The sequence below is a fragment of the Paenibacillus glucanolyticus NBRC 15330 genome, assembly GCF_004000885.1.
Taxonomy (GTDB): Bacteria; Bacillota; Bacilli; order Paenibacillales; family Paenibacillaceae; genus Paenibacillus_AQ; species Paenibacillus_AQ glucanolyticus.
Genome location: NZ_BIMC01000010.1, coordinates 1 through 115343, shown reverse-complemented (window position 1 = coordinate 115343; position 115343 = coordinate 1). Strand labels below are relative to the sequence as shown.

The window sequence follows — 115343 nt, the reverse complement described above, 5'->3', positions numbered from 1 at the left end:
CAGTTGCAGCGTCTCTCCGCCCCGTATGAAAGTGTCGAAACGCTTCAAGCCGTGGGCAACAATGCGAGGTATCACCATTTATCTCCGGATGGCAAGACCATTTCAGGGATAGCCAAATCAGCTGAAGGTGCTTCGTTGAAGCTGATTACGTATCCGAGTGGCGAAGAAGAGATGGTGGAAGCTACGACGGATTCTACGCAGCAGCTATTGTTTGAACAACCCACCTGGTCTGTTAATAGCCAATACGTGAGTTATCTCGTCATGGAAGAAGGTAGAAGGCTGGCGAGCATCGGCGTTTATGATACACAAGCCGAGAAGGCCAAGGTTTATCGATTGAAAGGGTTTGATATGGCAGGAGTTCCAATTAAAGCCAAGATTTCGGATGATGGCCGGATGATGCTCATTGTGCTGGATCAGTCCAGCAATGGGCGCATCGTTGCGATGGGGACAATCAATGGAAGCGTGATTGAGCTTCAGTATGAGCATGAAATAGGAAGTGATCAGATCGACTGGCTGAATCATGATCAATTTGTATTCCTGGGAATGGAAGGAACGCTGTACGAATATGATCGCAGAAATCAGGAGCTGTCCATCCTGTTAGAGAAAGTAGACAGTTTCGAGTTCTCCCAGGATCGCAAGTATATTGCCTATTCCCTGAACGGAAAGGATACGATTTATGCAGGCAAGCTTCAGGGTAAAAACATCCTGCACGCTGAACCCATTTATCATGGGATCATCCCGTCGGACATGTACTGGAGTCCAGAACATAACCGTCTTCTTGTGAATGGCCGGAAGACCTATGTGAAACCACGAGTGGTCAAGGAGGCAGAACCTATGGATCTTCGTCCTTTTATAATAGAATTCGAGTAAGGCAAAGACGGATACGAATGTAATAGCATCTTCTCCATGCTGCGGAAGACCGAACGATATCGTTCGGTTTTTCGCTTTTTTTCGTTGACAAATTGTTTACAAGTAGATGAAGTTTTGGCGACATGATCGTCCTATATTGATAGGAGTCCGAAGGATTGGGGATTGGGTATGCCATTTGTGGAGTGGAGGAGCGGTCAGTACCTTAGGACAAAGATGGTTTCGATTTATTGAATGAAGAGGGAGAGTTGAGAAGATGAAACAATTTGGATTATGGTTGACGGTATGCTGCATGATTGTTTTCACATTAGCAGCATGCGGAAACGGCGGTTCAAGCCATGGCGGGACAAGTATCGGAAGTAAAACATCAAAGGAATCGAAAGAGACTGTGCCAGGTGCCGGAGAAGAGAAGGATTCCGATACAGGAGGCAAGAAGACCATTGTGTTCTCGACTTTTTTCCCGGATGAACGGTTTCAAGCTGCTAAGAAAAAATATGAGAAACTTCATCCGAATATTGAAATCAAACTGGAATATGTGCAAACCGATGATGCCCATTTGGAAGCTGAGATGGAGAAATATGTAACAGCGACCAATACGGCGATGCTGGCCGGGAAAGGCCCCGATTTAATTCAGATGGATATGCTGCCTACGGACAGTTACGTGAAGAATAAGCTTCTGGCGGATCTTGGTACGATGTTGGATCAAGATCCAACCTTCAAGAAGGAAGAATACTTTATGAATATCCTCGATGCCACCCGGATAGGGGACGGACTTTACAGCATGCCGCTTGCGTATTTTTTAATGGGTTTTGCTGGCGACGAAGAGGCGATAGCCGAATCCGGCATAAAGGTAGACGACAAGACATGGTCATGGGAAGAGTTTACGGAAACCGCGAATCAGCTGGTGGCTGCAAATACAAACGATTTTTCAACGGCATTGGTGTATGAGGGCCCTGAATATTTGCTGGCCGATATCATATTGGATAACTACTCCTTATACATAAACCGGGCTACTGGTGAAGCCCATTTTGATGAGGACGCTTTTACATCGCTCATGGATCAGGTCAAGACGATGTTTGATGACAAGGTTGTGAATACAGACTTTCGCAGCCAATCTTATTTTAGAAACATCCAAATCAATTCACCGTGGGACTACCTTGTAACCTTACGGGAATATGGCGAAAACATGAAACTGTTCATCAAACCGCATGCCTCGGATACGCCGGCCGGAGGTTATTTCCGGACCTATCGGGATATTGCGATCAACGCGAACTCCAAGGTGCAAGCGGAGGCATGGGATTTCATCAAATTCATGATGTCGGAGCCAACACAGACACCACTGGAGGCGGCAGGTTTTCCGATTAATAAAAAGGCATTCGCCCATCTGCTCAGCCAGTTGAAGGAACAAGGAAAGGTGCAGGCATACAAGGAAGGGCCTCTGCAAGGAGAAATCTTCGAAGTTGACGGCGCCATGCTCGATCGACTGGACAGCTTTGTTAACGGTGCTATCCACCAAGTGGATTTCAAGTCGGATAAAGTACGCGATATCATCGTTCAGGATGCCGTTGCCTACTTCACCGGTCAGAAATCAGCCGATGATGTTGCCAGACTTATTCAGAATAAAGTGACTACGTATTTGAATGAATAAGAAAACGGTACGAACGCTGCTGCGGAGCGATGGTTTCAAGGCGATCGGGTTCCTGGCTCCAAGCCTGATCGGCTTCGCGATTTTCTATCTCCTTCCGTTCCTGATGGGCATCTATGAATCCTTTACGGATGGAACGCACGGCGGTGCTTTTGTTGGACTCGATAATTATAAGGAGGTAACGGGAAGCCTTTCTTTTCGCAAAGCCTCCATGAATACGCTGCTCTTTACCGGCGTTGGCGTCCCGCTGCTCATCATGTCCTCACTGGTTCTGGCTTTGCTGTTGAATAAGTCCCTGTACTTGCGCAATTGGCTCCGCAGTTCGTTTATCCTGCCCTTGGTTGTACCGGTCGCCTCCATCGTCATGTTCTGGCAAATTTTCTTCGACTGGAATGGGACTCTGAATGCCTGGCTGCATCATTTCCATAAAGAACGGATCGATTGGATGCAATCGGATGGGGCTATGAGCATCATTGTCCTGATGTATGTATGGAAAAATATCGGCTATAACATGATTTTATTCTTGGCAGGACTCCAAGCCATTCCCAAAGATTACTACGAGACGGCGCAAATCGAAGGTGCGGGAAAATTACGTCAATTGTTCCATATTACGCTTATCTATTTGACGCCAACGATGTTTTTCGTTGTTCTTATCTCAATCATCAATTCTTTTAAAGTCTTTCGAGAGATTTATCTGCTTGCAGGTGAATATCCATATGATCGCATCTATATGATGCAGCATTACATGAACAACATGTTCTTCTCTCTGGATATTCAGAAGCTGACAACTGCTGCTACTGTTATGGTTGCTTGCATCGTGATTCTGGTAACAGGGCTGCTTAGCATAGAACGACGATTTCGCGATAATTTGGGTTGAGCGGGGAGGATCATCATGAATAAAATACAGTGGATGTCCAAGCTGCTGCTGACGCTGCTGCTCGGTGGGACAGCCATCCTGATGCTTGTGCCAATCCTGCTTACCTTGACAAACTCCCTGATGACGGAGCAAGAAATCGGGCGGAATTACGACCTGATCGGTCAGATGATTGACGTTGGCCAAGGCGGCAGAGATCGATTCATCAATCTGAAAATCGTTCCGGATTGGATCTCTCTCGGCCAGTATGCCGAAGTACTGATCTTATCTGCGAAGTTTCTGAACATGTTCTGGAATTCTGTCGGCTTGGTGGTACCGATCGTGGTCGGACAGACAATGGTCGGCTCACTTGCCGCATATGCCTTTGCCAGGCTCCGATTTCCTGGCAGGGACAAGCTGTTCATGATCTATCTGATGACGATGCTCATGCCGTTTCAGGTGACTTTGGTTCCAAATTATATGGTTATAGACAAGCTGGGGCTGATGAATCATACTTCTGCGATCATATTGCCGGGCATCTTTGGAGCGTTTGCTGTCTTTATGATGAGGCAATTTATGGCGCATATCCCGGGAGCTTATTCCGAGGCTGCCATGATGGACGGAGCGGGACAATGGGTCATCTTTTGGCGGATCATTCTGCCACTTGCGAGGCCTGGACTGGCAGCGCTGCTGGTTCTATTATTTGTGGATTACTGGAATATGATCGAACAGCCGCTTATTTTTCTGCAAGATGCTTATAAACAGCCGCTGTCGCTATATCTTGCACAGATTAATAAAGAGGCGCTTGGCATCGGATTTGCGGCATCGGCATTGTACATGGCCCCCGTGATTCTGCTATTCCTGCATGCGGAGTCCTATTTTATTGAAGGCGTTCAATTGTCTGGCATCAAAGGTTAGTTTAAGTGGCAGGAGTGATTCATATTGGAAAAAGGAACGACCCAAGCGAGAAAACGCAAACTCAGCCTGATTGCCGGTTTGTTTACAGGTCTGCTGCTTGTGCTTACTTTTGCGGGTAACACCATACAGAACTTAACGCTTCCTCATGTAGTGACTGCGGTGATAACCAAGGGCTCGCTGGATCATTCTTATAGCAGCCGATCAACGGTACATCCGAAGGAGGTGAGAGAACTCGTAAACCCGTCCGGTTGGAAAGTTGAGAAGGTGCTTGTTACAAAAGGGGAAACCGTGCGCAAAGGCCAGATTCTTGTGCAATATGACGGCAGTGAGGTTAAGCAGCAGCTTGCTGTGGAGCAGTCCGCTCTGAAGAAGCTGGAACTGTCTATAGAACTGCTTGAATACAATATCATGCATGCGATGCAGGAGGAAGATGAAGCTCTTCGTATTAGCGCCTCTACCGCGTTCGAAACAGCAAAGATCGATATAGCAGCGCAAGAGCAGCATATCGAGAACCTTAAGCATACCCTTTCCGTCAATCAGCAGATGGAGGCTCCGTTTGATGGCATTGTTGTAGAAGTCGGTGCAATGGATGGTTTAAATTCCACCGGAGCACCCGATATAACAATGACCAACCTGGCAAAAGGATATGGGCTCGAACTGTCGATCCCGTTGCAAATCGCTTCCATGTTTGACGTCGGTGATGTTCTGGATCATATCATGTTGGATGATAAGGAAGAGAGAAGGATTACAGGCGAGATAGAAAGGATAGCGGAAGGAATCAACTCACCACTTGCAAATGCTGACGATGCTGCTGAGAATTCAACCAGTACGATGTCTCGAATGTGGATTAAGCTTGAAGAAGAGGGGTTAACCGGAGGGGAACAAGTGAACGTTAATTTAACAACAACGGGTACGGATCAGTTCCTCATACCGAATCAAGCGGTGCATAAAGACAGCGAAGGCGCTTATGTATTCACCCTAAACGAATCGCAGGGCCCTCTCGGAAATACTTATTATGCTGTACGTACGCCGATTCAGATCTCTGATTCCAATGACCATACAACGGCCGTCAGCGAAGGGTTGTTTGATCAGCAGGAAATCGTAGTGGATAGCAGCGGACTCATCATAGATGGGACTCGTGTCAACATGTATAACCAGCTCTAAGAATGGGGCGCCTTGCCTATCAATCCTAAAAATAAGATTGACAGCGTTACACAGAGATGATAAATTATCCGGCAAAAAGATGGAAAACAGGAGGCTGACGCGCGAATGTCCTTTGATCCGTTGTACCATCCCTATCCCACCTATCGCCTGCCCGTGTATGCTAACCGGGGCATGGTCGCTACTTCACAGCCGCTTGCCGCCGGCGCGGGGCTCGACATTCTTAAGCGCGGCGGCAATGCCATTGACGCAGCTATTGCAACCGCGGCAGCCTTAACGGTCGTTGAGCCATGCTCGAACGGGATTGGCGGAGACGCCTTCGCCCTAGTATGGACGGAAGGCAAGCTGCACGGTTTGAATGGCAGCGGTCCATCGCCTGCCGGGATTTCGATTGATGCCGTGAAGGCGCTTGGACATACCGAAATGCCGCGCTATGGGGCGATTCCTGTCACGGTTCCGGGCGCGCCTGCAGCCTGGGCAGAGCTTTCCCGTACATTCGGCAGGCTGCCGCTGTCCGAGACGCTGGAGCCAGCTATCCGCTATGCGGAGGAAGGGTATCCGGTATCGCCGACGGCAGCCGGCAACTGGAATTCCGCTTTTCGGCGGTACAGCACCGCATTAACTGGTACGGAATTTAAACCTTGGTTTGACTTGTTTGCTCCGAATGGAAGAGCGCCTGAGGCAGGGGAAGTATGGCGTTCGCCTGACCATGCCAACACCCTGCGTCTCATCGGCTCGTCAGAAGCAGAGGAGTTCTATCGGGGCGTGCTGGCTGATACGATCAGCGAGTGCATCTTACGTTCCGGCGGCTTTCTGACAAAGGAAGACCTGGCTGGATATAGACCGGAGTGGGTGGAGCCGATATCGGTATCCTATCGCGGCTACGATGTGTGGGAGATTCCCCCGAACGGCCAAGGACTTATTGCACTTATCGCTTTAAACATGTTGAAAGGCTATCCCGCTAGTTCCCAGGAATCGCCTGAAGCCTATCATCGGCAGATCGAAGCGATGAAGCTGGCGTTTGCAGACGGCAGCCGCTACATTACGGATCCATCCAGGATGTCCTGCGATCCATATGCATTTCTCACCGAGGAATACGCAGAACAGCGCCGCAGGCTGATTGGCAGCGAGGCCTTATGGCCGGAAGCCGGGGAACCCCGAGGCAGTGGAACCGTCTATTTGGCGACTGCGGATGGAGAGGGAAACATGGTTTCCTTCATTCAGAGCAATTATACAGGGTTCGGTTCAGGCTTGGTTGTCCCTGGAACCGGAATTTCATTGCAGAACCGGGGACTGGAGTTCTCTCTGGATGATACCCACGCAAACCGGCTGGAGCCGGGCAAACGTACGTATCATACCATCATCCCGGGGTTTCTTACGAAGAACAGCCAAGCCATTGGAGCATTTGGGGTCATGGGTGGTTATATGCAGCCCCAGGGACATGTGCAGGTTGCCATGAACTTGATTGATTACGGGCTCCATCCGCAGGCGGCATTGGATGCTCCGAGATGGCAGTGGGTGAAGGGGAAGACCGTCATGGTTGAGCCGCATTTTCCGATGCATATGGCTAGAAGGCTTGAGCGGATGGGGCATGAGGTGCAGGTCGCTGCTGATTTCAGTTCTTTTGGCAGAGGACAAATCATCTGGCGAGACGAGAAAACCGGTGTTCTTTGCGGAGGAAGCGACGCCCGAACGGATGGTTTTGTTGCAGGATGGTAGTAAGCTTCATGAACATCGGCGCATGATTGCTTCATTTTACATACCTTAACAATTATGGGCGTTCCTGCTCCTGGATTATGATACAATGATGGAAACAAATGATCCGTATCATGGAGGGAGACATGAGGGATAGATTAAGTGACAGACCACAATGGCTGAGCCATTCAGCAGGGGCTCGTGATGAGTGACAAATCTTGGCGTATTTTTATTATGGTTGTTGCTCTGATTATTTTATCGGGGGTTCTCTACTCAGCACTTCAATCGGTAACTTCTTTTCGGGAGCTGGTGCCTGACCGGTACAGCGATACCCAGAAGATCAGGGATATCAGTATTGGGAAATTCGGTGACCGCTGGGATGACATCCAGAGGGTGGAAATTACGGATCCTGACATGATTGTTCGCATCATGAACAATTTTTCCGAAGTGAAATTAATAAGAACAGAGAATTACACGATAGGTACGTATTACTATATCAGGATTAATTACGAACACACTCTCCTTACTATAATGTATACGGAACCTGATAATATGCGGATCGACCTTAATCAAGGCACCCAGCATAAAAGATATTCCTGGACCTATAAGATCGCAAGCCCATTCGATCGTTCCATCATTGAAGACCTGTTCAAGTAGCTGAAGAAAGTGCATAGGAACCGCGTGAATTCGCGGTTTCTCTGTTTGTATACCCAATCTGTCGCTCTATCAAAAAGAAGAGAGCATGTGTGTACGCAGGTTGGTTATGCTCTTGGTAAACGAATCACCGAATGGACGTGCCCAAAATTTCGAGGAGGGGTTCAGAACCATGAAGGAGAAGGTTATGCAGGCGTACGAGAAGCTGGCAGGAGATTACGAGAGACATGTCGATAAGCAGAGTGGGCATAATGCATATTATGAGCGGCCCGCGATGATTGAGCTGCTGCCGGGGGACATGAGTCAGATGACGGTTCTTGATGCGGGATGTGCAGCAGGCTGGTATACGGAGCATATGCTCCAGCAAGGGGCCAGGGTGACTGCGATTGATCTGAGCCCGGCCATGGTCGAAGCCTGCAAAAGGCGTGTCGGTGATCAAGCGACGGTATTGACGTGCGATCTAACAGAAGCACTGCCGTTTGAGTTTGAAACCTTTGATCTTATTGTCAGTTCATTGACGCTTCACTATATCGACGATTGGGCACCGACATTTCGTGAATTTGAGCGTGTGTTAAAGCCAGGAGGGACTTTGATTTTCTCCGTCCATCACCCCTTCATGGACTTTCAACATTTTAATCGTCCGGATTACTTTGCCCATGAATTACTGTCAGAGGTTTGGAACAAGCAGGAATCCGGCCCTGTAGAGGTCACTTTCTATAGAAGACCCATGCAGGAAATTATAAACGCCACCTCCTCCAGGTTTGGAATAAAACAAATCGTCGAGCCGCAGCCGAGTCCTGTGTATAAGGATCACCCGGAAGCGAGGGAATGGTATGGCAAATGGTATGATCGCCTTATGGCTAATCCTCATTTTCTGATTGTGAAGGCTGAGAAATCGTCATAGTGCATGAATTGAACCATGATCCTAACGGTTTACCATTCATGGTCATGTAACATACTTGTGTTGCGAGTTTGCGATCGTTTGATTTTGAGTACTGGGTTAACATCGACGCGCTGGATCAAGAGGACAGCAAAATCGATAATTATTTACCCTTGGAAGAAACATGAGTCAGAATCCATCTGAAAACAGCTCCAGATGGGGAGAAAACACATATAGATTAATCAGGAACCGCGTAAATCGCGGTTTCTTTTGTTTGAAATATTTTAAACGGAGTCCGTTTTGCATGTGCTGCTTTGTTATATAGGTATTCATGAAAAGAGAGGGGGAAGGGACAATCGACGCGGCCGTATTAGAGGAGTATGTTCACCAGGTTCAGGATGGGGATGCGGAAGCATTTATTCCCATTGCGAGGGAGTACCAACGTCAGTTGTACATATATTGCTGTCGACTGCTTGGAAGTGAACAGGATGCAGAGGACGCTGTACAGGAGATTTTTCTAAAGGCCTATCAATCTATTTCCGGTTATAAGGCCACTGTCAGCTTTAATGCTTGGTTGTACAAAATCGCGTATCATCATTGTCTAAATCTGCTTCATAGACGGCAGTTATCGGAGAAGCTGGGGAGATTGCTGAAGGGACAAATTTTCGCGGAAAGCGCCGAACAGGAATTTTTAAGAGGGGCATTTAGCGAACCCTTATCCCGAGCGCTTGTCAGTCTGCCCGCAGAAGAAAGAAGTTTATTGGTTCTGTACGTATTTCATGATAAGACCTATGCGGAACTGAGTGAAATCATCGGCAAAACGCCGGAAGCCGTTCGCAAAAAGCTGACCCGAATCAGGAGAAAAGTAAAAGAAACTATGATGAAATGGCAGGGGGAAGAACAATGGGAGCCATCCTTGATCCAATCGAAGAGCTGAAGCAGCATTCTGTAACAGATGATCATTTTCGCGAGATAGATATTACGTCCAGGCTTAAGCAAAATATGGAGATAAACCCGTACAAGAATACTTCAGGTTACCGATCCTTCACACGCAAAACGGTAATGTCGATCGTTATTCCGTGCCTATTATTAGCCTCCTTCACTGCGTATGCAGCATCTGGGCATATCCAGATATTGAACAATAAAGGGGAAGTAGTGGTCAAAACCATCGATCCGCCGGCGAGCCTCCCTGTCAAACTAAGCGGTTTGCTTGAGGAATACAGAGTTCGCGTCATGTCCAAACTGCAGCAAGGAGAGCTCGCTGCCTACTATATCAAGGATGACTACATCAATGAAGGCAATGGCTATGACACCTTGAATCCCGTCAAATTCGAGTATCGACCGACGGACTACCACTCCTATGAAGCTTTTCAAAAAGAGCAGGCTCGAACTTCGGCGCCTCCCATTAAGAAACCTGACAATCTGCCCGACGGGGTGAAGTTTGCATATGGACAAGTCTTTCCTCTAGGGCCGCAGCTTTACGGAGAAGAGCGTGCGCAGTACGATGCCCTGAAGCAAAGATTGATGCATCAAGCCCAGTCATCGACCAGCCAAGAGAAGTTGTTTGTGGAGAAGCTGGCATGGTCCAAGGCTTCCAATTCTGTTGTTTATCTATCTGATGGCAAGAGCAGTACAGCTATTACAATTACCGCGGGTTACGGGAAAAAGGCAAGTTTCACGAAATTCCCGGATACCTCCCCCGAGAAGGTCCAATTGAAACATATGGAGGGCATTTACCTTCAACACGAGGCAAACGGCGACCTGGTCTCATGGTATGATCCTAATCGGAGTATTGTATATGCCATTATGGTCAACGTCAAAGGGCTTGTGAATAAAGATGAGCTTCTTCAAATGGCCGAGAGTCTCATTGACGAGTAGGGTGAATGCCGCGGCTGATTATAAAAGGGGTTAGGATGTACCCAAAATTGCAGGTATGATATCAAGCTGCTAATGGAAGGAATATTGTTCCGATAGGTACACTATGGTAACATCGGATTAAGAGTCGATCGGTTGTCATCTGGCCGGTTAACCACATGCAGATTTGGAGCCTACATAAATGGGAACACCTTACTCGGCTATCATTACCCTTATTGTCGCTGCAGGCGTATTGAATATTATTATGAGTCTGTACGCGCTGTCGGGACGTTCGAAGCTGGCAACAGTCAAAACCTTCTTTGTCTTCAGTATGATGGCGGCGATTTATACGTTTGGTGCTGCTCTGGAGTTGGCAAGCGATTCGCTTCAGGAAATTCAATTCTGGATCAAGATTGAATACTTGGGCATGCCATTTCTGCCACCCCTTAATCTGTTAATCATTCTGTCCTATCTGGGCATGGAACGATATTTGAGGCGTGATCTCCAGATTGCCATGTTTGCCATTCCCGTCGTGACGATGCTGCTGGTCATGACAAACGAATGGCATCATCTTTATTACCGAGATATCGTGCTCCGCACAGGTATCTCCGGCCTGAAGGTGGATGTGATCGTAGGGCCTTGGTATATCATCCAGGGCGCATATACTTTCGCTTGTTTGATCGGTGGAGTGATACTGCTGCTGCGCAGCTGGCGCAGGATGCCATCCTACCGGTTACAGCTTGGCACCATGCTCATCGGTCTTATCCTGCCCTTGATCGGCGATTTCCTTTACCTTGGCGGTCTTACGCCAGATGGAATAGACCCGATTCCGGTCATCATGACCATAACTTCCGCACTGTATCTCTGGGCGCTCACCTCTAAAGGTTTGTTTCATGTAGCGCCGATTGCAAGGGACAATCTTTTTGCGAGTATGCGTGACGGTGTGCTCGTATTGGATCTGGACAGCAGATTGGTTGATTTCAATCCTGCGGCAGCATCCATGATGCCTGAACTTAGTGCATCAGTAATCGGCGAGCCTTTACATGATTTATGGCAGCATCACGCAACCGTGGAGCCGGTCTTCTGTTTGGAGGACAGCAGAGTCAGCGACAATGGAGATGCGGATATTCAGGAAATCCAGTGGCAGGTCGGGGGCAAAATGTTCAAGTACCAGATCAGGTCTTCCACTGTACGCAATCAGCGGGGACGGGAGGCAGGACGACTCATTGTCCTCATCGACGTCACGGAAAGGGCGCGGCTTCAGGAGGAGCTCCTGCAGATGGCATATTATGATGGACTAACCCAAATTTATAATCGGGCACACTTCATGAAGCTGAGTCGAGCGATCCTGAGCCGTGCTGTCCTCCATCGGGAGCCATTGGCTTTCCTGCTGTTTGATATCGATTATTTTAAGCGGATTAACGATGTGTTTGGCCATGATATTGGCGATCAGGCGCTGCTGCATGTTGTTATGGTGACCCGGAAGGCACTTCGTCTTGAGGATTTATTCGCCCGTTATGGCGGAGAGGAGTTTGCTATCGCAATGCCGGATATGACACCGTCTGAGGCTGAAGCGGCAGCACAGCGTATTCGTACTAAACTCGTGGCGCAGCCGTTGGTTACACCGGAAGGTCCGCTGCAGATTACAGCCAGCTTTGGCATCGCCTCGGTGAACTCAAGCTCTAGGAGCCGCTCTGGGACCGAGAATGAAGAAGACGGCGGTTCAGAAGCGGTAAGAACGGTTGCTCCATTTAACCTGCAGCGGTCCGTGGAGCTTGAACCTATAGCGAATGATGGCGAAGCAGAGATATGGTGGGATTCAGAGTTGAAGAGACTCTTGAAAATGGCCGACCGGGCGCTCTATGAAGCGAAGCGTTCCGGCCGTGACACGATTCGGGTAGCGGATGAAGAATCATAGCGAATAAGAGTTGTAATTCTGGACAAGAGAGACTGGGCGGTTTATGTTTATAATAGCTTTTGGCTATATAATAGAAGAAATACATGCAAGAATATCATCAAAGGGGAGAATAATACATGCAATGGAATGAAATCACGACACTGGAAGAATGGAATGCGATTCTGGAGAAATCCTCAGAGCGCGGTCAAGTTATTTTGAAGCACAGTACAACTTGTCCGGTTAGCTCCAATGCTCTTGCGGAATACGATTCTTATTTGAAAAAGACACCGAATGGTGATGTCGATTATACTCTGGTTAAAGTCATCGAATCCCGCCCGGTTTCCAATAAAATTGCCGAAGATCTGAACGTAAAGCACGAGTCGCCACAAATTATCTGTGTGAAGGACAAGGCCAAGTATTGGACGGCTTCGCACTGGGCGATTACGACCGAGCATATAACCGCTGTATTGGACTAAATAAGAAGGGCGATACTCCAGAGTCACCATGACTTGTCGGAGTATCGCCCTTCTTCTTGCCTCATGCTCTCAGGAAGAAGATTTGCTTCGTGCGGTGGAGCTGAGATGTTGGATCTGCTCTTCCAATACCGTGCTTGCTTTGCCTAGGAATTGTGTAATGAGTTCAAGCTCCTCTTCCGTATAACTGGAAGCCAGATCCATCATGGACGCATAAAGCTTCAGGTAAGTTTCGCTGACCTCTTCTTTATCTTCATATAAGGGAACAATAATCACTTTACGGCGGTCTTTGGGATCATTTTCCCTGCGAACATACCCGCTTTTTTCTAGCCTGTCAATTAATGCAGTTACGCTGCCTGTCGTAAGCCCGGTTAGTTTGGAGAGTTCCCCGGCTGTAATGGGGCCTTTTTCATGAAGGATATCGATGGAGATAAAGTCATTATTGTATAACCCGAGGGAGGAAGCTACCTGCTGCTGGTAAAGCACCGTTCGGGTTCCGAGTCTCCGCATGCGCAAGGTGAGATTTTCCTGCAGATCTGTTGGTTGATCTTGCTGTTTGCTTGACAAAAGCCCGAGACCTCCTTCTTAAATGTGGGTATCTTGATTATAAAGATATTCGATAGGTTACTCAATATGTAAACTTTAAGATATTTAATCCCATATGTATACAACCACCACATACCCATGGTTTTTGTGGTGGTTTTTTGTATGCAGGAATTGCGATTGAAGCTTTGTTAGCACAGATTTGCAGGTAGGGTAAACGTTTTAACGATATTGGAGTTTAGAGAAATCGGTATGGTTTGTGATATTAATGATAATGACAATGAATCCGATCATTAGTAATAAGAGTCTCAGATATATATCTAAATAATATTGACCATTGGTATATTTATACATTAAATTATAGATCTGGGGGGATCTTATTGGAACCTACAGACAACAAGACGATTAGTGCAGAATTATTAAGATATTTAAAGCAAGAGAATCTGACAATCTCCTTCTTTGCAGATAAATCGGGAATCAACTCGGGAACACTCAGCAGAATCATAAATGGACAGCAAACGATTTCTGTATCAAGTCTTGATTTAATAACCAAGGCTATGAATCTTGAAAAAGGATATTTTTATTCATTATATGCGACAGAAAGTTGCAGCTTGTCTTCTCTTGACTGGCGACGGCTTGGGCCTTTTATCCAGAGTTGCGCCGAGCTCGGGAAATTACAAATTGTAGACCAAGTCGTCAGCCTCATGATGGACAGTCTTAGTTATGCATCGCATCTTTTTGATTGTGCAGAACATTTATTTGAAGAAGGTTATAAAGATGCTGCAGTGATTATCTACCGGAAAGTGGCTGAAAGTGAAAGGTACCAGCATGCTGAGAGATTAGCCTTATGCCAGTACAGAATCTTTACATGCTCATTAACTAAGAATCAAGAGCATAATTTAGAGTGCGCTTTACAACTTGAATCTTACATTTTACGCTTAGGAGAAGCTGAGCAACTTGATGCTTTAAAGGATCTCGCGAATTTATTTTTATCTTTACGAAAATGGACAAAAGCAAGATATTATGCAAAATTGATGGGTCATGTTTCAAAAAATCTATATGAACAGAAAGTGAACCGAAAGAGCCAGAGAAAGAAGACCATAGAGCCTGCAAAGCCACTATTTGGTTACATTTTATATGCAAACTTAATGCTAGGGGCTATCTCAGCCGAAGATGCTGATTATGAAAAAGCTCTGTATTACGTTTCCTCTTATGAAGATCTTAGCTGGGTTGTAGAAACGGATGAAGAATCTGAGCAAACCAAGAAACAATTCAAGGACTGGGCCATTGGAAACAAGTATCTCTACCAGTTAATGTCTGGGAATACGGATGTATTGGAAGAGTACGTAGATTATGTTTCGGTTCGCAAGAACGAGGTGCTGATGGCCTTATTTAAAATTGTTCAAGCCGCAAATATTTATCGATTCGATATCGATAAATATCTTGAACGGTTCAAGAACATTATCATGGATCAGCTCGAAAGAAGTGAGAATGTTGGAAGTTATACGACTCAATTTTTTGATGATCGCTTTGCAAACTTTTTGACAGATGTAGGTTTATATTATCTCCGAAGAAATAATATTCATAATGGCGTTCGATATATATTGGATAGTTTGGCAGTTTCATATAAAATCAATAATACAGCAAATATCGTAAGGTGCTGCAGCACAATCGAGAAAATTCGATCCCAAATAGATTATTCTGATCTTCAAAAATACGCTGCATTCATGAAGGAGGTCTACGATCAAGATGAAGAAAAAGTTAGTGTCACTGTTGTTAATTGCTAGTCTGGTCATTGTTACATTACCCAATGTTATGATTTCAGGGAATGAAGCGAGTCCGATTATTAAGAAGCCTTATACTGCTGCAAGTCCACAGCATGGTGAAGGCGGCTGGTAATACTTAATATTCGTCTATCGAGCATATGCAGGCTATAAAAGGAAAATTGAAAAGAGGATTCCATTCCAAGATGGTAATCCAACACCCGGGACCGCGTATATCGCGGTCTTTTTCTGTTTGCCAGGCAGACGGAGACAGCATGGTTATTTTGAAATAGGAATATCTATAAAATTCGAACCGTTGTCGAAAATAACATTTTTTTGTAAGTTTATATTACTAAAGTATTAAGATTTTACGCATATAAGCCGATTATTATAGTACAAAAGATGTAAGGTTTATGAGTTTATACGGTAGTTCTGTCTATTGAACGGATTTTTCACTTAACACAAATAATGAGTGAAATGTGCAAAGCCAGAAGAACTTTGGAGGGAAGTGATCTTTACATATGACCTTTTATGAAAAATGTAATCAATTCATGAAAAGCACCGAAATTATTCACGATGTCTAGGAAAGTAGGTGGTGAAAAAGCCTGATAGAGAAAGCCCTAGCCAAAATGAAATACATAAGAGATATCAAAGGAGAGACACCGAGTGAGCAAGCCTAAAACGTTCTCAAAAGGATTGAGATTTAAGAATCTTAGTATCGTTACAAGAAATATGTTATGGACGAGTCTCTATATTATTATCACGGGTGCAATCGTTATTGGTTCCAGCTTTTATATTCAGGACAACGTGCTGACTAAGCAGCTCCAGTCAGATTCGGGTAAAATCATGGGCACCTTGGTCAATAAGGTTTCAGTTGAGGATGCAGTGGCGGTAAAAGGGGCAACGGACCGAAATGCCGATATCCAGAAGAAATTAATTAGCATTTTCGACGAATTATCTGTACTTTACCCGAACGTTGCGCAGGGCTATATTTTTGGACCGGAGTTAGAGGATGGCAACAAAACTTCGATAGTGGCTATGCCGACAGCGGTTCTCGACATGTTTGCCGAAGAGAATCTGAACCTTGGTGATTTATACGAACAGCCTAAAATCCATGCTGATGCCGTCAGAGAAATGCTGGAGACGAAAAAGCTCGTTCATACCAAAGCGTACACAGACAATTACGGTACCTGGATCACCGTGCTCCATCCTTTCCTGAGCGCCGACGGCGAGGTTTTCGCTTACATGGGTATCGACGTGGATGCAAGCCTGATCTCATCCGGTAAACAGGAATTAATAACGAGAACGGTCATGGCTTTGCTTATTACCTTGCTTGTTGTGTTAGCTTTACAGTATTTTACGATCAGACGCACCTTCGCTCCGATTCAAGCGCTGATGGGGGCGTTGGACAAGCTGAGCAAAGGCGATTTCACCGTCAAACTGCAAGCCGGAGACGATGAATTGGGGCAAGTGAATGCCAAGTTCAACACCACGGTCAGTCATATCAACGAACTCGTGACAACGATCAAATCCGTATCTGAGCAATCCGCCGAGCAATCCAAGTTCCTCTTCTCTGCTGTGGAGGTCAATAATAACAACTCTTCCGTCATCACCAAGAATATGGAGGAGATGTCTGAACGAGTAGCGCTGCAGAGCACGTCCATTACCGAGAGCGTGGTTTCGCTCGAAGAAATTTCGTCCGGGGTGTCGACCATTGCCGGCAATACGTCGGATCTCTCCGAAATCTCCTTGCAGATGAAGGAACAGTCGGAGCGAGGCAATCAAAATGTAGAGCAGGTTATCGAGCAGATGAATTCGATCGATCATTCGGTCAAAAATTCAGTCCAAATCATTGAGAAGCTGCAAAACCGCTCACATGAGATTGGTCAGATCGTTCAGGTTATCACCGAAATATCTTCGCAGACGAATTTGCTATCACTCAATGCAGGTATTGAGGCGGCAAGAGCGGGTGAAGAGGGGCGCGGCTTTGCGGTTGTAGCGAACGAAGTGAAGAAGCTGTCAGAAGAATCCAGAAAATCGGCAGACCAGATCATCGAGCTGGTCCGTTACATTCAGGAGGAAACGGCATTTGCGGTAGAAGCCATCAGCGAAGGCGAGCATAACGTCGCCAAGGGAATTGAAGTTGTTAAAGAAACCGGCGAGCTGTTTAAAGGAATGCTGCTTGCAACCGATACGGTGACCAGCCAGATCCAAGAGGTGTCTGCCGCTACCCAGGAGATGGTTGCCGAGACCGAACAGATAACCGCTGCCATTAAACAGTTGGCTGAGCTCGCAGAACGAAACTCGTCTGTGTCCGGCGAGATCCGGATCAGTGCTCAAGAACAGCAGGCGTCCTTTACTAAAATCTTCGAGTCTGCCGAGCAGATCAATCAGGTATCCGCTGAGCTGGAGGTCCTTGTTAACAAATTGCGTGTATAGTGTGATGTAACAGAAAATGTAGAGAAAAAGATGGAGCTGAAACCTTTTGAATACAACATTGATGATCGAACAAGGCAAAGAATATTGGTTGAACGAACTGCAGCTACCTTTACCGGGATTCTATCTGTACACTGATGGTCCAGCGCATCTTCAGCAGCATGAGCTCAATCGCATGGCGATTCATCTTCATATCGAGACCGATAAGATGAGGCTGCTTCGTGATTCTTACAACATCAACACATGGATGCTGACAAGCTATGCGGTTTTTCTATATCGAATGACCCACGATACCGATTTACTGATCGGTGTAAACAATCGGAAGGGGAATCTGCTTCCGCTCAGGATCAACCTAAGCGGGAGTGATACATTTACACAAGTTTATAAACAGATCTCAGCCAAAATGGAGCAGATTGAGCTTTCCGATCTATCGCTTCAGGAAATAGAAGGGCTGCACGGTCAGCCGATCAGCCTACAAACGGTTTATGGCCATGCTCATGCTCAGGGCCACAGCTGGCTGAACTGGATGGTTCATGAGGAGACCATGAATCAGTGGATACTGCATGTTTCCTATGCTCGGGCATTGTATCAAGAAGAGACGATCCTAAAATTCAGCAGGCATTTCGAGCAGCTTGCCAGCGCTGCTATTGATGATATGGATATGCCGATAAGTCAATTGCCTATGCTGACTGAAGAGGATTGGAACGCCTATACCATTCTCAATGATACGAAGAGGGATCTTCCGGATAATCCGACCATTGTAGCCATGCTGGCTTCCATTGTGGAGAGATTTCCGAAGAGGATCGCATTGTCTTCCGATCAGGAGCAAATGACGTATGAACGGCTTGACCATGTCTCGAATCAAATCGCCCATATGCTCATAAGCAAGGGTCTGCGTAAAGGCCAGTTTGTGTCCATCTTTATGAAAAGAGGGCTGGATACGATCGTCAGCATGCTTGGCGTTCTCAAAGCCGGCGGCGCCTACATCCCGCTTGATCCTTCGCATCCTGATGAAAGAAATGCTTATATTATCGAAGATACCAAGTCGGCTATCATTCTGACGCATCAGAACTTTACAGCCAAGCTGGATGGATTATTGGCTGGATTTAATTCGAAGCCGGAATTCTTCTGTTTGGATGACCAGTTCCTTCAGTATCCAACCGATTCCTGCGGCGTCCAGATTGAAGCTGAAGATTTGGCGTACATCATCTATACATCGGGTTCTACAGGCAAACCGAAGGGCGCACTAATCGCCCACCAGGGCGTTGTGAACCTGGCGCTGGCCAATCAAGAGAAATTACAGATGGATGAACGGGACGTTATTCTGCAATATTCTACATTCAGCTTTGACGCGTCGGTATATGATATTTTTGGGTCGCTGGCATGTGGTTCCAGACTGCACCTGCTGTCCGATGAGCAGCGCTTCTCCATCGATGCCTTCACAGAGGCAGTGGAAAATACGAGTGCCACGCGTGTAGCGATACTGCCTACCGTATTTTTCAATCAATTGGCGGCCTATTTGCCTCTGGAGGAGATTCAGAAGTATCGTAACATTAAGAGCATCGTGGTCGGCGGCGAGGCTTTGGCCGGGGAAACCGTTCGGATGTTCCAGAAGAAACTCCAGATTCCTATTGTGAATCTATACGGTCCTACTGAAATTACGGTAGTGGCAACAGGACATATCGTGGATTATCCAGTCCCTGATGATTTGGCTACCGTGTATATCGGGACGCCGTTTGCGAACTATGAATTGTATATCGTGAATGAACACAACGCATTATGTCCAACCTGTGTAACCGGCGAACTGCTTATCAGCTCGGTAGGCGTAGCCAAAGGGTATTTAAATCAGCCCGAGAAGACAAAGGAAGCCTTCATTCAGGACCCGATAATGCCGGAATCCGGAAAGCAGTTTTACCGTTCTGGCGATTTGGTCCGCCTGCTGCCGAATGGACAAGTGGAATACCGGGGAAGAAAGGATTCCCAGGTGAAGATCAGAGGTTTCCGTATTGAGATCGGTGAAATCGAGGATAACCTGGCTAAACACGAATCGGTGAAGGACATCGCGGTTATCCCGAGAACGGATGAAGACGGAACTAAGATATTGGCGGCTTTCTATACATCGAATGATGGACAGGCAGCTTCCGCTAAAGAGCTGGCGCAGTTCTTAGGTCAGAAGGTGCCAAGTTATATGGTTCCTAAGTATATGTGCTTTCTGGATGAGATGCCGTTATCCCCGACAGGTAAAATCGACCGTAAGAAACTTGCGTTATACGAGTTGTCGATGGATCTGGAAGCGGATGATTCCCAGTATGAAGCACCGGTTAATGAAATACAGCTGAACGTGAGTGCTGCCTGGGAAAAAGCGCTCGGCCAAACCAAAATCAGCATCCACGACGATTTCTTCGATATTGGCGGATATTCATTGAAAATACTGGAGATTCTGGTGCAACTCAAACCGCATTATCCCCATTTAAAAATCAATGACTTCTTTGTCTATCCGACGATTGCTAAATTATCGGAGAGAATTGAGGAATTGGGCAGCGCAGAGACCCCAGCTGAACTTATGGACATTTCAGGTCAGCCCATTCAGGATTTGGCTGAGTATCCGCTCGCTTTCCCTATTCGTAATGCTTTCATAGGCTGCGAGTACACCCAGCAGCACATACTGCTGACCGGTGCGACAGGATATTTGGGCTCACATCTACTGCATGAGTTATTGCGTCAATCCACTGCAACCGTGTATTGCCTGGTTCGTCCTTCGCAGCATATGGAACCTTATGCCCGCCTTGAGCAGATCATGACCGGCTATTTCGGAGAAGGCGTTAAGTCATTGATGGATAAACGGGTTGTGGCTATTCAGGGAGATTTGGAACAAGAACATCTTGGCCTGCGCATAGAAGATTGGGTATGGGCACAGCAGCACATCGATTCCATTATCCACTGCGGAGCAGAAGTGAAGCATTTTGGCGACTCCGACTATTTTGCCAGAGTCAATGTAGAGAGTACGGATCGTCTATTGACATTAGCTCAGAGCAGACCTCACATCCGCTTCCATTTTATATCTACGCTCGGTATCCCTGAGGATCTGGCACTCGGTGGCCAGTGGGATGCTATCGTTGCAGGATCAGGATATGAAGAGTCGTATATCGAGAATGTCTACACGAACAGCAAACTCGAAGCAGAGAAGCTGGTCATCAAAGCGGGTATGGAGAGAGGGATTGCGGCAGCCGTTTATAGAGTTGGTAACTTGTCCTGTAACTCCGAGAGCGGTATGTTCCAAAAGAATATCGACAACAATGCTTTTTACCGAATGCTCAAAGGTATGCTGCTCTTAAAGAAAGCACCTGACGTGCAGTGGCAAGTGGATATTACGCCGATTAATTATGCAGGAGAAGCCATTACCGCGTTGGTTCTGCAGCAGGAAACCGTCGGACGAGTATTCCATATCTGCAATCCGGTCGCTATCCCTTATGAGGAGATGGTGGAGCACTTTAAGGCCATTGGCTATGATATTTCCCTGATGCATTGGAAGGAATATGAGACATGGCTGTTGGATCCACAGCAGCCGAAAGACAAGGAAGGCCTGGAACTGGCAATGGCACAGTTTGAAGGTGATGGGGCGAAGAATTCTGTTTATCGGTATACTTGTCCTCAAACGACGGAGTTCCTGTTACAATCCGGAGTGAAATGCGCTGTGCCAGATCAGCAGTTCTTCAGAAAAATGGTGAATTATGCTTCTGATATCGGATATTTTGTTAAGCCCTAGTATGTAGATACATCCAAGAAAGGAACCGCGAATCCTCTTCGCGGTTCCTTTCTTGATAATATACAAACAGATTGAACGTTTCGACATTTTTCGCGATAATAGAGCTATGTAAACGATGCCACGAAATAAAGGAATGATTCAATGAACTCTTCGTTACAGCCTAATCTCATTACCAAGTTGATCCAGCATTCAGCGAAGCCACCAGAACGGCACGGATCGGCAGCCAGTTAGAAATTTTACTTCTCTTGGGACAGGCCTACGCATTACAAGAACTTCCGGATTCTTCCTTGAGTGCTATCGGGAGGGCCATATTGATCGGGCAACCGAGGATTATGTCCGTATCTTTATAGATGAAGGCCGCCCCATGCTCCAATTGCTTCAGTAGTGGACAAAACAGTTTCAGGGAGATCATAAATCGTATGAGTTTGGTTACGCCAATCATTTGCTGGATACGTTTAAACGTGATCCGGAATGCGATGATTTCAAGTCAGTCCATGGGAGCGGGTATTTACGAGATTCATTTCACCAAGCGGGAACTGGAATTGCTAGTCCTCATAATGGAAGGAAGCTCCAATGAGGAAATTGCCCAAATGCTCATGATCTCAATCGGAACCGTGAAACGATACATTCATAATATTTTCAAAAGTTAGAGGTTAAAAACAGGGTGCAGGCTGTCAAGAAAATTAAGGAGAACCACTTGATCCGAAGATGTCTTTTATGATGCGAGTATGGTACGATCATACTGATTTTATCCAGTAACGATGAGGTGGCTCATGAGTAACGAACAATGGAAGCAGGCTGAAACCGCATTATCTCGAATGGAGGTTATTAAAAGCGGAGACAATGATCCTGTGACGATTGAAGGAGAATCGGACGATCTGCGCTGTATCGGAATAGGTACAGATGCCGCTGTATTTGTCTACGAACCCTTGCCTTCTTACGCATACAAATTGTATGCAAGTCAGGCGCTTCCCAAGAAGGAAGCGGAGATTGAAGTTTATCATAAGCTTACGGGCAGCCCCTATTTTCCGGTGTTTTATGGAGCAGGTGAGCGCTATGTCGTGATTAGCCATGAATCGGGGTTAACCCTGTATGACTGTTTGCTCTATGGTGTATCTATCCCTAAGCAGGCAATTGATGACGTCGAAGCAGCTCGAGCTTTTGTCCGGGACAAAGGTCTTAACCCACGCGATATTCACTTAAAGAATGTATTGCTGCAGGAGGGGAGAGGCAAAGTGCTCGACGTGTCAGAGTATATTCAGGACGGGAACGACAAGAGGTGGGAGCATCTCGTATGGGCGTACGACAATGTCTACCCGCTGCTGGAAGGCAAGAAGCTGCCGCTTTGGGTACTGGAGGCTGTAAAAAACGGATATTACCGTCTGGATCCATCCAGCGTAAATATGCAGGAATTTGCGGATCGAATTGGCAGATTGTTTTTCAGAAAATAACCATGCTAATTCTTATTGTTCATATGGAAACAAACGAATGGGGAGTCGTGTATTTAACGGCTCCCATTCATTTTCTACTAAAGCCATTTAGATGAAGATCATATATTTTGCATATATTTTAAGAAAGCATAGGTTTGATATTCAGTAACCCTAAATCAACGGATGTCTCGATATAACCAATGATCTGATCAAGCGTAAAGACCTGAAGGCTTTCGTTTAAAACTTCTATATCGTACTCCATATCGCCTAATACATAGGGAATGAATTCTTCCACATCACTCGACTTGACTTCTTCCAAATCAAGTATGGCAGAAGGATACCGGAGTATGCTGCCCAATATATCAGTAAAACCGTAATATTCTAATAATTTTCCATTCAGCACATGAAAATCATGATGGTATAAACGATATAATTCCGTATTGGCTTCCATTCGGTTTCTCAACCAGGGGAGATTAAAGCCCTTCAGCCAGATATCATCCGCAATTAAATGTGTAAAATATCCGAGTATATAGGGGCTGTCTGCTTGCGAGCGATATTTATGCAGAAACCCTTTATAATCAATGTGTCTTGAATGATCCAGTACCTCACCTCGAAAGAAATGCGACAAGTCTTTGGGTGAGACGGCGTCCGGAGCAACGCTTCCAAGTAAGAATGCTGTTCTCTCTCCTATCGAAAGGATATCTGCCATTCGATTAGCAATGATCAAGTGCATGATTCTCGAACCCATAGCACTCTCACCCTTTCACAATCTTTTTACTGTGCGGCTCTCTTAGCTAGGACATCCGAGCGTTGAAGATACAAGTTAGAACATACTCCAATCGAGCTCTCGGGAGATCGTCTGCAGCAGGTGGACACCGGCGTAGCTGTTGCCCTTATCGTTAAGTGCCGGGCCTACAACGCCAATGCCATAACGTTCTGGAACCAGGGTTAATATACCGCCCGAGACACCGCTCTTAGCCGGCAATCCGACCTGGATGGCGAACTCCCCGGATGCGTTGTACATTCCGCACGTTGTCATGAACGTCTTGGCGATTTGGACGTATCTTCGAGGGATTAGTTGCTTGCCCGTCAGCGGATCCGTACCATTGGAAGCCAGCACCAACGCCATTCTGGCCAAATCGGCGCAATCGACAACAATCGAGCAGTGACGAAAGTACACATCCAGCACCTCTTCAACATCCCCACTGAGAACCCCGTTCTCCTTCAAGAAAAATGAGATGGAACGGTTCAGATTGCCGGTATCCGATTCCGAACGGTATACCCCCATGTCATAGTCCAGGCGGTCGTTTCCCGCAAGGTCCTTAAAAAAATGAAGGATCCTCTCGGATTTCTCCTCCGGACTGCTTCCGCGGATCAAGGAAGAAACCGTAATCGCACCCGCGTTAATCATCGGATTGAACGGAATGCCTGGTCTCACTAACTCCAGCTTCAGCATGGAATTGAAGTTATCTCCTGTCGGCTCCATGCCGACCTTGCTGAACACTTCATCTTCGCCATTGTCCATCAGAGCCAATATCAGCGTAAACACTTTGGAGATGCTCTGCATCGTAAAGCGCAGCCCGCAATCTCCAGCGGAGGCGGATTCTCCAGTTGCACTCAACAGGGTAATGCCTAAGGCGTTATGGGGAGCTTTAGACAGCTCCGGGATATAGGAGGCGACGTTGCCTCTCGTAGCACAGGGCAAGCTTGTCTCCAGCCAGCGGGGCAGCTGCTGCCGGATGGATTTCATTTCGGGCGATGCCATAAAGTAAGCTCCTTCCTGGAATTCAGAAAATCAAACCAACTTGTTTCTAACGCTCATTTTTCGGAGCTCGTGCAATCATCACCCGATTCACAGCTGTTCAGGATTAGTCGAGATTATTCTATCCGATCGATTCATCATTCATCAACTGTTTTATTATTCGATTTTCAATGTAGAACATTATGATAAAATGAGTCTTAGAAAGAAGAGGTGCAGTAAGCTTAACGTGCCTCTAGAGGACGCTTCCTTTAAGGATCTCGAGCAGGATCATGAGCTACTCCAAGCTGTTGATTACTTATATCAAAGGTTTCAGGATATCGCTCCAGATAGCTTGAAGCGAATCAGTATGTTCATCCGATCGAATCATGAGGACTTTGTCTTGATCGTAGAAGAGTAACGCTGATGTTAGGCATACAGAATTCATATAACGCTGCAACCCGCATAGAACCATACCCTGTGCGGGTTTTTTCGTTAGGTCTGAAGCCTTATATCGTTGAAAGTGTTTGCCCTCACTTTGTTAAGCTTTATGTAAGGTTCGTATAAATATAGTGTAAGGTTCGCCATCTATAATTACATCTGTGCTTAACAATCCACGACTTGAAGGAGAACGTTAGATGACAACTATTTTACAAGCCAAACATGTAGGAAAAACATTCGGATTAAAAGGAAATCAATATACAGCATTGCAGGATATTAATCTTGAGATTCAAGAAGGCGAGTTTGTTGGCATTATGGGTCCTTCCGGGGCAGGCAAATCGACGCTGCTGAATATTTTTTCAACCATTGATACGCCGTCAGCGGGCGAGATCACGATTGCCGGTCAGAATATCGTGACGATGAACGAAGAGCAGCTATCAGATTTTCGCCGGAATAAACTCGGATTTATCTTTCAGGATTATAACTTGCTGGATACACTCACGGTCAAAGAAAATATATTGCTGCCCTTGGCCTTGTCCAAGGTACCCGCAGCCGAGATTGAACGGAGGGTGAACGAAATCGCCGATACGTTCGGCATTCGCGAGATATTAAATAAGTACCCGTACCATATATCAGGCGGTCAGAAGCAGCGAACCGCAGCTTCGCGCGCCATCGTTGCAAATCCTAGCTTAATATTGGCAGACGAACCGACAGGGGCGCTTGATTCCAAATCGGCAACGAGCTTGCTGCAAAGCTTAAGCAAGCTTAATGAGCTTCATCATTCCACGATCATGATGGTCACTCATGATGCTTATGCGGCAAGCTACTGCAAACGCGTCATTTTCATTAAGGACGGTCAATTGTATCAGGAACTTCATAAAGAGAATCCACTGCGCAAAGTGTTTTTTGAACAGATTCTGGAGGTACTGGCTGCACTCGGGGGTGAGCATGATGACGTTGTTTAGCATCGCGAGAAAAAACATCCGCAAGAACTTCACCCATTATTTTCTGTACTTCGCATCGATGATCTTTAGTATAGTCATCTACTTCACATTTGTTTCATTAAAATACGACCATACGATTCAATCCGCATCGGAGGCCTCCACGAAAATCAGCTCAGCCTTTAGCGCAGCCGCAGTGGTGCTTATTATTTTCGTGGCCATCTTTATCTGGTATTCGAACTCATTCTTTACGCGCAAGCGCAAGAAGGAAGTAGGGCTGTATTCTTTGCTCGGTGTGCGCAAGAAACAGATCGGGCGCATGTTATTTTATGAAAATTTTCTAATGGGTGCTCTGGCGTTATTAATAGGAATTGCACTTGGTTCCGTGCTCGCTAGGTTCTTCGTATCACTCTTGATGAAGATAATGGGTTACGATGCGGTTTCGAATTTCTCGATCTCGCCTGCCGCGATCCTCAACACAGCTATTGTGTTCATGATCATAACCCTCATTACTTCACTGCAAGGTTACCGCTTGATTTACCGCTTCAAGTTAATTGAATTGTTTCATGCGGATCAGCAGGGGGAGCAAGAACCGAAAGCGTCATGGATCACGGCATTGCTGTCTCTGGTGTTAATCGGTACCGGATACTGGCTTGCCCTGCAGAACCTGCTGCAATCCAGCGTATGGGCTAAACTCGGATACATGCTCACCCCGCTCGTGATTCTGGTCACGGTCATTATTGGAACGTATTTCTTGTTCAGTACCTTGACCGTTACGCTGTTGAGACTATCCAGAAGAAATAAGAAGCGGTACTGGAACGGGATGAATATCATCGGCATATCCCAGCTTCTATACCGGATTAAAGGCAATGCACGTACGCTTACGATTATAGCGGTGCTCAGTGCTACAACACTGACTGCTGTAGGAACGGCCTATAGCTTCTATTACAGCAATGCAAGCAACGCGCTGCAAGCGAACCCAAACAGCATGATGTTTATCAGTGGGGACAACAGTACAACGAAGCGGGTTGACGAGATGATATCTTCGTCCCCGGACCATAAGCTGTTGTATCACACTACCGTTCCGGTCATTGAAGTGGATGCGGATGTCAGCGGTCTTGGTGATCTGTTTGCTGGTGATATGCAGACATATACCGTGATTTCTAACCGTGATTTTAATGAGCTCGCGAAATTGCAGGGCAGTGAAGACACCATCGAATTAAAGGGGAATGAGGCTGCTGCACTGGACCCTGTTTATTATGAAGGCATCTCACCCAAGTATGTGGGAGCGGAAGTTCAACTTGAGCAGAACAAGCTCCGGGAGAATATCACCTTTACGGAATTGAAGAAATACAGTGTGCTGAATCCGGCGACCGTCTATTCCAGCATTGTTGTAAGTGATGAGCTGTTCTCCCAATTGGAACGGCAGACCCAATCCATTCAGTTAGAAGCTTACGGGATCACGAATCAGGATAAAGCGAAGCAGTTGACGGCGGGTATCGAGGCGATATTGCCGGATAGCGCATCACTGTCCAGCTATTATCGCGATTATGCCAGAGGCATGGAGTCTACGGGACTGTTGATTTTTATGGGAGGATTCCTTGGACTCGTCTTCTTGACGGCGACGGGCAGCATCATTTACTTCAAGCAGTTAACGGAAGCGAATTCGGATAAGGCGAGGTATCAGATTCTGAACAAAATCGGAGTGCATAAACGAGAGGTCAGAAAAACGATTGCCCAGCAGGTGATGTTTATTTTTGCTCTGCCGCTGATAGCCGGCATAACCCACTGTGCTATCGCGCTGTCCGCATTGTCCAAGCTGCTCCATATGAATATTGTGATTCCGGTTGTGATTTGCATGGGCGTATATACGTGTATTTATCTGGTCTACTACGTTATCACTGTGAATGCCTACTATAAAATCGTAACCAAAAATAAATAAACTTAAATTGCAGAGGAGAATAACCATGAAAAAAGTGATGATTTTCGGAGGCATTTTAGCAGCACTTCTCATTGGATTTATCATTTTTATTCAAAATGTGAACATCAACCGTCTGGGTACGGACCAATATTATGTGCAAATCCAAGAGGGCACCCGAGTGGAAGATAAGTCAGATGATGGTAAGAAGTATATTTATTATGAATATACCCTGGAAGGATTTGATAAAGAGGGAGCAGCCAAAACGCTAACCTTTACGGCGCAAAAAGAGCTCCGCAAGGAAGCTTATCTGCGAGTGTATGTTAAAAAATCGGGTGTTGGCTCCTATCAGGAAGTACAGGCTAACGAGCTGCCGGAACAAGCCAGGGCAAAGCTTGAAATGTTAGAGAAATAAGACCGTAAAGAATTCAAAACTCAGAGGAGAGAACCATATGAACCCATCCAGAGAAGCTATATCAACCTTATTCAAAAAAACAGTTTTCAGCTCGCTTGCACTGATCTTGACAGCATGCCCGCTCATCAACGCGGGCAGCGCTGCGGCGGGCGCAGCGCTTGTTCCGACGATTTCACAGCGTGCAGCGAATGTGGAGGCTCAAGCGCCTGTTCAATACCAAATTCAAGCCCGGTTGAATGAGAAGAAAATGACGATGCAGGGGAGTGAATGGATTACTTATCTGAACACAAGCAAGGATACATTGAAGCAATTGGTTTTTCATACTTATGCCGATGCCAACCGCTCGAAGTCTACTCAGACAACCATGTTCAAGCGATCCAATGAAGAAATCAGCAGTAACAACCCGGACAAGAAGCCGGAAGACTTTCTTGGTGGCATTGATATTGAAGGAGTGACGGCAAACGGCCAAGCTCTTGAGTTTAGGAACAAAGACCAGGCCCTGACGGTGCAATTGAAGCATCCCATTCAGCCGGGAGAATCGGTCTCGGTTCAGATTGACTTCAATCTGAAAATACCTTACGGTTCACAGCGCTTATCGTATTATAAAGATATCATTAACGGAGCCCACGGGTTCCCGGTCATGTCTGTCTATGACGAGGACAAGCATCAGTGGAATACAGCTCCTTACAGCCGTACATTCGAGACGGATTATTACACCTCGGCAGACTATGAGGTTTCGCTAAACGTTCCCGACGATTATCAGGTAGCAATGCCCGGCACGATCTCGGTACGAAATGATGTGGTGAACGGACGCAAAGTGGTGTCCACTGAGGCCCGGAATACAAGAGAGTTCGTATTTTTTGCCAGTCCGAATTTCAAAGTTGACAGTGTTACCCGTGATGGTCTTACGGTGGAATATTATTATTTTGACAACCAGCCAGGGAAGAATAAGCTTGTTGAACGATACATGGATGAGGCATTCAAAGCCATTGATTTTTTCAGTGATAAATACGGTGTTTATCCCTACCCTGAGTTTCGGATTGTCGAATCGTACGTGGAGGGTGTGGCAGTCGAGTACGCACGGGTGATTCAAATGGGGCAGATCAAACGTAATGCCGATCCCGCACAAGACACCGTCTTCGTTCATGAAATCGCACATCAATGGTTCCATGCGTTGATCGGAAATGATTCCGAGACCGAATCCTTCCTGGATGAAGGATTTGCGGACTTTTCCAAGGTATATTTCGCCGAGAAGCAGGGAGATAAGATGAATGGCTTTAAATCCATTCAATTTGACGACTCCTCCATCGATCGGGCCATAGCGTCAACCAATGAAGAGGTGGGGGACTGGGCCAGTCCAGTTTATTATGATAAAGGCCGTCAAGCGATATATCAATTGTACCGAACCGTCGGAGAAGCGAAGTTTGATGAATTTATGAGAGAATATTTCACGCGCTATGTGTATCAGAATGCTACAATGGACGGACTGCTTCAAACCATTGAAGATGTGCTTGGCGAAGAAGCGCGTAATGAAATGAGAACGGCCCTGTATGAACCGAATTTTAAACTGAAGACCGAATATCAAATGTCGGATAAGGAGAAATCTGCATATCTGCACGATCAGTTCCAACTGTTGTATCAATCATCCTTAACCCAGATTCCGGGTTTGGCTTACGAGACCATGAGCCGCGTGATCGACAAAGCGCTTCAGGGTGAAGCGTTAACCATTGTTCTCAGCGATCAAGCAAACAAGTTAGCAAGCAAGCAGCAGGAAGATATGGTAAACCAATTGACGATGTTTCTGGATTTAAGCGGAGTCGACTATGACGTAATCAGGGATCGTCAGATGCTGAAGAGGAAAATGAAGAAGGAACTGGGGACCAGCAACCTGATTGTGATCGGCAATGAGAAGACAAACGGTTTTGTGCAGGCTTTAAGATCCAGCATCATCGAACGGGCCAACAAAATAGGGTTTGCATGGAAAGCGAATATGAATCAACCTTCAGCCGCCGGTGCCTACATTATCAAACATCCATATAATCAGAATCGCTTGATGCTGCACTTCTTCTGGAGTGGAGATCAGGTAGCCGACGGAGGATTTGAATCTTACCTGATGAAGATGCAGGAATCCATCGGATTCACGAGTGCTTATTATCAGTATTACGTGTTGGACAAGACGGGCAAGGTGACGTCGGATAAAAAAGTGGAGAACCCTCTTTCCCAATTTTTCGCGGAGGAGTAAGCTGGAGGTTCGGGATCGATTTCTTGGAGCCGCCGCTTGGGTATAGCGGCTTTTAAGGTGGGAAAGATGTTGTTTATAGCAGGGGGTGAACGAAATGGGATTTGATCAGAAGGTACTGATCGTTGATGATGAAGCCGATATTGTCAGACTGCTTCAGACTGTCTTGGTCAAGGAAGGCATAGATCAGGTATATACAGCAGCTACCGCGGAAGCGGCGTGGGATGAGTTCCAGAGATGCCAGCCCGACATCGTCATTTTGGATATCATGCTTCCGGACGGAGAAGGTTACGAGGTATGCAAGAAAATCCGTGCTGTCTCCAATGTCCCCATATTTTTCTTATCGGCCAAGGCGGAGGAGATTGATAAAATCTTGGGTTTTGCCATCGGTGGCGACGATTATATCACCAAACCGTTTAGTCCTAAGGAAGTGGCTTATCGGATTAAGGCACGTTTCCGAAGGGCTGATTCTGTTCAACTGGAGGATAAGGCTAATCGTCTCATTAAAGTAGGCCCTTTTGAGTTAGATGAGGAGAAGGTGGAGCTGAGGAAGAATGGCAAGGTCATTCCGCTTAAACCGAAGGAGCTGGGATTGTTGACACTGCTGCTTAAACATCCGGGTCAGATCATCAGTAAGGAAAGCCTGTATGATCAGGTATGGGGTGAGGAATTCTTCGGATTTGATAATACGGTCATGGTGCACGTAAGGAGGCTGCGGGAGAAAATAGAAGATGATCCTTCAGCACCCCGATATTTGCTGACGGTAAAGGGTCTCGGATATAAGCTTGTCGCAGAGGATGAATAGGGTATGAAATGGAGGTTGACCGGCAGGTATCTGTTCTCCGTTGTTCTGATTGTCGTTATCGTCATTATTATGAATATCATGGTGGTACTCGGGTTATTTGTCTTGCAGGCGATGAACGAGGATTTCCCGCTAGCTGAGAGTGAAACCTCTGCAGAGGCAATAGCCCGATCCTTTAAGGAACATATCCTTATAGCAGAATCAGGTCCGTCAGTTACCGAAAGAGGCAAGGAGATTCTTCGGGATAATCAGGCGTGGGTACAAATATTAGATGAGAACGGCAGGGAAATCTATCGGTATCTCGCACCCGAAGCGGCCAGAACAAAATATACCCCCATCGATATCGTGCAGATCTATAAGTATGTCGAGAAGGAAGTTCTCTCCACCGTCTTCATTGGCGAGAAAAAAGTGCCGAACCATCGATACAGCTACTTGGTAGGTTTCACGACTCCATACCTGGAGCGGCAAGTATTAACCTTCGATTCCCGTAATCTAGGACAGGTGCTGAAGGTGTTTAGCCTGACAATCATCGCGGTTGATGGAATTATCGCCTTATGCATCGCTTATATTTTTAGCAAGCGGTTGACCAAACCACTGCATATTCTGATAGACAGCATCAAGAGCCTGGCTAACAAGAATTACAACGTCTACCATAGACCTAAAGGGGTATACAAGGACGTCTTCTCCAACATCAATCATCTGTCTCAGGAACTGAAATCAAGCGAAATGGAAAGAAAGAAATTGGATGCCATGAAGGAAGAATGGATTGGTAATATCTCGCATGATATCAAAACACCTCTCGCTTCGATACAAGGGTATGCCGAGATGATGAAGGATCCGGAGTATCAGTTCTCCGTTGATGAGATGAGGGATTACGCCGAGATCATTGAACGCAAATCCATCTACTTGAAAGACGTCATTGAGGATTTGAATCTGTCCACGCGATTAAAGAATAGGGAGCTGACGTTGAACAAAAACAATATCAATATCGTGCGTCTGGTTCGAAATGTTGTAATTGATACACTCAATGATGCTCGATATTCCAATCGAACCATCGATTTTCAGTGCAGTGACGAGTTCATATCCATCGAGGTTGATGGTATTCTGATTCGCAGAGCCATAAGCAACCTGATCTACAATGCTATCGTCCACAATGAAGAACATATCGTCATTAAGGTCCGGGTGGAGAAGAATGGGCTTCATACCCTGATCCGTGTTGAAGACAATGGGAAGGGCATTAAGCAGGAGGAGCTTGGGCGAATATTCGATCGGTATTTCCGGGGAACGAATACAGGTGAATTGCACAAAGGATCAGGCCTCGGCATGGCGATAACGCATGATATTATTATTGCGCATGGAGGAGATATCCAGGTCAAGAGTGAGGTCGGTCAAGGCACCACGATTGAAATCCGGCTATAGGAATTAATTAGATGCAAGCGGGTTATCCTAACAACAAGGATAGGCAGCGAATCGCGAAGCGAGCGCAAAGAGCGCTGGTAAAGGATTCATGAACGGCATATTAACTAACCGCGAGAATTCGCGGTTTTTTTGTGTTGGTGAACTTAAGGAATTTTTAATATTTTTCACACTTTTTCTTAACAAATGGTCTCTAATCTCTAATCAATGGGAGGAACAGACAGCAGAGGGAGATAGAAATTAAGAGGCTTCACAACTGGTTGATCTTTCGTGAGGGCAAATAACATTGGGTATTGTCAAACTGTACGACTTAGACCAGAATTATAATGGTATCAGCTTTATGATGGAGGCGTTGAAGTTAGCAGCACACTATGCTTGTTATTGTTTGAGTTAATAAATACGTATTGAACGTCAGGTCAGGAGAAATAAGAAAATGAATAAGAAGATATTGATCGTCGAAGACGATATTCACATTTCCAATATCATTAAAATGAATCTCAACATCGTGAACTATGCGACCACGGAGGTATATGATGGACTGGCGGCGCTGGAGGCAATAGAACGTGAGACGTTTGATCTCATTCTGTTAGACGTTATGATTCCCAAGATAGATGGTTTTGAATTGATGTCAAAAATCCAACGCCATCGTATACCCGTTATTTTCCTTACCGCAAAAAACTCGGTATACGACAAAGTCACCGGACTCAAATTAGGGGCGGATGATTACATGGTCAAGCCTTTTGAGGCGATCGAGCTCTTGGCCCGTATCGAAACTGTGCTACGCAGATACGGCAAAGAAGAATCCATGATGCAATTTCAAGACGTTCAAGTCAACATTGACAAAAGGGAAGTGACCATCCATAGCCAACCCGTAGAGCTGACACCGAAGGAATACGATTTGTTAGTTGTGTTGCTGAAAAATAAGAATATAGCCCTCTCACGAGAGCAATTTCTCGATAAAGTATGGGGCGGCGACTATTTCGGTGAAACAAGAACGGTCGATATGCATATCAAATCGCTGCGCAAAAAGCTTCATTTGCAGGAAAATATCAAAACCATATACAAAATCGGCTACCGGCTGGAGGATTGATCGATGAAGTTTTGGCATAAAATTTATTTGTCTTCGATTCTATCCTTTGTTTTTATCTTTAATGCTGCCTGTATCATGGTCATTGAGAGAAATCATAGCAAGATGCTGCAGCAGGAAATCAACAGCGGTATCAGCCAGAACATGAACATTCATTCTAGTGTCAACGCGATCGTTCCGACTCTTCGCATCTATGATTCCATTGATTACGAGAAAACTGTGTTAACGAATATTGCCAAAGAATTTGTCGAGAAAAACGTTGATCAGCACACATACATGGATATTATGAATGACAAGGGGCAGTCTATCTTCAGCAATACGGACTTTAAGATGCCATCGCAGCGCGAGGAATTGGACAAACTGGCCGCGGATGAAATCAAATATATTTTGAGGGATATCGACGGACGTACTTTATTGTTTACAACGAATATTACGGATATCAATCATAAAAATTATGTGTTCACCTATATCAAAGACATTTCTCTTGTGTATCAGGAGCGCCTGGCTCAGTATAGCTTTTTCATTAGAGTGGGTATGGCCGCAGTTTTACTCTATATGATTATTATGTTTTTCATAAGCAGAGGACTGACAAAACCGATCAAACAACTTAACCAAACGGCTCAAATCATTGCAAAAGGAAATTTTTCGGAACGTGTGCAGCTGAAATCAAAGGATGAGATTGGCGTTCTGGCACGTAATTTCAATGATATGGCCGCCGTTGTCGAGGATAAAATCAATGAGTTGGAGCTGCATAATCAAGAGAAGCAACGATTCATTAACAATTTTACTCATGAATTAAAAACACCGTTGACATCAATAATCGGATATGCGAATTTTCTTCGGATATCCAAGTACAACAAAGAGCAGCTTCTAGACGGACTGAATGTGATTTACTCCGAAGGAAAACGGTTGGAGTCACTTTCGTTGAAACTGATGGATTTGATCCTGCTTCAGGGGGATCAATATCAATTAGAAAAACATGATCTGGTAGCAATCATTGCTGAGATTAAATCTACGATGGAGTTGAAAGCTAGGGAGAAGCACGTTACGATTGCTACCGATTGCGAAAAAGGCAGTCTGTTGTTGGAAAAGGATTTGATAAAAATCGTGATCTTCAATCTCGTGGACAATGCACTCAAGGCATCTGCTGCAGAACAAATCATTACGATTCGTGCATACTGGCGCGGCAGTCGATACGTGCTGGAAGTCATCGACCAGGGTATCGGGATTCCCAAAGAGCATCAAGACAAAATCTTCGAACCGTTCTATGTGGCGGATAAAAGCAGAACGAGAGGAAACAATGGAGCGGGCTTAGGCCTTTCTATATGTCAAAGCATAGCTCGTATACATCATGCCATCTTTGAAGTGAGTAGTGAAGAGAATCAGGGTACGACATTCAGACTCATCTTCGATCAAGGAGAACGAGAAGGCGGGGGGATACAATGAACAAGCTCAGCTTTCTTATTATTTTCGCTGTGTTCATGATCTTAACGACGGGTTGCGGTGGATTCTATAACAGCATCGAGAAGGACAAGGTCATGGTTAAAAAAATAAGCAATGAGCGAGAAAGCAATGAAGTGAACTACGAAGGCGTGCTTTCACAAGAGGCCGTGAAAACATTAAGCATAAATGCGGTCAACAAGTATTTCAATGAACAATTAACGTTGAACCAAGTTCAATTTGAGCTAATGGCGGCAGATCAAAACAAGTTGAAAGAGCTGGTCGAACAAAACATTGCCTCGCGTGCATCTCAGAAGGATAGGGAGGATGCCAAAACAGAGTTGAATAATATTCCCGATGGCTTGTACTATGTTACGATGACCATAACTCCCACTCGCAAAAAAGGATACGATATCGTATTGAATGCAAGAGATGGCAATGTCCTGAAAATCTCTAATTTCCAGAAATCGGACTATCAAACAACAGTAGATATAAATAAAAATATACCTTCTTCTAAAATAACTGAAACCTCGGGCAAGTTTATTCAAGATAAGGAAGGTTACTCTTTATCAGATTTGAGTGCGGATTTTGGCTCGTTTAGCTCGGCAGATGAAGCAGAGATATATTACAGGAGTAAGAAAGACAATTCATTGAAATATCAAATTACAGTTAATTTAACCAGCATGAAAGTTACAGGCTTCAACAAAGATCTGATGGTAATGCTCAAGAATTATCCGAGATCGCCTGTCAACCTTCAAAACCAAGACTAGCTGCATAAAGCAGCTAGTCTTTTTTTGTGCGTGCGGACTATTTTCAACAATTACAACTTCATTACAACTCCATCTCACTTATCATATATCGCAGTTTTATACTGTCCATATAAGCGAAGTAGTGATAGAGAGGAGATTTAAAAAGTTGTTTAACCTACGGAGAAGTTTTAACCTTCCTCAGACAGCGCTCACCAATGTCAGACTATAAACAATGCTATATGACGGGGATTTGATGTAATCACAAGGACGGTTCTGAGGAAGACGCATCCGCAGATTGCTTCAAGCCATAGGGATCGTTGCTGCCTGCCTATATTTCTTGCATTGACAGGTACCGGGGGATCGACTGCATTTAGTGGAGATATCTGGTCAATTTTAACTTATTATGGTCCGCAAAGAACAGCGTTCATCTGTAACGGGATGGAGCCCCGGCCTATGCTTCATATCTTGCTCAATCTATTCGTAATAGCGATAGATGAGCAAGGGCAGAAACTCACAATATTTTGGAATTTGAAAGGAAGTTTACTCTATGCCCAACTGGATTCGAAAATCGCTGACGGAAATTACTATAATCGGCAGGGTTCAGCGGTCTGATCCGCTCGTTTCATACAACAACATGGAAACAACGACTCCGTTATGGATGAAGAGCGACGTTCGATGTGCTGATTTGGACCATTCAGGGCAACAAGATGGGGTTGCATCTAGGATCACGCTGCCGGAGGAGGAATCATCCGATGGATGGGATTAATTTCGGTCGTCGTCTCCTTCGAGTCTTCCGCTCCGACGGATCATATGCCGCTTTGTTTTTGATTCCGAGTGTAGCGGGAGTGACCTTGTTTTTTTTCCTGCCCTTTGGAATCGGCTTTTATTACTCGCTAGTGGATACGCCGATCGACGGTAAGCTCGTCGGTATCCGCAATTATATCGATCTGCTCAGCAACAATTCGTTCAAACGAGCGTTATGGAATTCGTTTTTATTCACCGCATTATGCGTACCGATCAATATGATGCTCTCCCTTCTGTTGGCAGGCTTGCTGAACGGCAAGGTGTACGGGCAGCGCTGGTTCCGCTTGTCGTTCATCTCGCCGCTCGTCATTCCGGTCGCTTCCGTTGTGCTGATCTGGCAAATTTTTTTCGAACGGAACGGGACGCTGAACGGCTGGCTGGAGGCTTGGGGGATGGAGCCGGTTGATTGGATGGACAGCGAGTCGGCAATGTTCATCGTCATCTTGATCTATATTTGGAAAAATGTCGGTTACAACATGCTGCTGTTTTTGGCGGGCCTGCAGAACATACCGGAGCATCTTTATGAAGCGGCCCGCATCGATGGAGCGGGGCGATGGGGCCAATGGCGCTCGATCACCATCGTTTATCTGACCCCGACGACCTTCTTCGTGTTCGTTATGTCCATCATTAACTCGTTTAAGGTATTCCGAGAAACGTATATGCTTGCAGGGCCTTATCCGCATCAAAGCCTGTACATGCTCCAGCATTTTATGAACAACATGTTCCAGCAGCTAGATTATCAGAAAATGACTTCTGCGGCGTTTCTGATGGCAAGCACAATTGTTTTGATGGTTCTTGTTTTGTTTACCGTAGAACGCCGATTCAATCGGTGGTTATAAAAGGGCGACTCGATGCCTTGGAAGGAGAGTGGAGCCGAATGAAGTCAGGCGGAATTATGCTGCGCGGGAAATTTGGCAGCAAATTATATAAAGGAGTGTTAACCGCATTCCTGGCGCTGCTTGTCGTCGTCTTTGTTTTCCCAATCGTGATGACAACGATCCATTCCTTCAAAACGCCTAGTGAAATAAAAAGCGAGATGAAGCCGATTATCAAGAGTTCCGATGAAGAGGAGCAAAACAATCAGCAGTCAATCGGGGAAGAGAACAAGTACGTCCAGCTTAAGTTGATCCCGTCAAAAGCGACGTTGAACGCTTACTACGACATTCTGTTAGCTCAGCCGCAGTTTTTGATGCTGTTCTGGAATTCCATGAGGCTGACGGCGCCGATTGTGGCCGGGCAGGTCATCCTATCGGTGCTAGCCGCATACGCCTTCTCCCAGCTCCGCTTCCGCCTTAGGGAGCCGCTGTTTTTCGCTTATATTGTCGTCATGCTAATGCCGTTCCAGGTTACGCTTGTGCCGAACTATATTATGGCGAATTCACTTGGTTTGCTCAATTCGGAATGGTCGATTATTCTGCCGGGCATGTTCAACGCATTCGGGGTGTTTCTCATGCGGCAGTTCATGCAGGTTGTTCCCTACAGCTACATTGAAGCAGCCCGCATGGACGGAGCCGGGCATTTGAGAATTCTGCTTACGATTGTGCTGCCCATGTGCCGATCCGGAATAGCCGCGCTTGCAGTTCTGGCCTTCATCGACAACTGGAACATGGTCGAACAGCCGCTTATTTTTCTGAAAGATGCCATTAAACAGCCCTTGTCCGTATATCTCGCTTATATCAGCGAGGACGATATAGGCCTCGCGTTCGCGGCATCAGTCATTTACATGCTGCCTGCGATTTTGCTTATGCTTCATGCGGAGAAGGAGCTTGTCGAGGGTGTACAGCTTTCAGGCGTTAAAGGATAGAAAGGAGAATCGATATGGAAGCTGCAGTTTTAACCGAAGAGAGATCCTCCGGCAAATCAAAAAAAAGAAAAACGGGTGGAATCATGGTCGCATTTATTTTAATGATGCTCGTGCTTACGTTATTTTCCAATACGATCCTTGAATACTCTCTACCCCGGGTTTCAGCTGCTAGCCCGACCTTCGGCAGCCTCATCTTCACCGTAAACGGCTCCGGCTCGGTTGAGGCGGCGGAAGAGGTCAAGGTGATATCCGAGAATGGCGCTTGGCCGGTGAAGAAAGTGGAGGTGGAGGTCGGAGACAAGGTCAAAAAGGGCCAGGTGATTGTCCGATTCGATACGTCGGATACGGAAGAGCAGATCGAGACGGAGCATCTGAACTACGAGAAACAGCAGATCACTCTAGAAAAGCTGCAGACCAGCTATAAGGAAGCGAAGCAGGCTGCGGATGACAAGCTGGCAGCCGGATTTGCCCGCGATATCGAGAGCGCCAAGCTTGATCTGGACGCCCAGAAGCGCAAAGTCGACCGCCTGAGAGAGGAAATCAGCAACTACGCGGTGCTGACCTCCTCGCAGGAAGGCGTTGTCTCCGAGGTTCTCGCCACAGTTGGCGCGCTTGTCTCTCCCGGGACTGCTGTTGTTAATCTCCAAGTAGCAACGACAAGCTTCGAGTTCAAAGCCGATGTAACCAATGAACAGGCGAAACGCTTGAAGGCTGGAGATCTCGTTAAAATTACGATTCCAAGTCTGGACGATGCCGAATTCGAGGTCGAAATCCAGTCCATTCAAACAAAAAAGCTCGACCAGCCGGAAGGCCCGCAGAACAACACTCCAGGCGGAGGCCTGCAGCAGACCGCGGATCAGAAGGAAATGGTCGCTGTTATTAAGGACAAGCGACTTGAAGGGGGTGAGGCCGGGGATTTCGAATGGACAAAAAAAGCAGGTTCAGAGGAGGATGGTAAAACACTCGTTCCAAACAGCGCAATTCGGGAGAGCAATGAAGATGGGAAATTTGTCTACCTCGTTTCCGAAAGAAAGGGCTCTCTCGGCAAGGAGTATTTCATTCGCAAGGTCAAGCTGACCGTTGAGGAGTCTGATGCGGAATACACCGTGGTCAAGGACGGGATCGGTCCGTCCGATAGGGTAGTCACTTCCAGCAATAAGCCGATTGAGGAAGGCAAGAGGGTGCTGGTATCCAACGGAGACGGAACGGAGTGAGGATAATGCGTTTAGCTACTTTTCTGGTGGCCATCGGCATGTTTCTGATGTGTTTCAGCAGCGTGTTCTCCGAAGCCGCCGTCATGGCATGGCAGCAGTCGGGCGGGACGATCGGCTCCGAGCGGATTAATCTGCAGGTGCAGGCAAGCTCTGTTCCGGGTCAAATCGGGATTGCCGGCTACACCGACCAAGAGGTGAATAAGCTGATCGAGTCCTGGAATGGAAAAGCGGCTTACTCCATAAAAGGAAGTTTCCCTTTGAAGGCGGATAACCGCCAGAAAGAGGTTAACACTGCCGGAATCGGCGGGGATTATAGCGACTTTACGTCCATCTTGCTGGATAGGGGCAGCATGATTTCAAAAGCGTCTATTGAACGCAGGGATCAGGTCGTTGTCATTAGCGACAGCCTGGCCGACTACCTGTTCGGCTCTGCGGATGTTTTGGGCAAAGAGCTTTTTATCCGAGACAAGAAGTTTCGAATCATTGGCATTTACCGTTCCGAAAATAACCTGATGGAATGGATGACCAAGGGTGTCAGGCCGGAGGCGCTGCTGCCGTCAACCGTATTTGCCGATTTAAGCCCGGAATCTCGGGTAGGAACCATTTTGCTTGAAGCGTCCGGGGATGCGCTGCTGAACGGGGAGGCGGAAGTCCATAAAGCGTTGATGGATAACAACCTGTCCGTTGAAACTTACAAAATTCGTATCGGCGAAAAAAGCTTAAGGCTGATTCAGCAGCTTCCGCGCTTGCTTCCGGCGCTGACGGGTATTCTCACTCTTGTACTAGGTCTGATGTGGATGCGGAGAATCGCCGGTGGCACATACAGCCGAATGAAGCTGGCGCTGCAGATCGGCGACTCCAACGAGGTAATGAAACGGGAAAGGTTTTATATGCTGAAGCAGATGCTGTCATTTTTTGCAATTGGCGTCAGCACAGCCGTGTTAGTGCTGCTTGCTCGATTTTCTTTTTTCATCCCTGCTGAGTATATTCCCGGCCGATGGATTGATCTGAGCTTTTTCAAAACAAAGCTCTTCCAGCATTGGCAGGAGCAGCCCGCTTTATTCGGACATATGCTTCCCTATCAATTGATGGAGGACCGGCTTAATTCCTATATCCCGGTTGTGGCAGCAATCGGCTTGCTGCTTGGCTTACCCTTATTCCTGCTTGGAATTCGAGAATGGAGAATGATCGCCCTCCCCTCTTCAGATCGATTTATCCGTTTGTTTTACTGCATCGCTGCATGTTATTTGGTGGTGGGTCTAGCCCTGCTGCTGCTTGGCTTGCCACAGCTTATTTCGCCCGGCTTATGGGGTTCACTGTTCGGATTTAGTTTATTCATGGCAGCTTATAGGCAGCCGAATCGAGAGGATGATTATGTTGAGCATTAGATGGAAGATTGGCAAAAAAGGTATAGTCTTATGTATTCTGGCAAGTGCAGTTGCCTTATCGGCCTGCAGCTCGGGATCCAATACCCCGGCAGCGGGCTCTGCCAGCGGTTCTCAAAGCGCGGAGCAGGGTTCAGGCGAGAGCAGCTCGGGATCCAATGTCATTACCGTATCGGTCGTTACGTCCAACCGATTACTGGAGCTGGCGAAAGAGAAATATGAAGCGGCCAATCCCGGCGTTACGATTGAATTGAAACAATCCTACGAAACTCCCAAACCACAAGGCGGGGCTATGGCGCCCTCGCGTCCGGTCGGATACGATCCGGCTGCAGTGGAGAAGCATGTCACTACCGTCAATACGGAGCTGATGAACGGCAATGCTGCCGATCTTATTATGGTTGATTCGCTGGCGTATACCAAATACGCTGATAAAAATCTGCTGGTTGATTTGCAGTCTTATATGACAGAAGAAAAGGGTTTTAACGACGAAGATTATTACATGAACATTTTTGACGCGCTTAAATATAAGGATGGCTTGTATGCGATTGCTCCAAACGTCGTTCCGGATATATGGTTTGGGAATAAAAAACGGATTATTGACTTGGACCTTGATCCGAATTCATGGACCTGGGCTCAATTTTCCGAAAAGCTGGGAGAGCTTGCCAAGCAAGGCGAAGATCCAGTTGTACAATACGTTGTGCCTGAATATTTCACCAGTGAAAGAGTTGGTGAAAATATCGACAAGTTCATGAACCTGAACGAGAAAAAAGCCAGTTTTGACAGCCCTGAATTCATCGGTTTGCTGAACGAAATCAAATCCTATTACGACAACGGGATTCTTCAAGAACCTGAATCATACGGAACCAGATCGGGCAAAGCGGGCGAGAGTCTGAATTTGAAGGAAGCTTTCGTTAAATCCAAGCTGCAACGATTCGAGTCGCTTAACTTTGGGAAAATGCTGTTCGCCGACCCACAGGTGTTCATGCCGCCTATAGAGGACGGCGGCAAAGGTAATTCATTTCGAGTAGGCATGCTGCTTGCGATGAATGAAAAGTCGAATAATAAGGACAAGGCATGGGACTTCCTTAAATTTCTTCTATCGGAAGAGATGCAATCAGAGCAGGATTTGCAAGGTCTGCCGGTCAACAAAAAAACCGCCGAGACGCAAATCAGAGCGCTTGAGACAGCGGGAGAGAATAAGCTGTCAACGGAAGAAGTCGCAAAAGCGAAGGAGATTATACCTCAGTTGGCGCGTTATGGCGGAATCGAACCCAAAATCAACGACCTTGTGATGGAAGAAACAGTACTATTCTTTAAAGGCGAAAAAACTGCTGAGGACGTAGCCAAAACACTACAAAACAAAATTACACTGTACATGGAAGAATAATCATATTGGCCAATGACTTCAATGGGTCACGGGCAAGTCAACACCGGACGGCATTCTATTTAAACGAACAGGTTGATGAATGATGAAGCAGCCCACATCGTGCCTGCTTCATGTTTCAAGAAGAGGGAAATCGAAAATTGATTTCATTCATTGTTTTCAACTGGAGGTATCTTTATGTACAAGCCAAGAAAGACGTATGTGGCCATTCTGTTTAGCGCTGCGGTATTAATTCCATTCACGGCCAATGGAGTTTACGGGGCATCCATGTCAGCTTCGTCCGTTTCCAAGTCTATTACAGCAGCGTCATTGTTCACGCTGGATGAACTCGCCCCGGTCAGTTTAAAGCGCAATGTCACCGTGAAACTGATGGATATGGACATTTTTGCACAGCCGAGTGGGAATATCCTCATATATACACTTCGTTACAGTAACAGTAGCGGAAGTAATGTGGATCTCATTGATTATTTCTCGGAGGTTACCACGACAGGCGGATCGACCATGCAAGGCAAACCTGTTTCGAGTGACTCAACCCCAAAGATAGTGCCTGCAAAGAGGAGCATATCCATAACGTACTATGTGAATATCGGCAAGTCCACAAAGACAAGCGGAGTGGAGGTGTCCCTATTCGGGTGGGATTTCAGCAGCAGTAATTACCAGAAAAGATTGGGGAGTTTTACGATCCCTAACCAATATTCATCCATCGTTCCAATAGGCCAAAGCAAGAAAATTTCCATGAATAACCTGCCTGTCCTGATCAGGGCGGAAAGTCTGCAGAAAATGGAATACAATGGGAAGGTATACATGAAGGTAGGGGTCAGTCTCACGAACGGGGGGACGAAGGTACTGGAAGATCTCGGTTATAAGGCATACTTGAAATCAGCTGGAGGTTCGATATTTGAGCTCTTGCCAGATGAAACCAGCAGCCGTTACCAAATCAAGCCTCGGGAGAAGAGAATGATGTACTATTGGACGGAGATTCCTTCCTATGTGAAAACGGATCGTATGATCCTTCAATTTGCCCAGGAAGAGGCAGTCTTGAATATAAATCTCCCGGTCGGATCCTTCAAGCTTCCTGCGGCAGCCCCTGACAATCCTGTAGCCAAAGGCCAGGGCATTAAGATCATGATGGATCAGTTGCCTGTAATGACCAGGGCAGAGAGTTTACAGAGACTGAAACTGAATGGGAAGGTGTACATGAAGGTAGGGGTTAATCTCTCTAACAGGGGGACGAAGGTGCTCGGTGATCCCGGTCATAAAGTATACCTGAGAACGGCAGGAGGTTCGGTATTCGAACTTTTGCCTGAGGATGAAGTTGATACGCAAGGTCTTTATAAGATACAGCCGCAACAAACGAAAACCATCTACTACGTGGCAGAGGTGCCCTCCAATCTGAGAACCGACAATATGATGCTGCAATATACCCGTCAAGACGAAGTCTTGAAGATGAATCTTCCAGTAAAAACCTTTAAGCTCCCGGCAGCAGCATCTTATGTTCCCGTAAACGAATATGGCGTCAAGAAAATTACGATCAACCATCATTCAATCGAAACACAGCTGAAAAACGCCTCGGTCTATACAGAGAACGATTCTGCAAAATGGAGTCTTCAATTCCGTATGAAAAACATCGGTGAAAAATCCATAACGATTCCCGCTTATGAGTTGTCCATCAATGCTTCCGAAGGGTACAGCATTCCAGTAAATAGCAAGGCACTTGCTAACCTTACCTTGAAGCCACTGGAGGAGAAGATCGTTGAATTAAGTGCCGATGTGCCCTTACATCTGAAACAAAATGCGCTGCAGCTGCAATTATCAGAACCTGCTGTGACGGATAAGATTATATTTCCTACTGCGTATTATAAAATTCCTTATGCCCAGGAAGGAAAAAACCATTTAGGATTAGAGAGCATTGTCGAGAACCAGTATGGCACGTTCGGGGTAAAGCTCAGTTCCTATCACCGGCTGCCATGGACGGATGAAGATCAAATTGCAGCTAAAATCAGAATTCGAAATACGACATCATCGTCTGTGCAACTGCCAGTCCTTAAAGCCCAGGTGAACGCGGGAATGCGGGATCTCAGCGGCACTACCCAAATCGTCGCTCCGAACGATATAACGGTACTTGCTCCTAATGAAACGGTGGAACTATATGTGCTGACCAAAGTCCCGTACTCTTACCATTTCAATCAGCTAAGGATTGTACTGCAGGAAAATACGGGAGAGGATGCTGTTAAATTTCTTACTTTGAATGCGAGCGCACTTGATTATGAAATGGCTCATGTTGCTGCAGGCGAGTCATATCAAATCGATACGATAGGCAGGAAAGCGGAAGTCCGCGAACGTCTAACGACCGTCTACCGTGACGGCAGCTCAAATCTGATATATACGGAATTGGCCATGACCAGCGCAGAAACACGTCAATCCAAGCCATCGCAGCTGGTGGCTTACTACAAAACAACTGAGAATCAATACTATGAAGCCGAAGTTACTCAATCGTCCAACTCGGTAAGCCCTGGAGGAAAAAATCTGGTCACCGTGTGGAGTGAAATTCCGCTGGATGTGAACACTTCACAGCTTGTCTTGCATATTGGGGAAGGCGTAGCCGACGGCAAGCTGACGGAACCAGGCAAGGAGTCAACGGGATCTATTAATACGATTGGATTAGCCCTTAGTCCTGGAATGATTCAGCCTGCGACAAATTTAAGGAATGTGGAATTGTTCCCGTATAACCTATCCATTACGAGAGCAGAGGGGACCCTTAGCGAAAGTAAGGTTGCTCTTGATTTTATTTACGACCTGACTCTAAATCGCGAATATAACGTGGGATCGTACGATCATAAACTTATCCTGGAGATGATAGACCCGCTAGGGAAAGCCATGGATACATCATTAACGCTGGGAACCGACCTTACGATAGGCAACCATAAATCATATTCCATAACGTTCAACAATAACTTCCACAAGGTGTTGAGCGGAGGGACGATTCGAATGAATCTCTACGATGAGTTCCAAGGCCGTAGAGTACTGCTGGGAAGCCAGTCGTATCCACTAATTACGGAAGCAAATCAAGCCGATAACGATGGGGGTGAGGGACGATTCTAAAAGAGTTATAACATATGCCATAAAAAAATAGCCCCGCTGTTCAATAAGAGCAGCAGGGCTATTATCCATTTAATTAATCAGGGTTTAGCATTTTTCCAATACGTATAAGCATGAACAATGCTTCCGGTATAGGAGGTAGAATCCTTCAATAATTCAGGCAGCTTCGCAAGTTCTGCCTCCATGTAGGCTGCGCCTTCCTCATAGAAGGTAATATGGTCGCCCTCATGGCTCTCTTTGATCTCCACTGAGATCAGGAGCGGCTTGCCGAGTTCATCCGCAAACGCGATTTCTTCTCTGGATACCGCGATGATACCGTTAGACCCTTCGGCTGAATCCCGGAAGGCCATAAGGGATACATGATCCATACGATTTATCATCCATTTGCTGAGGGATATGTCTTGGCCCGTCACTTTATACTTATCCAGCCAAACGGCCATATCCATGCTGGCTTCCAGATTGGAGTCCTTCTTCAATTCCGTAACAAAGGCGTCCAGATTCGCGGTCCATTCGGATATGACCTGCTGCGAATCTTCCTTCCATGCTGGCAGCACATAAGGCTCAATGTCCAGATGAATGCCGTGAAAACGTTCATTGCCTTCCACGGCACGATTATAATTCTTGACGTAATTGACCAGTCTGAGCATTCTGGGCCTGTTCTCTTCAAGCGCCCATATCGGATGGCCGCCCATAGCATGAACCTCGATGCCGGCCTCTGCCGCTTCTTTGACAAAAGAGGAATAAGAGCTGTAGGGCTGCTCCAGATCCAATCGGACATAGAGCCAGTTCAAATTCTTTTCTTTGGCAAAATCAAGAATCTCCCGGCTGTTCTGCACCACTTCATGGGCTTCCCATATGTAAGTGCCTCTTACCACCGGATCCCGGGTAACAGGATCCGCATCCGGGACGCGTTCGCCTTCTCCCGGGTCAGGATCCGGATCAGGTGTTGGGTTTCCTCCTCCAGGGGGGATAACCTCTCCATCCGACATGCTCTGCCAGTTCCGTATATCGTGAATAGCGATTCCACCAAAGGACTCGTAGGAATCGAGCACGCTGGACAGATGCTCCAGCTTTTGATTCATTCTCTCTTTTCCATGTCCATAAAAGGTAGTATGGGCCTGACCGGGCATCTCTTTGGTATTAACCCCAATGAGAAGCTGCTTCCCAAGCCTGCCGGCAAGCTCAAGCTCATCCCGCGTCAGGTCGAGGATACCGTGCTCGGATTCCACCTGATTCCGGTACGCCATCACTGTCACATGGTCAAATGCACCGATCAGCCATTCATTAAAGCCGACTCTGTTTGGCAAAGTATAATGATCAAACCAGAAGGGGATATCGATTCCAAGCTCTAATCCCATTCCGGAAGCCTGGCTTAGGAACAGCGTTAAGTTTTGTTCCCAGGCCGCGATAATCTGATCCTGCGCGGTTCCCCACTCAGCAAGCACATAGGGTTCGATATCCAGATGAATTCCGTCAAATCGGGCGCTGGTTGAAACTTTATTATTATAGTCGTTAACCCAAGTAACAAGACCGAGCATATCGTTGCGATATTCGGTCAATGCCCATCGGGGGTCTCCTCCCAAGGCATGCACCGCAATCTGCGCGTCATGCGCACGCTGTATAAACGCTTCATATGTTTCTGCTGGCATCTGACGATTGATCTGCAGGTATATCAGATTTATTCCTTCTTCACGGGAAAAATCCAGCAGTTCTTCTCCGCCATCCTTGATCAGATCGGTTTGCCATATCCAAGTTGCTTTTACCGTAGTACTTTCTCCGTATGCCGGGGTTTGAAGCCCCACCAGAAGCATGACAACCAACAGGCCGGCAAGATTCTGGTAACCTTTCACCTTCATGTTTTCCCTCCGTTTCTCTGTGAGAACTCCACCCATTCTCTATTTAGTAAACGGAGTTATTATAGCATTGATGTTTCAAAAAAAGATGAGCCCTTGTTCTTACGGGACAAGCTGAATTCCACGCATCGAACGGATGATCGGTATAAAAGGAACTACTTCTAATTTGGAATTATCTTACTAAATGATATAAATTATATGAATATTAACGATTTTAAGGCTAACTGCTCAGGAATAAAGTTGCGGTTTGCAGTCTTGGTCTGCCCTGGTGTCACAATTTGCAGTAAAAAATTTCATGCTGCCTTGAATATTATGGTTACGATCGATTCCATAGAATTTGGCTTGTAATAAAAGGGAGACGACAATCCTGCTTTATAAGATTGTGCCCTGCTTACCGAAGTAATGTCCTTGGCGTTTCACATAGATGATGATGGTGATGAGCATGACGAATTCCGAGATCGGAACAGCCAGCCACGCCGCTTGAATCCCGAATAAGGCGGGAAGGATCGATAAGAAGATAAGCAGGAAAAAGATTTCTCTGCCCGCCGTGATCCATGCTGCCATTTTCACCTTGCCGATCGATTGGAAATAGGTCATCATAATAAAGTTTATTCCCATAACAAGATAAGCAATGAAGAAAATACGAATCCCTGAAGTGGCCATATTTTGAATATCGGCTGAGAAATCGCCGAAGATATTCACAATGGGGGCTGCGGCTATTTGACCGATCATCGTAAAGGCTGCCCCCGTACCTATGGCAGTCCAGGTCGCAATTCGAACCGTTTCCCGCTTTCGATCATGCTTCTGACCACCATGATAATAACTGACAAGCGGCTGAATGGCAGAACCCATGCCAAGGAACAGCAAAAGCATAATTCCGTGCACATAATTAACAATCGAGAAAGCGGCAACACCCTCGGTTCCGGCAAGTCTGGAGAAAACAATGTTGTGGGCTATGGTGAAGACGGAAATACCCAATTCCGCAAGAAAACTCGGGAAACCGAAAGTGAGCGTTAGGATAAACAGCTTTTTATCGAAGCGGAATTTCTGGAGCTTCAAATTGCTGCTCTTTTTGAAAAAATGAGTGCCTAACACCAAAAGCCCCAAGAAGGCTGCGGCAATGGTGCCGAAAGCAATCTCGCGAATGCCAAGCTCAAGCACGTACAGAATGACAAAGTTAAAGATAACATTGGAGACGGCCGTAACGATAAGGGCCAGCATGGCGAGTGTTGGATTCCCGTCGTTACGGATGAAAATGCTCAAGGCATTTTCCAATGTGAAGATAAATCCGAGTGTAAGAAAGACATTCATATAGTCCGATGCGAATGGAGCCGTTTCCGCGTTGGCTCCCAGTAGATAAACGAGCTGACCATGGAATAAAAACGCGATGCCACCAACAACGATGGTAAACAATAAGATGAGCGTAACGGAATGGGTAAAAATGAAGCGGGCCCGATCCGGGTTACTTGCGCCCATGCTCTGGGAATAAAGGGTTGCTCCCCCGATCCCGATCAATATCGACATCGCGACAAAGATTGTATATACCGGCCCGGAAATATTGACTCCTGCAAGAGCCGCGGCACCAAGCTTGTTTCCAACCATGATGCCGTCCACAACGATGTTAACGGCCATTAATACCATCCCGACTAAAGAGGGGATCAGATAACGCAGGAATACCTTCCCTGTTGACTGTGTATCAAGAATATTCTGTTGCTGTTGCTCCGTGGTTGACATGATGTACTCTCCTAATTCATTGCGAATAACAATTTGATTTATTTTGAAATGCCCCGCCAAAAGACGGTCCAAGCCGATTCTAACTTCTCATTAATTCGCTCCGGGCTTGAATCATATACCAATTCAATCATCAGAGCATCGACAATGCCCATAAATGCACTGGCGGGAATGCGGGGTTTCTCCACAAATATTTGCTCTTTGCTCATCCATTCTGCGAACTTCGCCTCCAGCATCTTCCGCACTTGATCCTCAATGGCGAGGACTTCATTTCCGATCAGGTGATAGAGGTGTTCCGGAGGAAAGAAGGAGATGCGCAGCCAGAATTTCATGCGCTCATCCAACTGAAACAGTTCCTTGACCATAACTAAAAACGCATACAACGATTTTTCTGGTGACGGGTCCTGCCGATTGTTGAAAAACGTTAGCTTTGTTTGCAGTTCAACTTCGCCCGCATCTCGCAGAACCTGCAGAAACAAATCATCCTTGTTTTTAAAATGAGAATACAGGGACTGTTTTTTCAGTCCAACTTCCTCAGCTATTTTTGAGAGAGAAGCTCCTTCATAACCGTGAGTCGAGAAATGCTTGAGCGCTGCTTGCTTAATATCGTCACTTTTCAATCGTATCACCTTCCCTTACGAACGTTCGTCAGTAATCATAACAAGTGTGGGATGAAAAAGCAAGAATGACCCAGGGGCGCTCCGTATAAAGCCTGGAATTCACGTCCATCCTAGAACTAAAACCGGAAGGAGAGGTAAGCGATTTGATTAATTTGGAATCGAGGCTTGAGAATATCGAAGACCGTTTTGTGAATATCGACACCTATTTATGCAAGCATGATTTTACATTGGCCGGGAATTGGGATTACAAGCATGGCTATCTGGACAAGAGGCTGGATCAGGACCGGATGGTGTGGCTTCGGATTCCATTTCGCGTAACCAAGGGGAGTCTGGATGGTGAATGCGGAGGATGTCACGCGACCATCAAACTCGGACGCCCGTTCGTGTTCCGTCATATTTACAATAAAGGCACCGATAAGCACGCAGCACCTCATCTGTTAGGTGCTCTATTTGATCAATTCCAATCACCGATCGACCCTGACGCGACTGTGGATGATATGTGGGTGGAGCAGGCTCGAAATGTGCTGAACGAGGTAGAAACAGGGTATCTGCATTAATGTAAGGTTATGCTAAGAGATCAAACTTGCTTGGTCTCTTTTGTTCGTTTGAAGCTGTTGCCGGTGACTTCGATCTTCAAATATGATAAACTCCGTACAGATAAGTTCGATTATCCGTTCGTATATATAAGGATTTAGTGATAAGGTGAGGCTGCTTATTATACAGAGGTGGTGGGAGCTTGAATTATCGGAAAGCAAGCATGGATGAAATCCATCAATTGATCGAATTAAGGAAAAAGCAGTTAATTGATGAGGGGATAGAGCCTTATCAGAATATCGATGCAGAATTGCTATCTTTTTTTAACCATAAAATGAGTGATGGTTCTTTGATAGAGTGGATCGTAGAGGATAACGAAGAGATCATTGCTACGGGGGCCGTCATGTTCTATGACTTCCCGCCTTCATACTCGAATAAGAGCGGCAAGAAGGCTTATATTACGAATATGTATACGAGAGAAGATTACCGCGGACAGGGGATTGCAACCAGGATGTTATCTATACTAGTGGATGAGGCGAGAACAGCGGGGATTTCGAAAATATGGCTCGGCGCTTCCAAACTAGGTAGGCCGGTATATAAGAAGTTTGGTTTTCAAGATACGGATGAATGGCTGGAACTCAATCTGCAGCCTGATAATTCTTCGAGATCATAAACGCCATCATGTACATTATAGGCCTTTCTCTTTGCAGTTATGGGAACACCGCTCCATGGTCATGGAGTGGTTTTTTTGCGTTCCATGAATGGGGTACAGTCTGCATCTCTTCGATAGAGGAATTCATTGACTTACTAAGGGCCTGGAACTACAATGAACATATAAATGATAACGATTCTCAGTTCAAAAGGTTGGAGAAATAGGGATATGAAATTATCGGGTCATCACAAAGAACGATTGCAAGTTCCAATCCTTAAAAAAGATCATGTACATATTCGGTAGATAGTTTACAATGATAATGATTATTATTATCATAGTGGGTACGAATCGATCAATGTGGACGGAGAGAAGGGGTTCAAATCTATTGTTATGAGTGGAAGTAGACATATCATCTTTATCTTGCTGTTATTCGCTGCATTGCTGGGCTTGGGGCTTACCCTGTTCATGTCTGTCTCCTATGGCGCTAAAGATCTCACCATGGGCACGGTATGGTCTGCCGTCATGCATTACGATGCGGAATTGACGGCGCATCAGATCGTTCATGAGATCCGATTGCCACGCGTATTAGGCGCAGCAATAACCGGAATGGCGTTCGCCGTGGCTGGAGCTATCATGCAGGGGGTAACCCGCAATCCCATGGCCGACACCGGCATTCTGGGTATCAACGCGGGTTCTACCTTCATGGTGGCGTTATGCTTTGCATTTTTACCGAATTTGTCTTATTCGGCCTTGATGGCTATTTCATTTGCAGGGGCAGCTATGACTACTGTTTTTATCGTGCTGCTGGGTTCGCTAACGCCAGGCGGCCTGAACTCTATTCGGTTAACGATAGCGGGAGCTGTCGTTGCCGCTATACTCCAGTCGTTAAGCACGGGCATTGCGATTTATTTCGCTTTGAGTCAGGACCTGGCTTTCTGGTATGCAGGAGGTGTAGCCGGTGTAACCTGGTCCCATCTCAAGCTGCTGGTACCTATCATTTTGATTGCAACGATATGGGCCTGCATGATGGGGCGATCCATCAGCTTTTTGTCACTAGGGGATGAATCCGCGACCAATTTGGGCGTACGAGCCAGCAGGGTTCGTTTTCTCGGAATGACTGCTGCAGTTGTACTAGCAGGAGCTTCTGTGTCAGTCGCGGGATCGATCGGATTCGTGGGCTTAATTGTCCCCCATATCGCCCGCAGGCTTGTGGGAGCGGATTACAGGAAGATCATCATGCTCTCGGCCATTCTGGGCTCCATATTGCTGGTATGGGCTGATTTTGCCGCACGTATGGTCAATCCGCCAAGAGAATTCGCAATCGGGGCCATGGTGGCCATGGTCGGCGTTCCTTTCTTTCTTTATCTTGCGCGTAAAGAGAGGAGTGATCTGTAGTCATGGATGGAAAGGCCATATTCCTCTTAAGAAGAAAAAGAACAATCCGTGTTGCGATTATCTTGCTTGGTGTAGCCTTAACCGTCATCTTGATCAGCTTGAACACGGGGACCATCCGGCTGTCGCCTACCAGTGTTCTGAAGGCTTTAATTGGTTATGGCACGGCGGAGGAGAGCATGATTCTGTACGAATACCGTCTGCCTCGAATTATCATTACGATGCTGGCGGGAGCCGGCCTTGGCATTGCCGGCGCGGTATTTCAAGGTGTTTCGCGGAATACGCTGGCTGATCCGGGTATTCTAGGGATTAATGCCGGGGCGGCATTTGGGTTGATTGCCTATATCTCATTCTTCCGTTCACTGGATGGACCTGCCGCACTGATGATTCCGCTGTTTACGTTTGCGGGAGGAGCCGTCATTGCACTGGTAATATTTTTATTTGCATACGACCGCTATAGGGGGCTGCTGCCCATTCGGCTGATACTGGTCGGAATCGCCGTGTCTGCAGGTGTTAGTGCGATGACGCTGCTGCTCTCTCTTCGATTAGATGAAGATACATATGCCTTTGCTGCCCGCTGGCTGGCAGGCAGCGTCTGGAGCAGAGATTGGGTAAACGTCTGGGGATTATTTCCATGGATCGTTGTACTAATTCCAATCATATATTATCGTTCCGCGACGCTTGATCTGTTTACATTGGGCGATGAAACGGCAGCAAGCCTCGGAAGTGCCGTTACCCGAAGCCGGTTGATCCTGCTTGCGCTTGCCGTGGCTTTGTCCTGTGCCAGCGTATCGATGGCCGGTGGCATTGGCTTTATCGGTTTAGCAGCGCCGCATATAGCCAAGCGGCTCGTAGGTCCGCAGCACCGACATTTTCTGCCCATAGCGGCCATGACAGGGCTTGTGATCTTGGTCGCTGCTGATACGATCGGACGCTCCCTGTTTCATCCTAATGCGGTGCCGGCAGGGGTTGTCGTAGCCGCAGTCGGGGGACCTTATTTTCTATATTTATTGTTCACAACAAAATAAGTACAACTATAACTAACATTGCATACGGAGGTATAGATTGATGATGAAGAAATGGTGCGGGACCCTTGCTATTATACTGTGTATAGGAATATTGTCTGCCTGCGGCGGACAAGCGTCAGAGGCAGTGAATACCTCAGCCAGCTCATCTTCGGCGCAAGAAACTGGGGATAGCGGTAAAGCCGGGGAGAAGGATTCGGTCACGCAGGTTGATCCGAATGCCAAAATCGCTTCGATGTCGATACACATGACGAATAATTTGCTGGCGTTAGGAATTAAGCCTGCCGGATCTGCCATTGGAGGCGGAGTAGGGGACTTTCTGCCGCATGTGGCACATCTTCTTGAAGGCAGTGCGAAGCTTGGCGTAGTCGGGGATTCCGACATGGAGGCTGTGTTGGGATTGAAACCGGATTACATCTTTATCGATGAGCATTTCGGCGGTGAGGAACGCTCGAAGCTGGAGAAAATCGCGCCGGTGGTTAGCACCAATCTGGATGAAGGGACATGGCGGGATCATCTGAAGCGCGTTGCGGCCGTTGTTGGGCGTGATAAAGAAGCGGAAGCTTTCATTAAAGAATACGAAGAGAAGGCGGATCGGGTTAGTAAATTGATAGCAAGCGAATTGGGAGAAGGTGCTACAGCGATGGCAATCCGGGTATCTGCCAAGGAGATCCGGGTGCAAAGTGCGGGCAGGCCGGTTGGACCTATTATGTTCCAGGATTTGAAGCTGAAGCCAGCCAACGGCGTTGAGAAGATTTCTGCCTCAGAGCCGTACGCTGTCATATCCAAGGAAGTGCTCCCCGACTTTGATGCCGATGCGATTTTCCTTATCGTAAACAATGATGATAATGCCAAAAAGGTTTATGCCGAGCTGGAAAATAACCCGCTCTGGAAAAATCTGAAGGCCGTAAAAAACAATCATGTGTATACGCTTGACGGTCAAAAATGGTTGGACTACTCTTCACTAGGTCAGAGCATGGCCATGGACGATGCAGAGCAATTGTTTACGAAGTAATAATTCCAGTGGAACCTATACTTTACGGGGGTAATGAATTCGTATAAGCTTTTATAGGTAGATAGAAATGACACGTGTAGCGCAGAGCGCGGGAGCCATCCCGCTCTCTTTTTGTTGTTGCGAGGGGCAAATGAGTGATTATGAGAGGAGTTACTAAATTTTGGCGGCTATTCTGGAAATTCAACGGTTAGCAAAACATTCCTGGAACCAAGACAACAGGGAATCCCCTTATCTGTTTGAAGAAGTGTCTGCTGTCATTCAGCAGCCGGAGTGCATCTCTGTCATCGGCCCATCGGGCCAAGGAAAAAGCACTTTGCTGCGGACGTTAGCACTGCTGGATATGCCGGATCAGGGCGATATATCTTATGCGGGAATCTCCTATCGGGAGAAGGATCCCAGGTTGTGGAGAAAAGAAATTTGTTACGTTGCTCAGCAAGCGGTTATGCTGCCAGGCAGTGTCGAGGATAATTTGGGAACGGCAAGTCGTCTTCATGGAGAGGTGTATGATGTGCAGCTTGCCGAGCAATTGCTGGAAGAGACATTACTTGCTGGACTGGATCGCAAGAAGAATGCCAGCGAGCTGTCCGGTGGAGAGAAGCAGCGGATTGCGCTCATTCGATCGCTGCTGCTGCGGCCAGCCGTGCTGCTTCTTGATGAGGTTACCGCATCGCTGGATAATATTAGCGCAAGAGCAGTGGAGCACATGCTGCAACAATGGCAGGCGAGGGAAGGAACAACCATGATCTGGGTTACGCATGATTTGGAGCAGGCAGCACGGACCAGCAGCAGGACCTGGTTCATGTCCGGGGGCACATTATTGGAAGATCAGCAAACGATTGATTTTTTTCGTCGGCCGGCAACAGAAGCGGGAAGGCAATTTGTGCGTTTCCTGGCTAGCGAGGCTGCACTATGACATTACTGGCGCTTAGTTTTACACTTCTCTTTGTCATCGCGACCATGCTCATTTCCGTATGGCAGAAGCTTGGTTTGGAGAAAGAGATTGCGACGGGTACGATACGTTCAGCCATTCAGCTCCTGGCTATCGGATATGTGCTTCAGTATATTTTCCGGACGGAGCATGTGATTTATTTGGTTATGATCATCTCGGTGATGATTGGGGTGGCGGCATGGAATGCGGCTCGGCGGGCTCCGGGGATGCGAGGGATCGTGTGGAGGATTGCGCTGTCGATACTGACAACCGAACTGCTGATGATGGGGATGCTGCTTGGCTTGAACATTATTGAACCGACACCCCAGTACATCATTCCGCTTAGCGGGATGACGATCGGGAACGCCATGGTCGTAGCCGGGTTATACGTGAATCAGATGCGGCGGGAGGTTCAATCCTCCAAGGGTGAGATTGAAGTCCTGCTCTCGCTTGGAGCCACAGCGTCGCAGGCCATGCAGGATGTGAGGAAGCGGGCTGTTAAATTCAGCATGATTCCAACAATCGACAGTATGAAAACAGTCGGACTCGTCCAATTACCGGGTATGATGACAGGTATGATTGTAGCCGGGGCAGATCCGGTGGAAGCCGTTCGCTATCAAATTCTGATCGTATTCTCCTTCACGGGTTCAGCTGCCATAACGAGTATGCTCTTGAGCATATTAAGTTATCGATTGATGCTTACAAAAGAATTGCAGTTGAGGCCGATACCTGAAGGAACCCGATGAGTCAAACTGCACTGATTCCTATTGGGAAGCAATACATAGGAACAACCATGGAGCTCTGCTGCTGATTGCGGCGGGGTTTCTTTTGTTGCGTTGAAGGCTAGGAATATTCTTGCTTAAAGAAAATCCTTTGAAAACTTTAGAACTTATCAGATACGGGTTCTGATAATAGAACAACATGATATAGTAGAATCAACTGCCTTAATTAGCTAATATGTTTTCTCATCATCACAATAAATGAAGAAAGTGAGTACAGCATCCATGAATAAAAAAGCCTTGTTCAATGACGGATGGACGTTTGCCAAAAGCAGTCTGGACGTAACGGATTCGGATAATCTGATCTTTAAACCTGTGGATGTACCCCACGACTGGCTGATCTATAACACCATGGATTTATATGAGAACAGCATCGGGTGGTACCGGAAGTTATGGTCGTGGGATAGCAAAGAGAACCAGCAGGTGCTATTGTGTTTTGATGGCGTTTACATGGATTCTTCCGTCTATGTTAATGGTCAATTGGTGGGAGAATGGAAGTACGGATATTCTTCCTTCGAACACGAGATCACGGAGGCGCTCGTTGAAGGGGAGAACGTCATTACCGTGAAGGTTGTGTATCAAAGCCCGAACAGCCGTTGGTATTCAGGAGCGGGCATCTATCGTAACGTGTGGCTCAAAACCAGGGATCAGAGCCATATCGTGACGGACGGCATTTATATCACGACCAAGCAGCACGAAAGCGGATGGCAGGTCGAAGTCGACACGGAAGTGAACACCATGGCTGATGTGTTTATCAAGCATACCATCGTGAAGGAAGGTCAGAAGATAGCTGAGGGATCCGAGAAGGTTGCAGCGGCCGTCCATTGCATATCGACGAACCGCCAAACCTTAGTCGTGGAGAATCCGTTGTTATGGAGCCCGGATGAACCCAGCCTGTATCAATTGATTACCGAAATGAGGCTTGCTGGAACAGATCAGGAATCAGAATCAGAACCAGATTGTCAGCATGAGGTTATTGAAAGCATATCCCACAACATCGGATTTCGGCATATTCAGCTTGATCCGAATCAAGGCTTTCTTCTAAACGGCCGTAAATTGAAATTGAACGGGGTTTGCGAGCATCATGATCTAGGAGCCTTGGGAGCCGCGTTTAACAAAACGGCCTTAGCCAGAAGGCTTGTCATTCTGAAAGACATGGGCGCTAACGCGATACGCACAGCACACAACATGCCTGCAAAGGAACTGATGGACCTGGCAGATGAGATGGGGATGCTCATCGTCTCGGAAGCTTTTGATATGTGGGAACGCTCGAAAACGTCTTATGACTATGCCCGGTTCTTCCAAGAATGGTTTCAACGCGATGTGAAGAGCTGGGTTCAACGTGACCGGAACCATCCAAGCCTCATCATGTGGAGCATTGGCAACGAAATCTATGATACCCACGCAGGCGAGAGAGGGCAGGAAGTAACAAGGATGCTGATGGAGGAAGTTCTGAAATACGATCCCAAGCAAAATGCAAGCGTTACCATTGGTTCGAATTATATGCCTTGGGAGAATGCTCGGAAATGCGCCGATATCGTGAAGGTGGCAGGTTACAATTATGCCGAGAAATATTACGAGAAGCATCATGAGGAGCATCCGGATTGGATCATCTATGGAAGTGAGACCGCGTCTGTTGTACAAAGCAGGGGCATCTATCATTTCCCGTTCGAAAAATCCATCCTGGCAGACGATGACGAGCAGTGTTCTTCCCTGGGTAACAGCTCAACGAGCTGGGGAGCAAAATCGGCTGAGGCGTGCATCCTGGCTGAGCGGGACATGCCGTTCTCACTCGGACAATTTCTATGGACCGGATTCGACTATATCGGTGAACCTACGCCGTATCATACCAAAAACTCTTATTTCGGGCAGATCGATACAGCGACTTTCAAGAAGGACTCCTATTATATCTATCAAGCGGCATGGACGGATTACCGGACTAAACCGATGGTACATCTGTTACCTTATTGGGATTTTAATAACGGTCAAATGATCGATGTTCGCATTTGCTCAAACGCGCCGAGAGTTGAATTACAGCTCAATGGCATAACCATGGGGACCCATGATATCGACCATGAACACGGAAGGGAGCTATTGGGTTGGTGGAAGATCCCTTATGTCGAAGGGGAATTGAAAGCGATAGCTTACGACGAAGCGGGTCGCATCATTGCCACGGATGTTCGAACCTCATTCGGTGATGCCAGGAGGATTGTTCTGAACCCGGATAAAGAAAATCTGATCGCGAACGGCATAGATCTTGTGTTCGTCGAAATTGCGATGGAAGATGAGGCCGGCCACGTTGTCGAGAACGCTAATAACCGGGTGCAGGTACATGTGACGGGTGCGGGGCGCTTGCTCGGTATGGACAACGGGGATAGCACGGATTACGATCCGTACAAGGGCCAGAGCAGAAGACTGTTCAGCGGCAAGCTGATGGCGATCATCGGCTCCACCTTGGGGCCGGGCCAGATCCGGATTGAAGTGTCTTCCATGGGTCTGGACAGCCAATTTCTTACCTTGAATTCCACAGCCGCACAGAATGAAGGAACGGAAGGGATAGCGGCCAGCACGAAGAATGAGAACCTGCCAAGCTTAACAGGGTGTGTGGAAGAGCTGCCGCTTCGGAAGATTGAGCTGATCAGCGAAAGGGGTCAAGCGTTTGATTCGTCCAATCGTGAGAAGGTGGTACGTGCCAGACTGCATCCGCCAGAAACCTCTTATCAGGAGGTCCAATGGGCTGTCGTGAACGATGCGGGGATCGAATCCAATATTGCAAGGGTAGAAGCCGATGGGCATGAAGCCAAGGTAACGGCCTTGGGTGACGGTGAATTTCGTCTTCGGTGTACAAGCCGAAACGGTACGGATAAAATCAAGCTTATATCCCAGCTGGAATTCAAAGTCGACGGTTTGGGGGCCGCTTACAAAGACCCGTACTCTTTCATATCTGCCGGACTTTATGATTACAGCCAAGGCGAAGTAGGGAACGGGAATGAAAGAGGTGTTGCTACCAGCAGAGACGGCGAGACGCAAGTCGGATTTCGGGACATCGACTTTGGTCCTCACGGCTCCGATACCATCACGATCCCGATATTTGCCCTCTCAAGCGAGGAGTACTCTTTGCAAATCTGGGAAGGCATGCCTGGTGAAGAAGGCAGCTCACAAATAGCCGATTGTATTTACCAAAAAGAGTCCAAGTGGAATGTCTATCAGGAAGAAACCTATCGGTTGTCGAAGAAGCTGCGGGGCGTTACTTCGATTTGTTTTATCCTTCATCAGAAGGTGCATATCAAGGGTTTCTATTTTCATGAAGGGAATAGAGCATTTGAGCAGAATTTTGCAGCGGATTGCGACCGAATTTATGGGGATACCTTTACCATTGTGGACAACAAGGCCGTTGAAGGGATAGGAAATAATGTTTCCCTGGAGTTTGATCAGATGGATTTTGCAGAAGCAGGCTCATCGAAATTGATCGTTAACGGCAGCTCTGCGATTGACAAGAATACGATTCATATCCGCTTTGAGAGTCCAGAAGGAGAGAGCAATCAGCTGGTAGAATTTACGCAGTCCAGAGGGTACGAAGAGCAGGTATTCGATCTGGAACCTATCGCCGGTTGTTACAAGGTGACATTCATCTTTCTTCCGGGAAGTCAGTTTGATTTTGGTTGGTTCCGGTTTGTGCGGGTCGATGGATCATGAACGGTTTCACGAGGTTGCTGAGAAAATCGGCAGCCTTTTTTTTATATACATGAGTAAATGCTTCCGTGCGGAGGTTCAATAGAAAATTAATTAACCCTGCGGTATAATTCACTCACGAGTAAATGGACCCGAAGGGATCGTGAAGAGCATGAAGAAGTTCATTAACCAAGGGAACAAGAGCTGGCGGAGGATAACGATATGGACTGTAACTATCCTGTCCCTTGCTGTTATCGCATGCCTTCTCATTCTGGATTCACTGACGTACAAGCCGCTGGATGAAGCTGAAGCCGTGTTTCATAGCAACACGGAAATCGGTGTCGAACAGCTGACAGACGGTTACCGCTTCGAGCCCGTGAACGGGGATAGCCTTCCACCCGACATCATCTTCTATCCGGGCGGTTTAGTGGAACCTAAGAGTTATGCGCCTTTTTCCAGGAAAATGGCTGAGAAAGGATACCGGGTGTACATTGCTGCCATGCCCTTGAATCTGGCCGTGTTCGGACAAAATAAAGCCGACTCTTTCATTGAGGAATACCCAGACAACCGATATGTGATCGGAGGACACTCCTTGGGTGGTGTGTTCGCTTCTAGGTATGCGGCTGAACATTCAGATGCCATTGACGGTGTTTTTTTCTTGGCATCTTACGCTGACGATAAGGGGGCGCTGAACGGTTTGGACATGTCCGTGCTTCAAATTACCGGCACTCAAGATGGGGTATTGGATAGATCGAAATGGGAGACTGCCAGGACGAATTTGCCTGACGATACCATGTACGTAGATATTGCAGGGGCTAACCATGGGCAGTTCGGTTCTTACGGTTTCCAAAAAGGTGACAGGGAAGCCTACTTAACCGCAGAGGAGCAGTTGCAAGAAGTAACGGAAGCGTTAGACCATTGGATTCAGGAAATGGATTAGATTTCAGCTATCTTAACGAGAATGTAACCCGATTGAAACTTCTGCGTATAAAGGTTATAAACATGGGTACATGTTTAACACCAATAGAAGTTGAGGGATTCCATCATATGAATGTTGCGTATACAGATCAAGCCGATACGGGATATCGGCTGGCTGAGCAGAAGGCGGCTCAGTATTTTGCATCACTTTATGTACAGGTTAAGGAAAAGACATATGTGCCGATCCTGACAGAAGACATTCTAATGTGGAAAAGGAAGCATGTTCGTCGTGATTCATGGCTATCCTTTTTTTCCTCGGGAAAGAGAAAACCTGATACCCGGGACTATCATAGATATATCGGGTGGCTCCATTATACAGGTAAACTGGATGGCTACTTGGATCGAAGCATTTCCTATATTTATATGAGGGATCTGGGCAAGGCCCTGGACTCGCCAGACACGAAAGCCAGCATTCATCGCATGGTTGCGGATATAAAAAAACATCTTCTTCAATCCACCAAATCGGATGGAGGAGGTACGCCGGATGGCATGAGTTTAGCCGGGTTATACCGGTGGGGCCAGAAGGAAGGCATCGAGAATGCCGTGATATGGGTCATCCATAAGCTGAAGCAAGTAGCAGGCCATATTCCGAAGGAGATGAATGCAGAGCATGCCCAGCGCAAATTAATGAAGATCATTGTGGGCGTTGTTCTGCATGTCATTGAAGATATGGATGACTCGGTATTGCCTGCGGAACGTTCAGCTCGTCTCGATGATGCCATCAGGCTCGGTTACTCCTATGGTCTAACCTATCCCTTTATCGACGATTTACTGGACTCGGGCGTCTTAAATGAGCAGGAAAAAGAACAGTATTCCCATATGATACGCACTGCGCTGCTTACCGGAACGGTACCGAAGCCAGGTGATTGGGGCGGTAATAACGTGGAGCTGATCCGTTTCGTGCACGCGGAGCTCCGTGATGCCTTTGAGTATATTAAGGGACACCAGCGTCCGGAAACGCAGGAGACGTTTTTCGAGCAAGCCAACGTGTTTTTTCATTCGCAGCATATCGATCGTATCAAGGATCTTTCCAATGCCCGATACACCAATGAAGAGTTATATTTGCCGATCATTCTAAAATCGTCATCTTCCCGCTTGATTGTGCGGTCAGTTCTAAGCGCTCAAGCGGATGAAGGCTTTGATGAACGGACCTTCTTTTACGGCATCTACAATCAGTTGGCCGATGATTTTGCGGATATGTTTGATGACATGGAGGACGAGGCCGTCACCCCTTACACCTATTATCTGAAATATCGCGGTCAACGCGCGGATCTGATCAACCCCTTCGAATTATACTGGGCCGTCATTTCCCATCTGATCCACAACGTATATGACTCGGATGCCAAGACGCGGGACGTGATTCTGGATCGGGCCATTAATGGTTTGAAGCGCTGTAAAGCACGGATCGGGCTTGAGAAATATAACGAAATCATGGAGATATTCTCCTCGGGGAACCCTGACTTCAATCGACTGATTCAGAAGATGGTTCGGAAAGCAGATCATGTGGATTTTTTTGATAAGTTGCTGCGGGATCAGATCATCACGGTGTTAAGGAACAACCGCCAAGAGAAGGAATGCTTTTCGAACACCTTTGCAACTGTCCGCGATGAGATCAACAGCCAATTGCAGATCAAGCAGCCAAGCGATACACCGCCCATGCAAGTGTCGCTGATTGACACGGCCAACTACACGCTTGAGGGAGATGGCAAGCGTTTAAGGCCGATTTTAACTTGGGTCATGGGGGTAAATGAATACGGATTGGAGCCTTCCGCGATTGTGCCGCTCCTCCGATCCCTGGAATATATGCATACCGCATCCTTGATTTTCGACGATCTACCCTCACAGGATAACGCATCTACGCGCCGCGGGAGGCCAACCCTGCATCAGGTCCATAACAGCGCCACGGCAGAAATAACGGGTCTGTATTTAATTCAGAAGGCGATCGAGGAGCAGTCGTCGCTTGTGGGATTTGATGCTAGCTCTGTCGTTTCCTTAATCCAGTATTCGTCTAAACGGGCTGGTGAGATGTGCATGGGGCAAGCGATGGATTTGGATTCCAAAGGGAAGAGGCTGACCCTGGAGCAGTTGAATATGATCTGCTTTTACAAAACCGGTATTGCATTCGAGGCCTCATTGGTCATGCCTGCCATTCTGGCTCAGGTAAATGAGGCAGAAATCGCCTTGTTGAAGAAGTTTGCTTATCATGCAGGCATAGCCTTTCAGATTAAGGATGATTTGCTTGATGTGCAGGGAGACCTGGAGCGGCTCGGCAAGCCCACCGGTCAGGATGCGGAGAACAACACGTCAAACTTTGTGACGATCCTGGGTCAGGAAGGCGCCAGCCAAGAGATGTGGGAACATTACTGCCAGGCGGTGGAGGCCTTGCAAGAGATGCCGCGGAACACTGCTTTTCTAAAGCATTTATTAAACTATATGGTTAATCGGGATAGTTAGTTCATTAATTTATATAGGTTCAAGAAGGTCAACCAGACTCAACGGGTTGGCCTGTTTTTGTGGCTTGATTGTCCTGTTGCAGGAGGCAATACACTTGAGTGCTGGGAATAGCGGAGGCGGAATGCGATATTCTGAACGGACATTTTATGTCCTCTGCCCATGCAAGGTTCAGGGGTAATAGTGGATACGATGCCGAAGTGGGGAGGGGAGCGACCGGAAGGTGCTCCGTCTATTGATACACCGATATTTATGCTGCTCGTAAAGCACGTGGGAAGATGTGAATTTAAAGAAGAAACGAAGATGTAAAATAATATAAATATAGGTTGATAGTGGTATATGTTAGGCATATAATGAAAATGTAAGCGCATTAATATATGTAAGTTTTTATTAAGCAACAAGTGAATGTTCATCATAGATCGGTTTTTGGGCAATGAATCATGAACAGGAGGAGAGGTGATTTCAGCTTCAGTGGACCGTCCGCTGGAAGAACAGCTGTGTATGTACACTAGGTATCTATGAAACCTTGATCCGAAAATAATAGGAGGGAACATGATGCTAAGAAAAGGAATATGTGCAGTGATACTGTTCAGTCTTCTGGTCGTTCTATTGCCTGGCAACACAACAAACGCGGCGCCGAACTGGAATCTGGTATGGAGCGACGAGTTCAACGGAACTTCGCTTAACAGGGCGAATTGGACTCCTGAAATCGGTACTGGCAGCGGCGGATGGGGAAATAATGAACTGCAATATTATACCGACCGTGCGCAGAACGTGCAGGTTACCGGCGGCAATCTGGTGATTACGGCGCAAAAGGAATCCTACGGCGGGATGAATTACACCTCTGCCCGGATCAAAACGCAAGATTTAAAAACCTTTACTTACGGGAAGGTAGAGGCCCGAATCAAGCTGCCATCGGGTCAAGGGCTTTGGCCTGCATTTTGGATGCTTGGAAGCAACATCACCTCGGTGGGTTGGCCGAAGAGCGGAGAGATTGACATTATGGAGCGGGTGAATAATAACCCTTACGTGAATGGAACCGTACACTGGGACGCAGGAGGACACGCGGAATACGGACGGGTATCGGGCAATCTGGATTTCTCGCAGTTCCATGTTTACAGCATGGAGTGGGACTCCAAATATATTCGCTGGTTTGTGGACGGTGTGCAGTTCAATGAATTTTATATTGAAAATGGGACCGGCAATACCGAGGAGTTCCAGCGCCCGTTCTTTATTCTTCTGAATCTCGCAGTCGGCGGGAATTGGCCTGGCAGTCCGAATAACGCAACGCCGTTCCCGTCACAGATGCTGGTGGATTATGTACGTGTTTATCAGGACAATGGGGCATCGAACGTGATTAGTGACGGCATCTATACGATAGCTGCCAAGGCAAGCGGCAAGGTAATGGATGTTGTGGATGTATCCACGGCAAGCGGAGCTAAAATCCAGCAGTGGACCAACTACGTTGCCAATAATCAGAGATTCAGGGTTGAGAGCACGGGAGACGGATATTACAAGCTCACAGCTGTACACAGTGGAAAAGTGCTCGACGTACCGAACTCATCTACTGCGACCGGTGTCCAGCTGCAGCAGTGGGATGACAATGGGTCGAATGCACAGCGATGGAGGATTGTAGATGTGGGTGGCGGTTACTACAAAATTATATCCAAAACCAATGGGCTGGTCGTTGACGTTGCCAGCGCCTCTACAGCAGACGGGGCTGCCATTCAGCAGTGGAGTGATAACGGCTCCGATGCGCAGAAGTGGGCATTTACCAAAATCAACTGATCATAACAGGCAGTCCCTCCGGGGGCTGCTTGTTTCATTTTTTTCGAAGTATCCTTACATTGGCACAGGCTGACGCGTGACGGCATGTTTGGTATAATAATGAAAAAATCAGGAGGAGTTCGGATATGCAGCCTGTTCTATTCACTAACGGCCAGCTTTTTTTACCTCATGCCGCTTCACCTGCGGATTCCGTATACGTGGAGGATGGAGTCATACGTGCCATTGGAAAAACTGCCGAGCTGCGGCTGCAGCTGGCGGGCAGGGACTATCGAACGGTGGATTGGGACGGAGGCTGCGTGCTGCCAGGCCTGGTCGACGCCCATATGCATCTCGGCATGCATGGAATGAAGCTGGGCATGCTTGATTTTACCGAAGCGGCTTCCAAGGAAGAGATGCTGGCCATGCTGCGGGCGCGGGCAGCCGTTACGCCGCCCGGAGAGTGGATTCTGGGACTCAACTGGAACGAGAACAACTTTCCTGACGGGAAGATTCCACACCTGCTGGAGCTGGATGAAATCACAACGGAGCATCCGGTGTATCTGACCAGAACCTGCTTCCATGCTTATCTTGGGAACTCGGAGGCTTTCCGCAGAGCGGGTGTCACAGCCGATACGCCTGATCCGGAGTCAGGGGCATTTGGCCGCGGTGCGGATGGCCGGCTAAACGGCTGTATCTACGAGAACGCTTCGGCCCCTTTTGCCGATGTCCAGCCAGTGCCTGATCCGTCCATGCTGAAAACGGTGATGTTTCAGGCCTGTCAGGATGCGCTTCGGCTCGGCCTTACTGGAGCACATACCGAGGATCTTCGTTTGCTGGGCAGTGTTGAAGCTATGCTTCGCATCCATCGCGAGCTCAAAGAGGAGGGCCTTTACTTCCGAACGCATCAGCTGATGTATCATGGCTTTCTGGATGAGATGGAGGCACTTGGTATCCAGGCAGGCAGCGGAAGTAACTGGAACCGTATCGGTGCCGTCAAGCTTTTTGCTGATGGTGCGATCGGAGGCAGAACAGCGCTGCTTAAGGAAGCCTATTATGATGCTCCGTATACCCGAGGCCTGGCCATGCATTCTCCGGAGGAGCTAAGGGAAATTGTCGGCAGAGCACGCAAGCTTGGTTATCCTGTTGCATTCCATGCAATTGGAGACGGTGCGGCTGAAATGATGACAGAGGTGCTGGAGCAACTTCCGCTGAGTAGGGAAGCCGGGCTGCCGGACCGCTTCATCCATGCTCAAGTTGTACACCCGGATACGGTGAAGCGAATGAGCAAGCTGAATTTAGCCGTTGACCTGCAGCCTCGTTTCGTAGCCAGCGATTTTCCATGGGTGCTGGAGCGTGTTGGCCCTGATCGGACAAGCTGGCTGTATGCATGGAAAAAATGGCTGCTTACCGGGCTGCCTTGTTCAGGCGGCAGCGATGCACCCATTGAGCCGCTGAACCCGCTGCTCGGAATTCACGCCGCCGTCACGAGACGCAAGCCGGAAGAGAGTCATGAGGGGTATATGCCGGAAGAGAAGCTGAGCATAACGGAAGCGATCCAGCTGTTTACAAGCGGCAGCGCGGGCGCCGCAGGAGAAGCGGGTCAGCGGGGAAGTATTGAACTCGGCAAATACGCGGATTTTACGGTTGTGGATCGTAACTTGGCTGATGGAATGGACCCGGATGACCTGCTTCGCACAAGTGTCAGGATGACGATTGTCAACGGGAAAATCGGTTATACGGCTTAAGAATTAACGACAAGCAAGCAGCGAGCAGTCCGTTATCGGGCTGCTTTTTGTATTTTGAGATGGCAAACAGGTGTGTAGACGTGTCTCTGCTTCATATAATGGTATCGACCGAAAGTGCCGAGGAAGGGGGAAAGTCTGTGAACCGGAAATGGAAAACCTATCTCCCGATGTTGTGGATTCTCATGATTCCTGCGCTCAACATTTTTTATGGTATCCTGAATCAGGCGCATACGCCGGTGTACAGTCTGATGACGGATCTGGATGCCGCCATTCCATTTATGCCGATTTTTATTATTCCCTATCTGATATGGTACCCATTTATAATTATTATGCTGTTTCTGTTCTGTGCCAGAGATCGAAGTGTGTATTATCGGACGCTGCTGTCGCAGTGCATCGGTTTAATCGCTTGTTACATCACGTTTTTCTTGTTCCAGACAACGGTTGATCGGCCACTGATCATGGAGGCGGGGATTCTTGACTGGCTAGTGAACCTGGTGTACAGCACGGATAATCCTTACAACTGCTTTCCAAGCATTCATGTGCTGACCAGTTATTTGATGATCAAGGGTGCGGTCACCAGTGCCGGTTTTTCCAACAGGGAACGGACTGCAGTGAAAATATGTGCGTGGTTCATCATTGGATCTACCTTGTTCGTGAAGCAGCATGTTCTGCTGGACGTAGCGGGTGCAATCGCGGTGGTGGAGGTTCTGTGGTATTGGGTTGGAAGAGGGTTCCACGGACAACGTTCTGAGCCAACAGCGGAATTCGTCCGCGAGGAGAACTTATCTTGAGGCTCCGTCAATATTAAAAGTCAATCAGAGACAGATCAGGCTGAGGGCCCCGGGCGGCTCCGCAGCTGGTTTGCTTGCAAGCAAAGTGTTCAAAACCGAATCGTAGTGAACATCGTAACTGAAATAAGATACCCTCAATGGATCATCCTTTCCGAAAATTTTATAAATAAGGTTTACCTGCGATATGGTTTTATATATAATGATTCTAATAAATGCGATGAAGAGACGAGTAAATAAATGAATTCTTGCACAGAGAGCTCCGGCAGTTGAGAAGGAGTGAAGCGTTCTTTATTGAAAAAAGACTCAGAGCAGCACATGGAAACCTCATGAGAGGTGGATGATGTGCCAGGAGCTCCTGTTACAGAGCTAGGGTATATGCATTACGTTGTAATGCCGTACTCGACGAGGCGAATATGGCGACATATTTGCAAATTTGGGGTGGTACCGCGAGTGTAACAATCTCGTCCCTGAGACTACGGTCTTGGGGGTGGGATTTTTTGTTATATCAGAAGAAAAACGAAGGCTCAAGGTAGGAATCCTACACCAATTCAGACGAGTTGAATAGTTATCTAAGAAGAAGCTTATTGCATGCCATTATCCGTACTCTAGATTAGAACCGATGTATGGGGAACATGACGCCACTATGGAAGGATATGAGCAACGAATGTCAGAAAAACTTAAAGTTGGTATTGTTGGTGGAACAGGTATGGTTGGTCAACGTTTTGTACAATTGCTGGATGGACATCCATGGTTCCAGGTAACCTCTATTGCGGCAAGCAAGAGCTCTGCTGGCAAAACCTATGAAGAATCCGTGCAAGGCCGCTGGAAGCTGGCTACCCCTATCCCGGATCCTGTGAAAAGCATTGTCGTACAGGATGCTTCACAAGTGGAGAAGGTTGCTGCAGAGGTCGATTTCGTATTTTGCGCAGTGGATATGAAGAAGAATGAAATACAAGCACTGGAAGAGGCTTATGCCAAGACAGGCACGCCGGTCATTTCCAACAACTCGGCACATCGCTGGACTCCGGATGTACCGATGGTCATTCCAGAAATTAACCCGGGTCATATGGATGTCATTGCTGCACAGAGAAAACGGCTGGGGACTTCGAGCGGGTTCATTGCGGTTAAGCCTAACTGCTCCATTCAGAGCTATGTCCCGGCACTTCATGCCTTGCTTGATTATAAGCCTACCCACGTGGTTGCCTCGACGTATCAAGCGATTTCCGGAGCCGGCAAGAACTTTACCGATTGGCCGGATATGCTGGATAACGTGATTCCGTACATCGGCGGCGAGGAAGAGAAGAGCGAGCAGGAGCCGCTGCGCATCTGGGGAAGCGTGGCAGATGGCGAAATCGTTAAAGCAAGCTCACCTCTGATTACGACGCAATGTATTCGTGTCCCTGTAACGGACGGCCACTTAGCTACTGTGTTTGCATCGTTCGAGAACAAGCCGGCGAAGGATGAAATCCTGGACCGGTGGCGGCAATTCAAGGGTAGACCGCAAGAATTGCGTCTCCCGAGTGCGCCAGAGCAGTTCATCACGTATTTTGAGGAAGATAACAGACCTCAGACCAAGCTGGACCGTGACATCGAGCGTGGTATGGGCGTCTCGGTAGGAAGATTGCGCGAGGATTCGATCTACGACTATAAATTTGTCGGACTCTCGCACAATACACTGCGCGGCGCTGCAGGCGGCGCTGTTCTGATCGCTGAGCTGTTGAAAGCAGAAGGATATATTCAAGCTAAATAACGCATAGGGATCTCAAAAGGGCGGCTGCTTGTGCAGCCGTCTTTTTTTGTCATTTCACAATCCATACTGATGCTGGTTAAAGTGTCCTCTCCCGGCGGATCATGACGTTGACTAAGTCCACACTATCGTTTATAGTGAATTTCTGTGCTTCAATGCCAAAAAGCAAAAAAGCGCAAAAGCGAGAAAGTAAAACATATTTAACCATCAAAACAAATGCTGCATAAGAAGGGACGGGTATCAAATCAAATCTCCCTCCCATATTAATGTACAAGGAGTCTCATCATCATGGAACGTCAGCTCAGTTTCTCCAAAAGCATCATCCTCATCGTATTTATTCTGGCACTGCTGTTTGTCTCCATCTTTCTTCTCAAAGCGGAGCCGCATCTGCCGCTGCTTGCAACCACCGTTGGCACAGCCGCGCTGCTGCGTTTATTCGGTTTCTCCTGGAAGAAGCTCGAATCTGCCATCATCCAGGGAATTCAAACGGCCATTATGCCGATTCTCATTCTATCGCTCATCGGAATTCTGATCGCTGTATGGATGATGAGCGGCACGGTGCCAACGATTTTATACTATGGCATGGATTATATAGAGCCGCATTATTTTGCGGTAAGCGCGTTATATGTGACCATCGTGGTCTCTATGTTCACCGGAAGCTCATTTACGACTGTCAGCACGGTTGGCGTTGCCTTTATGGGAATTGCCGCAACGACGGGCGTTTCTCCAACCCTGGCAGCCGGAGCGGTGATCTGCGGTGCTTGTTTCGGCGATAAGATGTCTCCGTTATCCGACACAACGAATTTTGCTCCCGCGGTAGCGGGAATATCACTATTCACTCATATTGGCAACATGGTTTACACTACCGTACCGGCACTTATTGTTACAACGGTCTTTTTCCTGTTCGCACCAACGACGGACTCCCTGGATTTGTCTTCAATCGAGCAAATGAAGGTAGCTCTGAATGATGGGTTCCAACTTCATTGGCTGACATTGATATCGCCGCTCGCCGTTATTGCTTGCTCCATCAAGCGGCTTCCGATCCTCCCAACACTGATTGTGGGTATTGTTACCGGACTTATGGTAACCGCATTCGTTCAGCAGCAGACGGCCATCGATGTCTGGTTTAGTGTCATGCAAAGTGGTTACAAGAGCACAATCACGAACGAAATCGTGGCTTCCATAGTCAACCGTGGTGGATTGCAGTCGATGATGTGGTCCGTGTCCCTGATCTTGATTGCTTTATCGTTAGGAGGATTGCTTCAGCATTGCGGTATCATTGAAGCCTTTTTTCATAAAATCATTCAACCCTTGAAGCGAAAGTGCAGCATTGTCCTCATGACGGGCGCTTCTTCAATCGCGGTAAACGGTATGACGGGCGAGCAATACTTGTCCATTCTTTTGCCAGGACAAATGTTCAAGGAGGAATACGCCCGCCGTGGAATTCCAGCGAAGACGCTCTCCCGTACATTGGAGGACTGCGGCACGCTTGTGAATCCGTTAATCCCTTGGGGTGTCAGCGGGGCCTTCTTCGCGGCTACCCTTGGCGTTCCGGTTGTGGAATATGCACCTTATGCCGTATTCTTATGGTTAAGTCCGCTGTTCACATTTGCCTATGCATTCATACCAAGGTTGCAGCGAAACTCGCTTGGACGAGAAACATGAATTTTGAGATCCATGGATGATAAACAGCCCCGTCTCCAGATGTTCAGGAAACGGGGCTGTTTATTTGTTTATAATGATTTAAACCCGAGCCATAACGGGATGGATTTGGTACGATGATAAGGAGCACAGCAAACATCTTTTATTTGAAAAGGGGATGAGAGCTTGAATCATTGCAGGGATAACGAGCCCACGGCCGAAGAGCTGATGGAGCTGCACGTAGAGGCGATGTTCACGCATGATCCAAACGGGCGGATCCGCGCAATCCACGAGCCATGGCCGGGTGAGGATCCAGCCCCGCGTTTTTTCCTGGGTCGGACGATAGACGGGACGGCACTTTGCAGGTTTCGCCATGATGTTCCAGATAATCTTGCTCTTCTATTGAAAGAACTGGTCGAGGACGAGCCGATTATGAGAGATTTCCAAGCGAAGCCCAAACATTTCGGGTCGTATATGAAGCTTCTCCAGAGCGGACATCACACGACGGGACCCTGTTATTGTATTCCAGTTCAAACGACGTCGACCATCCAGGTGGTACGCATCACCCGAGAACATATGAGCGATCATTCGCTTGCCGGTTTCGAATGCCTTGCCTCTGAAATAGAATACGCACAGCCTTGCGTGGCACTTGTACATGACCGCAGGATTGTGTCGGTCTGCCGCAGCGTTCGGGTGACAGCAAAAGCACACGAAGCCGGGCTTGAGACGTTGGGCGAGTTTCGCGGCAGGGGATACGCCGCCGCAGTTGTTGCGGGTTGGGCGATGGCCGTGCGAGAGATGGGGGCATTGCCGCTCTACAGTACTTCATGGGAGAATCTCTCCTCCCAGCGGGTAGCCGGAAAGCTGGGATTGTCCTTGTATGGAGTCAATTTCACCATCAAATGAAATCATTGCTGCAGTATGACATTCCTCGCAAAAAATCCCCTCAACCATGTGAGGGGAGAAGTGCTTGGTTCCATATCGTCAGCTTGAGCTGCCTCTTCTATTTTTATAATAGCCATGCCCTTGATTTCCATGCCTGCGCTTGTAATCTGAAGAAGAGCCTTTACGACGTGAATACCCATGGCTGCTGCTGTATTTTCTTCCGTAATTCTTAGCAGAGCTGCCATGATGCCTTCGACTATCACTATGAGATGAGGAGTGAAGAAGCTTATTGATTATTTTCTTAAACATTTCGGTCTTCCTCCTTTCTAGTTCATCTTATTCCAGTCTACGTAATCGGATCGTACCACAGAGTAAACCCCATAATCAACTTCAGGGCCTCCCATCATTTGGATGGGAAGTTTTTGGCGTTAACCAGCCAGCGCAGCTCTTTCATAAACTCTGAAGATCCAGAATATGGATCTCGCAGCTGGAGTAAGCGTTCAATCATCATTTTCAACTCACTGGAGAGCTGCAATTCTTCCTGCCAGCTTCGCTCGGCGATAACGCTTTGGCTGCTCTCGGGCTCATAGACCGAGTACAGCATAAACAGCATAAAATGGCCGATGTCCTGCAGATCCTCGCTTTCCTGCGATATTTTATGGTGTTCAGAAGATATCTTTCTGCCATGACGGAACCATGGCCGTGTTGGCTTCCGAAGCGGAGGTGGCTCGCCAATTCTGCGTGCCAACCCAAAATCGATGAGATTCAATTCTCCATTCTTAAACAGCACGTTGGGAATTCGCAGATCGAGATGAACAAAACCTTGTTTATGAAGGTACAGCACCAGCTCCATAAGCTGCATCGTAATAGACACGCAATCGGCTTCCTGATATTTTTGGTTTTGTTCAAAAATCAAGTCTTCCAGCGTATCTCCATTCATATAGGACATTACCAGATAGATATGGCGATGGTCCGTAAAAAGATCCAGGTAAGCCGGAATATGCGAATGCTGAAGAGATTTTAATATGGCAGCCTCCCGATTCAGCAAGTGTTCTGCGTAGCTGCCTTTGCTGGGTCTTGCTTGTTTGACGGCTACAATCTGACCACTTTTCCGATCCATGCACTTATATATTAAGCCGTAACTGCCTTCGCCAATCATGTTTTGAACAATATAGCGATTTCCCAGAACCGTATTCTTCTCGGCCGGATAATCCCGCCAAGCGTTGATGAAGGAGCTCAAGGATGAAATAAGACGCATATCGACTCCAACTCTCCTTTTTGGTAAATCCAAATATCTCAGACCGCTATCAACGTACATTATATGCTTTTTGATGGGATTATACGAGTAGCGGAAGGTGCAAGAACCAGCTCGACTCTATCTTTCTTCGAAACTCAAGCGCTGATATGCCGGTATGATGACGAAACAGCTTAATAAAGCAACTGAAACAGGTGTAACGAATGAGGATGCGAGCCAGCAGAGCTATATCATGAATAACCTGGGATATACTGCAGCATTGTCGCTGCTTCGCACGGCTAGGGAGCAGGCTGTTCCCATTGAAATCTCTATGCTGGAGGAGCTCTTCAAAGCAAGGATTGTTATGTAAGGTCAACTCTACAAGACCTCTCCCATACCTTACAGGCATGAGAGAGGTTATGATATGAGTTTCGTTCCGCCTCATATTGTGCTAAGATGCACTGTTGTTTTTGGCTATAAAATCGTTGATCAATTGCCGGAGCTGTTCGTGATCCTCATAACTGTTGTACATGCGATAAGCGACCGTATGTGCATTGCCGAAGAAGAATCGTTCGAACTGGGTTTGCCGGCCACCGAATGAGCTTGCCCCAATCTCCCAGGCCAGCCTGAACAAGGCGATACGGTCGTAGGCCTCTGAGGTTGTTCCTTTTAAATATTGGTCGAGGTAGTGTCTTGAATCAGACACGAAATCCAGCTTGGAGGGAATCATGATCAGGCCGCTGGAACCGAGAATTTGAATCATCTCAACCATCTCAGGATAAAATTTGGGGAACAGGATGCTGGAAGCCAGAAGCGGGCTTGTGGCAGGAACGAGATATCCGAATTTATCATGGAGAGCGCCTTGTTCAGAAGCCAGTCTTAAGGCTTTAAAGGTCTCGATGAATGTAATGATCTTGGAAACGTTCAAAACCATTTGCGGCTCAAGCCCTACATTTTGCTCATCTGCCAATGACTCTAGCAAACCGAGTAAAAACTCGGTTTTTACAATATAACGAGTGGTGATTTGATGGGCCATATGGGTATGGAAGTGACTCTCGCCAAACAATCGCCCCGCATAGGCTTCATCCCCGTAATAAAATATGCGATCATGCGGCACAAGAACACGATCAAATATAACGAGTGTATCCATCTCTTCGTATCTTGCGCTCAAGGGGTGATCATAGGTGGAGCTGGCTCCGTAACTCTCGCGGCAGATAAAAGCCATCCCTGGCAGATCATTGGGTACCGCAAAGGCAAAGGCAGATGGATTCACATTATTGAATATCGTGGGTGACGGAGTCGGAAAGACTAACATCTCCTCACAAGTAGCACCTTGCGTAGCCATCATAAAAGCTCCGCTTATGACCATCCCGTTGTCGTTAATTTCTACGACTTTAGCAGCGATGGAATCCTCTACATCGTCATTCTGACCGGATAGCTTGCTCGCGTAGGGCTGGATGAACGCATGGGACAAGGTAATATCATGCTCCCGGCAGTATGCATAATATCGCCTGAGGTTGTCGGCATATTGCGGATTATGCTCTTCAAGAATATCAGCGGCCGTGAATAGAGCCATGATCGCGGTGTTCATGTAATCGGGAGAGCGTCCTAAGAATCCATGGTGCCTGTTCGCCCAGAGCTCCATCATGATTCTGCGTTTTTGTAAATCCTCGGCATTCCTTGGCGGGAGAAAAGATAAACCAACAAGCTCTCCCGTATCAGGTGAAGGATAGGTCATCCGGTCTAAATAGCACGCATCACATTGCATATCATAAAGATCGGCTTGGGTTTCAATAAGACCTTGAAATGCAGGATGCTGTGATAAAGGACCTTCGATACGTTCTCCTTTATACCAAATGTTGATATTTTGCTTATCAATCCGCTCGATATACTCTTTCCCCGATTTAATAGGCACTGTTTTCACCTCTTTGCGAAAATCATACTGTGCTAACTAACCTGTCTGCTGCTGTTAATGTACGTGTTTAGGCTATCTGGAGTACTTTGTCCCCATGTTGTGTTGCAAAATATGCGGTTGTACCTGCAAGCAAATTCAAGAGGAAATTAGGCGAAAAAAATGGGCCCGCAATGGCCCAAAAACGTTTCGTGTTATTATTGTTTTTTTTCCAGATATTGCTCGAGGGTCAGGTTTTGTCTCGTAATTTCTCCGGCAATGAATACCCCTACATAACGAACATGCCAAGGCTCGTAGGAATAGCCGGTCCCTTTCTCCTGACCTTTACCGTAACGAATAATGAATCCGTATTTAGGGGCGTTGACTTTCAGCCATTTGCCTTCCTTGGTATTTCCAAAGCTCTGCTCCAGCGCATAACCTACGGAAGCACTCGATATATCCATGCTCAGACCGGTCTGATGCTCGCTTTGTCCTGGTCTTGCACTGGTCTTGTTGGCAGCAGCCTCGCCCTTAATGCTTGCATTGCGTTCGAATATGGATTTTTGGGTTGCGTAGGAGCGGTAGCCCGACACAGCTTTGAGATCAATTCCGTCTTTCTTGGCGGCAGCGAACAGTTTTTCCAGCGAGGTTGCAGCTATTTTTCTCATCTGTTTTTTGGGACTAGGCCCCGAGAAGCTGAACGGAATTTGGGGTATAACCAAATCTTGCGGTACATAATGGGAAGGCAGGTTTCTCTTTTTATTGACCAGCACAACGGTACTTGATAGATTTGTGACCGTGGTAACGCCGTTAACATACTTCAGCGTCCGGCCAGGTGCGTTGTTTGCCAAAAACGCAGTGAAGGTGGAACTGGAGGAAGATGCCGCAGCCGCTTCCACTTGGTTCATTCCTGAAACGGTATCGAAACCGTTCATCATTAAACTTGCAACCACCAAACCGATCATGACGACTGGTAGAATGGATTTGTATTTAACCCCATTCATTCTCATATGATGTCCCTCCTCGTTAGCTGTTTACTCAGTATATAGGAGAGTTATATCGATAGAGTCTCTAATATGTTTCTGAAATGTAAACAAAACGAGCTTGAGGTGACTCGCTTTTTTGGGGAGGATGAAATGACATGCAGATCGAGTTATTATTTAATATGGAGCACCCGAAAGTCCTATACTGATCGTAAGGAGAAATACATATGAGGGATGAAGAACTTCAGGATGTTTTAAGAGGTTACGGCATTGAGGAATCCGAGACTACCTTTATACGACATAACGAGAATAGAACCTACAAAGTGGATGAGGTGAACGGCAGCTCCTATTTGCTGCGCATTCATCAACCGGTCAAAGACAGCATGGCCGGCTTACAGCATACCTATGAGGGTCTGCAAGCAGAGCTGAACATGCTGGAAGGCCTGTCAAGCTGGAGCAATCTTCATGTTCAGAAGCCACTCCGTAATCGGGATGGCGAACTGATTACGATCATACAGCACGAAGGGAAGACGTGGAACAGTTCCGTACTTACCTGGCTGGAAGGCAGGGATCTGCAAAAGGATGACGTGAAGGACCCGGCAGTGGTTGAGCGGCTGGGGGCTCATATTGCGGAGCTGCACCGTTTCTACAGCCAGCATCAGCAGGAAGGCTTGGATAAGCGTCCCAGTCAAGGAACCGCCTATCATGAATACATGATTGAGGTCATCAAGCGGGGTTTAGAGAAGGGATTGTTTACATCTTCCGATGTTTCCATCATAGAGACAACGCTAAGATGGGTTAACACGAGGCTTGAAGACAGAGGGAGTGAGGGTGCCTGGGGGCTCATTCACGGTGACCTGAGTTTAGGAAACATCATTATGACGCCGGAAGGTGAATTTAGTTTTATTGATTTTGGTTTTTTCGGACCGGGGTATTATTATACGGACGTAGCTATGGGGGCTATGATGATTCCTTCGGAACATCGTGATCTATTCCTTAGAGGATATTATGGCGACAATATAACCGGTCAGAATGAGCTCGTGCTGCTCGAAGGGTTCATGCTCGTGGCCATTATCGGATATTATGTCTTCCAGATGGAGAACGAATCCGTGCATGCCTGGATGCGTGAGCGGATGCCAAAATTGTGCGCGGATTACTGCATTCCTTATTTATCAGGAGAACGCATATTTTATATTGTATAGTCCGTGTACGGGGAGGCATATCTTGCTGGTTCACATGGGAAGCAGACGCTGTTTTTAACATTGCTTACATCGCGGTGTTTTGTTTTTTGAACGTTATTATCGTAAAAACTATATGAACCATCTTATTGTGAACCATCCTAGCGGGTGGTTTTTCTCTTTCTTCTATATGAAAAACCTAAGTGAATCTTATTTAATACATATTATCCATATAGTTGATCCTATGTTAGCATAATCGTAAACCAGTTTAGGAGAGAGGGGATCGATGGATATGAAGTCATCTTATTGGTTGACAAACGCCCGGCTGGAGAGCGGCTATAATATTCAAGATGGTGTCATTACAGGCACCAGGACGGAAAGTTGTCATCTGTTTATAGAGGATGGAAAAATCGCGAAGGTGGTTTCTTGCGACACAAACATCCCGGACCAAGCCGTTCAACAGGATGTGAAAGGGCTGCTGCTGCTTCCGTCTTTTGTTGAAAAGCATTGTCATCTGGATAAAACGCTGCTAGGTGACCGTTGGCGTTCCGTAACGCCGGTCTCCAGTATATTTGAACGCTTGGATATGGAGAAGAAAACACTGCCTTCGCTTGATACTCGTATCCAGGACCGCGCGGAAAAACTGCTCAACCTCTATGTAGACTCCGGAGTAACACATGTACGTACACATGTGGATATATATCCGGAGGCTGGATTAGACCATTTGGAAGCTGTTCAGCAAGCCTTGCACAGCTTTGAGGGCAAGCTGTCACACGAAATCGTTGCCTTTCCGCAGCATGGTTTATTGCGGTCACAGGCAAAGGAATGGGTGCGGGAAGCTCTTCGCAGAGGAGCCGGCTTGGTCGGAGGCGTTGATCCGGCTACGGTTGATGGCGATATCGAGGCCTCCCTGCAGCAAATGGTGGAGCTCGCAGTCGAAGGTAACGCAGGAATCGATTTGCATTTGCATGATGCCGACCACCAGGGGATATACACCTTGAAGAGACTGGCGCAGCTAACCCAGGAAGCAGGGCTGCAGGGGAAGGTTGCGATTAGTCATGCATTTGGTCTGGGCGATATATCACCGTCCGAAGCAGAGGAGATGGGGGATTTATTAGCCGATGCAGGAATTGCTATTATAACCAGCGTGCCGATTGGCCGAACGTTCCCTCCCGTTGGTCTGCTGCACAAGCGTGGAGTAGAGGTGGCAGTTGGATGCGATAACATTTTTGATGTATGGTCGCCCTTTGGCAATGGGGATGTGTTGGAACGTGCAGGTCGTTTAGCGGAAATATCCAGATGGGTGGATGAACGCTCACTGGCGCACACACTCCGCTATATAACCGGTGGCATAACACCGCTTAATGACAAGGGGGAGCAGGTATGGCCGCGAGTCGGAGACGAAGCAAGCATCGTGTTCGTTGAAGCCTCATGCTCCGCCGAAGCCATTGCAAGAAGATCCAGGCGAGTCGTTACGATGTTCAAAGGGGATATCGTTTCGGGTTCATTTTAATTCATCCCTGTAAGGGGTGATGCAGTGGGAATCACGAAATCAGGCGACGATCCTCTGCCAAAGCGAGGTAAATAGATGTCCATCCGAATTAAATTGTTATTATCCTATACCGGCATGCTTGTCCTCAGCTTGTTGGTATTTGTGTTGATTGCCGGATTGTTTACCATCGCAGCAACCGGCGACATTCGCGACATTCGGGATTTTTATAAAGTGCATTATCAGGTCAACCCGCTAACAGAGCAAGAGGAGTCCATCTTTCTTGAATTGAAATACCTGGCTAAGAATGAACCGGACGAGCTCCAAAACCAAGAGCTGCTGAAGGAATATGATTTCAAGCTGAGAACGGTGAGAGCCGGGCTCTATGTCCGCCGGGAAAAAGATCAGGTGTTTGAATCCCATACATTCAATCAGCCCGAGCTGGAACGGAGTCTGCCTCATTATGACTTGAACAACAATCAGATCCGCCATACGTTTAACATTGGCGAACGATTCTATGCTTATGCCAAGTATGATTTCCGTTATTCGGATGGTGCGAAAGGAAGTGTCTTTGTCATACGGGAGCGTAGTCCCTTTGGTGAAGTGACACGCAAGCTGCTGCCTGTCCTCGTTCTGATTCTGATCGGCATCATTGTGATAACGAATGTACTGTTATACCGCTGGATTACCCGCAGCGTTGTCAAACCGCTTGATTTGCTCCGGAATTCGGCTGAGCACATCAAGGAGGGAAATCTCCAATTCTCGCTTGATTTGCAGACGAAAGACGAAATCGGACAATTGAACGAGGCCTTTGAGGATATGCGAAAGCGGCTGCAGGCCTCGATTCAGCTCCGGCTTCAGGATGAAGAGAACCGGAAGGAGCTGATCTCCAATATATCGCATGATTTGCGTACACCTATTACAAGTATCAAAGGATACATCGAAGGGATTCGCGACGGAGTTGCCGATACACCGGAGAAGATGGATAAGTACGTGAACATCATTTATGCCAAAGCGGTTGATCTCGATAAACTTGTGGGTGAGTTGTTCCTGTACTCCAAGCTTGATTCGAAGCAAGTGCCATTCATGTTCGAGCCTGTAGATATCATCGGCTTTCTAGACGACTGCATTGATGAACTTCAGTTCATTCTGGATGAAAAGGGGATTCAACTGGAGTGGATGGAGCGTACGGCGGATCGAGTTGAGGTCATAGCCGATCTGGAAAAATTGAAGCGAACAGTGCTCAATATTATTGGAAATGCCCAAAATTTTATGGATAAGCAACCCAAAACCATTCGTGTCTCGACCCGAATATCTCCCGAATGGGTGACGGTTGAAATCCAAGATAATGGGATGGGCATCCCGCGCGACGCGATCCCGCATATATTCGAACGGTTCTACCGCGTTGAACCATCTCGCAATTCTTCTACGGGTGGCAGCGGGCTTGGGCTGGCTATTGCAAGCCAGATTATAGAAGGGCATGGGGGTACCATCTGGGCGGAAAGCGAGCTGGGAGTCGGTACAAGCCTGTTCTTTACACTCAAAAGGGCGATCAATTAAGGAGGATCCATGACCACACGCATACTCATCATTGAAGATGAGACTACAATTGCTCAGCTGGAGCGGGATTATTTTGAACTGAATGGATTTTTCGCAGATTTATGCCATACGGGCAATGAGGGATTACATCTGGCACTTAACGAGGACTACAGTCTCATCGTTGTCGACCTGCAGCTCCCCGGGATGAACGGCTTTGAATTATGTCGCCAGATCAGGAAGAACAAGGAGGTCCCGATTCTAATCGTTTCGGCCAAGAATGAAGAGATTGATAAAATCCGAGCCTTTAATCTCGGCGCCGACGATTATATTACCAAGCCGTTCAGCCCAAGCGAATTAGTTGCAAGAGCCAAGGCACATCTGATGAGATACAAGAGACTGATGGGCAAACAAGAGACGGTTCAAAATGCAGAGATTCATATACGCGGCCTGGTCATTGATAAATCCGCTCGAAGAGTGTACGTGCGCAATCAGGAAGTTGTGTTTACGACCCGAGAGTTTAACCTGCTCGAATTTTTGGCAAGCCACCCTAACCGCGTATTCAGCAAAAATGAACTGTTTGAACGAATTTGGGGTATGGATTCCAATGGAGATATAGCAACCGTAACGGTGCATGTCCGCAAGCTGCGCGAAAAATTGGAGCTGGATTCTTCCAATCCACAGTATATTGAGACGGTTTGGGGAGCAGGCTATCGCTTTTCTATCTGATGGAGTTTATAAAAAGTTAATATATTGTTTCGAATTTATTAATCCCAGCTTTCTTGGCAGTTTAAGACTCTCCTCTATGATGGAGTTATGACGATCAGCTAATGATACGCATTTCTAAGGAGGGTTAACACATGAACAAGAACAAGCATGCTAATAAATGGGCTGCCCTGATGTTGGCAGCTGCACTGGGAACGGCATCTCTACCGTTCAATGTGCTGCAAGCTAAAGCAGCAGAAGTCATGATAGCACCCGAAGATATTCAGCAAGCGATCCAGGAGTTGTCCGGGCTTCGCGTGATACAGGGTTACCAGGATGGAACGATGGGAATCACGAATCCCATTACAAGAGCCGAGTTGGCCAAAATGGTAGTCCTTACATTTGGGCTGGAGGGAGCAGCCGAGAACCAGGCAGGCTTAACGGATGTCAATCCAAATGCCTGGTATTCCGATTATGCAGCTGAGCTGGCGGCGCTGGATATCATGACAACGACGGATGGACGTTTTAATCCAAAGGGAACCGTCACTCGCGACGAGCTGGTTATTATCGTATCGCAGGCATTGAAACGCGACGTGAAATCCGTGGCTTACTGGGCGGAACGTTTACGTGAAGGCGCAGGTCATGTCACTCGGGGAGAAGCTGCATACCTGCTGAATACGGCACACCAAGCAATCCCTTCGGCAGAAGCCAAAATTACGAGTGTCCGCGCATTGAATACCATTACGTTGATGATTACCTTAGATGCTCCCTTGACAGCAGACAATGAGGTATTTGCACAGGCTAAGGAAGATTTTGTATTTAGCGATGGACTTGCGCTAACCAACATGCCGCGTCTGAAAACGGGCTCGATATCCACTTATATCGTTCCGACATCCGTACAAAATCAGGTTACCGACTATACGCTTACCTACAAAGGGCAGAAAGCAGGTACATTTGCAGGCAGCGCCACAAAGCTGGACATGACAGAGGCAAGGCAGGTCGCCAAGGATACGTTTGAACTGGAGGCGCTTAAGTCTAATGGGGTTGTAGACTATGGCTACGTTATTTCTGCATATAGCAGCGGCAGGGGAGAAAACGCATTCATACTGGATGAGAACAACCGAGCTGATGGGAAAGCTTATCAAGTCATTTCCTCCGGTCAGGGCAGAGAAGTAACCATCACTCCGGAGGGCGGACTGCCCATGGTGGCAAAATACGTTCCATTCACGCAATCGACCGATGGCAAGCAAGAACCAAAATTCCGTTTACCTGAAGGTCAGCAGCTGACCCCCGGTGTTACGTATACCGTCACCTCTGATTGGGCACAGATTGCAAGCCGGACATTCGTTGCTAAAGAATTCATCCCGCTGGAAATAGTGGGAGTCGAGGCTATCGGTGAAACTTCGGTTGCCGTTACATTATCCGAGGATCCGGGAGATGAGTTGTTCTCCGGCCGCAGCGTGGAATTGATCGACGCAGAGGGTCATAAGCAGGTGGCCGTATATAAATATTCTAGCCGCAAAGGTGCGGTAGGCGTGTTTGATCTCACGGAGGGCGATAAACTAAGAGCAGGCACGACCTATACCGTAACTCCGGTAGGAGAATGGGCAAAAGGTACTTCCACGGGCCTGACATTAAATTAATCTCATTCTATCCGGATGAATTAGGACAGATGGTGCTGTTTAACCGAAGTAAAACAAACGAAGGCAGCTCAGCGCCCGTTAAGTGAAGCAAGAAAATAATGACTCTTACAGCCAGGCTGTAAGAGTCTATTTAGCGTGCTCGTCTCGCTAGGAACATATCTCTTACTTTGCTCTACGGATAATGACATAATGCAGGCCATGAGCCAAGTCATAGAATGACTTACGTAATTGCGCATTGAAGCTGACATGTAGAGAGTCATTGGATAGATAGGAGAGACTTAAAAAGGCTTATTTTCTATTATTTAGAAGATAAATGCTTGAACTTCATATATGATGACTTTATACTACTTCTTAAAAAACAAATAAATACTATTTTTATATTATATGTAATATTAATAGCTTTGCATATCACGAATGACACCCCGGATTGCCAGGAGTTACAGACTCGTTGGCCTATGCGTTTCTACTAGCGCAATCGATTACCCTCCATAGCAAATGTTCTGCAAACTTCAGTGTCTTACCGGAACATCCTTCTTCCCTTAATCCTTATTTTCCGCAATGCTGCTATCCATTACGCAATGATAATCAAATCGATGATGAACTTGTTCTGAAAAGGAGGTGAGGCTTCATGTAAATTTCACTGGACATGCGGGTTCGCTCAGGCTAAGGCGATTCACTGTTTCATGAATCGGAATGGGTCCAACCATTCACAGATTAAAAACCGGGTAAAAGGAGTGGAAAAGTTTGATAAAGTTAAATCGGTTACGAAAGCCTCTCTCCATGGGTCTGTCGCTTCTCCTGGCAGCATCATTCATTCATCCGGTTTCAGCAGACAACACCTCCTCTCAGAAGATTGACATGAAATCCAGCTTGGCCCAGATTGCAACGGACAAGGTCAGCAACAAGCTGAGCAAGCAGTTTGAGAAAGACGATTATGTCACCTATCTGGTAAAGATGAAGGAACAAGTGGACACCGCTTCGGTCTCTAAGCAGGCTATGGAGAAGGCAACGCTGGAGAAGCAGACCCCCTCGGCAACCAAGCTCTCCGTCAGGACTTCCGTTGTAAGTTCATTGCGGGAGACGGCATCGCGAACCCAATACACACTGGAACGTTATCTGGATAAGGCACTTGATCTCGGCAAGGTCAAAGAATATAAAAGCTATTTTATTGTTAATGCGCTGGCAGTGACCAGTACCCAGGAAGTTATGGAGGAGATTGCGCTCCTGCCCGAAGTGGATAAAATTTTGCCAAATGAAGAGCGTTTCCTTCAGAAGGCTGAGGTCAACACGAAGGACGCAAGCACGGAAAAGGAATCGAGTACTCCGAAGACATCCGTACAGGAGCCAGGCGTATCGGTCATTCAGCCTGCGGTTCCCAAGGGAGCCCGTGATGAAGCCACAAACGCTCCTCAACCGCAAACGGAAAATGTGGAATGGAACATTGACTACGTCAATGCCCCGGAAGTTTGGGAGAGGGGCATTGACGGAACGGGAATCGTGGTAGCCAATCTGGATAGCGGCGTGGACTACACCCATCCTGCCCTGAATCGAAAATGGAGAGGTTATGACGCTTCGGGTAATATCGTTGATCCCGAGCTGAGCTGGTATGATCCGCACAGCGGTTCTTCCCTGCCTGCCGATGGAGATGGTCACGGTACCCATACGATGGGCACCATGGTCGGCTCTGAGGAGGATGGGAGCAACCAGATTGGTGTTGCTCCGGGAGCAACCTGGATAGCCGTACGGATATTCAATCCGGGAACGACAGATGCCATCATCCTTGACGGCGGACAATGGCTTATTGCACCCGTGGATGCGGAAGGCAATCTGCATCCAGAGCTGGCCCCTGATGTGGTTAACAATTCATGGGGCGGAGGCGCCGGATTGGACGAATGGTTCCGGCCTATGGTCCAGGCCTGGCGTGATGCACAGATCTTCCCCGAGTTCTCCGCAGGCAATGTGCGGCCGACGAACCCGGGCGGACCGGGTTCCGTTGCCAACCCTGCCAACTATCCGGAGAGTTTCGCCACCGGGGCAACCGATATTAACGGCAACCTAGCCTCTTTTTCCTTACGTGGTCCTTCGCCCTATGATGAGATCAAACCGGAGGTTTCAGCACCGGGGGTAAATATCCGATCCTCTGTGCCAGGTGGTGCTTATGAAGGAGGGTGGGACGGCACCTCAATGGCAGGGCCGCATACAACCGCGCTGGCAGCTCTGCTGCTTCAGGCTAATCACTCTCTAAACGTCGATCAGCTGGAGCAGATTATCATGGAGACGGCCACGCCTCGAACGGACAGTCAGTATCCGACTTCACCCAACAATGGGTATGGTCACGGAATCATTAATGCATTGGATGCTGTAGGTTCGGTGGTAGAAGGCATCGGCACCGTATCGGGCAGGGTTGTAACCGCAGGCGATGATCTGGAAGAGCCGGTGCTTGAGCATACACAAGTGAGCTCGGCTTTTACGGGGATTGACGTTCCGCTTACTGCGCGCGTAACCGATAATGTGGGCGTCACCGCTGTAGAGGCCTTTGCAAGAACAGCGGGCACAAGCCAGTACGTCTATCTGCCGATGAATCGCATAGCCGGGGATAGCAAGGATGGAACGTACACGGCGGTCATTCCCGCTTTTCTGATCGAATCGCAAGGGCTGGAATACTATATTCGGGTCAATGATTACGGCAATAACGGATTTGAGAGCAGCGTCTATAAAGTTGAGGTCTCGGACGGTGTGCAGCCTGGATATATCCAGGATTTTGAAGAGAATAATTTGGGCTTTACCGCAGGCGGGACAGGAAGCGCCTGGGCTTGGGGATCACCAACAAGCGGTCCAGGAGGTGCATATTCCGGGGACAAGCTGATCGCGACTAACCTCGAGGGCACGTACGGTGCGAACAGCAACGCCTATTTGCTTGCACCTCCAATCGACCTGACAGACAGTCCGGAGGGTGGCCTGTTAACCTTCAAGCATTGGTATGACCTGGAGCGAAATATTGATTGGGGCAAAGTATACATTGCCGCCGAGGAGAATGATTTTGCTTTTCAGGAGGTACTGAGCTTTACGGGGACCAGTGGAGGCTGGGTAACACAATATGTGGATTTACGGGCCTACGCCGGACAGCAGGTGTTCGTCCAGTTCAATCTGACGAGTGATGCTTCGGTTCAGAAGGCAGGGTGGTACATCGACGATTTTGAAATTCAGGCACCGGATGACATTGCTCCGGGAGCGCCAAGCGGGCTGGCCGTTTCAGCCGATATATTGGGCAATGCAACCTTAAACTGGACCGGTCCGGATGCTGAGGATCTGAAGTCTTACACCGTATATCGATCCACCGCTTCGGGCACAGGCTATGAAGCGATTGGAAATACGGCGGCAACAACGTACACGGATACAACAACTGTCACCGGTTCTACTTATTATTATACCGTGGCGGCTGTCGATTACAGCGGCAATGAAAGCGAGAAGTCGAGCGAGGTGTCCATTGACATCGTGGTGCCGGAGGACATCTATACCGATCATTTTGATGGCAGCAGCGACAACGGTTGGACGCATTCCGGCGTCAAAGATGAGTGGGAACGCGGTGTTCCGGTTTCGGGACCTGGCCATGCATTCTCTGTACCCAATGCGTGGGCGACCGATCTGGACAATACCTATGAAAGTGGTTCGAATTATTTCCTGGTATCCCCGGTTGTGGATTTGACCCAGGTTACCGAAGCAACATTGACCTTTAATCATTGGTATGAAATTGAGGGAGGATACGATTACGGTTATGTTGAGGCCTCTTCCGATGGAGGAAACACATGGTCCGAGCTCGGGAAGTTCTCTCACAATACCAACGGCAAGCAATGGACACCGGTATTTTATGATCTTGATGCATGGAAAGGAAACGAGGTCCAATTCCGATTCAGGCTGACCTCGGATAACAGTGTGGTGAAAACGGGCTGGTACATCGACGACTTCCGGATTCTTGGCGTTGCTCCTGGAGCGGTCACCAAGGATACTGTGGAAGTACTGCATAGTGACAAGCCGAAACCGGCCTATGATAATCCTTGGTACAAAATTAGCAGAACCGACAAGTATGAATTCAATCAAAGCAAGCAGCCGCAGCCGGAAGCTGGGAAACCGGGAACCGGAGAGGTGACACCGCAAAGCCTGCCTGCAAGCGCAACGGTTACGGTGCTTGAGACCGGGCGTTCGGTGAAGACTGATCCGGCAACTGGCAAATACAGTTTCTCTCATGTTGCAGGTGATTACACGCTGAAGGCCGAGGCCTACGGATACTATCCGAGAACCGAAGTCGTTACGATTACTGATGGCGGATCGGCAAAAGCCAATTTCAATCTGGAAGCCATCCCGCATGGACAGATTGAAGGTGTTGTAACCGACGAACGTACAGGAGAACCGGTCAGTGGGGCTAGCATAGCAGTTCTGGAAGATCCACGGGTCGGTGATGTGCGCACAGGGGAAGACGGCAGGTTCACCCTGGATGTCCTGGAAGGCACCTATACGTTATCGATTCTGGCTGCGGATTATTATGGTGAAACGGTTGAAATTACGGTTCCTGGCAACGGAACAGCTGAGGCCAATGTGACCCTTAAACCGTTTATCGGATTCCCTGGCGAAATTGCGTATGACGATGGCATACCTGAAAATGCCAGAGCCTTCGTAGCTGCGGGCAATGCCTGGGCGGTACGGATGACGCCGGAACACGAGGCCGCGCAGCTTACGGGCGCATCGCTCCGCTTCTGGAACACCGAATGGCCGCAACCAGGCGGCACCGCGTTCCAATATGCAGTGTATGACGTTTCGGGCGAGAATGGAGCGCCGGGTCGTTTGCTGGCAGGTCCTTTTGACGGAACCGCACTGCGCAACGATCAATGGACCACAGTTGAATTCCCAGAGCCCGTTGTTGTGCAAGGCGATTTCTACATCGTGTACGTTCAGACGGAGGCAGGAAACAATGCCCCTGGGCTTGCAACCGATGAATCGGGCGAAAATGCCTTAAGAAGCTGGCAGCGTGTAAGTGGTGCCTGGAGTCAGGCTCCCGCAGAAGAGGGCAATTACATGATCCGCGCAGTGGTGCGTTATCCAGTTAATGCACCCATCATTACGTCACCTGTCAATCATGCGTACACGAATGAACAAACGGTGACCCTAACAGGCACTTCTCCGGCATCGGGTGCAGAGATCCGGATCTACAACGGCGAGGAAGCGGCAGGGACCACCGTTGTTGAGAATGGGCAGTTTACGCTGAATGTGGAGCTGACACCGGGAACCAACTCGCTCACTGCCGAGGCTGTGGTCAACGGAAAGGCTACAGATCGCTCACTGCCGGTAGTTGTAACGCTGGATCAGACTGCCCCGGAATTAACGATTGTGACTCCTGAGGAAGGTAGCCACACCAATACGGAGGTGGTCCATGTTACCGGCAGCGCCCTTGATGAATTCATTGACACGCTGACCGTGAACGAACAGCAGGTACAGCTCGGTGAGGACGGAAGTTTTACGCATCGCGTACTGGTCAACGAAGGCGAGAACACGATAGCCGTAAAAGCCAAAGACCTTGCAGGCAATGAGTCGACGGTAACTCGTACCGTCTACGTAGATACCGCATTGCCGGAAATAAGCAATATCTCACCAGCAGAGGATGTTCGAATTACAGCGGGAGAGACTGTAACGGTCTCCTTCGACAGTGTTCCGAATCTTCAAGCCTCTTTCCGAATTGAGCTTCCTTTGGATCTGAGTGCGCAGGGACGAGGCGAAATTCCATTGACCGAGACGGAATCCGGTCACTACTCGGGAACCTACACAACACCGTCCAGCCTGGTGCTGGATGGTGGAATCATAGTGATCCGGGTGCGGGATGCGGCTGGCAATACATCCGAGACTGAAGCTGGCGGAAGGCTGTATGTATCTTCCGGCCAAGGAGAGAATCCTGAACCGCCGACTAATCAGGACCCCGTGGCCGTGATTCAGGCTCCGTCTAATGCAAAGAAGAAGAAAAATGTTGAATTCGATGCTCGCTCCTCCGTGGATGAAGACGGCGAAATTGTGAGTTATGTTTGGGATTTCGGGGATGGATCAACCGCTTCGAAGGCCAAAGTCAAGCATAAATTCAACAATGCAGGAACGTATACGGTACGTTTGACCGTTACGGATAATGAAGGAGGCGTGAACAGTGCTGTTCACACCATCATCATTCAGTAAATGTAACCAAATCGCTGATGGTATCGTGATATGTGAAAGGTAGAATGGATAATCGAACAGCCCCGGGTCCTGTTGATTCAACAGAGCCTGGGGCTTTGTTTGTCTTGTTTATTTTTGTGAGTGGTCGTCTAATTGTTGCAAAAATGGGTATTTAATTGATAGATGGTTGACAACCTGTATATACATGTTATTATTTCTTCATAGACAACCTGTATATACAAGATGATGAGGAGGACGCCGTTTTATGCATACCATAGGGAACCCGCTCCAGGATTGGTGGAGAACTTCCACCGTTTATCAGGTATATCCGAAGAGCTTTAATGATACAACTGGCCGTGGTACAGGCGATATCCGCGGACTTATGGAGAAGCTTGATTATATAAAGGGGCTTGGTATCAATATCGTGTGGCTCCAGCCGGTCTACGTTTCTCCGCAAAATGATAACGGTTACGATGTTGCAGAATATTGCAGTGTTGATCCCGCTTTCGGTACCATGGAAGATTTCGACGAACTTGTAGCAGAATTGAAAAAGAGAAATATGCACTTGATGATCGATATCGTTGTGAATCACTCATCCACCGAGCATCCATGGTTTAAAGAGGCAAGAACATCCAGGGATAATCGCTATCGCGATTATTACATCTGGCGAGATCCCGGAACCGATGGAGGTCCGCCCAATAACTGGAAGTCCAAGTTTGGGGGACCTGCCTGGCAGTATGACGAAGGCACAGGGCAATATTACCTGACTCTTTTTGACAAGACACAGGCGGATCTGAACTGGGAGAACGAGAAGGTCAGAGAGGAAGTCGTTGATATTCTCAGGTTCTGGGCGGACAAGGGCGTAAGCGGATTTCGGATGGATGTCATTAATCTGATATCGAAAGACCCAGATTTCCCGGATGATGACGGCTCCGTGTCTCCCGGAGACGGCCGCAAATTTTATACCGACGGACCGCGGGTGCATGAGTATATCAAGGAACTGAATGAAAAAGTGTTCAAACCGTATAATCTGGTTACGGTCGGGGAAATGTCCTCTACAACCCTTGAACATTGCATCCGTTATTCGAATCCGAAGGAGAACGAATTCTCGATGACCTTCAACTTCCACCATCTGAAGGTGGATTATCCGAACGGGCAAAAATGGGAGCTCAAGCCTTATGATTTTGAGGAGCTGAAAAAGGTGCTATCCGATTGGCAAACCGGCATGCAGCAAGGCGGAGGCTGGAACGCTCTGTTCTGGAACAACCATGATCAGCCGCGCGCGCTTACAAGGTTCACGGATGATGAGGAATACCGGACAGAAAGTGCGAAGATGCTTGCTACTACGCTTCATGGGCTTCAAGGCACTCCTTATGTTTATCAAGGGGAAGAAATCGGGATGCCGGATCCCAAATGGAATGATATGTCTGAATTTCGGGATATCGAATCATTGAATATGTACGAGATTCTTCAGCAGCAGGGCAAAACGCCGGAAGAAGCTGCCCATATCGTGACCGTACGGTCCCGGGATAATTCCAGACTGCCTATACCGTGGAATGACGGTCATCAGGCCGGTTTTACGACAGGCACGCCATGGATCAAGATCGATGAGCGGTATCCCCTGATCAATGCACAAGCTCAAGTGGAGGATCCGCATTCGATATATCACCATTATCGCCAGCTCATTGAGCTGCGCAAGAACCTTCCTGTTCTAACCGACGGGGAATACGTTCGGCTGGATCAAGGACATCCCGAGGTCTATGCCTATGCCAGAAGAACGCAAGAGCAGACGCTCATAGTAATTTCCAACTTTAGCAGCCGCAGCGTTTCGTACGAACTGCCACCGAATATGTGGGGGAAACCGGACATGGCTTCCGCGCAGCTGCTTATCCGCAATACGACGGAACAACCGGAGCTTGCCAAGGTCGTGAAACTTCAACCATATGCCTCTTATATGTGGCTTATTGAAACCAACTAAATTAATATAGTCAGGAGCGTACAGCTATGGCCATTGATCGCAAAAATGTGGAGCGAATTGTCGAAGCAATCGGTGGAAAAGACAATATTGAAGCCGCCACGCATTGCGTTACACGATTACGATTTGCCCTTGCGGACGACAGTAAGGTTGATACCAAAGCTCTGGATGAGAACGATCTGGTGAAGGGGCAGTTCTCCTCTCAGGGTCAATTTCAAGTTGTTATCGGACCAGGTCTGGTGGACCAGGTCTACAATGAAATGATGGATATAACCGGTGGAACAAGAGCATCCAAGGATGATGTGAAGACCCTTGCCAGCAAGAAACAAAATCCGATTCAGCGGGCCATTAAGACGCTAGCGGATATTTTCATTCCGATTTTGCCGGCGATTGTCATGGCAGGTTTGCTGCTCGGCATTAATAATCTGCTTACGGGTCCAGGTATCTTCTACGAAGGACAATCCCTGATTCAGGTGCATCCCGAATGGGCGGATGTGGCATCTATTATCAATCTTATCGCAAGTACGGCATTTACTTTTCTTCCCGTCCTGATCGGCTGGTCGGCGGTACGGCAGTTTGGGGGCAACCCGCTGCTTGGGATCGTATTGGGATTGATTCTGGTTAATCCGGATCTTCTGAGTGCCTATCAGTATGCGGACGCCAAACTGGAGGGCACGGTTCCGGTATGGAATTTATTCGGTTTTGACGTTGAGAAGATCGGATATCAGGGTCAGGTGCTGCCTGTTCTGGTCTCCGCTTATATATTAGCCAAGATCGAGAAGTTTCTGGACAAGCGTGTTCATGATTCCATCAAGCTGCTTATTGTGGCGCCCGTTGCCTTGCTGGTCACCGGCTTCCTCGCATTTATCCTGGTGGGACCTATCACCTTTGCCATTGGCAACGTCCTCACTTCAGGACTGGTTAGCATTTTCGATTCGTTTGCCGCTCTTGGCGGCCTGATATACGGCGGATTGTATGCGCTGCTGGTTATCACGGGAATGCATCATACGTTCCTTGCGGTAGATTTCCAGCTTATCGGCAGTAACGGAGGAACGTTCTTGTGGCCGATGCTGGCCTTGTCCAACATTGCACAGGGTGCGGCCGCGCTTGCCATGATGTTCATTCTGAAGGAACAGAAGGCCAAAGGGCTTGCTGTTACGTCATCGATCTCCGCCTTTCTGGGCGTAACCGAGCCAGCTATCTTCGGGGTAAACATTCGTCATAAATATCCTTTTATATTCGGTATGGTCGGATCCGGAATTGCCGGCGTGCTGCTGGCAGTCAACAACGTTCTGGCTTCTTCGATCGGAGTCGGCGGTATTCCGGGCTTCCTGTCCATATTCCCTAACCAGTGGGGCGTGTTCTTCCTGGGGATGGCGATTGTACTGGTTGTTCCGTTCACGGGAACCTTGTTGTTCGGACGTTACCAGATGTCGAGGCCAATCAGAAACCAAGGGAAGGAAATTCCCCAAGATAACGTTGAAAATGAACGGACGGGCAGTGCGACTGCAGCCCCAACTCGTTCTTCCGTACCCCCTGTTTCTGAGGCAAGTACTTCAGCCGATGCTTCCAAGAAGCTAATGGTGGATATCGCTGCGCCGATGAACGGTAAAGTCGTACCTTTGGCTGAAGTTCCGGACCCTGCGTTCGCTGAAAAACAAATGGGGCAAGGTATTGCCATCATTCCGTCGGAAGGGAAAGTCTACGCACCGTTTGACGGTCAGGTCGCTCATCTGATCAAGAAGAGCAAACATGCGATTATTTTGACCGATACTAACGGGGTCCAGATCCTGATCCATGTGGGAATCAACACCGTCTCCTTAAAAGGGGAGGGATTCATCGCCCATGTAGAGACGGGGGATGCCATAACCAAGGGACAATTGCTGCTTGAATTCGATATCCATCGTATTGAACAAGCCGGCTTGCCTGTCATCACGCCGATCATCGTACCGGATGGACAGGAACTCATTCAGGAGGTTGTGGAGTATGAAGGAGAGGCCGTTCAAGGTCAGACCCGCGTGCTTCAAGCCGTTTTGCATTCTGAAATCTGACGGTACCAGTGGAGCATGTAATCATCGCTGGATCATGGTACAATAGCTGATGGTGATAAGGGATGACAAACAATATTTATTGGACGCTTTACAAAGATTATGCCGAACAAATCGATACGGGAATTCTCCAGGCCGGCAGTAAACTGCCATCGGAGAACGAGCTTGCCGCCACCTATCAGATTACAAGGGAAACGGTTCGCAAAGGACTTAATTTGCTCGCGCAAAATGGGTATATCCACAAGGTTAAAGGCAAAGGCTCCTTTGTTCTGGATACAGGCAGATTGAACTTTCCGGTATCGGGTCTGGTCAGTTATAAAGAGATGGCTGAACGGTTAGGCAGAAGAAGCCGAACCTTTGTGTATGAAACGAAATGCGTCTCTGCAGGGGAGAGCATAGCGAAGGAGCTTCAAATCCGTCCGGACCAGCTCGTGTGGAAGGTGATTCGCGCCAGGGAGATCGAAGGGGAACGCATCATCCTGGATATTGATTGTTTGCTTGCCGACATCGTCACGGGTTTGACGAAGGAAATTACCGGCGATTCTATTTTTCAATATCTTGAGCAAGAATTGCATTTGAAAATCAGTTATGCCAAAAAAATAATTTCTGTTGAACGTGCTACAACCATGGACCACGATTACATGGATCTTGGAAACGATACACATGTCGTCGTAGTTCGGGGTTACGTTCATCTGGAGGATACAACACTCTTTCAATATACGGAATCGAGACACCGGTTAGATAAATTCCAGTTTGTCGATTTTGCCAGAAGAGAATCCAATGTGGAGCATTGGAACAAATAAAAGATAGAAGTGTCAAGCAGCCGCGATGAGATCGCGGCTTTTGCTGTTGTAGCAGCGGAAGGAGGGAAAATCATCTCCCTTGTTGAAGGTATGATAGTGACAACGATTCGGAATATCAAAGTAAAGGAGCCGATCATATATGGACTTAGGACTCAAAGACAAAGTTGTATTGATTACCGGAGGGAGCCGGGGCATTGGCCTTGAAACGGCAGTCACGTTTGCTCTTGAAGGCGCAAAGGTGGCTATTTGTGCAAGGGATGAAGAGCAATTAGCTGCTGCGGCTGAACATATTCGAGATTCAAGCGGATCTCGGGTGCTGACGATAACGGCGGACGTGACTCAATCCGAGGAATGCTTGACGGCGGTAAGGGATACCGTTCAACATTTCGGTCGACTCGATATCCTGGTGAACAACGCGGGAACCGCGGCAGCGAAGCCATTCGAGCTGATTGAAGACGAACAATGGGCATCCGATCTGGATCTCAAGCTGTTCGGCGCCATTCGCTTTTCGCGTGCTGCGATTCCGCATATTCGTAAGTCTGGCGGCGGGGCGATTATCAATGTCACAACGTCCTGGGCCAAGACGCCGCCGGCTTCGTCCATGCCGAGCAGTGTCAGCCGTGCAGCCGGACAGGCCATGACCAAGGCCATGAGTCATGATCTGGCATCCGATCAAATCAGAGTAAACACGGTATGCATAGGAACGATCCGCAGTGCACAGCTGGAGGAGCGGTGGAAGCGGGAGGAGCCAGGGCTCTCATGGGAGCAATATGCTCGGGACCCGCGCCACAAGATTCCGCTGGGACGCATTGGAGATACGGATGAAGCCGCAAAAGTCATCGTTTTTTTGGCATCCGACGCGGCCTCCTATGTAACCGGAACTTCCATCAATATCGACGGCGGTTCAGCCCCGTCTTTGTAAGGCGCCAGAATAGGATTTCAGGAGGATCTCGGGGTGTACCAAATACTGGCCGGGAATATTCAACAATCGGATGAAACACGGGTTCGAAAGCGTTCAGAGCTATTGGAATGTTGAGAATATGGAGCAGCTTCGCCTCTTGGCGGCCGCAGGATTTATGGAAGAGAGTAAGGAGCGCAACAAGAAGTTTGGAGACATGGCACCAATCATCACGATTGCAGCTGAAGCCGGAAGTCCATTGGCCCAGAATGTGTGTGATGAAGCCATGAAGCAAATCATGGTAGGCGTCGAGATTCTGGGATCGTTCTTTCAATCGGATCACGTATCGGTTACGGGAATTGGCAGTGTCGTGAACAGTCCCTATATGAAACTAAAGTTTAATGAGAGCCTGCGATTTGGGAAAAATAAACAGTATGTTTACAAGGCTCCTGAATTGTCGGCCGCATCCGGAGCTGTGATAAAGGCACTTCAGCATGTGAGTGTACCTGTTGATGCCCGTATGATTGAGTTCATGCGAAGACACCCTCACACAGCGTGGTAGAGTCCGATGAAACCTGTTGCGAAATCACTTTTAAAGCATTTGATCTTGGATCAGATGCTTTTTTTTGTTTGCTAAATGGAGAGCAGTTGCCGAATTATATTGAATTCATGATATGAAATATTAATTTAATGAATTCTATAGCATGATATTTCCATTGGCTGAATTCTGGCTGTCAGGCTAGTAGCCCATTCTAGTTTTTTGTAAAATCTTTCATGAACATAACATAGAAAATATAGTAAATATTTCTTGTCTAACCTAAAAAAATGATGTAAAGTAACATATCAAATAAACTATATTTGGTTTGATGTTAGAGTTTTTGACATATTAATTGACCTGAGTTCAATTTTATGCTGATTTTCGTCGAAAGGTCACGGGCTATGGAAGGATGAGTCGAAAAAGGCTGCAAAATCTATCTTATCTACAGAAAAGAGGCTGTAATATGAGTCAACCTATTTTGCAGATTCAGGATTTGCACACGCACTTTTTTACGGACCGAGGTGAAATACCCGCCGTGGATGGTGTGAGCCTATATGTTAGGCCGGGAGAAGTGCTTGGAGTTGTTGGCGAATCAGGCTGCGGCAAGAGTGTCACAGCGCTTTCGGTATTAAAGCTGATTCCGCAGCCTCCAGGTAGAATCACTGGCGGTTCGATTTTGTTTAAAGGGAAGGATATCGTCCCGCTCAAAGAACGTGAGATGCGTACTATTCGCGGCAATGCCGTTTCTATGATTTTTCAGGAGCCGATGACGTCGCTTAATCCGCTCTTTACGGTCGGCCAGCAAATTGGCGAGACCATTCGCCTCCATCGGGGGCTAAGCAGGAAACACGCTCGAGAGCATACGGTTGAGATGCTGAAAAAGGTTGGCATTGCAAGGGCAGTGGAGATCATCGATGAATACCCCCATCGACTATCCGGCGGGATGCGACAGCGGGTCATGATTGCGATGGCGATTTCGTGCAATCCTGAACTGCTCATTGCCGATGAGCCGACTACTGCGCTGGATGTGACGATTCAGGCTCAGATTCTGGATTTGATCCGCCGCTTGAATGAGGAATATCAAACCGCGGTGATGATGATCACGCATGATCTAGGTGTTGTCGCGGAGATGTGTCATCGGGTAGCAGTAATGTATGCCGGGAAGGTGGTTGAGGAAGGGAGTGTGCGGGATATATTCAAAAAACCGCTGCATCCGTATACTCAGGGTCTTATCAAGTCGGTACCCAGGATGAATGAGCAGCATCGCCGGCTGTTCTCCATTTCCGGCAACGTGCCGGTCTTGAATACACAGATGAAGGGCTGCCGGTTTGCCGAGCGATGTCAGAACGTGATGCCGCTGTGCTTGGAGAAGCTTCCGGAGCTGAAGGAATATGAAGAGGCACATAGCTGCCGCTGCTGGTTGCACGAAACGCCGAAGGAGGAAGTCGTATGAGCGAACCGTTACTGCACGTGGAGCATCTCAAGAAATATTACCCGCTGGGAAGTCGGTGGTTCGGAAGATCGCAGCAGCAAGTCGTCAAAGCCGTTGACGATATTTCGTTTTCCGTGGAAAAAGGTGAGACGTTTGGATTGGTAGGGGAAAGCGGGTGCGGCAAATCCACTGCGGGCCGTTCTCTGCTGCGGCTGATTGAGCCGACGTCCGGCAGGGTTCGGTTTGATGGGCAGGATATCACGGATCTATCCCCGGAAGAGCTTCGGCGGAAGCGCAAAGATATGCAAATCGTGTTTCAGGACCCGTTCTCTTCTCTGGATCCGCGGCATACTGTCCAGCGGATATTGGAGGAACCGCTCATCGTGCATGGAGTAGGGAATGCAAAAGAGCGACAAAACATCATCAGCCGCTTGATCGATGTCGTCGGCTTGACGCATAGCCATCTTCAGCGGTATCCGCACCAATTCTCTGGCGGACAACGTCAGCGAATTGGCATTGCCAGGGCATTGGCGCTCCAGCCCAAGCTGATCGTTGCGGATGAACCCGTCTCGGCACTGGACGTGTCGATCCAGTCGCAGATTGTTAATTTGCTGCAGGATTTGCAGGAGGAATTTGGCCTTACCTATATCTTTATCGCGCATGACCTGAGTGTGGTCAAGCATATCTGTGACCGAATTGCCGTGATGTACCTCGGGCGGATCGTGGAGATTGCCGAGAAAAATACACTCTATTCCTCGCCGCAGCATCCATATACGAAAGCGCTTTTTTCCGCGGTGCCTCAGCCGGACCCGGATATCAAAACCGAACGAATCATTCTGCAGGGAGAGCTGCCAAGCCCTGCAAACTCGCCTGTTGGCTGCGCATTTCACACACGTTGTCCAATGGTGATGGACATTTGCCTGAACGAGCGGCCCGAGCTGAAGGAAACCGAGCCCGCCCATCTGACAGCCTGCCATTTGTATAACGGGGCGAATGCAACCGATAAAGCGATATAAGACGTACGTATCGCAACCATTTATTTATAGCTGTCGAAGCACTTTTCTTCTTTCCGGTTTATAGTCTGGACAAGTTGTCCGGCATCATATAAACAAATGAAATATTCGGTTGAATAGAAGGGAGCCAGAATATGAAAGTGAAAAGATGGAGCAGTCTCGTTATGGTATTGATGTTATGCACCGTTGTTGCCCTTGCGGGTTGCAGCGGCAGTAAGAGCAGCGGCAATAATGGTGCAGCAGGAACGGATACGGGAGAAACAACAGAACCGAATAACCCGTCACAGTCCACACAGGATACGTTGATTGTCGGACGGGGCGGGGATTCCTCATCCCTTGACCCCTCGATTGTAACAGACGGCGAATCCCTCAAAATCACGCACCAAGTGTTCGACTCTTTGCTGGAATATAAGGAAGGAACAACCGAGGTTCAAGGATCGCTCGCCGAAAGCTGGACGGTTTCCGAAGACGGGCTGAAGTATACCTTCAAACTTCGCCAAGGCGTGAAATTTCATGACGGAACCGATTTTAATGCGGATGCCGTGGTATTCAATTTCACCCGCTGGTCCGATCCAAAGAGCGAATACAAGTATGAAGGCGACTCCTTTGACTATTATGACTCAATGTTTGGTCCCGATGGAAAACGGGTCATCAAGGAAGTTAAAACAGTGGATGCCAATACCGTTGAATTTACGCTGAATCAGCCGCAAGCACCATTCCTGCAGAACCTGGCGATGACCTCCTTCGGCATTGCCAGCCCTACGGCGATTCAAGAGAAACAAGCCAGCTTCAAGAACGAGCCGGTTGGCACAGGACCTTTTGTGTTCAAAGAGTGGAAACGCAATGATTCGATTACACTGGAGAAGAACCCGAACTATTGGAGAGAAGGACTTCCGAAGCTGAATAAAGTGATCGTTCGCTCCATTCCCGACAACTCTGCACGCTTCAATGCGCTGCAAAGCGGAGAAATCGACCTGATGGAAGATTTGAGTCCGGACGACTTGGCAACACTTGAAAGCAATCCGGATCTGCAGAAGATCGAACGTCCCTCCAACAACGTTGGTTATGTTGGCTTCAACCTCAAGAAAAAGCCGTTTGACGACGTGAAAGTAAGACAAGCCCTGAGTTATGCCGTCAACAAACAAGCGATTATCGACGCCTTCTTCGCTGGACAGGCCGTACCTGCCGTCAATCCATTGCCGCCATCTCTGTGGGGGTATAACGACAGTATTCAGGATTATGAATACGATTTGGAAAAAGCGAAGCAGCTGCTGGCTGAAGCGGGTTACCCGAACGGATTGCCGGACGAATACACCTTCTACGCGATGCCGGTTCCTCGTCCTTACATGCCGGATGGTAAAAAGGTAGCGGAAGTGATTCAGGCTGATTTCGAGAAAATCGGTGTGAAGGTCAAAATCGAATCACCCGAATGGGCGACGTATCTGGATGATGCGCAAGCCGGAGAAAAAGACGACCTCTTCATGCTCGGTTGGACGGGAGACAACGGAGACCCGGACAATTTCCTGTACACACTGCTTGACAAAGATGCCATCCCATCCAATAACTACAGCTATTATGCCAGTGACAAGCTCCATGAAATTTTGATTGCTGCTCAAAAGGAAACCGAACAGACCAAACGCGAGGAGCTGTATAAAGAAGCTCAAGTCATCATTAAAGAGGATGCACCATGGGTACCGCTCGTGCATACGACACCTCTCCTTGCAGCCAAAGCAAATGTGAAGGGATACGTACCGGCTCCTACAGGAACGGAATACTATTATAACGTTTATTTTGAATAACGGGCTGTACCACAACGCCTTTGGCAGGTGAATCTATCTTGAAATCCTATATATTGAAGCGAATATTCATCATGATTCCGGTTCTGATCGGGATGACCATCATCGTGTTCTCTATCATTCATGCCATTCCGGGCGATCCCGCGGAGACCATTCTGGGACAAAAGGCGACGGAACAGTCCAAGGAGGCTCTTCGTGAGCAGCTGGGACTTCATAATCCGTGGTATCAGCAGTATTTCTCCTATATCGGAGATTTGCTGCAGGGAGACCTTGGGCAATCCATCCGTACCAGGGTGCCGATTGCCGAAGAAATCACGCCGTATTTGGCAGCAACCGCTGAATTAACGTTTGCCGCCATGGCTTTTGCCATCTTTTTCGGCGTCAATGCGGGAATCATCAGCGCCTGGAAGCACAATTCATGGTTTGATTACATTAGTATGCTGGTCGCATTGATCGGGGTTTCGATGCCCATCTTTTGGCTTGGATTGATGGAGCAGTGGATATTTTCCTTGGAACTGCACTGGCTGCCTTCGATCGGTCGGATGAATCAGCGTGATCCGGTAGAAGCCGTTACGAATTTGTACTTGCTTGACAGTATCATTGCCGGACGCTTCGATCAATTGTGGACGGTAGTCAAACATCTGATACTGCCCAGCGTGGCGCTGGGCACCATCCCGATGGCGGTTATCGCCAGGATGACGCGATCGAGCATGCTGGAGGTCATGAATTCCGATTTTGTCCGCACGGCTAAAGCCAAAGGACTGTCCCAATTTTTCGTTGTTTACAAGCATGCGCTCAAGAATGCCTTCATCCCTGTGCTTACGGTTATCGGCCTGCAGACGGGCGCCTTGCTTGGGGGAGCGGTATTAACGGAGACCATCTTCGCATGGCCTGGTGTCGGCCGCTATATTTATGAAGCGATCAGCTCACGGGATTACCCGGTTATTCAGTCCGGGATTCTGATCATCGCTTTTATATTCGTTGTCATCAATCTGATTGTGGATTTGCTGTATGCAGCAGTCGATCCGCGCATCCGCTACCGGTAGGAGGGAAGCTATGCCACAGATTACAACACACCTGAACGACAGCTCTGCCATTCCTTCCGAGAAGGTTTCCGGACCTTGGCGTAATGCGTGGAGAGCTTTCCGCAAGAACAAAATCGCGATGGCTGGACTGTTCATGATTCTGTTCTTCATTGTCATCGCACTGCTCGCGCCATTAATCGCGCCCTATGATTATAAAGCGCAGGAGCTTGCCGACCGGTTAAAACCTCCGTCAGCTGAGCATTGGTTTGGAACCGATGATCTGGGACGGGATTTGCTCAGCCGGGTGCTGCACGGAACGCGCATCTCATTGTGGGTCGGTACATTTTCCGTGCTTGGCTCTATCATTCTGGGAACGCTGCTCGGTATTCTGGCAGGCTTTTACGGCAAGTGGATAGATATGATCATCTCGCGTTTCTTTGATATTTTGTTGGCGTTTCCGAGTATCTTGCTGGCGATAGCCATCGTAGCCATCCTGGGCCCTTCGCTGCAAAATGCGTTATATGCCATTGCCATCGTCAACATACCGACCTATGGCCGATTGGTTCGCGCCAAAGTCCTCAGCTTGAAGAACGAGGAGTACATCAGCGCTGCGCAGGCCATCGGGATGAAGAACAGCGGAATTCTGAGACATCATATTCTGCCGAATAGTCTGACTCCAATCATCGTGCAAGGAACGCTGGGCATCGCGACGGCCATTATCGAAGCGGCTGCGCTCGGATTTTTGGGCCTTGGCGCCCAGCCTCCCGCTCCGGAATGGGGAAAGATGCTGTCTGATTCGCGTCAGTTTATCGCAACGGCCCCGTGGACGGTGATTTTTCCCGGAGTTTCGATCATGCTGACGGTACTCGCCTTCAACCTGATGGGGGACGGTCTGCGCGATGCTCTGGATCCGCGAATGAAAAGTTAATATACGACAACAGCAATACGACTGAATCACAGGAATGACGCTTTCGTCACGTTTATATGAAGAATCAAGAATAAAGGCAGCCGATGATCGGCTGCCTTTTTCAATGCGACTCCTATAGGAAGCATGCTCTAATCCGTATATACGGAAGCATTAAAGCATTCTGGTCCTGTTCTGCCCATATCCAGCACAAGTGCAGTCACATACATGGTATATACCAGAAGACCTGTTGGGGGAGGGGGTACATTATAGTCTGCAGCGACAAAGGAGACACTTTGGCTTTGGACCTGGGAAGGCTGATATTGTACATAAGTGGTATGGATAATCGGATCCGTTGTTAAATAGCCTCGCATGACATCAATTTGAATAATCGGAGCAAATATATCTTCGCTTAGTATATAGAAGCCGACTTGCCCAAGAAGCTGAGTACGGATGATACCGTTTGTATCGGCAGGCACATTCAAGCCCACTTGACCGACCATGACGGGGGTGTCCACCACGAAACGTTCCGTGGAGCCTGGGAATGCTATGGGCCAGTGATTGGAGGTCCGTGCATCTAAAAATTTTGTCAACGCTAGCTTCACCACCTGTTCTATTAAGTCTGTCCCTTGCTAGTAGTATATGATGTTTTGTTATGATGGCTTGGACGAACATCTTGTAATAGGAGATGGATGTCGTGATTTTATATATGAATTGTCGCATAGTTATACTAAAAAAAAATGGTCAGATATGATACCTTATATGTGGAGTCAAGACCTCATTAAATGTATGGGGCAGGGCTCTATAATTATGCTTCTTATAAAAACTCATGAAAGTGATGGTGATGATACATGTCAAAAGTTTATCGCATTGGTATTATCGGCTGTGGCGGAATCGCAAACGGAAAACATCTGCCCAGCTTAAGCAGATTGAATAGTGTGGAGCTTGCAGCGTTTTGCGATATCGTCAAAGATCGGGCTGAAGAGGCTGCTGGCAAATATGGCAGCGAGGAAGCAAAAGTATATAGCGATTACACGGAGCTGCTAAAGGATTCTACCCTTGATATCATTCATGTGCTTACCCCTAATGATTCGCATGCGGAAATTTCCATTGCTGCGCTTGAGGCCGGAAAGCATGTTATGTGCGAGAAGCCGATGGCCAAAACGGCTGCGGATGCCAAACTGATGATGGAAACGGCTCAGCGTACGGGCAAGAAACTGACGATCGGATACAACAATCGGTTCCGTGAAGACAGTCTTTATCTTAAAGAGGTGTGCGAAGCCGGAGAGCTCGGTCATATTTATTATGCCAAGGCACATGCGGTACGGAGAAGAGCTGTTCCGACCTGGGGCGTATTTTTGGATGAGGAAAAACAAGGCGGAGGGCCGCTGATCGATATCGGTACGCACGCGCTGGATTTGACGCTCTGGATGATGGATAATTACAAGCCGAAAATCGTACTCGGTACTACATATCATGAATTGTCCCGTAAGGAGAATGCGGCAAATGCTTGGGGACCGTGGGATCCCGAGAAATTTACGGTCGAAGATTCCGCTTTCGGCATGATTGTAATGGAGAACGGAGCAACCATCATCCTGGAATCAAGCTGGGCGTTAAATACGCTTGATATTGACGAAGCCAAATGTACACTTAGCGGCTCGGAAGGCGGGGCCGATATGAAGAACGGCCTTCGCATTAACGGAGAGAAATTCAGCCGTCTGTACACCAATGAAATTGAGTTGAACTCCGGCGGGGTAGCTTTCTATGACGGTAAGAAGGAACAGGCTCCGGATGTTGAAATGAGAAGATGGATCGAAGCCATTGATCAGGATAAAGACCCTGTCGTTACTCCTGAGCAAGCTTATGTTGTATCACGTATTCTGGAAGCTCTGTACGAATCGGCCCGTCTTGGAAAAGCAGTATACCTGGATTAATCAAATTTATGAATATTTCCATATAGAGATAGGAAGAAGTCCTGAGGAATCAGGGCTTTTTTCTGTTATCACCTAGCTCGATGCTGAGATCCGGCGAATGAGACAGAGCTTAATGGTAATAATAAGCACATTACTCTATGATTGGAGACGGGATGTATGATCTTTATTTACAATGATTACGGGGGGACCCACACAACGTCGTTGGCAGCAGCGTATCATCTAAATAAATTGCCTACGAATCGACAGCTTACAAAAGAAGAAATTCTGGCGGTTGATTATTTCAACAAACTGAAAACCTCGGATATGGGCAAGCTCATTTTTCACGGCCTGGATGAGAACGGGAATCCGGTATACTCGGTTGGGCGGGGATCCTCCAAGGTGGTAGTGGAAGCATTGAAGAACTTGAGCTTAATCCTGCAAGACAAATACCAGAACGATGAGCCTATCATATATTCCAACACGTCCCCAACGGTACCATTCTCCATGACGATGGGCGGACTGTTATCCAGAAGGTTGAAACTGGACGCTCTAGGGGTGCCGTTATTGGTCATGGGTGCGAAGAAATCCTGCAGCAATATTCATGAATTGGTCATCCATACCAAGAAGACCGCAGCTGCGAGATCAGGGACTGAACCCGTCATCGTCATTGACAATAAAGAGTATTCCGCTTAGTTATTTTCGATGGAGAAGCTCTTTATTTTGAATGTATTTGTATAAAATTCTTAGAAGATGACTTTGCTATAATTGGGTCATCTTCTTTTTTTGTCCCCAGGGCCCAATCGTCTGATTACGAGATGACAATTTCTGTTTTATACAATTGGTGGAACGGTTGTCTAATGGCTGATATGCCGCCGAAGCTGTTTTTGATCATTTTCAAGATACGGGTTTTATAGTTGAAGAGAATGGAGCAATGCTAGGTTTCCTTATTGGATTTTTATCCCAAAGCCGAAATGAAGAGGCTTATATTCATTTGTTGGCATCCATCCTGCGCACCGGCAGCGTGGCATCGGACGTCAGCTTTACGAAACGTATTATAATGAAGTGAATAAACGGGGTGTAGAAATTGTTCGCTGTATCACGTCTCCAATCCATACAAGCTCCATCGCTTACCATACCAGAATGGGATTTGTTATTGAAAAAGGAGATAAACGCGTGGAGGGTATCGAAATACATAGCATTGGTTCAATCCAACCGTCTGATAACAGACGGTTTCTTTGTATGTTGGAGAGCGCATGGGAATGTCTTCTGCGATCATCAAGATACGAACCCCTTCTCACGGTTGCATGGGTTGTTTGCCCTGTTTTTTTATCGCGCGCCATTTGGAGGGAGCTATTCCCGTCCAATGTTTGAAGTGGCGGTTGAAGCTGGATATTGTTGCATAGCCTACCTCTTGGGAGATTGACAGTATGCTGCTATCGGTATGGGATAGTAATGCAGAGGCCATCTGCATTCGCACATTGTGCAAGTAATTGAGCGGAGCCATTCCCATGCAAACGCGGAACGTTCGACGAAAATGCGTGACGCTTAAGCTGCAAACTGCCGCCAATTCATGAATATGAATCGGTTCCATGTAATGCTGTGAGATGTACTCCAGCGATTTGGAAATTGTGTTCATGGAATTTCGATCGGCAGCTCCAACTACAGGTGTATCGTCAGCCATCTGATCGATGATTCGGGTAATGAGGGTCATCAGCGTCCAAAGGCACCCTTTGACGGCCGATTCGTAGCCTGATAATTGCTGACTTAGTTCTTTCATGAGATATTCCGTCATTAATGTGATGTCGGGAGCATCGCCCGGACTGATGATATTAGCGAATCCCGCTGGAGCAGGGGCGTTCCATGATCGGGGATGGGCCGTGCCAAGCAGCGCATTCGGATCTAAGAAGCAAAAATCCCATCGGCTCACCTGACTTTTAACACTTTGCGCAAGGTGAAGCTGCCCCGGAAAAATAATGCTCACATCGCCTTTTGAGTAAGGCAGGATCTTGTCCTCTACAAAAAACACGCCTGAGCCTTCGCGGCAGTATCCGACTTCAAGACAATTGTGATAATGAAGATACGTAATATCGGCATCGTTTTGGACATGGTTTCCGATCCAATCCACGGGAAACGTGGGAGGGAGCAAATACGGCTGACCGATAATCTCATAGGAAGATGGTTGTTTCTGCATAGTTTTCAGTCCTTATTGAGCAGAATTGTTATCTTTCATATTATAAACTAGCTTTGAAATCGATTACATATGAAGCGAGAGGAGAAGGTGACATGGCTTATCCTATAGAACCGAAATTGGCTGAGTTATCCGAAAAAATTATGGAGTACGGGCGATTAGCCCATGAACATGGTGCAGATGGCGTTTCCGGCATTTGGCAGGATATTGAACGGGCAATGCAGGAAGCCGCGGAGAAATTGCAAGGTCTGCCTGTTGATGGGAAACTGGCTTCCCAAGAGCCGAATGATCTGCGTGGGATTCAGCTGCTTCGTACGAATGGTCCTCGAAGAATGTGGAAAACATTCAATCAGTCCGAGTATAAAGATAAGCTGGAGGGCGCTATGCTCGCCCGATTCGCCGGATGTACGCTGGGAGCTCCCGTCGAACTATGGGAAGTGGATGAAATGAAGAGTTGGGCCGAGTACATTGGGGATGCCTTTCCACCGCGCAGCTATTGGACCCGGATTAAGAATCCGAACCATCGGCGATATGGGAAGAGCACATTTTATGAATATACGCTTGAAGGCATGAGCGGAGTTCCCGTCGACGATGATATTACGTATACAATTCTGGGGCTGCTGATCGCGGAGGAGCATGGGATTCATTTTACGACGGAGGACGTGGGGAAGAGCTGGGTGAAATATTTGCCGCTTGCATGTACGGCCGAAGAGGTTGCCCTTCGTAACTTGAGGGCAGGCAAGACGGCTATGGAAGCAGCAAGCTTAGAGAATCCGTATTGTCAATGGATCGGTGCAGATATTCGATCCGATCCGTGGGCATACATTGCACCGGGGTTCCCGTCGAAAGCGGCAGAGTACGCGTATCGAGACGCTTATTTGAGCCATCGAAGGAACGGAATTTATGGCGAAATGTTTTTTAGTGCGGCTCAAGCAGCCGCCTTTGCCGTCGATCATCCGGTGGACGCCCTTCGCACTGGACTGACGGAAATTCCTAGCGAATGCAGCCTCTACAAGGATATCGAATGGGCCCTCGCTATAGGTGGAGATATCCGGAATTACACAGAAGCGCGAGAAGCCGTGAACAAGCGCTTTCAAGGCATGTCTCCCGTTCATACGAACAACAATGCATGTTTGACCGTATTCGGTTTAATGATCGGAGGGACGGATGTGTCCAAGGTCATTTCCGAGACGGTGGCAATGGGGCTGGACAATGATTGCACAGCGGCTACCGCAGGGAGCATCGTCGGGGCAATCGTTGGCAAGGAAGGCGTTCCTGTCCATTGGCATGCGCCGTTTTATGATACGGTAACGACTTATATGATTGGTGCGGAGAATTTCAAAATCAGTGATCTCGTGGAGCGATTTACCATCGTGGCAGAGCAGACCTATATCGATTCCAAGCGAGAGATATAAATGGGGAGCCTGCTCCGATATAAAATTGCAGAGTGGTTCAATGTATGCTAAAAACTCCTATTCAATGAAAGTTAACATAGGGCGACCAGTGCCATGAAAATGTGCGCTGGTCGTCTGAAATCTAATGGGGATACGGCGTTTCGAACTCGACGCCGCAAGGGCCGCCATTCGGATTACTGTCCAGATTGACCTCCGTGCCGTCTTCCCGGAACAACGGCCGGTAGAAAGCACCGATCTTGGTTGCCGACGCGTTGGCATAGTGGCAGATAAAGGCACGGCGAAAACGGTTCGATTTGTTGCGGTAAGAGCCATGGATGAGGTTGCCGTTAAAAAAGAGCACATCGCCTTTGTCCATTATGGCGGGGAGGACCGTTTGATCTTTTGGCGGTTTCACGAAATGGGTGGTAAACGACTCGTGCGAATCGGCTTCCTCCGGGCACACAAGGGCATAATTACTTGTTTTCGGAACGACGAGCAAGCCGCCGTTCTCTTCATCAGCCGCGTCGATCGCGGTCCACGCCGCGATACAGTTGCCCGGCTCCACCTGCAGGTAGAAATTATCCTGGTGCAGCGCTTGACCGCGAGAACCGGGAGGTTTGTAATAAAACATGCTTTGAGCTGCGAGCGCGGGCTCGCTGTACAAATCGGCCAATACGTCCATGACAGGCTTGTGCAGCATGTATTTTTTTGCGATTGCATCAAAACGGTGCGGATGCATAACACGCGGATAGCGTTTCAGCGGTTCGATAGCTGTATCATTGAAGACCGGCTCAAAGTGGCCGGGTACGGTCTTTTGGCTGATCTCCTCAAACGTTGCTTCAATTTCAGCCAGTTCCTCCTGCCGGAAGAGCCCTTTTACAATTAAATACCCCTCTGTTTCGAACTTGTGCAGCTGCTCCTCGGTCAATACGTTTAACTTCTCTTGCATCGTAGTCCCTCCGATCAGATGATGGTTTTTCCTGTTGACAATAGAATAAGGTCTGCTTATCTTGAGAGGAAGTATGATATCTGCTTAAAAGTACCGGGATTCTGCTATTTGAGGAATCGGGGAGGAGAGGTTCATGAGAAACGAACGGGCTGTCATATCGTTGGAAAGTACCGGAACAATATTCGGCGACCATTTCGAACAAGACGAAACTTATCGCCTGCGTCGACCTCAAGGGATGCGGGACTGGCTGCTTGTTTATACGCTGCATGGAGAGGGCTACTTTCGCACGCCTGCCGGGGAGAAACGCTGCGGATCCGGGCAACTTGGACTGCTGCGCGCCGGCATCACTCATGAATACGGGACAGTACCAGGGAAGCGCTGGAACTTTCTCTGGATCCATTATCCTGGACTTCCGGAAAACAGGATGCTAAGAAACCAGGAGTTTCTGGTCGAAACCCTGCCCGATGAACGTGTCCGAGGCCGTGTCGAGCAAGCGTTCCGGAATGTGCTGCAAGATTCACTGGACCGCTTAGATTTATGGGAGACGCTGTGTGAGAACGCGCTGCGTGAGATTTTGCTTCTGCTTGCACAGCGCACAAATAAAAGAATGGACCCTAGAGTCGAGCAAACGCTGGGGTTGTTGTCCCGTTCGTTAAAGGAAGATATTCGAATGGATGCCATATCGCGAGAGGTTGGAATCTCGGGGTCCAGGCTGGCACATTTGTTCAAACAAGAAACAGGGTACACCATCGTAGAGCATCTGAATCAAATGAGGGTTCGCCATGCCGCTTTATTGATGACCCATTCCGGCCGGACCGCGAACGAAGCTGCGCAGGATGTCGGCTTTAACAGTTACAATCATTTTGCGGATCAGTTTCGCAAACATTACGGGGTTTCGCCGAGGCAGTATCGCCAGGATTACAAGCCGACATCCATGCTGTAAGCTGAAGTGCAATGCATGAAACGGCTATGCTTATTCGAATGGATGTTACATCGCGAGAGGTCGGAAACTCGGGTCCAGGCGGGAGTACTTGCTCAAATAAGGAAAAGGCTGTCTCCTGCCTGCAAGAGGGCTGTAGAAAAACGCTCTGTACAACTTCCCTTACGAGATGTTAAATTATAAGGATGTCCTACAAATAGAAAGAAGGTATTACGTTGGCACGATCCTTGTATATTGCGCTCATCCTCCTAAGTCTCATATGGGGAGGTTCGTTCTTTTTCATTAAAAGTTTACTGCACGATTTCGGTCCATGGGGGATTGCATTTCTGCGTTCTACCTGCGGATTTCTATTTATTTCGATTATCATGCTGATAATGCGAAAGCCGTTCGACCTGCGAAAAATTAAATGGCTTCCAACCTTCGTAGTCGCCATGATTAATATGGCTCTGCCATGGACATTAATCGGGTTTAGCGAGACTAAGCTAGCCAGCAGCATGGCTTCGGTATTGAATGCAACAACGCCGATATGGACGATGCTTGTAGGGTTACTATTCTTCGGCTCCGTATTCCGGCGGATACAGTGGGTCGGCATGGGAATTGCGCTTGTCGGTCTGATCATTCTGCTGGGCATTCGCCCAGGCTCTTTCATGACCGTCGATTTCATTGGTTTTGCTGCGATGATCGGGGCCACTATGTGTTATGCCGTGGGTTCACAGTTATCCAAGCGATTGCTGGGTGGACTCACGATGTATCAGTTAACGTTCGGAACTCTGCTTGGCGCGATGGTAGGGAGCGGCATCCTTGCCTTTACGACGGAGAGGGTTGACGTGACAAAGATCTTAGAACCTGCCAACATGGGCGCTCTGGTCGGTCTTGGCATCTTCGGGTCAGGTGTCGCATACATCCTGTTCAATTATATGGTGTTAAAAGGAAGTCCGGAATTCGCCACATCCGTCACTTACCTGGTTCCTGCAACGGCGATGATCTGGGGGTATACGCTGCTGGATGAACCTATCGGATGGAACCTTATCATCGGCCTTATTCTCATACTATCCGGGGTGTTCATTACCAACCGCGGGGGGAGCCGATCGAAGGGGAAAGCAGCTGGGATTCCTGGATAAGTAACATCGGTTGATGGGAATACGCAAAAAAGAGCAGATGATCTGCTCTTTTTTTCTGCCCAGCTATGTTGCGAAAAAGGACTTGCAGCGTCCAGGTGTAACCGAGTGCAATCTCATAACTCATTGAAAAAAAGCCAACAGCCACGATATTTACGCGGCTGTTTTATTTATTTCACAAGCTAAGAAATTTACTGTTTCACACCTTCGTCGAAATTTGTCATAACAAATTCAGGCCTAATACAACTAAAGTCACAATTTTTCGATGCTATATTGACTGGAAAATAAATCCTCACTAAAATGTGTTATAACAAATAATCATATACATAAAAAATGTTAGAACAAATTATAAGGAGGGAGGTGATGAATTTCTGAACTGGGAGAGTTCAATTGCATCGAGATTCTCTAGATCTGCTGACATTTGCATTAATCTCCCGAATCTCTGATCTGCAGCAAAAAAGGAGGTCATGACAAGTATGGACGCCCGATTAAACTCGGCATCCCCACACACCGTTCCCAAGCCGAGCAAATGGAAACATGTCAAGAGGCAGCTAAAGCGCAACATCGGGCTGTACATCATCATCTCCCCAGCGGTGCTGTACTTCCTGATCTGGCATTACTGGCCGATGTACGGTGTGCAGATTGCTTTTAAGGATTTTATGCCCGGACTTGGCATCTGGAACAGCCCATGGATCGGTTTCGAGCATTTCGAAAGGCTGTTTGACGCGTATTACTTCTGGACGATTCTCAAGAATACGATTGGCATCAGCTTATACGGCCTGCTGATCGGCATTCCCGCTCCCATCCTGCTAGCTCTCCTGTTCAATGAGATTCGGAGTCGTAAACTCCGCTCATTCGCACAAAGCGTCTCTTATGCTCCGCACTTTATCTCGGTCGTGGTCGCGGTTGGCATTCTGTTCTTTTTCATCTCACCTACGAACGGCGTTTTTAACTCCGTTCTTACATCTTTAGGAAGGGAACCGGTGGATTACCTGGCAGAGCCTTCTAATTTCTGGCATCTGTATGTCTGGTCCGGCATCTGGCAAGGAGTCGGTTGGTCGTCACTCATATACAGCGCAGCCATATCGGGCATCTCCCCAGACCTGTATGAGGCGGCGTACATGGACGGTGCCAGCAAATTTCGGAGAATCTGGCATATCACCATCCCCGGTATTGTGCCAACGATTATGATTCTGTCGATTCTGAGTGCAGGAAGCATCATGAGTGTAGGTTTCGAGAAGATCCTCTTGATGCAAAATCCAATGAATTTGGAAACGTCCGAGGTCATTTCCACTTACATGTACAAAAGCGGGCTTTTGAATACGCAATACAGCTTTTCCGCGGCAGTGGGACTGTTCAATAACGTGATCAACTTTATCATTCTGATCATCGTCAACGCCGTTGCCCGCAAAGCAGGGGAGACCAGCCTATGGTAGGGAAAGATCACCGTGCAAAGAAGGGAGTTTAAGCCGTGCTGCTGAACATCAAACGAACGACAGGGGAAAAGCTGGCGGATATCATCATTCTTATTATGTCGATTATGGTGACCATCGTTATTCTATACCCGCTTATTTTCGTCCTGTTGGCTTCATTCTCCGATCCACGCCAGATTTGGGACAAGCCGCTGCTGCTATATCCGGCAGGTTTCAATCTGGACAGTTATGCCAAAGTGTTCGAGAACAGTGAAATATGGAGGGGATACGCCAATACCATCCTCTACGCATTCGCAGGTACAGCCATCAATATTATGATGACGGTGCTCGGTGCCTACCCTCTGTCGAGAAAGCGTTTTTACGGTAAGGGATTGTTCACGCTGTTGTTCGCTTTTACGATGTTTTTCGGTGGCGGCCTGATTCCTCTGTACCTGGTGAACAAGGAGTTGGGCCTGCTGAATACGATGTGGGCGCTGGTGCTGCCTGGAGCGATTAGTGCTTACAACATGATTATCATGAGGACCTACTTTCAGACCCGTATTCCGGTCGAGCTGGAGGAGAGCGCTTATGTGGACGGATGTAATGACTTTCATATGCTGTATAAAATTGTGCTCCCTTTATCCATGCCGATCATCGCCGTCATGATCCTGTTCTACGGTGTTGGCCATTGGAATTCCTATTTTGACGCCATGATTTATTTGACGGATCGGGACAAATTTCCGCTTCAGCTCATTTTAAGAGAAATTTTAGTTCAGAACGATTTCAAGGAAATGGCCGGAATATCGGTTGGTGCTGAGTACGCAGATCAGATGATGGTGAAGGAAGGTTTGAAATACGCCATCGTTGTTTTGTCCGCCCTGCCGCTGCTTCTGCTGTATCCATTGCTGTCCCGTTTTTTTGAGAAAGGCATCATGGTGGGAGCTATCAAAGGGTAAGGCCGGTACTGAAGCGGGAAAAGCAGTTGGTTTTCCGTCAGGACCTCATAATCGTGGAAAGAGGGTTTGTGGATATGAGAAAAGGGCTGTATCTTCTGCTTGCTATAACAATGATGTTCTCACTGGTGCTTTCCGCCTGCGGCGGCGGTTCAGGAGGAGAGGCAACACCGGAGCCTGCCGGAACGGACGGCGATCCGGGAAGCATTACGTTAAAGATTGTGAAACGCGGATATACCGATGTACATCCTCCAGCCGATCAACTGTGGATGTGGCAAAAATATGAGGAGATTTCCGGAATTCACGTTGAGTTTGAGGAGCTGGCCGGGTCTGCCGTGACGGAAAGGAAAAATGTGATGCTCGGGTCCAATGACCTGCCAGATGCGTTTTATCGCATTGCATTCGGCACGGACGAGCTGATGAAATACGGCAAGCAGGGTTTGTTTATCCCTCTGGAGGAACTGATTGAAGAGCACGCGCCCAATTTGAGCAAGCTGCTCAAGGACAATCCGGACATCAAGGGAGCCATCACCATGTCGGACGGACATATCTATGCGCTGCCTTACGTCGATTTCTCCAAAGCGTTCAATTCCGTTCGCCTGTACGTTAACAAAAGCTGGCTCGATGAAGGAGGGCTGGAAGTTCCGGAGACAACCGCTGAGTTCCGCGAGGCATTGATGAAGATTCGGGAGAAGGACAGCTCACGTCTGGGCTGGGTGCTCGAATCCCAATACTGGACGTTCCTGGAGAGCTTTTTGGCAGGCAGCTTCGGCATGGGAGAAGGCGGAGCCAAAGCGTTTGGCCAATACCTCTACAAGGACGCGGACGGCGCGGTTAAAACAACTTTCAATGATCCGAAGTACAGGGAGCTTTTGCGTTATATGAATGATCTGTATAAGGACGGCTCGCTTGCTCAGCAAAATTTTACGACCGGTTATGATTATGCCAAGTGGTCAACGGACGGCTCTAACAACTTGATTGGCTCCTTCGTGTGGGAAGGGCCGGGTTACATCGGTAAGGATGCAGCAGAAAACTATGTGGGAATCCATGCGCTGGAAGGTCCGAACGGTGATAAGCTGGCAGGCGTGCTCGGCCCTCCGGCCAAGGGTATCTTCGGTTTTGTAATCACGAACAAAAACAAGTATCCCGTTGAAACAATCAAATGGATTGATTATTTCTATGGAGAGGAGGGCATCAATTTTGGCACATTTGGCCTGGAAGGCGAAACCTACGACCTGGTTGATGGCAAACCGAAATACAAGGATGAGATCTTGAACTACAAGGGCGGCGTCCAGCTAGGTGCTTTCCAATATGTTGACAATGTATATGGAGCCTATTATCCATATGTTGAGCCGGACGACAGCTTGCGAATGGCCGCGAGGGGAACGACGGTTGCGGATGAGATCAAGGCGGATCCGGCAGAGCTGGATGTTTTGGCGCCCAAAGAGCTGTGGCCGGATTTTGTACCCACGGATGACGAAGCGAATCAAACAAGCGCGATCCTGACCGACATTAATAAATATATTGAGGAAATGCGGGTAAAGTTTGTCACGGGCAAAGCCAGTCTGGATACCGATTGGGATCATTACGTGAAGACGCTCGACAAGATGGGAGCCCAGAGCTATCTGGATATCAAAAAGGCACAGTATGAACGCTACTCAAACGTAAAATAAAATGAGGTAAGCCGCCCATCCGGAAAGGCTGAATTTCCAGGATGTTAAGGGAGTCGCTTGACCGGATTGGGGAAAGTGGGATAGGACTGATCCTAAGGGCGGTTTACATGCTATTGATGCAAACGATATAATTTGAGTGCGACTAGTCCACAACTGGAAAAAAGATAAAGATGGGATGAGAACCAAGTTGAGCAAAGACAATAAACCGCTGTACAGCGTCATTATGGACGAGCTTAAATCGCAAATTTCATCGGGGCGTTACCTTCCGGAAGCCCAGCTTCCGACAGAGGCTGAACTTAGCACCACCTTCGGCGTGAGCCGTATTACAACAAGAAGAGCGCTCGAGGAGCTGGAGCGGGACGGGTTCATCTACCGAATTAAGGGAAGCGGGAGCTTTGTAAAGTCTCGAACCCGGGGCCCTGAGCAGCGTTCCGATGGAACAGAGAAAATGATCTCGCTTATCCTGCCTTCCGAGGACGAACGTGGTACGATGGGTTATATTCGCGGAGCTTCGGACTGGCTAAACGCGAACGGCTATTATTTGAGCATTCACCAAAGCGATTACGACTCCCAGAAAGAACGCGATCTGCTGGAAATGCTGACCCGAAAGGGCATTGCGGCCATCATTCTGTATCCGAGAAACGATCAGACGAACTACGATATTCTGCATCGGCTTTGCCTTGAAGACTATCCGATCATCACCATTGACAAGTATTTCGACAGCCTTCCCTTAGGAGCGGTAGTATCGGACAATTTCAACGGCTCCTACCAAGCCGTATCTAAATTGATTGAGCTTGGACATCGAAAAATCGCCTTTCTGACCGCGGTCAGCATCGAATCCACCTCTTCCGTGCGCGACCGATATTTCGGATACTGCCAAGCGCTTAAAGACCATGGAATTCCCGTAGACAGCAGATACATCAAGCTGAATATGAAGGGATACCGGGAAAAGATTGGCGTCGAACGATTCTATAATGAGCTGCTGGACTCTTACCGGATGGAAGGAGTGTCTGCGGTTCAGACAGAGAACGATCTGATTGCAGCTAATTTGCTGAATCTTTGTATGGAGAGAGGCATCCGCATTCCGGAGGATATTTCAATTATAGGTTTTGATAACAATCCGGTGACGGAGCATGTCATCATTCCGTTGACCACGGTAGAACAGAATTTTTACGAGATTGGTCGTCAAGCGGCTGAAAACGTGGTGAATTGGCTGGAACGAGGGAAGCAGACGCCGAGCAGGATGCTGGTACCGGTCAAGTTAGTGGAGAGAGGAACAACCGCAGTCGCTCCAAAAGGCAACTCGGTTAAGTAGACGGAAGTTTCACAGCTGATTGCTTGGCGGGATGCGGTCCTGTCAGCAGTCAGTTTTTTTATGTGCGTATGATTAAATATCGGATCCCGGAAGGATATCGCATATGCGGGGAAAACGCATATGCCAAGCATTCCCTTTTGTACTCAGCGCTGCCTTCCTATTTCTTGCTGTTCTCGGTGTGGAACGAACATAACGTATGCCTCTCATGGGATGAGACAGAGGATTGGGCGGATCGTTTGGGGCTTGCAGCGGTTCCCGTTTTATACAAGGGGATATGGAATGAAGATG

Annotated in this window: 91 protein-coding genes and 1 other annotated feature (1 of these 92 running past the window's edge); of the genes, 78 read left to right on the top strand and 13 right to left on the bottom strand. The window is 47.7% G+C overall.

Annotated elements, in window-relative coordinates; genetic code table 11:
* The 12 genes from PGL02S_RS15975 to ytxJ all read left to right on the top strand — a co-directional run.
* On the top strand, positions 1-870 hold the 3' portion of the coding sequence (locus PGL02S_RS15975) for a hypothetical protein (RefSeq protein WP_036642756.1). 273 nt of this gene lie to the left of the window's left edge; 870 of the gene's 1143 nt are visible here — the last part of the coding sequence; the start codon falls outside the window, past its left edge; the stop codon is at positions 868-870.
* Between the two features lie 253 nt (positions 871-1123).
* The gene (locus tag PGL02S_RS15970; RefSeq protein WP_036642754.1) at positions 1124-2515 is read left to right on the top strand and encodes an ABC transporter substrate-binding protein; all 1392 of its coding nucleotides are present in this window, start codon (positions 1124-1126) and stop codon (positions 2513-2515) included.
* A complete protein-coding gene (locus PGL02S_RS15965; RefSeq protein WP_006209977.1) occupies positions 2508-3389 on the top strand; it encodes a carbohydrate ABC transporter permease in 882 nt (293 codons plus the stop codon). Before PGL02S_RS15970 ends, PGL02S_RS15965 begins: the two co-directional genes overlap by 8 nt.
* A gap of 15 nt (positions 3390-3404) precedes the next feature.
* Positions 3405-4283 carry a carbohydrate ABC transporter permease gene (locus PGL02S_RS15960; RefSeq protein ID WP_036642752.1) on the top strand — a complete coding sequence of 293 codons (879 nt, stop codon included), beginning with the start codon at positions 3405-3407 and terminating at the stop codon, positions 4281-4283.
* Between the two features lie 24 nt (positions 4284-4307).
* Entirely contained in the window at positions 4308-5447 is a 1140-nt protein-coding gene (locus tag PGL02S_RS15955) for an efflux RND transporter periplasmic adaptor subunit (protein WP_036642750.1), read from the top strand.
* Positions 5448-5552: 105 nt separating this feature from the next.
* Entirely contained in the window at positions 5553-7163 is a 1611-nt protein-coding gene (locus PGL02S_RS15950; protein WP_006209983.1) for a gamma-glutamyltransferase family protein, read from the top strand.
* A 180-nt stretch (positions 7164-7343) separates the two neighbouring features.
* Entirely contained in the window at positions 7344-7796 is a 453-nt protein-coding gene (locus tag PGL02S_RS15945; RefSeq protein ID WP_036642748.1) for a hypothetical protein, read from the top strand.
* Between the two features lie 169 nt (positions 7797-7965).
* On the top strand, positions 7966-8697 hold the full coding sequence (locus PGL02S_RS15940) for a class I SAM-dependent methyltransferase (RefSeq protein ID WP_036642747.1): 732 nt from the start codon (positions 7966-7968) through the stop codon (positions 8695-8697).
* A gap of 307 nt (positions 8698-9004) precedes the next feature.
* Complete coding sequence (locus PGL02S_RS15935) at positions 9005-9610, top strand: RNA polymerase sigma factor (RefSeq protein WP_006209989.1); 606 nt, start codon at positions 9005-9007, stop codon at positions 9608-9610.
* The gene (locus tag PGL02S_RS15930; RefSeq protein ID WP_036642745.1) at positions 9577-10551 is read left to right on the top strand and encodes a hypothetical protein; all 975 of its coding nucleotides are present in this window, start codon (positions 9577-9579) and stop codon (positions 10549-10551) included. The genes PGL02S_RS15935 and PGL02S_RS15930 overlap by 34 nt, the downstream gene beginning before the upstream one ends.
* A gap of 178 nt (positions 10552-10729) precedes the next feature.
* Complete coding sequence (locus PGL02S_RS15925) at positions 10730-12445, top strand: histidine kinase N-terminal 7TM domain-containing diguanylate cyclase (RefSeq protein WP_036642744.1); 1716 nt, start codon at positions 10730-10732, stop codon at positions 12443-12445.
* A 116-nt stretch (positions 12446-12561) separates the two neighbouring features.
* A complete protein-coding gene (gene ytxJ / locus PGL02S_RS15920) occupies positions 12562-12900 on the top strand; it encodes a bacillithiol system redox-active protein YtxJ (RefSeq protein ID WP_006209993.1) in 339 nt (112 codons plus the stop codon).
* A gap of 69 nt (positions 12901-12969) precedes the next feature.
* Here the strand turns inward: ytxJ and PGL02S_RS15915 are convergent, their stop codons facing one another.
* Positions 12970-13407, bottom strand: coding sequence for a MarR family winged helix-turn-helix transcriptional regulator (locus PGL02S_RS15915; RefSeq protein WP_228029980.1), 438 nt, complete (start codon positions 13405-13407; stop codon positions 12970-12972).
* A 413-nt stretch (positions 13408-13820) separates the two neighbouring features.
* Between PGL02S_RS15915 and PGL02S_RS15910 the strand changes: the two genes are divergently transcribed.
* The 6 genes from PGL02S_RS15910 (at position 13821) to PGL02S_RS15890 (ending at position 22856) form a co-directional block, all read left to right on the top strand.
* A complete protein-coding gene (locus tag PGL02S_RS15910; RefSeq protein ID WP_006209996.1) occupies positions 13821-15227 on the top strand; it encodes a helix-turn-helix domain-containing protein in 1407 nt (468 codons plus the stop codon).
* Positions 15190-15339, top strand: a complete 150-nt coding sequence (locus tag PGL02S_RS28225; protein ID WP_155984630.1) for a hypothetical protein — start codon at positions 15190-15192, stop codon at positions 15337-15339. The genes PGL02S_RS15910 and PGL02S_RS28225 overlap by 38 nt, the downstream gene beginning before the upstream one ends.
* A 530-nt stretch (positions 15340-15869) precedes the next feature.
* Positions 15870-17642, top strand: coding sequence for a methyl-accepting chemotaxis protein (locus PGL02S_RS15905; RefSeq protein WP_006209997.1), 1773 nt, complete (start codon positions 15870-15872; stop codon positions 17640-17642).
* A 46-nt stretch (positions 17643-17688) separates the two neighbouring features.
* The gene (locus tag PGL02S_RS15900; protein ID WP_051449287.1) at positions 17689-21405 is read left to right on the top strand and encodes a non-ribosomal peptide synthetase family protein; all 3717 of its coding nucleotides are present in this window, start codon (positions 17689-17691) and stop codon (positions 21403-21405) included.
* A 419-nt stretch (positions 21406-21824) separates the two neighbouring features.
* Positions 21825-22055 (top strand): helix-turn-helix domain-containing protein, encoded by a 231-nt coding sequence (locus PGL02S_RS15895; protein ID WP_036642741.1) that lies wholly within the window; start codon positions 21825-21827, stop codon positions 22053-22055.
* A gap of 123 nt (positions 22056-22178) precedes the next feature.
* Positions 22179-22856 (top strand): serine/threonine protein kinase, encoded by a 678-nt coding sequence (locus PGL02S_RS15890; RefSeq protein WP_036642739.1) that lies wholly within the window; start codon positions 22179-22181, stop codon positions 22854-22856.
* 118 nt (positions 22857-22974) lie between these two features.
* Here the strand turns inward: PGL02S_RS15890 and PGL02S_RS15885 are convergent, their stop codons facing one another.
* Both PGL02S_RS15885 and glsA read right to left on the bottom strand, forming a co-directional pair.
* Complete coding sequence (locus PGL02S_RS15885; RefSeq protein ID WP_036642737.1) at positions 22975-23583, bottom strand: zinc dependent phospholipase C family protein; 609 nt, start codon at positions 23581-23583, stop codon at positions 22975-22977.
* 75 nt (positions 23584-23658) lie between these two features.
* The gene (gene glsA / locus PGL02S_RS15880; protein ID WP_036642734.1) at positions 23659-24600 is read right to left on the bottom strand and encodes a glutaminase A; all 942 of its coding nucleotides are present in this window, start codon (positions 24598-24600) and stop codon (positions 23659-23661) included.
* A gap of 611 nt (positions 24601-25211) precedes the next feature.
* Between glsA and PGL02S_RS15875 the strand changes: the two genes are divergently transcribed.
* The 16 genes from PGL02S_RS15875 to PGL02S_RS15800 all read left to right on the top strand — a co-directional run bounded on the left by PGL02S_RS15875 (position 25212) and on the right by PGL02S_RS15800 (position 45714).
* Positions 25212-25979, top strand: coding sequence for an ABC transporter ATP-binding protein (locus PGL02S_RS15875; RefSeq protein ID WP_036642733.1), 768 nt, complete (start codon positions 25212-25214; stop codon positions 25977-25979).
* Positions 25966-27897 carry an ABC transporter permease gene (locus PGL02S_RS15870; RefSeq protein ID WP_036642732.1) on the top strand — a complete coding sequence of 644 codons (1932 nt, stop codon included), beginning with the start codon at positions 25966-25968 and terminating at the stop codon, positions 27895-27897. Before PGL02S_RS15875 ends, PGL02S_RS15870 begins: the two co-directional genes overlap by 14 nt.
* A 25-nt stretch (positions 27898-27922) precedes the next feature.
* Positions 27923-28288: a YxeA family protein gene (locus tag PGL02S_RS15865; protein ID WP_006210006.1), complete on the top strand. Its 366-nt coding sequence runs from the start codon at positions 27923-27925 to the stop codon at positions 28286-28288.
* Between the two features lie 37 nt (positions 28289-28325).
* Positions 28326-30530, top strand: a complete 2205-nt coding sequence (locus PGL02S_RS15860; protein WP_036642730.1) for a M1 family metallopeptidase — start codon at positions 28326-28328, stop codon at positions 30528-30530.
* 94 nt (positions 30531-30624) lie between these two features.
* Positions 30625-31332 (top strand): response regulator transcription factor, encoded by a 708-nt coding sequence (locus PGL02S_RS15855; RefSeq protein WP_036642728.1) that lies wholly within the window; start codon positions 30625-30627, stop codon positions 31330-31332.
* Between the two features lie 3 nt (positions 31333-31335).
* Positions 31336-32748: a sensor histidine kinase gene (locus tag PGL02S_RS15850; protein ID WP_036642727.1), complete on the top strand. Its 1413-nt coding sequence runs from the start codon at positions 31336-31338 to the stop codon at positions 32746-32748.
* 430 nt (positions 32749-33178) lie between these two features.
* On the top strand, positions 33179-33835 hold the full coding sequence (locus PGL02S_RS15845; RefSeq protein ID WP_036642725.1) for a response regulator transcription factor: 657 nt from the start codon (positions 33179-33181) through the stop codon (positions 33833-33835).
* 3 nt (positions 33836-33838) lie between these two features.
* Entirely contained in the window at positions 33839-35278 is a 1440-nt protein-coding gene (locus tag PGL02S_RS15840; RefSeq protein ID WP_036642724.1) for a sensor histidine kinase, read from the top strand.
* Entirely contained in the window at positions 35275-36042 is a 768-nt protein-coding gene (locus PGL02S_RS15835; protein ID WP_036642722.1) for a hypothetical protein, read from the top strand. Before PGL02S_RS15840 ends, PGL02S_RS15835 begins: the two co-directional genes overlap by 4 nt.
* Positions 36043-36568: 526 nt before the next feature.
* Positions 36569-36787 carry a hypothetical protein gene (locus tag PGL02S_RS15830; RefSeq protein ID WP_036642719.1) on the top strand — a complete coding sequence of 73 codons (219 nt, stop codon included), beginning with the start codon at positions 36569-36571 and terminating at the stop codon, positions 36785-36787.
* Positions 36774-37664, top strand: a complete 891-nt coding sequence (locus PGL02S_RS15825; RefSeq protein WP_036642717.1) for a carbohydrate ABC transporter permease — start codon at positions 36774-36776, stop codon at positions 37662-37664. The genes PGL02S_RS15830 and PGL02S_RS15825 overlap by 14 nt, the downstream gene beginning before the upstream one ends.
* Positions 37665-37702: 38 nt before the next feature.
* Positions 37703-38629: a carbohydrate ABC transporter permease gene (locus PGL02S_RS15820; RefSeq protein ID WP_200870096.1), complete on the top strand. Its 927-nt coding sequence runs from the start codon at positions 37703-37705 to the stop codon at positions 38627-38629.
* Positions 38630-38643: 14 nt separating this feature from the next.
* The gene (locus PGL02S_RS15815) at positions 38644-39843 is read left to right on the top strand and encodes an efflux RND transporter periplasmic adaptor subunit (RefSeq protein WP_235187443.1); all 1200 of its coding nucleotides are present in this window, start codon (positions 38644-38646) and stop codon (positions 39841-39843) included.
* Between the two features lie 5 nt (positions 39844-39848).
* Positions 39849-41231: an ABC transporter permease gene (locus PGL02S_RS15810; protein ID WP_036642714.1), complete on the top strand. Its 1383-nt coding sequence runs from the start codon at positions 39849-39851 to the stop codon at positions 41229-41231.
* Positions 41221-42615: an ABC transporter substrate-binding protein gene (locus PGL02S_RS15805; protein ID WP_164762867.1), complete on the top strand. Its 1395-nt coding sequence runs from the start codon at positions 41221-41223 to the stop codon at positions 42613-42615. The genes PGL02S_RS15810 and PGL02S_RS15805 overlap by 11 nt, the downstream gene beginning before the upstream one ends.
* 174 nt (positions 42616-42789) lie before the next feature.
* Positions 42790-45714 carry a hypothetical protein gene (locus PGL02S_RS15800; RefSeq protein WP_036642712.1) on the top strand — a complete coding sequence of 975 codons (2925 nt, stop codon included), beginning with the start codon at positions 42790-42792 and terminating at the stop codon, positions 45712-45714.
* A gap of 77 nt (positions 45715-45791) precedes the next feature.
* On the opposite strand, the gene PGL02S_RS15795 is transcribed toward PGL02S_RS15800, so the two are convergent.
* The 3 genes from PGL02S_RS15795 to PGL02S_RS15785 all read right to left on the bottom strand — a co-directional run bounded on the left by PGL02S_RS15795 (position 45792) and on the right by PGL02S_RS15785 (position 49924).
* The gene (locus tag PGL02S_RS15795) at positions 45792-47567 is read right to left on the bottom strand and encodes a hypothetical protein (protein ID WP_036642711.1); all 1776 of its coding nucleotides are present in this window, start codon (positions 47565-47567) and stop codon (positions 45792-45794) included.
* Positions 47568-47936: 369 nt separating this feature from the next.
* Positions 47937-49298: an MATE family efflux transporter gene (locus PGL02S_RS15790; protein WP_036642710.1), complete on the bottom strand. Its 1362-nt coding sequence runs from the start codon at positions 49296-49298 to the stop codon at positions 47937-47939.
* Between the two features lie 38 nt (positions 49299-49336).
* A complete protein-coding gene (locus PGL02S_RS15785; protein ID WP_268745148.1) occupies positions 49337-49924 on the bottom strand; it encodes a TetR/AcrR family transcriptional regulator in 588 nt (195 codons plus the stop codon).
* Between the two features lie 134 nt (positions 49925-50058).
* Between PGL02S_RS15785 and PGL02S_RS15780 the strand changes: the two genes are divergently transcribed.
* The 16 genes from PGL02S_RS15780 (at position 50059) to aac(2')-IIb (ending at position 71938) form a co-directional block, all read left to right on the top strand.
* A complete protein-coding gene (locus PGL02S_RS15780) occupies positions 50059-50472 on the top strand; it encodes a YugN-like family protein (protein ID WP_006210025.1) in 414 nt (137 codons plus the stop codon).
* A 179-nt stretch (positions 50473-50651) separates the two neighbouring features.
* Positions 50652-51122: a GNAT family N-acetyltransferase gene (locus PGL02S_RS15775; RefSeq protein WP_036642707.1), complete on the top strand. Its 471-nt coding sequence runs from the start codon at positions 50652-50654 to the stop codon at positions 51120-51122.
* A 369-nt stretch (positions 51123-51491) separates the two neighbouring features.
* A complete protein-coding gene (locus tag PGL02S_RS15770; protein ID WP_036642706.1) occupies positions 51492-52496 on the top strand; it encodes a FecCD family ABC transporter permease in 1005 nt (334 codons plus the stop codon).
* 2 nt (positions 52497-52498) lie between these two features.
* Entirely contained in the window at positions 52499-53521 is a 1023-nt protein-coding gene (locus PGL02S_RS15765) for a FecCD family ABC transporter permease (protein WP_036642705.1), read from the top strand.
* A gap of 43 nt (positions 53522-53564) precedes the next feature.
* On the top strand, positions 53565-54533 hold the full coding sequence (locus PGL02S_RS15760) for an ABC transporter substrate-binding protein (protein ID WP_036642776.1): 969 nt from the start codon (positions 53565-53567) through the stop codon (positions 54531-54533).
* A gap of 160 nt (positions 54534-54693) precedes the next feature.
* A complete protein-coding gene (locus PGL02S_RS15755) occupies positions 54694-55446 on the top strand; it encodes an ABC transporter ATP-binding protein (RefSeq protein WP_036642703.1) in 753 nt (250 codons plus the stop codon).
* On the top strand, positions 55443-56207 hold the full coding sequence (locus PGL02S_RS15750; protein ID WP_036642701.1) for an ABC transporter permease: 765 nt from the start codon (positions 55443-55445) through the stop codon (positions 56205-56207). The genes PGL02S_RS15755 and PGL02S_RS15750 overlap by 4 nt, the downstream gene beginning before the upstream one ends.
* 258 nt (positions 56208-56465) lie before the next feature.
* Positions 56466-59936, top strand: coding sequence for a glycoside hydrolase family 2 TIM barrel-domain containing protein (locus PGL02S_RS15745; RefSeq protein WP_036642699.1), 3471 nt, complete (start codon positions 56466-56468; stop codon positions 59934-59936).
* Between the two features lie 148 nt (positions 59937-60084).
* On the top strand, positions 60085-60852 hold the full coding sequence (locus PGL02S_RS15740) for an alpha/beta hydrolase (RefSeq protein WP_036642697.1): 768 nt from the start codon (positions 60085-60087) through the stop codon (positions 60850-60852).
* A 107-nt stretch (positions 60853-60959) separates the two neighbouring features.
* The gene (locus PGL02S_RS15735) at positions 60960-63344 is read left to right on the top strand and encodes a polyprenyl synthetase family protein (RefSeq protein WP_036642694.1); all 2385 of its coding nucleotides are present in this window, start codon (positions 60960-60962) and stop codon (positions 63342-63344) included.
* 549 nt (positions 63345-63893) lie between these two features.
* Positions 63894-65129: an RICIN domain-containing protein gene (locus PGL02S_RS15730; RefSeq protein ID WP_376167044.1), complete on the top strand. Its 1236-nt coding sequence runs from the start codon at positions 63894-63896 to the stop codon at positions 65127-65129.
* Positions 65130-65254: 125 nt separating this feature from the next.
* The gene (locus PGL02S_RS15725; protein ID WP_036642689.1) at positions 65255-66853 is read left to right on the top strand and encodes an amidohydrolase; all 1599 of its coding nucleotides are present in this window, start codon (positions 65255-65257) and stop codon (positions 66851-66853) included.
* Between the two features lie 137 nt (positions 66854-66990).
* Positions 66991-67644 (top strand): phosphatase PAP2 family protein, encoded by a 654-nt coding sequence (locus PGL02S_RS15720; RefSeq protein WP_036642687.1) that lies wholly within the window; start codon positions 66991-66993, stop codon positions 67642-67644.
* A 208-nt stretch (positions 67645-67852) separates the two neighbouring features.
* Positions 67853-68116: a binding site (T-box leader), on the top strand.
* Positions 68117-68308: 192 nt separating this feature from the next.
* Positions 68309-69394, top strand: coding sequence for an aspartate-semialdehyde dehydrogenase (gene asd, locus PGL02S_RS15715; protein WP_006210037.1), 1086 nt, complete (start codon positions 68309-68311; stop codon positions 69392-69394).
* A 285-nt stretch (positions 69395-69679) separates the two neighbouring features.
* A complete protein-coding gene (gene nhaC / locus PGL02S_RS15710; protein WP_036642685.1) occupies positions 69680-71056 on the top strand; it encodes a Na+/H+ antiporter NhaC in 1377 nt (458 codons plus the stop codon).
* Between the two features lie 162 nt (positions 71057-71218).
* Positions 71219-71938, top strand: coding sequence for a kasugamycin N-acetyltransferase AAC(2')-IIb (aac(2')-IIb, locus tag PGL02S_RS15705; protein ID WP_036642684.1), 720 nt, complete (start codon positions 71219-71221; stop codon positions 71936-71938).
* Between the two features lie 78 nt (positions 71939-72016).
* Here the strand turns inward: aac(2')-IIb and PGL02S_RS15700 are convergent, their stop codons facing one another.
* Together PGL02S_RS15700 and PGL02S_RS15695 are read right to left on the bottom strand one after the other, a co-directional pair.
* Entirely contained in the window at positions 72017-72226 is a 210-nt protein-coding gene (locus PGL02S_RS15700; RefSeq protein WP_076151039.1) for a hypothetical protein, read from the bottom strand.
* Positions 72227-72320: 94 nt separating this feature from the next.
* Complete coding sequence (locus tag PGL02S_RS15695) at positions 72321-73175, bottom strand: protein kinase domain-containing protein (protein WP_036642682.1); 855 nt, start codon at positions 73173-73175, stop codon at positions 72321-72323.
* A gap of 157 nt (positions 73176-73332) precedes the next feature.
* Between PGL02S_RS15695 and PGL02S_RS15690 the strand changes: the two genes are divergently transcribed.
* Positions 73333-73521: a hypothetical protein gene (locus PGL02S_RS15690; RefSeq protein WP_155984629.1), complete on the top strand. Its 189-nt coding sequence runs from the start codon at positions 73333-73335 to the stop codon at positions 73519-73521.
* A gap of 81 nt (positions 73522-73602) precedes the next feature.
* Here the strand turns inward: PGL02S_RS15690 and PGL02S_RS15685 are convergent, their stop codons facing one another.
* Positions 73603-75066, bottom strand: coding sequence for a 4-hydroxyphenylacetate 3-hydroxylase family protein (locus PGL02S_RS15685; RefSeq protein WP_036642680.1), 1464 nt, complete (start codon positions 75064-75066; stop codon positions 73603-73605).
* 194 nt (positions 75067-75260) lie between these two features.
* Positions 75261-76052: a M15 family metallopeptidase gene (locus PGL02S_RS15680; RefSeq protein WP_173937143.1), complete on the bottom strand. Its 792-nt coding sequence runs from the start codon at positions 76050-76052 to the stop codon at positions 75261-75263.
* 200 nt (positions 76053-76252) lie between these two features.
* On the opposite strand from PGL02S_RS15680, the gene PGL02S_RS15675 reads away from it, so the two are divergent.
* The 16 genes from PGL02S_RS15675 to nikC all read left to right on the top strand — a co-directional run bounded on the left by PGL02S_RS15675 (position 76253) and on the right by nikC (position 101224).
* Positions 76253-77227 carry a phosphotransferase enzyme family protein gene (locus tag PGL02S_RS15675; RefSeq protein WP_036642679.1) on the top strand — a complete coding sequence of 325 codons (975 nt, stop codon included), beginning with the start codon at positions 76253-76255 and terminating at the stop codon, positions 77225-77227.
* A 268-nt stretch (positions 77228-77495) separates the two neighbouring features.
* Positions 77496-78716, top strand: coding sequence for an amidohydrolase (locus tag PGL02S_RS15670; protein WP_036642771.1), 1221 nt, complete (start codon positions 77496-77498; stop codon positions 78714-78716).
* 75 nt (positions 78717-78791) lie between these two features.
* Complete coding sequence (locus PGL02S_RS15665; protein WP_036642678.1) at positions 78792-80252, top strand: sensor histidine kinase; 1461 nt, start codon at positions 78792-78794, stop codon at positions 80250-80252.
* A 9-nt stretch (positions 80253-80261) separates the two neighbouring features.
* Positions 80262-80957, top strand: a complete 696-nt coding sequence (locus tag PGL02S_RS15660) for a response regulator transcription factor (RefSeq protein ID WP_036642677.1) — start codon at positions 80262-80264, stop codon at positions 80955-80957.
* 131 nt (positions 80958-81088) lie between these two features.
* Positions 81089-82576: an S-layer homology domain-containing protein gene (locus PGL02S_RS15655; protein ID WP_036642675.1), complete on the top strand. Its 1488-nt coding sequence runs from the start codon at positions 81089-81091 to the stop codon at positions 82574-82576.
* A 744-nt stretch (positions 82577-83320) separates the two neighbouring features.
* Positions 83321-88789, top strand: a complete 5469-nt coding sequence (locus PGL02S_RS15650) for a S8 family serine peptidase (RefSeq protein WP_036642674.1) — start codon at positions 83321-83323, stop codon at positions 88787-88789.
* Positions 88790-89033: 244 nt separating this feature from the next.
* A complete protein-coding gene (gene treC, locus PGL02S_RS15645; protein ID WP_036642673.1) occupies positions 89034-90746 on the top strand; it encodes an alpha,alpha-phosphotrehalase in 1713 nt (570 codons plus the stop codon).
* Between the two features lie 26 nt (positions 90747-90772).
* The gene (treP, locus tag PGL02S_RS15640) at positions 90773-92794 is read left to right on the top strand and encodes a PTS system trehalose-specific EIIBC component (protein WP_036642671.1); all 2022 of its coding nucleotides are present in this window, start codon (positions 90773-90775) and stop codon (positions 92792-92794) included.
* Between the two features lie 62 nt (positions 92795-92856).
* Positions 92857-93594, top strand: coding sequence for a trehalose operon repressor (treR, locus tag PGL02S_RS15635; protein WP_036642670.1), 738 nt, complete (start codon positions 92857-92859; stop codon positions 93592-93594).
* A 139-nt stretch (positions 93595-93733) separates the two neighbouring features.
* The gene (locus tag PGL02S_RS15630; RefSeq protein ID WP_036642669.1) at positions 93734-94516 is read left to right on the top strand and encodes an SDR family NAD(P)-dependent oxidoreductase; all 783 of its coding nucleotides are present in this window, start codon (positions 93734-93736) and stop codon (positions 94514-94516) included.
* A gap of 70 nt (positions 94517-94586) precedes the next feature.
* A complete protein-coding gene (locus tag PGL02S_RS15625) occupies positions 94587-95054 on the top strand; it encodes a hypothetical protein (protein WP_051449286.1) in 468 nt (155 codons plus the stop codon).
* Between the two features lie 439 nt (positions 95055-95493).
* Positions 95494-96483 (top strand): ABC transporter ATP-binding protein, encoded by a 990-nt coding sequence (locus tag PGL02S_RS15620; protein WP_036642666.1) that lies wholly within the window; start codon positions 95494-95496, stop codon positions 96481-96483.
* Entirely contained in the window at positions 96480-97478 is a 999-nt protein-coding gene (locus PGL02S_RS15615) for an ABC transporter ATP-binding protein (RefSeq protein WP_036642663.1), read from the top strand. Before PGL02S_RS15620 ends, PGL02S_RS15615 begins: the two co-directional genes overlap by 4 nt.
* A 131-nt stretch (positions 97479-97609) precedes the next feature.
* Positions 97610-99274 carry an ABC transporter substrate-binding protein gene (locus PGL02S_RS15610; protein WP_036642661.1) on the top strand — a complete coding sequence of 555 codons (1665 nt, stop codon included), beginning with the start codon at positions 97610-97612 and terminating at the stop codon, positions 99272-99274.
* Between the two features lie 38 nt (positions 99275-99312).
* Complete coding sequence (locus PGL02S_RS15605) at positions 99313-100317, top strand: ABC transporter permease (RefSeq protein ID WP_006210063.1); 1005 nt, start codon at positions 99313-99315, stop codon at positions 100315-100317.
* 10 nt (positions 100318-100327) lie between these two features.
* Complete coding sequence (gene nikC / locus PGL02S_RS15600) at positions 100328-101224, top strand: nickel transporter permease (RefSeq protein WP_006210064.1); 897 nt, start codon at positions 100328-100330, stop codon at positions 101222-101224.
* Between the two features lie 128 nt (positions 101225-101352).
* Here nikC and PGL02S_RS15595 read toward each other — a convergent pair whose 3' ends face one another.
* Positions 101353-101793, bottom strand: coding sequence for a hypothetical protein (locus PGL02S_RS15595; protein WP_036642658.1), 441 nt, complete (start codon positions 101791-101793; stop codon positions 101353-101355).
* Positions 101794-102051: 258 nt separating this feature from the next.
* Here PGL02S_RS15595 and PGL02S_RS15590 point away from each other — a divergent pair, with 258 nt between their 5' ends.
* The 3 genes from PGL02S_RS15590 (at position 102052) to PGL02S_RS29040 (ending at position 104484) form a co-directional block, all read left to right on the top strand.
* On the top strand, positions 102052-103134 hold the full coding sequence (locus tag PGL02S_RS15590; protein ID WP_006210066.1) for a Gfo/Idh/MocA family protein: 1083 nt from the start codon (positions 102052-102054) through the stop codon (positions 103132-103134).
* 156 nt (positions 103135-103290) lie between these two features.
* Positions 103291-103806 carry a DUF3189 family protein gene (locus PGL02S_RS15585; RefSeq protein WP_006210067.1) on the top strand — a complete coding sequence of 172 codons (516 nt, stop codon included), beginning with the start codon at positions 103291-103293 and terminating at the stop codon, positions 103804-103806.
* Between the two features lie 306 nt (positions 103807-104112).
* Complete coding sequence (locus PGL02S_RS29040; protein WP_307719597.1) at positions 104113-104484, top strand: GNAT family N-acetyltransferase; 372 nt, start codon at positions 104113-104115, stop codon at positions 104482-104484.
* Here PGL02S_RS29040 and PGL02S_RS15575 read toward each other — a convergent pair.
* Entirely contained in the window at positions 104408-105304 is an 897-nt protein-coding gene (locus tag PGL02S_RS15575; RefSeq protein WP_036642655.1) for an AraC family transcriptional regulator, read from the bottom strand. The genes PGL02S_RS29040 and PGL02S_RS15575 overlap by 77 nt on opposite strands.
* Positions 105305-105396: 92 nt before the next feature.
* On the opposite strand from PGL02S_RS15575, the gene PGL02S_RS15570 reads away from it, so the two are divergent.
* The gene (locus PGL02S_RS15570; protein WP_036642652.1) at positions 105397-106716 is read left to right on the top strand and encodes an ADP-ribosylglycohydrolase family protein; all 1320 of its coding nucleotides are present in this window, start codon (positions 105397-105399) and stop codon (positions 106714-106716) included.
* Positions 106717-106837: 121 nt separating this feature from the next.
* Here PGL02S_RS15570 and PGL02S_RS15565 read toward each other — a convergent pair whose 3' ends face one another.
* Positions 106838-107644 carry a phytanoyl-CoA dioxygenase family protein gene (locus PGL02S_RS15565; RefSeq protein ID WP_036642649.1) on the bottom strand — a complete coding sequence of 269 codons (807 nt, stop codon included), beginning with the start codon at positions 107642-107644 and terminating at the stop codon, positions 106838-106840.
* A gap of 133 nt (positions 107645-107777) precedes the next feature.
* Between PGL02S_RS15565 and PGL02S_RS15560 the strand changes: the two genes are divergently transcribed.
* The 7 genes from PGL02S_RS15560 to PGL02S_RS15530 all read left to right on the top strand — a co-directional run.
* Positions 107778-108587 (top strand): helix-turn-helix domain-containing protein, encoded by an 810-nt coding sequence (locus PGL02S_RS15560; protein WP_036642647.1) that lies wholly within the window; start codon positions 107778-107780, stop codon positions 108585-108587.
* A 212-nt stretch (positions 108588-108799) separates the two neighbouring features.
* Entirely contained in the window at positions 108800-109705 is a 906-nt protein-coding gene (locus tag PGL02S_RS15555; protein ID WP_036642645.1) for a DMT family transporter, read from the top strand.
* Positions 109706-110178: 473 nt separating this feature from the next.
* Positions 110179-111138 (top strand): ABC transporter permease, encoded by a 960-nt coding sequence (locus tag PGL02S_RS15550; protein ID WP_036642642.1) that lies wholly within the window; start codon positions 110179-110181, stop codon positions 111136-111138.
* Positions 111139-111173: 35 nt separating this feature from the next.
* Positions 111174-112070, top strand: coding sequence for a carbohydrate ABC transporter permease (locus PGL02S_RS15545; protein WP_036642640.1), 897 nt, complete (start codon positions 111174-111176; stop codon positions 112068-112070).
* Positions 112071-112144: 74 nt separating this feature from the next.
* The gene (locus tag PGL02S_RS15540) at positions 112145-113740 is read left to right on the top strand and encodes a type 2 periplasmic-binding domain-containing protein (protein ID WP_036642638.1); all 1596 of its coding nucleotides are present in this window, start codon (positions 112145-112147) and stop codon (positions 113738-113740) included.
* A 187-nt stretch (positions 113741-113927) separates the two neighbouring features.
* A complete protein-coding gene (locus tag PGL02S_RS15535; RefSeq protein WP_036642637.1) occupies positions 113928-115055 on the top strand; it encodes a GntR family transcriptional regulator in 1128 nt (375 codons plus the stop codon).
* Between the two features lie 68 nt (positions 115056-115123).
* Positions 115124-115343, top strand: a 220-nt coding sequence (locus PGL02S_RS15530) for an RNA ligase family protein (RefSeq protein ID WP_255308642.1), incomplete at its 3' end; no start/stop codon positions are given.

Excerpts from the sequence above, each read along its gene's own strand:
- PGL02S_RS15815 (WP_235187443.1), top strand. The coding sequence starts at position 38,644 with ATGGAAGCTGCAGTTTTAACCGAAGAGAGATCCTCCGGCAAATCAAAA.
- treC (WP_036642673.1), top strand. The coding sequence starts at position 89,034 with ATGCATACCATAGGGAACCCGCTCCAGGATTGGTGGAGAACTTCCACC.
- PGL02S_RS15695 (WP_036642682.1), bottom strand. The coding sequence starts at position 73,175 with ATGCGTCTTATTTCATCCTTGAGCTCCTTCATCAACGCTTGGCGGGAT.
- PGL02S_RS15620 (WP_036642666.1), top strand. The coding sequence starts at position 95,494 with ATGAGTCAACCTATTTTGCAGATTCAGGATTTGCACACGCACTTTTTT.
- PGL02S_RS15875 (WP_036642733.1), top strand. The coding sequence starts at position 25,212 with ATGACAACTATTTTACAAGCCAAACATGTAGGAAAAACATTCGGATTA.
- PGL02S_RS15750 (WP_036642701.1), top strand. The coding sequence starts at position 55,443 with ATGACATTACTGGCGCTTAGTTTTACACTTCTCTTTGTCATCGCGACC.
- PGL02S_RS15615 (WP_036642663.1), top strand. The coding sequence starts at position 96,480 with ATGAGCGAACCGTTACTGCACGTGGAGCATCTCAAGAAATATTACCCG.
- PGL02S_RS15700 (WP_076151039.1), bottom strand. The coding sequence starts at position 72,226 with ATGTTTAAGAAAATAATCAATAAGCTTCTTCACTCCTCATCTCATAGT.
- PGL02S_RS15930 (WP_036642745.1), top strand. The coding sequence starts at position 9,577 with ATGGGAGCCATCCTTGATCCAATCGAAGAGCTGAAGCAGCATTCTGTA.
- glsA (WP_036642734.1), bottom strand. The coding sequence starts at position 24,600 with ATGGCATCGCCCGAAATGAAATCCATCCGGCAGCAGCTGCCCCGCTGG.
- PGL02S_RS15570 (WP_036642652.1), top strand. The coding sequence starts at position 105,397 with ATGGCTTATCCTATAGAACCGAAATTGGCTGAGTTATCCGAAAAAATT.
- PGL02S_RS15550 (WP_036642642.1), top strand. The coding sequence starts at position 110,179 with ATGGACGCCCGATTAAACTCGGCATCCCCACACACCGTTCCCAAGCCG.
- PGL02S_RS15740 (WP_036642697.1), top strand. The coding sequence starts at position 60,085 with ATGAAGAAGTTCATTAACCAAGGGAACAAGAGCTGGCGGAGGATAACG.
- PGL02S_RS15655 (WP_036642675.1), top strand. The coding sequence starts at position 81,089 with ATGAACAAGAACAAGCATGCTAATAAATGGGCTGCCCTGATGTTGGCA.
- PGL02S_RS15890 (WP_036642739.1), top strand. The coding sequence starts at position 22,179 with ATGAGTAACGAACAATGGAAGCAGGCTGAAACCGCATTATCTCGAATG.
- PGL02S_RS15820 (WP_200870096.1), top strand. The coding sequence starts at position 37,703 with ATGAAGTCAGGCGGAATTATGCTGCGCGGGAAATTTGGCAGCAAATTA.
- treP (WP_036642671.1), top strand. The coding sequence starts at position 90,773 with ATGGCCATTGATCGCAAAAATGTGGAGCGAATTGTCGAAGCAATCGGT.
- PGL02S_RS15665 (WP_036642678.1), top strand. The coding sequence starts at position 78,792 with ATGTCCATCCGAATTAAATTGTTATTATCCTATACCGGCATGCTTGTC.
- nikC (WP_006210064.1), top strand. The coding sequence starts at position 100,328 with ATGCCACAGATTACAACACACCTGAACGACAGCTCTGCCATTCCTTCC.
- PGL02S_RS15670 (WP_036642771.1), top strand. The coding sequence starts at position 77,496 with ATGAAGTCATCTTATTGGTTGACAAACGCCCGGCTGGAGAGCGGCTAT.
- PGL02S_RS15845 (WP_036642725.1), top strand. The coding sequence starts at position 33,179 with ATGAATAAGAAGATATTGATCGTCGAAGACGATATTCACATTTCCAAT.
- PGL02S_RS15945 (WP_036642748.1), top strand. The coding sequence starts at position 7,344 with ATGAGTGACAAATCTTGGCGTATTTTTATTATGGTTGTTGCTCTGATT.
- PGL02S_RS15660 (WP_036642677.1), top strand. The coding sequence starts at position 80,262 with ATGACCACACGCATACTCATCATTGAAGATGAGACTACAATTGCTCAG.
- PGL02S_RS15690 (WP_155984629.1), top strand. The coding sequence starts at position 73,333 with ATGACGAAACAGCTTAATAAAGCAACTGAAACAGGTGTAACGAATGAG.
- PGL02S_RS15800 (WP_036642712.1), top strand. The coding sequence starts at position 42,790 with ATGTACAAGCCAAGAAAGACGTATGTGGCCATTCTGTTTAGCGCTGCG.
- PGL02S_RS15925 (WP_036642744.1), top strand. The coding sequence starts at position 10,730 with ATGGGAACACCTTACTCGGCTATCATTACCCTTATTGTCGCTGCAGGC.
- PGL02S_RS15610 (WP_036642661.1), top strand. The coding sequence starts at position 97,610 with ATGAAAGTGAAAAGATGGAGCAGTCTCGTTATGGTATTGATGTTATGC.
- PGL02S_RS15795 (WP_036642711.1), bottom strand. The coding sequence starts at position 47,567 with ATGAAGGTGAAAGGTTACCAGAATCTTGCCGGCCTGTTGGTTGTCATG.
- PGL02S_RS15790 (WP_036642710.1), bottom strand. The coding sequence starts at position 49,298 with ATGTCAACCACGGAGCAACAGCAACAGAATATTCTTGATACACAGTCA.
- asd (WP_006210037.1), top strand. The coding sequence starts at position 68,309 with ATGTCAGAAAAACTTAAAGTTGGTATTGTTGGTGGAACAGGTATGGTT.
- PGL02S_RS15770 (WP_036642706.1), top strand. The coding sequence starts at position 51,492 with ATGAGTGGAAGTAGACATATCATCTTTATCTTGCTGTTATTCGCTGCA.
- PGL02S_RS15830 (WP_036642719.1), top strand. The coding sequence starts at position 36,569 with ATGCCCAACTGGATTCGAAAATCGCTGACGGAAATTACTATAATCGGC.
- PGL02S_RS15585 (WP_006210067.1), top strand. The coding sequence starts at position 103,291 with ATGATCTTTATTTACAATGATTACGGGGGGACCCACACAACGTCGTTG.
- PGL02S_RS15765 (WP_036642705.1), top strand. The coding sequence starts at position 52,499 with ATGGATGGAAAGGCCATATTCCTCTTAAGAAGAAAAAGAACAATCCGT.
- PGL02S_RS15560 (WP_036642647.1), top strand. The coding sequence starts at position 107,778 with ATGAGAAACGAACGGGCTGTCATATCGTTGGAAAGTACCGGAACAATA.
- PGL02S_RS15565 (WP_036642649.1), bottom strand. The coding sequence starts at position 107,644 with ATGCAAGAGAAGTTAAACGTATTGACCGAGGAGCAGCTGCACAAGTTC.
- PGL02S_RS15540 (WP_036642638.1), top strand. The coding sequence starts at position 112,145 with ATGAGAAAAGGGCTGTATCTTCTGCTTGCTATAACAATGATGTTCTCA.
- PGL02S_RS15840 (WP_036642724.1), top strand. The coding sequence starts at position 33,839 with ATGAAGTTTTGGCATAAAATTTATTTGTCTTCGATTCTATCCTTTGTT.
- PGL02S_RS15860 (WP_036642730.1), top strand. The coding sequence starts at position 28,326 with ATGAACCCATCCAGAGAAGCTATATCAACCTTATTCAAAAAAACAGTT.
- PGL02S_RS15870 (WP_036642732.1), top strand. The coding sequence starts at position 25,966 with ATGACGTTGTTTAGCATCGCGAGAAAAAACATCCGCAAGAACTTCACC.
- PGL02S_RS15725 (WP_036642689.1), top strand. The coding sequence starts at position 65,255 with ATGCAGCCTGTTCTATTCACTAACGGCCAGCTTTTTTTACCTCATGCC.
- PGL02S_RS15895 (WP_036642741.1), top strand. The coding sequence starts at position 21,825 with ATGAGTTTGGTTACGCCAATCATTTGCTGGATACGTTTAAACGTGATC.
- ytxJ (WP_006209993.1), top strand. The coding sequence starts at position 12,562 with ATGCAATGGAATGAAATCACGACACTGGAAGAATGGAATGCGATTCTG.
- PGL02S_RS28225 (WP_155984630.1), top strand. The coding sequence starts at position 15,190 with ATGAAGAAAAAGTTAGTGTCACTGTTGTTAATTGCTAGTCTGGTCATT.
- PGL02S_RS15735 (WP_036642694.1), top strand. The coding sequence starts at position 60,960 with ATGAATGTTGCGTATACAGATCAAGCCGATACGGGATATCGGCTGGCT.
- PGL02S_RS15625 (WP_051449286.1), top strand. The coding sequence starts at position 94,587 with ATGAAACACGGGTTCGAAAGCGTTCAGAGCTATTGGAATGTTGAGAAT.
- PGL02S_RS15590 (WP_006210066.1), top strand. The coding sequence starts at position 102,052 with ATGTCAAAAGTTTATCGCATTGGTATTATCGGCTGTGGCGGAATCGCA.
- PGL02S_RS15885 (WP_036642737.1), bottom strand. The coding sequence starts at position 23,583 with ATGGGTTCGAGAATCATGCACTTGATCATTGCTAATCGAATGGCAGAT.
- PGL02S_RS15865 (WP_006210006.1), top strand. The coding sequence starts at position 27,923 with ATGAAAAAAGTGATGATTTTCGGAGGCATTTTAGCAGCACTTCTCATT.
- PGL02S_RS15960 (WP_036642752.1), top strand. The coding sequence starts at position 3,405 with ATGAATAAAATACAGTGGATGTCCAAGCTGCTGCTGACGCTGCTGCTC.
- PGL02S_RS15855 (WP_036642728.1), top strand. The coding sequence starts at position 30,625 with ATGGGATTTGATCAGAAGGTACTGATCGTTGATGATGAAGCCGATATT.
- PGL02S_RS15850 (WP_036642727.1), top strand. The coding sequence starts at position 31,336 with ATGAAATGGAGGTTGACCGGCAGGTATCTGTTCTCCGTTGTTCTGATT.
- PGL02S_RS15680 (WP_173937143.1), bottom strand. The coding sequence starts at position 76,052 with ATGAGAATGAATGGGGTTAAATACAAATCCATTCTACCAGTCGTCATG.
- PGL02S_RS15935 (WP_006209989.1), top strand. The coding sequence starts at position 9,005 with ATGAAAAGAGAGGGGGAAGGGACAATCGACGCGGCCGTATTAGAGGAG.
- PGL02S_RS15965 (WP_006209977.1), top strand. The coding sequence starts at position 2,508 with ATGAATAAGAAAACGGTACGAACGCTGCTGCGGAGCGATGGTTTCAAG.
- PGL02S_RS15835 (WP_036642722.1), top strand. The coding sequence starts at position 35,275 with ATGAACAAGCTCAGCTTTCTTATTATTTTCGCTGTGTTCATGATCTTA.
- PGL02S_RS15630 (WP_036642669.1), top strand. The coding sequence starts at position 93,734 with ATGGACTTAGGACTCAAAGACAAAGTTGTATTGATTACCGGAGGGAGC.
- PGL02S_RS15760 (WP_036642776.1), top strand. The coding sequence starts at position 53,565 with ATGAAGAAATGGTGCGGGACCCTTGCTATTATACTGTGTATAGGAATA.
- PGL02S_RS15730 (WP_376167044.1), top strand. The coding sequence starts at position 63,894 with ATGATGCTAAGAAAAGGAATATGTGCAGTGATACTGTTCAGTCTTCTG.
- PGL02S_RS15970 (WP_036642754.1), top strand. The coding sequence starts at position 1,124 with ATGAAACAATTTGGATTATGGTTGACGGTATGCTGCATGATTGTTTTC.
- PGL02S_RS15810 (WP_036642714.1), top strand. The coding sequence starts at position 39,849 with ATGCGTTTAGCTACTTTTCTGGTGGCCATCGGCATGTTTCTGATGTGT.
- PGL02S_RS15940 (WP_036642747.1), top strand. The coding sequence starts at position 7,966 with ATGAAGGAGAAGGTTATGCAGGCGTACGAGAAGCTGGCAGGAGATTAC.
- PGL02S_RS15675 (WP_036642679.1), top strand. The coding sequence starts at position 76,253 with ATGAGGGATGAAGAACTTCAGGATGTTTTAAGAGGTTACGGCATTGAG.
- treR (WP_036642670.1), top strand. The coding sequence starts at position 92,857 with ATGACAAACAATATTTATTGGACGCTTTACAAAGATTATGCCGAACAA.
- PGL02S_RS15915 (WP_228029980.1), bottom strand. The coding sequence starts at position 13,407 with ATGCGGAGACTCGGAACCCGAACGGTGCTTTACCAGCAGCAGGTAGCT.
- PGL02S_RS15745 (WP_036642699.1), top strand. The coding sequence starts at position 56,466 with ATGAATAAAAAAGCCTTGTTCAATGACGGATGGACGTTTGCCAAAAGC.
- nhaC (WP_036642685.1), top strand. The coding sequence starts at position 69,680 with ATGGAACGTCAGCTCAGTTTCTCCAAAAGCATCATCCTCATCGTATTT.
- PGL02S_RS15575 (WP_036642655.1), bottom strand. The coding sequence starts at position 105,304 with ATGCAGAAACAACCATCTTCCTATGAGATTATCGGTCAGCCGTATTTG.
- PGL02S_RS15825 (WP_036642717.1), top strand. The coding sequence starts at position 36,774 with ATGGATGGGATTAATTTCGGTCGTCGTCTCCTTCGAGTCTTCCGCTCC.
- PGL02S_RS15950 (WP_006209983.1), top strand. The coding sequence starts at position 5,553 with ATGTCCTTTGATCCGTTGTACCATCCCTATCCCACCTATCGCCTGCCC.